The organism is Paenibacillus piri (assembly GCF_004354045.1).
In the GTDB taxonomy this organism is placed as follows: Bacteria; Bacillota; Bacilli; order Paenibacillales; family NBRC-103111; genus Paenibacillus_S; species Paenibacillus_S piri.
Genome location: NZ_SMRT01000017.1, coordinates 57,672 through 173,014, shown reverse-complemented (window position 1 = coordinate 173,014; position 115,343 = coordinate 57,672). Strand labels below are relative to the sequence as shown.

The following is a 115,343-nucleotide window of genomic DNA, read 5'->3' as shown; positions in this document are numbered from 1 at the left end:
AACATTATCGGCCGGGTCCGGATTCATGGCGTTAGCGACTTCGACAAGCCGCGCATCAAATATGTAATTGCCGGCGATTTGAGCGAGGAGAGCCACGGCAACGCGCTCGGCATCGGGCTGGCCGATATTACGACGAAACGGCTGTTCGACAAGGTCGATTTTCAAAAAACGAATGAAAACGTCATTACAAGCACTTTTTTACACCGGGCGATGATCCCGATTATTATGGCAAACGACAGAGAAGCCGTCGAGACGGCGATGAAAGCCAATTGGGGAATCGAGCCGGTGAAAGCGCGATTTGCGCGAATTCACAGCACCTTGCATTTGGAGCACTTGTATGTGTCCGAATCGCTGCTTCCCGAAATACGGGGGCGCGCCGATATTGAGATTGTGGGTGAGCCCGAACCGATGCGGTTTGACGAGCACGGCAATTTTACGGCTTGGTAGGAATAGCTTTGTTGCGAAGCGGCAGCATGTTGCCGCAGTTCACAAGCGAATTACAAATGTTACGCATTGCGGGGGTGCCGGTCGGCGCCCCCGTTTTTGTGCTGCCCGTAAGGGCAAAGGCCATACATGGCTTCGTACAGCTCAAGGATAAACGGCTTCGCCGTCCGTCGAGAACTCCTTTGGAGCAGCGCAGCCGTTTATTTTGAGCGGAGGTCAAATATTTTATTTTATAATTCGACAAAATTCGACAGTTTTTCTCGTTGTCTGCGGGTGGGAAGTCAATTACAATGGTATCAATCCTCAATGCCGGGAGGGAATCTTTATGTGGATTGTCAAACGAAACAGGGCCAACGGCCGCGGGTTTTTGCTGCGTTTTATGGTGCCGAATATGCTGCTGCTGCTGCTGCCGCTGCTGGTTGGCTGGATTATATATAACAAAACGTTGGTTGAAATGGAAAAAGAAGTGACGACGGCCAACATGAATTTGCTGCAGCAAAGCCGGGATATTATGGACCGCAGGCTCTCGGAAATTTCTTCCATCGCGCTGCAGCTCGTCAACGATTCGCGGATTATGCAGTTTACGAATATTACAAAGCCGTTTGAAGGAGCCAACACGTACCGTGTGCTGGACACGCGCAAAAGTATTTATAATTTCAGCTTGTCCAACAATTTTATTTTCAACTATTTCGTCACTTATAAAAACAGTGAGCTTGTCCTGGCCGAGAGCTCCACATTTTTGCTGCGGGATTTTCAAAAGTACATGAATTATACCCATATCGAAGCCGATGCATGGAAAAGCTTGTTTATGGGGGAAAATTACCAGCGGAAGGTGCTGCCGGCCCAGGAAGTGCTCGTTAACGGAGCGCGTTATTCGCTGATGACGTATATTCAATCGCTGGGCTACCCGGGCTTTCCTCAAGGATCCGTAGCGGTTACGATGGACAACCGGGAAATTCAAAAGCTGCTCGGCGGCCTCGATCTTTCCGATGGCGGCTGGGCGTATATTATGAACGAAAACGGCGACGTGGTCAGCTCGGTTCCATCCGGCGCCAATGTCAAATGGATCGACCAGAGCAGCATGTCCGGCAGGCACGGAAGCATGCTGCAGGACATCAACGGACGGAAAATGATGGTTACGTACACGACTTCGCAGTACAACGGCTGGACTTACCTTGTCGCGCAGCCGGATTATGTCGTATTGAAAAAAGTGTTGTATATTAAAAAGATAACGTTTACATTGGCGTTCGTATTTTTGGCTGTCGGCCTGTTGATCGCTTTCCTGATCGCCTACAGGAACGGCCGGCCATTGAAAAACATTATCGAAACGATCATGGAGCGGACGAACGGCGAAAGGTATTACGGACCGGACGCGTACCATTTCATTCGCGATGCCGTGTCCCGTCTGATCGACAACAATCAGGAGTTGCAAAGGAAGATGGAAAAGCAGGCGCCCTTGCTGCAGGCCGCGCTCTTCGAGCGGCTGCTGAAAGGCGAATATATGACGCATAAAGATATTCCGGTCCTGCTGCAGCATGTCGGTCTCGATATGCAGGGCCCCCATTATATGGCCGCGATTCTTCAGCTCAGGGGATACGATAATGGTCTGGACCGCGATGTGCTTGAGGAGCTGGCTGTCAGGCGCGTCATGGTCAAAGATATGTTACGCGAGGCGGCCGGCGGCAGCGTGCATTGGCATGATGTGGCTGAGGATCAGATTGCGCTATTGTTCGCCTTCTCCGCCGACCAGCCGATGGAGCGCCGTGCCGCGCTGGAGGAAATGCTCGGCCGGGTAAGCGCAACGATCCAGTCCGTACTAAACACGACTACGCGTTTCGGATTGGGCGGTCTTTATGAGGATGTGCTGAACGTGTACCGCTCCTATGAGGAAGCGAAGCGCTCCCTCGAATATTTGTCCTGGAGAAATATGAACGGAGTCATGTGGTATGAAGAGCTGCCGAAAGAAAATAACGGGTATTATTATCCGTCGGATTTGGAGCATCGGATGAGCAATCTGACCAAAGCCGGCGAGCATGCCTCCGTAGCCGCGCTGCTGGAGGAGCTTTACCGCATCAACTTTGAGGAACGGCGCTTATCGGTTCAGATGCTGAGGCTGTTTATGAATGAAATGTGGGGGACGGTCGTGAAGCTGATGCCGCAGGTCGGTATTCATGACGAAACGGCGTTGGAGCAGCTGAAGCCGTTTGCCGGTGATGCGGGCTCCTATACGGGTCTGGAAAAAAGCTATCAATCGCTTGAGCAGGCATACCGGCAAGTATGCGAGTTCGTCAACGACCATAAAAAAAGCCAAAATGTCGAGCTGCTGGAGAACATCTTGGCGCTGCTGCAGAACGACTATGCGCAGCATGAGTTGAGCCTTGAATCGGTGGCGGACCGGATGGACATTTCCAAAGGCTATTTGTCGCAATTTTTTAAAGAACAAACGGGGATCAATTTTTCCGAATATTTGGAGGAGCTGCGCATGACCCATGCCAAGGAGCTGCTGTCCAAAACAAGGCTGCCGGTGTACGAAATCGCGCAGCAGGTCGGCTACAGCTCATCCAATACATTCTGCCGGGCGTTTAAGCGGATTCATGCGGTCAGCACGTCGGAATATCGCCGTTTAAAAGCGAATTGAAAGCGCATTCTTCATAAATGCACATGTGATGAACGATTGCACATTACCTATCTTAAACGCTGCACATGCATCCGTAACCTTTCACATTTACAGCCGTCCGGCTGAAAGTTATTCTTATGTGGAAGCAGACAGAGAAAGGGGGCACTGCATTGCCGGTTTTGGAAAAAGCGGTGTGGACATACGGCTTTCTTCGGAATCGGAGGAAGCTTACTCACGGGGAGGTGAACATTTGGAAGCGCTTAAACAAGCCTCAGGGATTGAATCGAAAGTAAAAGTGAAAACGAGAAGCCGGACCCCGATTACAAAAATCCGCAAAGTTTGGCGTCTGTACGTACTTATCGCGCTGCCTGTCCTTTACATTATTATTTTTAAGTATGTGCCGATGTATGGCGCCCAAATCGCCTTTAAAGATTTTATCGTAACGAAAGGAATATCGGGAAGCGATTGGGTCGGCTTCAAGCATTTTGTGCGATTCTTCAATTCGTACGAGTTTTGGAGAATCATGAACAATACGATTATTTTGAGCGTATACAGCCTGGTGGCGGGCTTTCCGTTTCCGATCCTGCTTGCGCTTTGTCTGAATTACGTCAAAAACCAGTTTTTCAAAAAATCGGTTCAGATGATCACCTACGCCCCTCACTTCATCTCGGTGGTCGTCATGGTCGGGATTATACTCGAGCTGCTGGACCCGCGCAACGGGATCGTCAATACCGTCATCAAAGGATTGGGCTTTGCGCCGGTCAGCTTTATGGGTACACCGGAATATTTCAAATCGATCTATGTATGGTCGGGCATATGGCAAAGCGTCGGCTTCTCCTGCATCATTTATTTGGCAGCGCTTGCAAGCATCGATCCTTCGCTGCATGAAGCCGCCGTCGTCGATGGCGCGAATAAGGTACAGCGCATGTGGCATATCGATCTGCCCGGCATTATGCCGATTGCGATCATCATGCTGATTATGAACACCGGACATATGCTCGATATTGGCTTCGAGAAAGTGTTATTGATGCAAAATCCGCTCAACATCCGGACATCGGAGGTCATCGATACGTATGTGTACAAGGTCGGGTTAGCTTCCCAGGCTATGAATTATTCCTATTCCTCCGCCATAGGCCTGTTCAAATCCGTTATTAACCTGATTCTTCTGTTGCTCGTCAACAAAATTGCCCAGAAGACGAAGCAGGCCAGCTTATGGTAAACGAACATAGGAAAGGAGATCGCCATGGAGCATTCGACAATTAAGGAAACAAAAGCGGATCAGCTGTTCACCGTTACGAATTACGTCATATTATCGCTATTTCTGATTACGATACTTTACCCGCTGATCTATATAGCAAGCGCTTCAATCAGCAGCTCGGAAGCGGTTATTTCGGGCAGAGTATGGCTTTGGCCGGTCAGCCCGACTTTGGAAGGCTACAGCGCGGTGTTCAAACATAAGCTGATTCTCAGCGGATTTATGAATTCGTTCTATTACACGGTAGCCGGGACGGTTATTAATGTGGTGATGACGATTCTCGCCGCATACCCGTTGTCGAGAAAAGATTTTTACGGCAAAAACGTCTTTATGTTTTTGTTCGTGTTCACGATGATGTTTTCCGGCGGCTTGATCCCGACATATTTGCTCGTAAAAGATTTGGGCATGCTGAACACGACCTGGTCGATGCTGCTGCCCGGCGCCTTGGGCGTATGGAATATGATCATTACCCGGACTTACTTTCAAACGACGATTCCCGACGAGCTGCTGGAAGCTTCCCAGTTGGACGGCTGCACCGATTTCCAATTCGTCTGGAAAATCGTACTGCCTCTATCCGGACCGATCATTGCGGTCATTACGCTATTTTATGCGGTAGGTCATTGGAACTCATTTTTTAACGCGTTGATTTATCTGAAAAGTCAGAAATTATTCCCTCTGCAGCTTGTGTTAAGAGATATTCTGGTACAAAACGAAGTCGACTTGAATATGCTCGTCGATGTGCAGGAAGCGGCCAAGAGGGAAGGACTGCGGGAGCTGCTGAAATATTCGCTGATTATCGTTGCCACGCTGCCGCTGATGATCGTTTACCCGTTTGTGCAAAAATATTTTGTCAAAGGGATCATGATTGGTTCCTTAAAAGGGTAGTTCAAAAGAAAAAGGAGGGTTTTATTTTGAAAAAGACGATGTTGGGCTTGCTGACCGTCATGCTTGGCTTGGGATTGACCTTAAGCGCCTGCGGAGGCGGCGGAGATGAAGCTGCGGCACCGAAGGATGACGGCAAAAAACCGACGGCCTCGAAAGTGAATCCGCCGGGGCAGCTGCCGATCACAAACGAGAAAACGACAATCAAGGTGCTTGTAAAAGGAAGCGCTTCCGTCGAGGATTTCTCCACCAACGAATTTACGAAATGGCTGGAACAAAAAACGAACATCCACATCGATTGGGAAGTGGCCCCTGAGAAATCAGCCACGGAAAAGTTAAACCTCGTCTTGTCGAGCGGCGACTATCCGGATGTCATCATGGGCTTTGGCGTGTCGCCGACGCAGATGATGATCAACGGCAGTCAGGGCGTATTTCTTCCGCTGAACGATCTGATCGACAAATACGGCGTCGAAATTCAAAAGATGTTTAAAGACAACGCCTTTTACAAAGATTTGATTACGGCGCCGGACGGCAAAATTTATGCGCTGCCGCAGGTTAACGAATGCTACCACTGTATGTACAAGCAAAGAATGTGGATTCATAAGCCCTGGCTCGATAAGCTGGGTCTGAAAATGCCGACCACGACCGACGAATTTTACGAGGTGCTGAAGGCGTTCAAAACGAAGGACCCGAACGGCAACGGCAAGGCGGATGAAATTCCGCTGTCCGGCTCGATTCAAGCGTCGGCGAGCAATCTGTTCGAAACGCAAATGCTCGATTCGTTCCTGATGAACGCGTTTATTTACGATCACGACACCCGCAAGCTGTATCTGGACAACGGCAAGGTTACCGTCCCGTACAATAAGCCGGAGTGGAAGGAAGGCTTGAAATATTTGCGCAAGCTGTATGCGGAAGGCTTGATCGATCCTCAGGCATTGACGCAGGATAACAACCAGTTGAAAAAACTGGGCGAAAATCCGGATACGGTCATTTTGGGCGCATCGTCCGGGCATAATATGGGCTCGTTGACCACACTGGGCGCTTCGAGCGGCAGATGGCTGACCTATGAAGCGGTACCTCCGTTAAAGGGGCCGAACGGCTTCCAGAACGCAGCTTATCATCCGTACGTCGTCGGAAACGGCCAATACATCATTACGAAAAACGCCAAAAATCCGGAAGCCGCCTTCCGTCTGGCCGACTTCCTGTACAATTCGCCGGATACGACGCTCAGATGGTATGCCGGTATCGAAGGCAAGGAATGGCGCTACGCAGAGAAAAATGAAATCGGCATTAACGGCAAGCCGGCCATCTGGAAGCAGCTAACCCCGTGGGGCGGCGTGCAAAATGTGAACTGGGGCCAAACAGGACCAAGCTACCGTTCGAACGATTTCCGTTTAGGCGAAGCGCAAAATCCGGAGCAGCCGCTGGAAGTTATTTTGTACAATCAAACGAAGGAAAGAATGGAACCGTATCAAATGAAGATCGACAAAGTGATGCCGCCCGTATTTTTTACGGCCGAACAGGCATCGGAAATTGCCGACATGGAGAAAACAATTCTCGATCACGTGAAAGAAATGATGGCCCGCTTTATTACCGGCGATTCCGATATCGACAAAAACTGGGATTCATACGTGAAAAACCTCGATAACATGAATCTGAAGCGGTACCTGGAAATTTATCAAGCCGCGTACGATGCCAAGTTTAAGAAAAAATAATAGCTCTTGGTTTGGCAGAAGGTAGAACAGAAAGGAAATGGGTATGGGGTGGAAAAGCGATAGCGGTCGCCTTTGAAATCGTGTCAATACTGCTACATACATTCAATGGGACACGATTTCAACAGCGATTGGAACCCCACACCCATTTCCCTCCCAACGCACCAACGTATGGTTAGAACCAAGGACCGTCAGGATGATCTTCCCTGACGGTTTTCCTTAACATAATAGAAAGTATAAAATCCGGGAACCAAGGTGTTCCCCTTTTTAAGTTTTTTGGTAAGTAGAGTTATAGAGACCAATATTTTACGACAAATATTTTTTGATGAACATAACCATTGGGAAAATTTTGTGAAGAAGCATGGGAAACAAATACCGCTTAGTGTGGTCCGGGACTTCGATAGGATGGATGATGGAGACCCGGAAGTGCCCCCGCAATTCGCATGTGAAGCTTGCGGCGGAGCCATGTACCCGGAATACGACAAAGGTGTACATGGTTATGAATACAGGATCGAAGACCGGTAGTAAAAAAAGAGGTAGCAGAAGACACAAGAGTAGAACAGTAAGAGGGCATGGATGTGGGGTGGAAAGTTTACGGGCCGTCTTTGAAGTCGTGTTCCCCCTGCCTAGTCTAATCGAAGGAACACGACTTCAACAACGGCTGTAACCCCACATCCATCCCTCCCCACGCTCAAACGTATATCCTACACCTAGGACGCCGCAAGGCGTTTTCCTTATCTGAAATCAGATTAGGATTGTGCAAATTTGAAGATGGATTGTACATTCAAGTCGCGTGCCTGTTTGTTTAACATAAGAATAACGGCATTCATTACGAAAGGGGCAATGAGGTTATGAGCAGCGAAACGGTAAAAGCCGGGTCGAATTCCGGTACCGGTAAAATGTCTTGGTGGCGGGAAGCCAAATTCGGCATGTTTATACATTGGGGGCTTTATGCGATTCCGGCCGGCAAATGGAAGGGAAAGGAAATACCGGGCATCGGCGAATGGATTATGAAGCGGGCTCAAATCCCGGTATCCGAATATGAGCAGCTGGCTTCCCGGTTTGATCCGGTCAAGTTCGACGCCCACGAGTGGGTCGAAACCGCCAGGCAAGCGGGAATGAAATATATCGTCATTACAGCCAAGCATCATGACGGCTTTTGCATGTACCACTCCAAGGTGTCGGCGTACAATATCGTCGATGCGACGCCGTTCGGTCGCGATCCGATGAAGGAATTGGCCGATGAATGCGCCAGGGCCGGACTGAAGCTATGCTTTTATTACTCGCAGACACAGGACTGGTACGAGAAGGACGCCGTAGGCAACGATTGGGATTTCCCGAACGCCGACGAGAAAAACTTTGCCGCCTATCTGGAAGAGAAAGTTAAGCCGCAGGTAAAGGAGCTGCTGACCCAGTACGGCCCTGTCGGTCTGATCTGGTTCGATACTCCGCTGACAATGACGGATGCGCAAAGCCGTGATTTGGCCGACTTTGTGCGCAGCATTCAACCGGACTGCATCGTGAACGGGCGAGTAGGCAACGGCTTCGGCGATTACGTCTGTCTGGGCGACAACGAAACGCCGGCAACTGCGCTTGAAGCCGACTGGGAAACCTGCGCCACCTTGAATCATACATGGGGCTTCAAGACGAACGACCATCATTGGAAATCGCCGGAGCTTATTACGAAGCTGCTGGCGGACATCATCGGCAAAGGCGGCACCTATTTGCTGAATGTGGGGCCGACGGCCGAAGGCGTCATCCCGCAGCCGAGCATCGAGGTGCTTCAGGCGGTAGGCCGCTGGCTGGATGTAAACGGAGAAGCGGTTTACGGTACGGGCGCGAACCCGTTTGCGACCGAATTCGCATGGGGCACCCTAACGACCAAACCGGGAAAAGTGTTCGCGCACTTGTTCGAATGGCCCGGAGAACCGTTTGTGCTGCGCGGTCTGAACAATCGGGTTCGTCAGGCTTACCTGCTTGCGGAGCCGGAGCGGAAGCTGCAGGTCGAGCAATCGTACGATTCCGGATCGGGTTCGTACGATCTGAAGATCACGCTGCCGGCGGAAGCGCCGGATGCGGCCGTGTCCGTGCTGGCGCTCGAGATTGAAGGCGACGCCACGGCCGATAATGCGCTGATGCAGCGCGCGGACGGGCAAATTGTACTGGAGGCGCATCATGCCGCGATTCATAATACGAGCTCCCCGGGGATCGCATTGTCGAAATCGGGGACGATAACGAACTGGCTCAACGCCGGCGACTCGTTAAGCTGGGAATTCAAGGTTGCAGCGCCGGGCCGCTTCAACGTTGAAATCATCAGTATGGCCGAGAAGGCAAGAAGCGCCATCGGGGAACAGATCGGTCAATGGGAAGGCGGTCACGAGCTGGTTATCGAAGCGGACGGGCAGAAGCTGTCCTGCGTAGTGGAAGAGCAGGAGCGGATTGTCAACTCGCGGTCACTCTATTTTAACCGGATCCGTTCGAAATGCGGCACTTTGCAGCTGGCACAGGGTGAGCACAAGCTTACGATCGACCCGGTCAAGCTGAACACCGATAAAGGACTGGGCTTGAAGCTTATTTCCGTCCAATTCATCCCACAATAAACGGCTGTCAGGAGGATTTTTCGATGATTCCAAGATTTCAAGACGCAAGGGATATATTTTTTGAACGCAGATTCGGCCTGTTCGTCCATTGGGGTCTGTATGCGATACCTGCCTGGCACGAACAAATATTATGGCGCGGTCATATGAAGCGCAAAGATTACGAGCAGTTGATTCACCAATTCAATCCGGAGCGATTCGATCCGGATGCGTGGCTCGATATGGCGGAGCAGGCAGGGATGGAATATATTTGCTTCACGACGAAGCATCATGACGGCTTTTGCATGTGGGACACGAAGCATACCGATTACAACGTGATGAATTCCGCCTACGGCAAAGACATATTGGGCATGCTGGCCGAAGCTTGCCATCGCAGAAATTTCCCGCTCAGCCTGTATTATTCATGCCCGGACTGGCATCATCCGAACTATCCGAACCAGGGACGGCATCATGAAATGTTCGGTCCGCGCACAGGCGACGAGCCTGATATTCATAAATATTACGAATTCGTCCGCCGCCAGATCAGGGAGCTGTGCACGAATTACGGTCCGCTTTATCAAATATTTTGGGACGTTAATGTGGCCGAGCATGAGGACCCTAGCTTGAACGCAATGATCCGCGAGTTGCAGCCGGGAATTTTGATCAACGACCGTGGTCCCGGCAAGGGCGATTATAACACGCCGGAACGCCATGTTCCTGAAGGAGGCTCGTTCGGCAAGCCGACGGAAGCGTGTCAGGCGCTGGGTCGCGAAAGCTGGGGCTATAAAGCGGATGAAGACTATTACAGCAATAAATTCATTATGCAAAGCATCGATAAAATAATGGCGATGGGCGGCAACTATTTGCTCAATGTGGGGCCGAAGCCCGACGGGACGATCCCTGAGGAAAATGTGGACGCCTTGAAAAAAATCGGCGAATGGTACCATAGCGTGAAAGAGTCGTTCGGCGATGCCGTCCCTGCATCCGATATGATTTTCCGGGACGAAATTACGATGGAAGGCTCGGCACGCCGGATGGTTCGCGATGAAGTATTGGCCACGCGTCGGGGAAATACGATCTATATCCATCTTTACAATGATACGCAGAGCAATTCGATCGTGCTCAAGCCGTTGAATGTCGTTCCGCGCAGAGCGACCCTACTGAACGACGGCAGGGAGCTGACGGCGAGCGTCGACTTGATTCCATGGGCGTGGCGGGAGCGGCCGTATTTGCGCATCCGCAATTTGCCGGTTAACGAGCTGACCGACGCGGTCATGGTGCTGAAGCTCGAATTTGACGAGTCGGTATGTGAATAAACAGCAGGAGAACAAGAGTAGAACAGAGTAAGAGGACATAGATGGGGGAGAGTTTACGGGCCGTCTTTGAAGTCGTGTTCCCCCGGCCCCAGTCTAATCGAAAGAACACGACTTCAACAACGGCTGTATCCCACATCCATCCCTCCCAACGTTCAAACGTAAATAATCGTACACCAAGGACGCCGCAAGGCGTTTTTTGTGTTTGAATAGAAAGTTTAAGATTCTATACTTTGCTTCGCACAATCTTGATAAACGCGCTCGTCCGTTAGGGACGGCGAGGCCGTTTATCCTTGTGTTATAATGATCACAGCAAATTAAAAAAAGGGGAGTTCTTTAATGGAACCGATTATGCAAAATACGAAACCGGGGATCGTGACCCTTTGCGGTTCGACAAAATTTAAACAGCAATTCAAAGAAGCGGAAGCGAATTTGACATTACAGGGGAAGATCGTCCTTAGTCTCGGATTTTTCGAACAAAGCGATCATGTGAAAGTAACCGAGGAGCAGGTCAAGCTTTTCGGTTGGCTGCACTTCCATAAAATCGATCTGTCAGATGAAATCCTGGTTATCAATGTAAACGGATATATCGGAGAAAGCACGAGAAAAGAAATTGAGTACGCGCACCGTGCCGGCAAAAAAGTAAGCTATCTCGAACCGGTCGGCTAATCGGTTATGTCCCATTCCGATAGCTAACGCCGGCTCCATGCGGCGCCTCTGCGGCTATGCGGCGGCGTCTGTCAGCCCCCGGCATTGACAAATAAAAGCGGCCTGGGCTAACATAGGAGGTGTAAAAAACATAAAAACGTTTACATAAAACTTCCGTATATGGGGACTTTCGATGAAAATTACGATAAAAGACGTGGCGCTGCAGGCCGGCGTGTCCATTGCCACGGTGTCGCGAGTGTTGAACGATAAAGACCGGGTAAAAAAGACGACCCGGCTCAAAGTAGAGGAAGCGATCCGAAAATTGAATTTCCAGCCCGATCATACGGCGCGTTCGATGATCATGAAGGAAACCAGAACGGTCGGGCTCATTGTCCCGAATTTGTCAAACGAATATTGGGGGCTTTTGGCCGAGGTGATCCAGGATAAACTATGGGAATACGGTTACTCGCTTATCATTTGCTCCAACAATAAAAATGTCGAAAAAGAACAGGCGATCATACAGAGCTTCACTGTAAGGAGAGTCGACGGTATCATTTTCGGCTCCTCGTCGCTTTTTGAAGGAGCCCACAACAACGACGCGCTGCTGGAGCTTTCGCATTCGCTTCACGTTGTGTCGATCAGCCCGTCGATACCGGGTATCAACAGCGTGATCGGGGACAATCTGCAGGGGGCGACGGATGCCGTCGAGCACTTAATCCGGCTCGGCCACCGCCATATCGCTTATATCGGAGGTCCGACGGTTTCCCATGAGCGCGAGCTCGGCTACCGCAACGCCCTGATGACACATGGCATAGCGCCGAACGAAGGGCTCATATTCAGAGGGGGAGACGATATGGTGCAATTCAGCCAGTTCGGATACCAATCCATGTCGTCATTGCTCGACTCGCAGAAAACGTACACGGCCGTTTTTTGCGGGAACGATCTTATTGCCATCGGCGCCATCAGAGCGATGGAGGATCGTCACATCCAGGTGCCGGGACATATATCCGTCGTCGGATTCGACGATATTACGACCGCTGCGCTGTACAAGCCGTCTTTGACGACAGTGCGCCAGCCGATCCGCGAGCTGGGGAATGCTGCGGTCGACATGGTGCTCGAGCTGATTCAAAACGGCGATGAAAACCATGTGCCGAAAAAAATCGTCTACCAGAACCAGTTGGTTGTCCGTGAAAGCAGCGGTCCTGTCTAACCTGTAACGGTTTTCAGTCTCGGTACCCAACCTAAACCTGCGCTAATGCGGAGGTTTTTTTGCATGGCTGCGCCGATGATATGGGACTGGCATCCCTCCCCGCGCACTGACGTGGGGTCTTTTGGCTTCGCCCTAAAGTTTTAATCACATGTCATTTTCATCCAAAATAAGGATTGACATGCCCCAAGGTTGAATATATGATGTGAAGTGTAAACGTTTTTACAAAATGCAGTCAGCAAATCGGGGCCTAATTTGTTTTCTGTAAGCAGAAAAGTATAAATAAGGGGGCGATAGTGGAACCTTTTCAAAGGAATTCGTTGGTACGTCTGAAAACTCAAAAGTTTTTGTTAGTATGTAAGCGTTTTAATTACATTCAATTTTGAAAACGTTCTTACTAATTGAGGGAGGCAAGACTATGCGTAAAACGACAATACTGACCGCCATCGTGACAGCCATTGCGGTTACGGCTTCGGCCGGCTGCACATCGGAGCCTGCGGCTCCAAATACGGCGAAGGACAGCCCGGCCCAGGATGCGAAAGCGAAGGGAACGGTGGAACTCAAGTTTTGGGATATGGTATGGGGTCCGCCCGAATACATAGAGGTGGCCAAAAAATTGGTCGCCAAGTTTAACGAGGAAAATCCGGGCATTAAAGTATCTTATCAATCTACGCCATGGGACAACTGGTATCAGACCTTTACGACGGCGATTGCATCCGGAACCGCACCGGACGTAAGCACGGGGGCGGGTTATCAGGCGTTTCAGTTTTATCAAATGGGCGCTATTTTACCGGTTGACGATGTGGTTGACGAGATGAAAAAGGCCGGAAAGCTGGACGATTTCTATGAAGGTACGGTGGAATCGCTGAAATACGATAATCATTATGTATCCATGCCTTGGGCGCTCGATATCCGCGTTCCGTTTTACAACAAGGAAACGTTCGAGAAAGCCGGCGTTGCGGTGCCCAAAACTTGGGACGAGCTGAGAGAGGCGGCCAAAAAACTGTCCGGCAGCGGCAAATACGGCATGGTTATGCCGTCGGATACAGGCGGAACCCATTATTTATTCGCTCTTATGCTCAACAACGGCGGCGGTATGTTTACGGCGGATAAAAAGGTCGATTTTATGAATGAGCGCAATGTGGAAGCGATCAAATTTATCGCCAGCATGGTCAAGGACGGCTCCATCAATCCGGCCGGCGCAGGGTTTAAAGGCGACGACGCGGTCAAATCGTTCGGGCAGGGCAATGCGGCGATGATCATCCGCAACCCCGGCTTCAAGGACGCCTTGCCCGAGATGAAAAGCAAGATCGGCATTATTCCGCCGATAAAAGGACCTCACGGCGAAACGGCGACCATCCGCTGGGCGAACAATATGATGGTGTACAAGCAGAGCAAGCATCCGGCCGAAGCGAAGAAGTTTTTGACCTGGTGGCTGGAGAACAACACGCCGCTCTGGACCGAAGGGCATTCCAACCAGCTGCCTGCGCGTAAAACGGTGGCCAAAAACGATTATTTCCAAAAGGATGAACACGTCAAATTTATTCTCGACCATTACGTGCCGATCGGTACGGGAACCGGGGCCCGCTATCCGTCCTCGTTCCCGGAGTTGAATGAGATTGAAGGAGAAGGCTTGATGCAGACGCTCACCCAGGAGCTGATTATGGGCAAAGATCCGACCGAATCGATGAAAAAAGCGGAAACGAAAATAAAAGAAATTATGAAGCAAAAGTAAGAGCGTACCGGGAAACCGGAATCGGGGAGCGGCCGACAGCCGCTCTGCCGTCCCGGTACATGAGGGGGGATAACATTTGGCAAAGCCAACAGCAGCTTCGCGGCCGGAGCTAGCGGGACATATGCTGCGCAAACGAACAATAAGCTGGCTGCCGTATCATTTTTTGCTGCCGTCCATCATTTTAATCATGATGATCAATGTGTACCCGTTTTTGACGGGTCTGATGTACAGCGTGGAAAACGGCTCGCTGCTGAAAGCGGGAGACTTTATCGGGCTTGACAATTACGCGAAGCTGATGACGATGCCCGACTTTTGGCACTCGCTCTATTTTAGCTCGGTGTTCGCCGTATTCAGCGTGATCGGCAGCTATGCCGTCGGTCTCGGATTGGCGCTGATCCTGAACAAGGACATCATCGGCAGAGGATTTTTCAGAGTCGCGCTGCTGGTGCCGTGGATTTTGCCGTCCGTCGTTTCCATCGTCGGCTGGCGGTGGCTGATCGGAGATCAAACCGGGCTTTTTAATACGATTATTACGGGAATGGGCTTTGAGCCTGTGCTGTTTTTGGGAACGGAGCGCTGGGCGATTTTTTCCGTTATTATGATCAAGGTGTGGCGCAGCTTTCCTTTTATGATGATTTCGCTGCTGGCCGGACTGCAGACGATCAATCAGGAGCTGTATGAATCCGCCCACATGGACGGCGCCGGCAGATGGCAGTCGTTCTGGTACATCACGCTGCCCCAGTTAAAAATGATAACGGTCGTCTGCTGGATCTTGATGACGATCTGGTGCTTTAACGATTTTGATACGATCTGGCTGCTTACGCAGGGAGGGCCTGCCAATGCGACCGAAAATTTAATTATTTTGGCCTACAAATATACGTTTTCCAAAAACGCGGTAGGAATCGGTTCCGCCATCTCCATTGTCAGTCTGGTCATACTGATGGCGCTGGCTTTACTGCTGTTAAAAAAACAAGAGCAAGAGTGACGGCGGAGGACGGTCGATGAGAATAAAACAAGTAAAACGGTGGGCATTGTTTGTCGTGATGCTGATCATTGTGCTGCTGGTCAATTTGCCGATTTTGACGATGATTATCAATTCCCTGAAAAGCAATACCGAAATATTGAGCTCGAAGCAAATATGGCCGGCCAGGCTGACCTTGGAAAATTACGCGTATTTGAATTCGCGGACGCAGTTTTGGACGCAGTTTAAAAACAGCTGGATCGTTTCGTTTTACGGCACCGGATTCAGCATATTGATTGCGGCTTTCGCCGGGTATGCCATTTCCAGATACCGTTCCTGGTTTATTTCCGGATTTTCGCGTTCCCTGCTTATGCTGCAAATGTTTCCCGTTATTTTGGTGCTGATTCCGCTGTTCATTATGTTCCGCAAATTGAATTTGATCGATTCGCATTTTTCGGTGGTACTGCTCTATATTACGGTGCATCTGCCGTTTGCGATTTGGATGTATAAAGGTTTTTTCGACGCGATTCCGAAGGATCTCGAGGAGGCGGCCTGGATCGACGGCTGCAGCCGGCTGAAAAGCTTTATTAAAATCGTTCTCCCTATCTCGGGTCCGGGGGTCGCTGCGGTTGCCATTTTTTCTTTTTTATTTTCCTGGAATGAATATTTGATTGCGAGTGTATTTTTAAGAAGCGAGAATTTGATGACCATCCCGGTCGGCCTGCAGTTGTTTATGCAGCAATACGCAACGGATTGGGGCAGCTTGACGGCGGCGGCGACCTTGGCAATGATGCCGGTGTTCATCTTTCTGCTGTTCGTCCAAAAGTATATGATTCATGGTGCGGTGGCCGGATCGGTGAAAGGCTAGAAATCCGGTGCCGAAGTTTGCAAAAAAAATCGGATATCGAGAAGGAGTCGAAAACATCATGAACAAAGTAAAAGTCGGCATAATCGGATTGGGCGAGGTCGCTCAAATTACGCATCTTCCCATTTTGGAATCGTTGTCGGACCGTTACGAAATCGCCGCCATCTGCGATATTTCGCCCCGGCTGCTGGAGGCTATGGGAGACAGATACAATGTCAACCGCCGATACACCGATGCGATCGAGCTGACGAAGCAGGCCGATCTGGATGCCGTGTTCGTATTGAACAGCGACGAATATCATGCGGAATGCGCGATTGCCGCATTGAAAAACAAGAAGCATGTTCTGATCGAAAAGCCGGTTTGCCTGACGTTGGCGGATGCGGATGCGATCATCCGGGCGAGGGACGAGTCCGGCGCTCAGGTGATGGTAGGGTACATGAGACGGTTTGCGCCGGCTTATATAAGCGCGGTCGAAGAGGTCAAGCGGCTGGATAAAATCAACTATGCCCGCATCCGTGCGATAATCGGGGCGAACCGGCTCATCATTGAGCAAACATCCAATGTGCTGCGGCCCGACGATTTTCCGGAAACGGCGGTACGCGACAAGCAGGAGCGCGCGCAGCGCATGGTGCACGAGGCGATCGGCGACGCTCCGCAGGAGCTGAAGTCCGTTTACCGGCTGCTCTGCGGGCTGAGCAGCCATGATCTGTCGGCGATGCGCGAAATCATCGGCATACCGAAGCGGGTGATCGCAGCGTCCCAATGGAACGGCGGGAAGTTTATGAACGCCATACTTGAATACGACGGCTACAATGCCACTTTCGAAACGGGCGTCGACAATCAAAGGCGGTTCGATGCGCATATCCAGGTATATGGTGACCGGAAGGCCGTCATGATTCAGTATGATACGCCGTATATACGTCATCTGCCGACGACGAAGGTGGTCGAGGAAACGGCCGGCGAAGCTTTCAACCGAACGGTCGAGCGCCCGTCCTTTAAAGACGCGTATACGATCGAGCTGGAATATTTCCACGACGTCGTGACGAAGGGCGTTCAACCGAAAACGACGGTAGAGGACTCCAAGGAGGATCTGAAGCTGTTCAAGCTGATCGTCGATGCGATGGCCGGCAACTGACAGGACCGAGGCAGGGGCAGGGATACAGGGCAGAGACATAGACCGGTGACCGAGTCGGGGGCAGAACTGGCATCGCGAAGGCGTTTGCATATTTTATCGTTAAGGGAAGAGGTCGCGGAAGCGGCCTCTTATTTTTGTTATCATTATAGAATTTATAAGTTTCGGGGCTACCCGCACACGCAACTTCTGCTGGAGTGTCGTTTATGCCGCTCAGGACTTACCTCAGCAACTCAGGTGTTGGAGGGCGAAGTGCTGCCCCGTACATTCTTCCGATACTCCGTCGGCGGAAACCCTGTTACTTTGCGAAAGCTTTTTGTAAAATGATTCGTACTTTCAAAACCGGTCTGCTCAGCGACTTCTTTCATGCTCAGCGACGTTGTTGTGAGCAGAAATTTAGCTTTATCCATCCGTTTGCGATGCTTATATTTAGCGGGTGGCAAGCCGAAGTGCTTTTTGAAATATTTGATCAAGTAATTGGGGTGGAAGTGGACGGATTTTGCCATTTGCTCCACGGTAATGCTTTTATGCAGATTGTGTTCGATGAATCTCTGCAGTTGGCCTAGTCTATCCATTTCTTCGGTGCGCTGCTGCAGCATATGGACGGGAACAGATTCTAAATAGCAGGATATAATTTGCAGCAGGATTGCCTTTTCGCGAAGCCGGGATGTTAACGCAGAATCGTGGAATAGCGCAACAAGCTCTTTAAACCATGTTGTCATCTGCTCGGCATCGCTGACCCTCATATAGAGCGGTATGTCCAGCCATTGGAATAGATCAAACGGACCGATATGCGCGGTGAAATGGCACCAATATTTAAAATATGGAAGATTGTTGATGACGGAATAAGACTGCAACGAATGAGCGGGCAGCAAGCAAAGTTGCCCTGGATGAGGGTGTAGTTCTTGATCGCCTATTTTGATCCGGCCTTCTCCGTCCAGAATCCAATATAGTTTATTGTACACCGGTGTAAAATCATGCAGACTCCACGATTCGGTACACTGAGTAAGATGAGCTTCCAAGACATGTATCTGAAGGTTTTGAAGTAGATCCGCCAAGAAAGCAGATTGTTGTGCATTCATCATATGTTCACCTGTAAATGTTAATAATGGACGGGTAAAGATTAGTTTCATACATGTCTATGATACCATAGCCTTGATATACTAAAGTAGCGAACTTGAAATTGATTTTTTCGAGCGAAGGGTGATTTCAAGGAATTCTCGTAGGAATCTTAAAACAAGGGGGAACATGAATGTGTGAAGATTTTGAAAAATTCCCGATTGCCAACTTAAAGCTCTTAGAGTATTACTTGGCTGATGCTATAGCTCCAAAACTACACATGAATCAGGATTTTATGATTAACATACTAACTACTATAGATAGCTACGCGATTCAAGCAGGGATAGAAGAAATATCAAACATTATACAGTCTTATTCTTTTATTCTGCGTTACATTTTTTATGTCGACCGTAAATTCGCAGCAATCAATGAGGAAATTACATATATTGAAAAGTATTGGAAATTATTGGGCTATCGAGATCAACATATTAATCTAATTTTGAAAATACCAAAAGAACTGAAAGATATCCAGATCCTAAGGTTAAGCCTTTTTCCGCTAGTTGAAAATTGCATATATCATGGTTTCAAAAATGGAATTGATGAGAATTGCTGCATAGAAATTAAGGCATTCATCTTGCAATCGAATCTAATCATTGAAATTAAAGATAACGGTTTTGGAATACCTGCAGAAATTTTAAACAATATATTCACTGAAATGGAAGAAAATAACATTAACTCTATATTAAGAAATAAAAAGTCAGGTAATGGAATTATGAACGTACATAACAGGATCCGATTAGCTTACGGCAAAAATTATGGTTTAAAAATTAATACTAAAGAAAAACTCGGGACCATTATTAGTATGAAATTACCTTACTGAACTCCAGGCCCGTTGCGCGATGAACGCTCCGAGAGTAGTTGAGGATTATGACCGTTTTACTTGGTTCAGGAAAGGAAAGTCGTCAGGTGTGACAGCGAGTTTAGCTAGCGGTTTTGCTGCTGCTGGGCTTACCCACTGGGGTATTTTAATTTTTAGGTCATGGTATTGTTGTCTTGCCTGTTGTTCAAACGTCGGTTTTTCTTTTTGTTCCATAGACCTCCTTTTCAGCTATAATAGATTTCGCAAGCCGAGAAAAAATGGGGGGACCGTATGAAATTCAGAAAAACGATTTATAGCAAAATGAACGCGGCGATTTTCATATTTCTTCTTCTCATCCTTTTGCTGTACGGATTGTCCAATCAAGTCAGCATTCGGGTTGTGGAATCGCTGCTGCAGAAGGAGAACAGCAATCAGCTCGAATTTCTCCGCAAGCAAATGGATGCGATGGCCTACAGTATGGCATTGAATACGGTTACACTTTCGCGTGATCCGACGGTGCTGGAATTGGAGAAGGTGCTGTTCGAAGGCGACGAGCAGCGAATTCCGCAGGTGGAATCGACCGCGCAGGAGAAATTGAATTTGCAAAGCTCCGCCAGCAGCTGGTACAACGAGATTACGCTCAACTTTCCGGCTGTGAAGCGCAAGCTGTCTACCGGCGTTTATCAAAGCGACAGCTTTTATGACGAACGGCAGTTGGACTTCAATTCCAGGCAAACCGGATGGCTCTATCAGCCGGACTCGCTGCAGGAAGGAGCTTCCAAATTTGTTTATTATGCGGGGGGGCCTCTGAACGAGAAGGGGCGGATCGACCAAAGCATCGTCATCGTCCAAATGGCTTTTAACGAAAAAAGCGTCTCCTCCCTGCTCGATCAGCTGAAGACGGGCAGCAAAGGCGATCCGTTCATGGTCAACGGGAAGCAGCAGGTCATTTACAACCGGACCTCCGATCGCGGGGCGGCCCAAGCGGTCGTCACGGCTCTAAGCCGGGAACCGCTTCAGGAGAACGGTACGCTGACGACGAAGCTCAACAACAAAACCTACTTGATCAATTACGTTTACTCCAAGCCGCTCGACTTTTATATTGTCGACTATACGCCGATTCAGCAAATTTTATCGCCGATCACGACGAGCCGGAACTTGTTTTACGGCTGCATCGGCTTGCTGCTGATGCTTGGATTTCTGGCTTCGTTCCTGCTGTATAAAAATGTGCAGCAGCCGCTTCAGGCTCTAATCGGCGTGCTGAAAAAGTTTCAAAACGGCGATTTTAGCGTGCGGCTCCACCGTTGGTTTCATAACGAATTCGATTTTGTTACGGTCCGGTTCAATGAAATGGCCGGGCAAATCCAGCATTTGTTCGAAAATGTATACGAGGAGCGAAACCGTTCCAGGCTCGCCACGCTCAAGCTGCTTCAGGCGCAGATCAATCCGCATTTTTTGTACAACTGTCTCAATTTCGTCATCAGCTCGGCGAATTTGGGCCGCCATGAATCGGTCATCGCGATGGCTTATAATTTAAGCGATTATTACCGGTATATGACAAGGCTCGAAAATCAGAATACGAGCCTGCGGGACGAGTTGAAGCTGGTTTCCAATTATTTGGAAATCCACAAGCTGCGGCTGCAGCGAATCGAATACGAATTGAACGTACCCGAAACAATGCTGGACTTGCCTGTACCGCGTCTGCTGATCCAGCCGATTGTGGAAAACGCGATCGTACACGGACTCGAGCCGAAGATGGGAACCGGCCGGATCGTCATCAACGGCAGCATTGCCGGCGAGTATGCCTGTCTTGCCATTGAGGACGATGGAGTCGGTCTCGCCGAGGAAAAGCTGCGCCGCATGAAGGAGCAGCTCAGCCGGCCGATGGACAGCGAGACAAGCTGCGGCATGTGGAATGTCAATCAGCGGCTTAAGCATGGCTTCGGCGAGGCGGCTGGACTCGACATTGAGAATGCATCCGGGTTGTCCGGCCTGCGCGTCACACTATATTGGAATGGAGAATCGACATATGACCCGATTGCTGCTGGTGGACGATGAACCGGTAATTTTGGAGGATTTGGCTTCCTTTCTGGAACATATGGCGGGAGTCGAGAAGGTGTATACGGCGGCTTCCGGCCCGGAGGCCGTGGAGCTGATCGAGCAGTTCCCGATCGATATCATCGTGACGGATATCCGGATGCCGGGCATGTCCGGATTGGAGCTGTGCGAATACGCCAAAGTCAATTGGACGATGACCCAATGTATCCTGCTGTCAGGCTACGCGGAGTTCGAGTATGCGCAGCAGGCATTGAAAAGTCAGGCAGCCGCCTATTTGCTCAAGCCGGTGAAGAAGGACGAGCTGTCCGAGACGATTCGGCTTGTAATGGGGAAGGTGCGGGAGAAATGGGAGGAGATCGGTTCGAACCGAAAAGCGCGCCAGACGCTGCGGTCGCATCTGTCCGTTCTGAAAGCCAAGCTGCTGCTCGATTTGTTGAAGGGCAAACGTTTCCCGCCGCAGCGTCTGGCCGAGGAGCTGGACAAGCTGGAGATTGCTTTTTCCGAAGGGGGACGGGCGGCGCTCCTGATGCTGAGAGTGGAAAACCGTTTCCTGGATTATGACGAGCACAGCATCTCATTGTTCGAGTTCGCTGTAGTTAACATCGCCGAAGAAGTGCTTGGCGAGCATTTTGACGTATGGGCGTGCAAGGACGACTATCAATATATCGTCTTTCTGCTCAGCCTGAAAGCCGGGAGTCCCGCGTCCCCGACATCCGTCAGAAAGCTGCTGGAACGGCTGGCCTGCCAGCTGCAAATCCACGTGTCGGCTTACTTGGACGGCAGCATATCGGTGCTCGTCAGCGATGATGAGCCGTTTCCGGCGCATACCCCCGAGCTGTACCAGAAAGCGCTGCAGCTGTTCAGGCAGCTTCCCGGCAGCGAGCAGGAGCATATGATCCGGCTGTGGGATCAACTGCCGTATACGCCCATGCGGTCGCTGCAGCGGCTGTACGAACCGCCTACGGTGCTGCAGCTGATGGAGGCGCGCCGATGGCCGGACGCGCACAGGCGGCTGGACGACATTTTCGCCGAATTGAGCGGCGAGGGACTCGATACGTCCGAGCATTTGGCCGAAGTTTTTTTCGCATTGTCCAACGCCTACTCCTGCATCGTTCACGTCAACGGCCTGCAGCTGGCGAACGTGCTGGGCGACCATTTCGCGATGATGACGAACACCTCGCTGCTGCGCTCGACCAAACAGCTGCGGAGCTGGTCGGCCGATGCATTGCAGCGCATCGAGCATTGCATCCGGCGGGAAACACGGGAGACGCCGGGCACATTCGTTCAGCAGGTGCACCAATACATCGAGCGGCATTTGGCGGAGGATGTATCGCTCCAGGCGCTGGGCAGCCATATGCACCTGCATCCGGCTTATATTTCAGCGATGTACAAGCAGGAAACCGGAGAAAACCTGAGCGATTACATTTACCGGTACCGGATGGACAAGGCGCGCTATTTGCTGCGGACCTCGAAATCGAAAATTTACGAAATCGCGGCACAGATCGGGTATCAATATACGCCATATTTTACGAAGCTGTTCAAAAATCATTTCGGCATGACGCCGCAGGAATACCGTGAATCGGCAAATCGGGCGTAAGCATTAAAATATTCATCTATTTTCTAAAAAAATCATCCGTATCCGGCTTTATTCGACTCCTCTACACTTAAATGGGTAAGGAAATGCAAACAACATGAGGGGATGAAGGAATATGAAAAAAATGTTATCCGGTCTCACGGCCGGGCTGCTTGCCGTCTCGGTCATCGGGTGCTCGGGACAGCAGGCGGCGGCACCGTCCGACAAGAAGGAGTCCGGCAAGCCGGCCGACGGCAAGACGACGGAAATTACGATGATCTCCCAGGGGACATGGGAAAAAACGGGGCTGCTGGACGTTGTGGCCGGCTTCGAAAAGGAAAATCCCGGCATCAAGGTGAAGGTGGAGAGCTATCCGTTCCGTCAGCTGTTTGAAACGATCGAGGTCAAGCTCGGCTCCAAATCGAAGGATTACGATATTATTACCGTCGACGGACCGCTGGTCGCCAACTACTCGGTCAAAGGCTACCTGGAGCCGTTGGAAACGTATTTGCCGGCCGGCGAATGGAAAACCAAATGGATCGATTCCTCGATCAAGGCCGGGCAGTATGACGGCAAGCTGATGGCCGCTCCGATGAATACGTCCTCGCAGGTACTTTATTACAACAAAGATATTTTTGCCGCCAAAGGGGTTACGCCGCCGGATTTCGATATTCAAAAAAGATGGACATGGGATCAGGTTGTCGATACCGCCAAAAAGCTGACCTACGATACGAATGGAGACGGACAACCCGACGTATTCGGCTTCAGCTTCGAGCAGATCAGCCGCGCCTACCAGATGCTGGCACTGTCTGAGAGTCTTGGCGCCAAAGTGATTGACGACAAGGGTCTCAAAACGACCGGATTTATCAATTCCGATGCGTCCGTCCAGGCAGCCAAGTTTTATTACGACTTGTTCAATACGTGGAAGGTCAGCCCGAGAGTGACGCCGGACGAGTCGAAGGAATATTTCAAAGCCGGCAAAATCGCGATCTATGTCGGCGGAACCTGGAACACGGGCACGTTTTCGGAAGCCAAAGTCAACTACGGCATCGCGCCGCATCCGTTCTTCGCCGGGAAAAAGGTCGCAACGCCGACAGGCAGCTGGCACTTGGGCATCAATAAATATTCGGAGAAAAAAGAAGCGGCCGCCAAATTCATCCGTTACTTGACGATCGGCGAAGGAGCGAAAACATGGTTCAACGGCAATAAGGATTTACCGTCGAATGTCGATATTTTGAAAATGATCGAATCCGATAAAAAATTCGATGAATTTCCGACGAACGTATACCGGATCGCAACCTACGAAGCGCAGAACACCGCGGTATCCCGGCCGCTCACGCCCGGATTTCTGGATTGGGAAACGCTGTACAACAAGGCATACGAGGATATTAAAAACGGCACGGACCCGAAAAAGGCGCTGGATGACGTAGCGGCCCAAATGGACCGGCAGCTGAAAAAATATGAAAGCGTAGTGAAATAAGGTTAAGTCTATGATTAAATCTAAATATGCGCCTTTCTTGTTCCTGCTGCCCGCCGTTTCTTTGCTGATCGTCTTCAAGCTGTACCCGATCGTGCTGGGACTCAAGAACAGTCTGTATGCGCCGGGATTTATCGCCGGGAACGAAGCTTTTGTAGGACTGGACAATTATACGTATTTGTTTACCGATAGCGTGTTTTGGAATTCCGTATACGTGACGTTGTTTTTCAATGTGTTTATTAACCCGATCCAGATCGCGCTGGCCTTTGTGCTGGCGCTGCTGCTGAATGCCAGGCTGAAAGGAATTCATTTGTTCCGCAGTCTCAATTTCATTCCGATCACCGTCTCGCTACCGATTGCCTGCGTGCTGTGGAGCATTATGCTGAACCCGGAGCAAGGTGTCGTCAACTCCGCGCTGGTGGCGCTCGGGCTGCCGCAGCAGCCGTTTCTGACGAGCAAGGATCAGGCGCTTTGGGTGATCATGGCGATTGCGACCTGGAAGGGCGTCGGCTATTGGGCAGTCTTTCTGCTGGCCGGATTGCAGGAAGTGCCCGCCTCCTTGTACGAAGCCGCGAATATCGACGGTGCAGGGAAATGGCAGCAGTTCAAAAACGTGACGTTCCCGTTGATGAAGCGGCCGCTTACGTTCGTCACGGTTGCGGATACGGTAACCAACTTCCTGCTGTTCGCTCCGATGTATATTTTGACCAAGGGCGGACCGGAGAACAGCACGAACGTGCTGATGAGCGAAAGCTTCAACAACGCGTTCGTGTACTCGGATCCCGGCAGGGCGTCGGCTATCGTCATCCTGCTGCTCATTCTTATACTGCTGATCATCGCCGTCCAATTCCGTTTACTTCGGTCCCAGGCGTAAAAGGAGGTTGAACCCAATTGCTAACGACGAACCGGGCTTCCAAGACGGCGATGTACATCGTTCAAATCATTGTCGCGTTTCTGATCGTATTTCCGCTGTTTTTCGCGGTCATTTCTTCCTTAAGGCCGCTCAACGACATTTATAAATATGTGTCACCCGTTACCTTGTATACGTTTCTGCCAATCAATACGACGTTTGATGCGTATGTCGCTTTATTTACGGAACGCAATTTTGGCAAGGTGCTATACAACACATTTTATGTATCGATCATGACGGTTCTGTTCGGGATCGGCTTCGGGTCGATGGCGGCGTTCGCGTTCGCGAAATTTCAGTTTAAAGGCAAAGCGCTTTTGTTCGGTCTGGTGCTGCTGACATTCATGATCCCGTTTGAAGTTATAGCGATTCCGCTGTACGGACTTGTCAAAGTATTCGGCTGGATCGACACGTATTACGGCCTGATTGTGCCGGCTGTCGCGAACGGGCTTGTCATTTTCCTGTACAGGCAGTTTTTCCTTGATTTGCCCGACTCGCTGATCGAATCCGCGCGCATGGACGGCGCGTCCTGGTGGAAAATATATACCGCCGTCGTCATGCCCTTGTGCAAGCCGGTCACGATCAGCGCCGGTCTGATGCTGTTCATATCGCAATGGGAATCGTTCATGTGGCCGTTGATCGCGACCCGGTCGAAAGAATATAAGGTAATTCAGGTCGCGATGAGCGATTTTACGACGGAGCATGCGACGCTGTGGAACGAGATGTATGCGGTTTCGGTCATTGCCGTCATCATCCCGATTTTGCTGCTGTTGCCTTTGCAGCGGTATTTCATTCAAGGTGTCACGAACACCGGAATTAAAGAATAAATTCAATCGATAAGGAGTGTGCTTAAGATGAACTTTCCGCAAATAACCGAGGAACAACGGCTGAGAAGGCTTGAACCGCCGGCCGGTAAAGTAAGAATGGTGCTGGACACCGACACGTACAATGAGATCGACGACCAGTTTGCGGTCATTTATGCGCTGCAATCGAAAGCAAAGCTGCAGATCGAAGCTTTTTACGCGGCGCCGTTCGATAACAGCTTGTCGACCGGACCTAAGGACGGCATGGAAAAAAGCTACAACGAGCTGCAAAAAATCGCCGCCGTTATGGGCATTGAGGGGCAGTACCCGATCTACCGGGGCTCGGACGCGTTTATGACGGAAGCGGGGGTACCCGTGGAAAGCGAAGCGGCGCGCAATCTGGTGGAGCGGGCGATGGCTTCGGACGATAACGACCCGCTGTACGTCGTTGCGATCGGCGCGATTACGAATGTGGCCTCAGCCATTCTGATGGAGCCGAAAATTATCGGGAAAATCGTCGTCGTATGGCTCGGCGGTCATGCGCTGCATTGGCCGGATACGAAGGAGTTCAACCTGCGCCAGGATTTGTACGCTTCCCGCACCGTGCTCGACTGCGGCGTGCCGCTTGTGCTGCTGCCGTGCATGGGCGTAACCTCGCATCTGCAAACGACGTTATCGGAAATCCGGGACTATGTAAAGGATAAGGGCGAAACCGGCCTTTACCTGTACGAGACGTACAAAAACTGCCATGACGACCATACCGGCTATTCACGCGTCATTTGGGATATTTCGACGATCGCATATTTGATCGACGAGCGCTGGACGCCAAGCTCGCTCGTCCACAGTCCGCTGCTGTCCGACGAATTCCGTTGGAGCCAGGATACGTCGAGACATTTTATCCGGTATGTGTGGAGCATTAAGCGCGACGCGGTATTTAAGGATTTGTTCGCCAAATTGTAAGCAGCGATTCGGATTCAACGACAGGATCTCCGGCCGGAGGTCCTGTTTTTTTTGGCACAACCTTGATAAACCCGTTCGTCCCTTAAGGACGGCGAAGCCGTATATCCTTGCCGAAACAGGCTTGGACATGCGGATGGCGCAATTCTGCTGTTGCGTTTCGTTCCCGATTGTATAAAATACAAGTTATAACCGAGGATGAAAAAAGTAGGTGAAGAGGCGAGGAGGCGAGCGTATGGGAGATGCACCTGTGTTCCGGTTTAAAGATTTCATGCGGGAGGATTTTCCGATCAAGTTCGAAATCCGCAGTGAAACGAATTACAACCCGGTCCTCCACGGGCATGAATATTTGGAAATTTGCTATCTCATCAACGGGAGCTGCCTTCACAGGCTGGAGGAGGGGCAGACGGTGCTGAAGCGGGGCGATCTGTTCTCGATCCCGCCCTATATGAAGCATTGCTTTATGCCGCTGGACGGACAGGCTTTCGAGCTTGTGCAGCTCGATTTTATGCCCTCTCTTCTCGAAGAAACGATCCGGGAATTGTCCAGCGCTCCGCTGGACCGTTTTTTGCTGATTCATCTGTCGCCCCGTTCGCAATTCGTCATCGAGCGGCTGATGGAAGGGATCAAATCGGAGCTGGAATCGAAGGAAGCGTATCATCAATATGCGGTGCGGGCGGATTTGTTGAAGTTTCTCGTTATTTTGAGCCGCGAAATCAGGGGCTGGAGGCTGGAGAAGGAATCCGGCTACGAGCAGGCGATCCGCGAAGTCATGGAATATTTGGAGCGGCATCTGGACAAGCCGTTAACGTTGAAAGAGGCCGCAGCGAAAATTTCCGTTTCGCCCAACTACTTCAGCACGTTGTTTTCCAAGGTGGCGGGCGTTACGTACAGCGGCTTTTTGGCGGAGCTTCGACTGCGGAAGGCGGGAGAGCTGCTGCTGCAGACGAACCTGTCGATCGCCGAAATATTGGAAAGAGCGGGCTATAAGCATACGGGCCATTTTTATAAAATGTTCAAGCATAAGTACGGCGTTACGCCCATCGAATACAGAAAGAACGCAAACAGCGGAAAATAGTGTAGTTTTCTCGGAAGATAGCGGAATTCCTCTTGTCCGGGCTTAGGCTATAATAAAGCATATGCCAAAATGAATGCGGTTACATTGGGCGCTTGCATAAAAAAAGGGGGATCGGAAGCGATGCGGAAACGAAAATTTTATTACAAGCTGCTTATCGCTTACGTGCTTATTGTGTTCGTGTATACGATGATCGTTGCCAGCATGTTTTTTTATAAAAATAACGAAATCGTCCAGCTGGAGCTGAAATACCGGCAGGACGCCCTGCTGCGGGAGGCGAGGGATAAAATCGATACACAGCTGAACATCGCCTCGAATTTGATCAATCAACTGAAAATTAACAGCAGTGTGCTCGAATATGCGGAAAAGAGCGAGCGGGATTATTACGTCGTGACGAAAGTTTACAATGAATTGAGAAAAAATATCGACGCTTTCGCCGACTTCGGCTTTACGATCGGCGTCGGGAAGCTGAACGACGGGCTTATCATTACGCCCAACAGCACGATGGACAAAGCGAGATTTTATGCGGAAATCGGTTTGGCCCAGGAGCACAAGCAAGAAATCGAGTCGGCTCTTTACAAAGGCAATTTTGCGAAATCGCTTTTCCTGCATACGTACGGCGATTCGGGCAACCGGAGAATTACGCTCATTAAGAAGGAACCGAATCTGGAGCTTGTTTTTTACGTTTCGTATTACGAGAGCTATTTGCTGCCGCAAATGCCCGGAAGCTCCGAAGGCTTCGCCATCATCAAGGGAGACCGCCTCATCGCCTACAACGGCAGTCTTGGCGCCAAGCCGTTCGAGCAGCTGATCGCCGGGCCCGGTAAGCCGGCTGTGAGCGGAATGACGGTCCGCGACGTGGAATCGAAAGTGTTCGGCGACTTGAAATATGCCTATATTGTTGAAAAAAATCCGATCAATTCGCAGATAAGATCGCTCGCCAAGGAGTCGCTTGCCGTCTATCTCGTGCTGGCTGCCATCGGCCTGCTGCTGGCGATGCTTGCGGCGAACCGCACGTACCGGCCTATCCAAAGGGCGGTCAACCAGTTTAAAAGCTACGGGGAGCCGATCGGCCGCGACGAGCTCGCCTTTATTCAATCTACCGCCGACGGCATTTACAAGCTGAACGAAAATCTGCAGCAGACGATCAGCCGTTACAAACTGCCGCTGCGCAAAAAAATGATCGGCGACCTGCTGTTCGGTCTGCTGCCGTTGAAGAAGGCGGCGCCGGAGCTGGAAGCGTACAATTTGACCCACCTGTCGGGACCGGTGACGGTAGCCATTATCGAGGTTGCAGCCAACAGCGAGCCGGAGAAGCAGGTACCGAACACATACCTGTTTGAAATGACGAACCGGGTCATGGGGCTCATCGAGCAGTGTTTGTCGCAGGAGCAGAAGTGCGAATTGCTTGGTCTCGATCACAGACGGTTCGTCGTGCTGTTGACGGAGGAGGATTCGCCGGCGCTGAGGCAGTGGCTGATCAACGTGCTCAGAGATATCGGCAGCTCGCTTGCGATTCAGCTCGTCGCCGCGATCGGCGGGACGGCGTCTCATATCGGCGAAGCCGAACGCGCCTATCACGAGGCGCTGAAGCTGATGGAGTACCGGTTTGTGATGGAACGGCGGACGTTAATTACGGCCGACGACATTAAGCAGCTGCGGAACAGCGGCTATTATTACCCGCTGGAAATGGAACGCGATCTGATAGCCGCCGTCATTTCCGGCAATAAAGAGAAAGCCTTGTCCGTCATGCATAAGCTGCTGGAGGAAAATCTCGACACGCGCAGCCTGAGCATCGAGAAGCGGTCGCAGTTTATATTGTCGATCGTATCGACGCTGAACCGGATCAACCAGCAGCTTGAGCGCCAGGCATACAATACGGCCGCCGGCGAGAAATGGTACCCGAAGCTGATGCTGTGCCCCGATGTGCAGCAGCTGAAGCAAGCCATCTATCGGCTGATCGACGAGATGATGGACCGGATCGAAGACGAGAACGGCAAAATCGACCAGTCCATCGCCTGTCACATCGTCGAATATATACACCGGCATTACGATCGGGACATTTCGTTGAACGATATGGCCGAGCAGTTTAACTTTTCCCCGAGCTATATCAGCACGCTGTTTAAAAACCATACGGGCGACAATTTCCGCGACTATTTAAATAATGTCCGGGTGAAAAAAGCGAAGGAGATCATTAGTGGGGAGCGCGGAGTTAAAATCCAGGATCTGGCTCTACGCGTCGGCTGCAACAACGCCAATACGTTTATCCGCATGTTCAAACGGTATGAAGGCATATCACCGGGGCAGTACGCGCAAAATTTGGAATAGCCATCTCTTCCATCGAACAGCCCCCTATCCGTCGGGGAGGCTGTTTTCTTGTTCGAAAAAAATCGGCGATTCGTGAACAAACGTCGATCCTGCGGCTCGAAACCCGCGCCGCCCGGGCGTTTGCAGGCATGGTGAAGAAACGTCGACGAGCCGGTAAACTGGTGATTTACAGCCGCCGTCCGCCCCTGTAGAATCGGTCGTAAGCTTCGGTCGGGAGTAGCGGGACGAAGCGGCAGCAGCACCACACCCGGGGGGGCTCCGCAAGAGAGAGACATACAAATTAATAAGGCGGTGAAGCTGTGGAATCTAATGAGACCGTGCTGGCGAAAACGGAACTATCGAAAGCACGGCGCACACCAGCGAGGTCGAGGTTCAAGGAAATCCGCAAGCGGGTTCTGGGGGACCGCCATCTGTACCTGATGCTGGTGCCGTTTGTGCTCTGGTACTTGATCTTTCTGTACAAGCCGATGTACGGGCTGCAAATCGCGTTCAAGGAGTACAGCTTGTTTAAAGGCATTTCCGGCAGTCCTTGGGTAGGACTCGATAACTTTCGCGAATTTTTTTCCGGGCCTTATTTTTTCCGGAATTTGAAAAACACGGTGCTGATCAGCTTGTACGGGCTTCTATTTGCGTTCCCGATTCCGATCGCGCTTGCGCTGTTGTTTAACGAAGCCAAAAATATGCTGTTCCGTAAATTCGTGCAAACGTTTACGTATTTGCCGCATTTCATTTCCTCCGTCGTTGTCGCCGGCATCGTGACCAACATCCTTGCGCCGAACAACGGCTTGGTCAACATTTTGCTCGATCGGATCGGGCTGGATAAAGTGTACTTTTTGACGATTCCGGAATATTTCCGAACGATCTACATCAGCACCTTCGACGTTTGGAAGGAAGCGGGCTTTAACTCGATCATATACATTGCCGCCTTGTCCGGCGTCAATCCGACCTTATACGAGGCTGCCGTCATCGACGGCGCCAATCGCTGGAAGCAGACATGGCACGTTACGCTGCCGGCGATCATGCCGACAATTGCCGTCATGCTCATTCTGAAGGTCGGACAAATGATGGATGTCAGCTTCGAAAACATTATTTTGATGTACCAGCCGGCTACCTATGAAACTTCCGACATCATCAGCACCTACGTATACCGGGCCGGATTGTTGGAAGGACGCTACGGGCTTGCGACGGCGGTCGGTCTGTTTAACGCGGCCGTATCGCTGGTGCTGGTGTATATGGCAAACCGTTTCAGCAAGAAACGGACGGATTCCGGACTTTGGTAAGGGCAGGTGAAGCAAGGTGAAACCGACTGTCGGCGAGAAATGGTTCGGCATGTTCAATTATGTCATTCTTACGATCGTTGCGGCGTTGGCGCTGTATCCGTTCCTTTATGTGGCGTCGGCCTCAATCAGCTCCTCGGACGCGGTTGTGACCGGCAAGGTCCTGCTGTTCCCGAAGGAAATTACGTTTGCTGCCTACGGGAAGGTGCTGACGCAGGATGGGATATGGATTGCTTACGGCAACACGATCTTTTATACGGTCGTCGGAACGGCGGTCAATCTGCTGTTTACGATTTTGGGCGCTTATCCGCTTTCCAAAAAGAGACTGATCGGCGGCTCGCTCATCAGCTTTCTCGTAGCTTTGACGATGTTTGTCAATATGAGCGGTACGGCGGGCATGATTCCTTTTTACTTGAATTTGCGGGATTTGGGGCTGCTGGACAAGCGGTTTACGATTATTTTCGCGTTTGCGGTGTTTACGTTTTACGTGTTTTTGATGAAAACCTTTTTCCAGGGCATTCCCGACGAGCTTGAAGAATCGGCCAAGGTGGACGGTGCGAACGACTGGCAGGTTTTGACAAGAATTTATTTGCCCTTGTCGCTGCCCTCCCTGGCGAGTATCGGATTGTTCTGCGCGGTGGGCCGCTGGAACGGTTATTTCTGGGCAATGGTCATTCTTCGCGACGAGCATAAAATTCCGCTGCAGGTGCTGCTGCGCAAGCTGATTGTCGAGATGAAGCTGACGGAGGAAATGATGAACGCGGCGGACATCGCTCAAGGCTTTTCGCAGGAGACGATTATATACGCGACGATCATCGTATCGATTATTCCGATATTGCTGGTATATCCGTTTATTCAAAAATATTTTGTCAAAGGCATGATGCTAGGCGCCGTGAAAGAATGATGCGGCGAGGCAATCGTGATATATTAAAGGAGGAAGCAATCTATGGGTACAATGAAAAAAGCGGGCGGCGCCGCATTGGCCGCCATTATGATGAGCATTCCGCTTGTAGCCTGCTCGGACGGAGGCAAGAAGGACGTGGCGGCCGGGACGGATTCCGGGCAGGGGCAATCCTCGCAGCCTGCGGCAAACGGTTTCAAGGTTAGCGATAAGGCGGTCGAAATGACGATTCATTATCACGACGACACCAAGGTGTTCAAGGACGATTTCCCGTTGTTCAAGAAAGCCCAGGAAATGACCAATGTGAAGCTGCACGGTACGGCGCCGCCAAGCGCAACGAACAGCCGCGAAGTGTTCAACCTGATGATGGCGTCGGGTAATTTGCCCGATATCATTTCCGGGCTGAAACTCGAATTGAATAAAGCCGCGCTGGACGGGGCGATGGAGCCGTTGGACGATCTGATCGACAAGCATGCGCCCAACATTAAAAAATTTTTGCAGGACAACAAATGGGCGAAGGCCGGCTCCGTCGCGAGCGACGGCAAGCTGTATTTTATCCCTTACATTATGGACGGTGAAGCGTCCGAGGGCTGGTACATCCGGAAAGATTGGCTGGATAAGCTCGGCTTGAAGGAACCGAAGACGGTGGATGAGTACTACGAAACCTTGAAAGCTTTCCGCGAGAAAGATCCGAACGGCAACGGCAAAAAGGATGAAATCCCTTATTTCAGCCGCGACAATAAAGAAGCGGTTACCAAGCTGGTTCCTTTATTCGGCGTGCGGCCGGAATGGCATGTGGCGAACGGGAAAGTGCAGTACGGCAAATACTTGCCGGAATACAAGGAGGCGATGGTCAATCTCGCCAAATGGTATAAAGAGGATTTGATCGACAAGGAAATTTATACGCGCGGCGCGAAGTCCAGGGAAATTGTGCTGGGCGACAATGCCGGCGGCGCGACACATGACTGGTTCCCGAGCACGGCTACGTATAACGAGACGTTAAAAGATAAAATCCCGGGCATTCAGTTCGTTCCGTTCGCCCCTCCGGCCGACAGAAACGGCAAGGTGCAGCAAGAGTACAGCCGGCGTCTTCTTCAGGACAAAGGCTGGGGCATTTCTTCGACCAGCAAGCATAAAGTGGAAGCGATCAAATATTTCGACTTCTGGTTCACGGTGGAAGGCAGAAGGCTGATGAACTTTGGAATCGAAGGCGTCCATTACGATATGAAGGACGGCAAGCCGATCTTCAAGCCGGAAGTGCTGAACGGCAAAGAGCCGGTCAATAAGCAGCTGTGGGATATCGGAGCGCAGCTGAACACCGGTTATCAGATGGACCTGTTCTACGAGCAGCAGTGGACGAACCCGATCGCGAACAAAGGGATTCAAATGTATATCGACAACAAATATTTTGCTCCCCAGTTTCCGTCGGTAACGTTCACGCCCAAGGAAGAAAAGACGATCAGTGAAAAATGGCCGGCTATCGATACGTACATGCGCGAAATGCAGCAGAAGTGGGTCATGGGCGCAGAAGCGGTCGAACCGAATTATGATAAATATATGAAGCGTCTTAAAGAAATGGGCATGGACGAGATCGTCAAAATTTATCAGGATGCTTACGAACGATATCAGAAAAACGCCTAATTTATCGGGAGATACGCAATGAAAACATTGGTAACGGTTTGGAAAAAGGAACTGCGGGATTTGCTGTTCGGCGAGGATGCGGTCAGGAAGCTGACCGCGGTTTCGGAGGCGGATTGGGTTGAAGTTGGCAAGCCGTATGAAGCGGAGCAGCTGAAGCGCGATATTCGCCGCTATGACGCAGTCATCACATCCTGGGGCTCGCCGAAGCTGACGGCGGACATTTTGGCCGGCGCCGGACAGCTCAAGTTTATCGGCCATGCCGCGGGCACATTGATTCCGTATGTCGACCCGGCGGCATTCCGCAGCGGCATTGCCGTGGTCAACGCCAATACGGCGTTGGCCCGGTCGACGGCCGAGCTCGCTTTGACGCTGATGTTGAACGGCGCCTGGGAAATCGGCAAGTACCGCGATCTGCTGCGGAGCGGATCTTGGGGCGACAACGGCAATACCGTCATGGGCTTGTTCGGGCAAAAGGTAGGGATCATCGGCTACGGCGAAGTCGCCCGTGAGGTGATCCGCCTGCTGAGCGGGTTCAATACCGATATCAGGCTCTATTCTCCTTACTGCACGCAGCAGGAGGCGGACGCCCTGGGCGTCAGGCTGGTCGGACTGGAAACCGTGCTGAGCGAATGCCGGATCGTATCGCTGCACGATACGCTGACCGAATCGACGCGCGGAATGATCGGCAAGCGGCAGCTGCAACTGCTGCAGGACGGCGCTTTATTGGTCAACACGGCCCGCGGTCCGTTGATTGACGAGGCCGCGCTGAAGGAGGAACTCGCATCCGGCCGTATATATGCCGCGCTGGATGTGTACCATACCGAGCCGCTTCCGCCGGATGACACGCTGCTGCAGCTGCCGGGCGTATTGTGCATGCCGCATATCGGGGCTTATTCCGGCTACTGGAAATCGCAGCTGGCTGTCATGGTGATCGACGATTTGGCCCGCTTTGTTGCCGGCAAGCCGCTGCTGCGGCAAGTGACGGCGGAGCGGTTCGAACGAATGACGACCAAATAAAACCGGTCAATAGTCGGCCGATGTCTGAAATTGGTTGCGGACGGGCCTGATGCGGCCTGCGGATACGCCGACTCGGGCCCGAATTTAATACGAGGAGGAGACAATATGAAATTATCATTTACTACGCTGGGCTGTCCTGACTGGGAGCTGGATTTGATTATTCAAAGGGCGAAGGAATACGGCTTTGACGCGATCGATTTTCGCGGTCTCACCGGCGAAATGAACATTTACAGGCTGCCTGCGTTCCAGCAAAACATTCATCAGACGCGCGATCAAATCAAAGAGGCGGGCTTGGAGGTTTCGTGCTTTTCCAGCTCCGTTCATGTGTTCTCCGACGAGAAATTCGAACAAAACCTGGCGGAAATCAAGGAGTATTCCAAGCTGTGCTCGTTTTTCGGAACCCGTTACATCCGCGTGTTCGGCGGAGGCATCGGCGAGACCGACCGGTCGGCCGCCATTGAAGCCGTCGTCCGTCATTTTAAGGAATTAACTTCGGTATCTAAAGAGCATGGCGTCAAGCTGCTGCTGGAAACGCATGACGACTGGACTTCCTGCAGCGATGTCAAGGCGGTACTAGAGCAGGTCGATCCGGATGCGGTCGGCGTGCTGTGGGATTTGCATCATCCGTTCCGGACGCTGGGCGAACAGCCCGAGGACACTTGGGCCGCGCTCGGCCGCTGGATTGAATATACGCATGTGAAGGATTCCCGCGTACTGCCGGATGCGGACGGCAAATTCCATTATTGTCTGACCGGAGAAGGCAGCATTCCGCTCGCGAATATGTATAAGCTGCTGCTGCGCAACGGCTATAACGGCTATTACACGCTCGAATGGGAGAAGAAATGGCATCCGGAAATCGAGAACGCGGAGGAATCGTTTCCGCAGTACGTTCAATATATGCGCAGGCTGACGAACTAAACCGTTCACCGAACGAATAACATTAACGTCGAAGGAGAGATTTCAGAGATGAGTGCAGATTCAATATTGCGTGTTGCCGTGATCGGTCAAGGCCGGAGCGGCCGCTCGATTCATAGCGAAACGTTCAAACGGCTGGAAGACAAATACCGGATTGTCGCCGTTGTCGACCCGATGGAGAAACGCCGTCAGGTAGCGGCGGAACGGTATGGCTGCAATGTGTACGGCGATTACAAAGAGCTGCTCGGCCGCAGCGATATCGACCTGGTTGTCAATGCGACGCCAAGCCATCTGCATGTGCCGGTATCGCTTGACCTGCTGGCTCACGGTTTTCGGGTCGTATGCGACAAGCCGCTGGCCCGTTATGCGTCAGAGGTCGATCAATTGATCGAAGCGTCGGCCCAAGCGGGCGATAAGCTGTTCGTGTTCCAGCAGTCGCGGTTCCTCCCGGCCTTCGAGCAGATCCGCCGCATTATCGATTCCGGCGCGATCGGCCGCGTCGTCCAGGTCAATATTACTTACAACGGCTTTGCCCGCAGATGGGATTGGCAGACGCTCCGCGAGTATAACGCGGGGAACCTGCTCAACACGGGTCCTCATCCGGTCGATCAGGCATTGCAGTTTATCGGAACGGACGCCGTACCGCAGGTGACATGCTATATGGACCGCGCCAATACGTTCGGGGATGCGGAAGATTACGTGAAGCTTCTGCTTCACGCTCCAGGCAAGCCTGTCATTGATGTGGAAATATCGTCCTGCTCGGCGTATCCGAACCAAACGTACAACATTCAAGGGACGCGCGGCGGACTGCAGGGCAATGTGAACCGTTTGGACTGGAAATATTTTAAACCGGAGGAAGCCCCTGAGCAGCAACTGACCCGGGATCCTTATGTGAATGCGCAGGGAGATCCTGCCTACTGCCGGGAAGAGCTTCAATGGCATGAAGAGAGCTGGGTTTTTGCCGACGAGTATAAGCTGGGCTCCTTCGATCATATGTGCCGGGAGTATTATGTCAGGCTGTACGATACGCTCGTCAACGACGTTCCCTTCGCCATTACGCTGGAACAGGTGCGGCAGCAAATTGCGGTTATGGAGGAGAGCCACCGGCAAAATGCTATGCCTGCGAGGGCATAATCGGTGTGCGATTAACATTCGTAGCGGAATAATGTAATATACGGAAAGCACGGAACAGGCTGCCCTTGGGGGCGGTCTGTTTTTTATTAATGGCACAGATTTGTAATTAAAGAAACATAGCAGCATAAACAGCGTCTAAATTATGGAAAGCAATTTCAAGAGGAGGCGGTATCCTTGAACCAACTGCATAGCCATTCAAATAAAATTCCCTCCAAGCCGCGAGCAGGGCTAAGGCAGCTTATACGGCCGGCGGCGGAAAGAGGGGGATGGTTATTCGGTTTTTACATGTTGTTTGATTTGTTGTGCGTCGTGTTCGCCGCAAACGGGGGCTGGTTTGAACGGCTGCTGGACAATGGCGCATGGAGCGATGCCGGCCTTATGCTGATCATGCTGCTTTATGCGGGAGTCGTGGGACTGCCGTTCGCCGGATTTGGCTATGTCCTGTCGAAAAGGCGCCCCGCCCCAATGGCAGTCTTCTGCCTGTCGGTGCTGCCGGTGGCGTTTATCGGCGCCGCGATCTGGCTCGCGACAGCCAGAAGCGTTTACGGCTCGGCTTCCGGGCTCGGCGAAATCGCATGGCTGCCTTACCGGGTGTATGTGCTTTGGTGCATACCGCTGTTTGAATGTCTAGAATCTTATTTGACCGGCGGTGCGATGAAGGCTGCTGCGCTGCTGGCCTCCTTCTGGCCGAGCGCGGCTGTGCTGGCTGGAGCAGGCACCCATAAATTACGGGCCGCAGCGGCAACGAGCAAGCGGCCGGTCGCAGTGGCGGCCGGTGCGGCCGTCTTGTGGCTTCTCCTTTTTGCCGCCTCCGGCCTGTGGTGGTCCGGTACCGCGATGTTCAAGGCGGAGACTTATCCGAAGGTGGATGGAGCTACCGCAGCTGTACCGTTCGGCCGTATCCTGATGAGCGAGCTAATCGGTACGAACAAAGCGTGGACGGAGAAGCACGTCAGATTTTCTACTACCCATGCCGCTTATGAAAATTTGATTGCCCAAAAAGCGGATATCATCTTTGTTGCAGCGCCTTCGGATGAAGAGCTCAAGCTTGCGGAGGACAACGGGGTGAAGCTGAGGCTGACGCCGCTCGGGAAAGATGCGTTCATATTTATCGTCCATAAAGATAACCCGGTTCGCAACCTGACCGCTCGGCAAATCCAGTCTATTTATTCGGGGGAAATCGGCGATTGGCGCGGCGTTGGCGGCGCAGACCGGCAGATCATCGCGTTTCAGCGTGAAAAAAACTCCGGAAGTCAGACCTATATGGAGCAAAAGGTGATGAAGGGGCTGAAGCTGGCCGACCCTCCCAAGGTTAAAAAGCCTTCGGGGATGGGCGGTTTGATCGATTCGGTCGCCGACTATCAAAACGGGATCCATGCCATCGGATATTCCTTTTATTATTTCGCCAATGAGATGCATAAACGTGAAAACGTGGCATTTTTATCGGTTAACGGCATCGAAAGCAACAAGACGAACATCCGGAACGGCACATATCCGTTCACAGCGCTGCTGTATGCGGTGACCCGCGAGGACGAATCGGCGGACGGTCCGGCAGGCAGGCTGCTTGCATGGCTGCAGACCGATAAGGGCAGCAGCTTGATCGAAAAAGGCGGGTTCGTACCGGTTCGCGAGGCAGAGGCGAAATAGCGGTCGAAGCCGCAAATAACCGTATCAAAAGGCAGCAGACCTATTATCGATAATAAACGAAACCGTAGTTCCTTGATCCGGCCTGCTGCTGATGACAAGTCCTTTGCCGTACAGCCGTTTCAAGCGAAGATCCGTATTGAGCAAACCGATTCCCGGAGATTTATTCAAACGGGCGTCAAAAATTTGGCCCAGCTGTTCCTCACTCATCCCCACTCCGTCATCTGCGATTGAAATTTCTATTTTATTTTCAAAAGCGGAGGTTCGGATATGTATGCTTCCGCCTTGCGCACGCTTCAATATGCCATGCTTTATCGCATTCTCTACCAAGGGCTGAATGGTAAGCGGAGGAATTTGCAGTTCCACCCGTTCGTCAACCTCCCAAACAACCCGCAGCTTGTCTTCAAATCGTTCTTTCTCAATATATAAATAGGCGCGAACGAGATCTAACTCATACTCGAGCGGTACAAGCTCGTCCGCATTATGAAAGCTGTACTTATCCCGCAAAAAACTTCCGAAAACTTCAAGCAGCTTGCGCATGCGATTCGTATCGAGCTCGCTGAGTGCCGCCACCGTATTCAAAGTATTAAATAAAAAGTGCGGCTGGATTTGCGCCTGCAGCCATGCGGCTTCCATCCGCAACCGGTCGCGCGCCGATTTTTTCATTTCGGTCAAAGAGCGGACTCTGGATCTCAATTCCATCGCATCCACCGGTTTCGTAACGTAGTCGTTGGCGCCGGAAAGAAACCCGTTTTCGATATCTTCCGGCTGGCTTCGGGCGGTCAGAAGCAGGATCGGAAGCTCCAGGGTGGAGAACCGGCTGCGGATGGCGCGCGTTAATTCATACCCGGACATATGCGGCATCATAGCGTCGGAAATAATTAAATCCCAATCTTTCAGATCCAGCATAGATAAAGCATCCTTGGCGTTCGTAACGACAGTGACATCGTATCGTTCCAAAGAAAGAATGTTTTCCAATACGGTTAGATTCATCGGATCGTCGTCTACAGCCATGATTCTTGGCCTGTCCGTAACGAAGACCGATTGCAAATCGTAAGCCGGATCAAGCCGATCGGATGAAGCCGTCAAAGCAGCCTCAGTATAGGCGGCGGAGGCTGCGGTGTAAGCATCCGTTTCCAACTGCGGATCGGCACAATCGGATAATTGCAAAGTGAAAGCGAATGACGAGCCTTGACCCGGCGCTGAATCGACCTGTAGCGTTCCTCCGTGCAGTTCCACCAATTGCTTGCAAATGCTGAGCCCGAGTCCGAATCCTCCGCCTGTAGCCGTCGTGTCGGGGGAGGCTTGTTCATATGGCTCGAATACTCGGCGCATCGTTAGTTCATCCATGCCGATGCCGGTATCCGTGGTGACGATAATGGCCTGCCCGTCTTTCACCTCGGCCCGTATCGAGACTTCGCCCTCGTTCGTATATTTTACTGCATTGTGAAGCAGATTGAATACGATTTGAATGAGGCGATTTTCATCGGCCGTCACAGGTGGAAAGTTGCCTGGTACGAGGTTCGTCAGCCGGATCGATTTTCCTTCCGTCATGAAACGAAGCATATCGATGATCCCGGTCACGATCGTTTGAATGGAAAGACTGCGAAGCTGCAATCTGATGCTGCTCTGCCTCAGACGCATCATATCAAGCAGGTCGTTCAGCATAAATGACATGCGGCGCCCTACGGTAATCGCCATTTCCAAATCTTTGACGCTTTTGGCGTTCAGCGAATGCTTTTCCCTTTCCAGTACGGCTTGCGAGATGTTCAGGATGCCGTGAAGCGGGTTACGCAGCTCATGGGACGTGTTGGCCAGAAACTCGTCCTTTTGCTTGTTGGTTTCCTGAAGCTTCTCGGCGAGCTGTTCCGTTTCGGCAAGTATCCGGAAATAACGGTTAAACCAGATCGAGGAAAAGGCGATCGTTGCGATAATGAGGTCGAACGGATAATAGACGATTTTAATTCCGGTCGCAAGGAAAAAGCCCCACCATGCAAAATTGCTTGCGAAGGCGATGAGCGACAGGAGCATTAGCAGATTATTATGAGTTCCTTTCAAAGTTGTTCGCAGCATGGACACGATGGCCATTAGTACACAAATGACGGCGATAAGTAAAAACAAGTTCGTAATCGGTAAAAGGTATTTCTCGGGCAGAAGCAGCGCCAGAAATGCTGAGCCCCCGCACAGAGCGGTATATCCCGGAAAAAATTTCGTGCTCCAATAAGCGGGCAGCAGATGCAGGATACTGCCAATTAATGAGTATGTACCGACAATGATGTAGAGAGACATAAGCTTAAGACTCAGATCATAGTTGATCGGGAACCAATACAGCAGCAGTTTGTCCTCGCTGCCGGTAAGAATTGCAAGAATGGCGCATAACACCATAAGGGAGAAGTAAAGCAATTTACGATCCCGGTTTCCCATGAAAAATAAAATGAGCGCATATACGGCATGAATCAGAAAAGTGACGGCAACACTTTCCTGCATCATCATGGAGAACTGCGTCTCACGGTTGATCGCATTTTCCGTTCCGAATTTTATCGAGCGGACGATGCCGCCGCTTCGGGGATCTTTAAAGTTGGCCGCCTGTACGACAAGCTCGATTACACCGTTTCTATCTGCTGTAAACGAGGCAGAATAAGGAACGTTCCGAGCCGTATAGTTATTTTCGAGCTCCGCCGGCTGGCCCGACTGTGCCAACAAACGGCCGTTCACAAACAGCTCCGACGAACTCCGAACGCTTGGAATACGGATGCTGTAGGTAAGATCTTGTTCAGGATTGACGTAAATGCGCAATCGGTATGATCCGAATCCATACGGCGTATTCCGATCCGACTGTAAGGATTGGTTCCAGCTTCCGGGAACGTGAATAAACTTCATGGGCTTATCCGAACCGCCCGATTGGGTATCGTTATGCATCAACTGTACGCCGGGATAAAATTCCCACCGGCCGTCGAGTGTAACCGTACGTCCCGCTGCCGCATCCCATTTCCGCAAATCCAGTGCCCCATCCACCGCTGAGGGCTGATCCGCATTCATGAAATATACCATCCAGAGGAAGTTCCCGCCTGTGAGGATGATTATAAACAGGCCTATTATAATAAGCAGCTTTCCTTTTTTACTCATAGTAGAAATTAAATTCGGCAAAATATGCCCAATACCTTTCATCACGTAAGCGAATTTTCCAATGCCTGCGAAGATCTGCGGCTGGCACGACCGAGCCTTTCAATTAAAAATTCCAAAACGCCTGCCCCCGCACAGCTTTCACAAGCGTCACGGGCGTTAACCGGGCGGTCCGCTCCCGCTGCCGGTCCGCGCGGTCATTAGCCCGGCAGCAGATTAATCGCCGCCACCGCCGCAGCTGGAAGACGAACAGCTAGAGGACGAGCAGCTGCTTCCGCTGCCGCTATCGCCGCCATTATCGCCGCCGCTTCCTCCGCAATCGCTGCCGGAGGAACGGTCGTCGTCATCCCCCCACGAGCTGCAGCCGCTCCCGCAGGAGGAGGCGGAGCCGTTCAGTCCGGCGGCGGCGTCCTGCATGCGCCGCTGCGCCTCCTCTTCGGCAAAAAGCGGCTCCATATGCGAGCTAAAGTCGGTGAATTGAGTCATCGAGTAAAACATTAGCGCCCCCGCCAAATACGGCATATAAGAGTCGGCCCCAAACGCGGGCCGCTCGGCGGTATAGGCTGCCGTACGCCCGGCTTCGGCAGCCTGATCCTTGGCTGTGCGGATCAGCAGCAGCGCGGTTTCCCGGATTTCCGGATACCGCTCCGCGGACCGTCGGTTAAACATGGCGGCGAGCAGCTCTTCCTCGCTGTTCAGCTTGAGCTCGTCGAGCAGAGCCGGATCGAGCGGATGCCGGAAAAACGGCCGCCAAATTCGCCCGCTGTACGGGGTATGGACGAACAGCTGGGCATACGTCCAATCGAACCAGGCCCGTCCGCCGGGATCGGGCTGGCCTTCCGTATGCGGCGCATGATGGATAGGCGCGCCGACGAATGCTTCGCCAAACTGCGAATATTCGCGCGTGAACATAAGCATTTCATGCCATAGGTCATCGACTTGTTGACTGAACATCGGGACATCCTTCAAGATTGCCGTCATCAAAAAATAACGCTTCAGCTCCAGCAGCTTCCACTCATATTCGGCGTCGGACATTTGCGGATAGCGGCCGAGCACGCGTTCTTTGAGCCGCTGCAGGAATGACTCCGGCAATGACTGTTCAAGCCGCGCAACCGCCGCCTGCAGCGGCAAATGCGGCTGAATGCCCAGCATGGCGGGCAGCGGCGTATTTGCATAAGGAATGCTTTGCAGGGGCTGGACCGACCGGTTTGGCGCGTAACGACCGCCGCCGCGTTGAACGTCCCGGCTTTTGCCGTTCCGGCTAATTAAATAAATGACCAAAAGAATGAAGCATACGACAATAACGGTATTCATGCATAACCTCCTTGAGACTGTTCTCCATGGCGAAGCCTTTTTGGCGCAAGCATCCGCAATGGCATTCGATCAGTTTCTTCCATTATAACATGAAATTCCAAGCGGCATGATTCGGCCGCCTGCCTACCCGTTTTGGCGCATCGATCTCGAATGGCCGCGGTTCAACCGGGTCCCGTCCGCGAAAGCTTCCCTTCACTTATATGGTTTACAAAAGATTAAATCTAAAATATAATGATATTATCGTTAATACTATCCACAAGCTTCGCATACATTTAAAGAAAAAGGGTTTGTTTACATGACTTCCAATAGCATACGCCAAAAAGAAATCGCCGAGAAGACCGGGTACTCGATCAATACGGTATCCTTGGCTTTGAAGGGCAGTCCGCGCATCAGCGAGGAGACCCGGTTGAAAATTATGGAGTGTGCCCGTCAGCTCAATTATATTCCTAATGTCGTGGCGCGGTCGCTTGTTCAGAAGAAGACGAACACGATCGGTATTATTTTGACGGAGCTGATGAACCCGATTTTGACGGAAACGGCACAGGAAATCGAGCAATTGCTTAAGCAAGCCGGCTATAACATGATGCTCATGATTACCAATTTCAGCCCGGAGCAGGAAGCCGAGGCGCTCGATGTGCTTGTTTCGCGGCAAGTCGACGGCATCATGATGTACCCGCTGGTGAGGGCCAATTTTTCGAAAATCCGGGCGATGCACGATCAACGCTTTCCAATCGTGCTGCTTGCAGGCGGCGAATATGATTCGCCATCGGATGCGGTTTACATGAACCGGCAAGCCGGAGCCTACAAGGCGGTGTCGCACTTTATACAAGATGGGCATCGACGCATCGGCTTCATTCGCGGAGCGATGAATGATGAGGAGAAGCAAAACGGCTATACTTCGGCGCTGCAGGACAACGGAATCGATTTCGATCCGGGTCTGGTCAGCATCATTCAAGGTGACGGGTACAAAGCCGGATATGCGTCTGTACAGTCGTTGTATGAGAAGGGCAAGGCGACGGCAGTTCTGTGCTCCAAGGACCATATCGCGCTTGGCGCAATGCGTTGGTGCCGCGAGCAAGGAATCCGGGTTCCCGAAGATATTGCCTTTATCGGCTTTGACGATATTGCCGCCTCGAGCTTTGCGGATGTCCCGTTGACCTCGGTCCAGTACGATGTAAAGTCGGTAACGAAGAAGGCAACGGAGCTGCTGTTGAAAAGAATTGAAGAGAAAGAACATAAGGTTGGAGCGCCGCTTCAAAAAATTGCTATCGATCCGAAGTTGATTATTCGTCAATCCTAGGATCATTTTTTCAAACTTTTGTATTAACGTTAATACTAGTTTAATGTTCTCCACCGTTTTTTACCCGCTTACCGTTTGGATTGAATATCACGGGCCGAAATTTTGAAAGCGCTGCAGTTGACGGTTTGCGGATTAAACCAAAAGGAAAGGAGGCGCGTCCTGCTGTTGGCAGGAGAGATAACGTCAGCAAACAATCGCTGCTGCACAATGACGCGAGACATTGCAGCATAGAGATAGACGGAAAGCAGCACAGCCTGACGTAAAGATAACGACATGTCATTCGTAAAAGGAGCGTTAAGCAATGAAAGAAGCAGAGGATTCGAATCATGCTGCAAAAAAAGTGTTGGTTATCGATTCTACGGTGTCCAATGCGCTGGAAACGATTCCGGAGCAGGAGGAGCTGGAAGGCTGCGCCCAAGTAACCGGCATCCACGTGACCGATGAGACCGAAATTCCGCTGCAGCTTCTGGAGGAAACGGACGCGGTTATAATTTGGCATCAAGTGAAGCTGACCTCGTATGCGATATCCAGGCTGAACAAATGCCGGGCGATCGTCCGAAACGGCGTCGGCTACGACAATATCGATATCGATGCAGCAGGACAGGCGGGAATCCGGGTCGCCAACGTTACCGATTACGGCACCGAGGAGGTAGCCGATCATGCGTTGGCGCTGGCGCTGGCGATCAGCAGGCAGATCGTGCCGTACAATCGCCAAACCGGCGAAGGAGGCTGGGACTGGAAAATCGGCGAAGGGAAAATCCGCCGGCTGAGAGGTCAAGTATTCGGCATTATCGGTTTGGGACGGATCGGCATTGCGGTCGCAGTTCGCGCGAAGGCGTTCGGTTTCGACGTCGTATTTTACGATCCGTACTTGCCGCCGGGCATTGAGAAATCTTTGGGCATCCGCCGCGCACGGAAGCAAGACGAGCTGCTGGCGCAGGCGAATGTCATCAGCCTCCACTGCCCGTTGACCGAGGAAACCGAAAATATGCTGAGCAAGCCGCAGTTTGACCTGATGCAGCCGGGCACAGTGATCGTCAATACGGCGCGCGGCGGTGTGATCCGGCTGGCGGATTTGCAGGAAGCTGTTCGTTCCGGTAAGGTGCTTGGCGCCGGACTCGATGTAGTGGTGGGAGAACCGCCGAAAAATCCGGAGCTGTTCGAAAGCGAGGCGATATTGGGGACGCCTCACGCGGCCTTTTATTCCGTCGAGTCGTTCGATGAGTGCAGACGCAGCGCTGCCCGTATCGTCCGCAGTTTGTTCGAAGACAATGTGCTGTTGAATCAGGTCAATCAAGTTAAATGAAGGAGACCCCATGCGTAATCGTGTGACTCAAAAACATATCGCGAAGGCAGCCAACGTATCCGTCAATACGGTATCCCTAGCCCTGAACGGGAGCAAACGCATCAGCGAGGACACACGAACGGCAATTATCCGGACAGCGGAAGAAATGAATTATATTCCGAATCAGATAGCGAGATCGCTGGTCAAAAGGCGTTCACAGATGGTTGGCGTGCTGCTCACGGAGCTGAGAAACCCAATATTCATGGAGATTGCCCAGCAGATCGAAAGAAATTTGTTCGCGCTCGGGTTTTCCATGATTTTGATGACGACCGATAAAAATCCGGAAAGCGAAGCCAAATCGATCGATTTTTTAATTTCCCACCAGGTGGACGGTATCCTGATGTTTCCGGCGCTTAATTACAATTTTGAAAAAATCCGTAAAATCCGCAACACCGGAATTCCTATTATATTTTTGTCCGCAGGCGAGCATGATACGCCAACCGACGCCGTGTTCGTCAACCGGATCAAAGGCGCTTACAAGGCGACCTTGCATTTGGCCCGGCTCGGCCACCGGCGGATCGCCTTCATACTGGACGGCATGACCCCCAATGGCGAGAAGCTGCTGGGCTACAAGCTGGCGCTGCAGGAGATGGACATTCCGTTCGATCCGGAGCTGGTGGTGACGACCCGTCAGGTTGGCTACAGGCAGGGCTACGATGCCGCCGGTTATTTGGTGAACCTGCACCAGCCTACGGCCATTCTCGGCTCGAGAGATTCGGTCGCGTTAGGGGCGCTCAGATGGTGCCGTCAGCAAGGAATGCGGGTACCGGAGGATATGGCGATTGTCGGCTACGACGGCGTCGAGTTTTCGCAATATGCGGAGGTGCCGCTGACCACCGTCCTTTACAATGTCGAGGAAGTGGCCCGCTGCTCGGTCAACCTGATGTTCCAGCTGCTCGATAGCCGGAACCTGATGTCTTCCTTGACACCGGTCAAGATGGAAATCGAGCCCGAATTGGCCATCCGGGAATCATGCGGCATGAGCAAGCGCAAGGGCAATACGAAGCCGTGAGCCGTACCGGAATACCGCGGCTGTCGGAGCCAGCGAAAGCACATTCAAATAACCGATTGAAGGAGAGGGATTAGGTATGATCTACGAATTGAATCATGTCGGAGCTTTTGTGAAAGATGCGGAGAAATCGGTCGATTTCTATACCCGGATTTTAGGAGCGCAGGTCGTCAGGGAAGCGATGATTCCGGCGACGAATACGAAATGCATCTATGTGCAATTGGCCGGGGGCATGATCGAGCTGCTGGCGCCGGGCGATCTTTCTTCCCGTTCCGTCTACGGCTTCGATCATGTCGCTTTTTCCACCGATAGCATCGATCGCGATTTCGAATCGATCACCGCTGCCGGATACAAGCCGCTCGTGCAGCCGAAGGTTGCCGGCTCCGGGCATGGCCGGATCGCCTTCTTATCCGACCCGAACGGCGTTCGTATCGAGCTGATCGAGCGGGACGATACGTACCGCAAGCCGGAGAAGACTTCGGACATTCTCAGCTTCGATCATATTTCGCTGTTGGCTAACGACCTTGAAGCGGCGGAAGCTTTTTACGGCGGGCAGACGGGCATGACCGTGCTGAAACGGTTTTACCTCGAGCCGCCGAGAGACTTGACGATGGTGTATGTGAATCACGGCTATGACGTGATCGAATTTTTGCACAGGAAAGAGCCGCAAGCCGGTGACCTGATCGGCCACATTGCGCTGCGTGTTGCAAATGTCGATGCGATGGCGGAGAAGCTGTCCGCCCAGGGCGTTGCCTTCGAGCCGGGCTCTCCGAAAAATGCCGGCACCGGTCTGGGCCGCGTTGCCGTGTTCAGAGGACCGGACGGCGAGAAGATCGAAATTTTGGACCGCAGCGATTTGCGCGACCTATAAGTCAATCGGCTTTCCCGGATACGGCCCAAGACGCCAGCCTTCTTGGGAAAGCCATTTCCTTTTGCAAACGAATCGAATAGAAAGCGTGGTGTCCGCAGCGTGAATACACTACGGAAACGGATCGTGCAGAAAATACCGGTTTATGTGCTCATTTTGCCATGCCTATTGCTGCTGCTCATGATGATGGTTTATCCGATCTACCAGACGATCCGGTTCAGCATGTCGGAAGTCGTCTTGCCTTCGTTTGACACCAGGTTTGCGGGGATTGACAATTTCACTAAAATTTTGGCCAAGGATGAAGTGCCGGCCGTATTTAAAAATACGATTATATGGGTGATCGGCACGATCGTGCTTCGCTTTATACTCGGCTTTTGGGCGGCGCTAACGTTCAACGTCAAGCTGCCGGGCAGCATCGCGCTGCGCATCGTCTGCATGCTGCCCTGGACGGTGCCGTCGATCGTATCCGCCAATCTGTGGCGGTGGATTTTGCAGAGCGACACGGGACTCTTGAACGGATTTTTGCGGGCAAGCGGGCTGCCCGGTTGGGCTCACAACTGGCTCGGCGATTCGAAGACGGCCGAATTCGCCGTCCTGCTGGCCTATTCGTGGGCAGGCTTCCCCTTCGTCATGCTGATGCTGCTCGCCGGCATGCAGGGTATTTCGAAGGAGCTGTACGAGGCGGGGAAAATCGACGGAGCCAACACGATTCAGTTGTTCCGATACATTACCGTCCCCGGCTTGAAATCGATTATGCTCGTTATTTTGCTGCTGGAGGTTATAAGCGGGTTCAATTCATTCGATATGATCATGGCGATGACCGGCGGAGGACCGGGAGGCGCGACCGAAATATTGGGCCTGTTCATTTACCGCATCGGGTTTACAAGCTTTGATTTTGGCGGCGCCTCGGCCATCAGCTTTATGCTGCTTCTGATTGTTTCCGTATTTTTCGTATTTTACGGAATCGTCAATACGAAAGCGGCGAGAAAGCGGGGTATGGCCGGATGAACAAAGGATGGCCGTTCCGGCTTCGTCAGAGCTTGATTTATTTCTCGGCGCTAGTATTGTGCAGCTTCAGCGTCATCCCCATTTTGTGGGGAATCAGCACGTCGCTGAAGCCGGAAAACAAGGTGTACGTCCAGCCGCCACAGTGGATTCCGGAGCAAATTACATGGGAGCATTATGCCGCCATATTGAAAAGCAAGGATATGCTGCGCTATTTTTACAACACCTCGGTCATTTCGGCCGGCGTTACCATACTGGCGCTGGTCATCGGCATTTTGGCGGCTTACGGTTTTTCGAGGTACAAATTTCCCGGACGCAATATGCTTCTGTGGTCGATATTGTTTACCAAAATTTTCCCGAGAGTCGTCATCATTATTCCGTTCTATATTACGCTGAAAAATTTGCAGCTGCTGAATACGTACACCGGGCTGATCCTCGTCTATCTGATGGTTGTGCTGCCGATTGCGGTCTGGCTGCTCAAAGGTTTTTTCGACAACATCCCTTACGAGATCGAGGAAGCGGCCATTATGGACGGGTGTACGGTGTTCGGTTTGCTGTGGCGGATCATGATTCCCGTATCGCTGCCGGCCATTGCGGCCGTCGCGATGTATTCGTTCATATTGGCATGGAACGAGTTTTTATTCGCGCTTGTATTTACGAACGGGATGAGCAAGCGTCCGATCTCTGTCGGATTGGCCTTTTTCATTGACGAGGCGGGCATTCATTGGGGGCAGCTGATGGCGGCTTCGATCCTGATGAGCATTCCGGCGATTGTTATTTTTACATTGTCGCAGAAGCTGCTGGTGCGGGGGCTGAGCGACGGGGCCGTCAAAGGGTAAGCCGAACGGGCTGGACGCTGCTCCGTCCTGCTGAATGCGGTACCACATCATTGGCCGTAAACATCATTTATGGATAGGAGCTTTTTATAATGAAAAAAGTAAATGTAGGCATAATTGGCAGCGGGTTTTCCGCCGCACTGCACGCGGAAGCGTATAAAAAGGTGATCGGCGTCGACGTATGTCTGAAAGCCGTAGCAGGCAACAGCCGGGAGCGGGCGGAAGCATTCGCCGAAGAGCACGACGTCGCCAAAGTGTACGACAGTTACAAGGAATTGCTGGCTGACGAAGAAATCGATGCGGTCGACCTATGTATCCCGAATGTGATGCATGCGCAGGTCGCGATTGATGCGGCTAACGCCAAAAAGCATATTATATGCGAAAAGCCGATCACCGGTTATTTCGGCTCGCCGGATAACGGCATAGCGGACGCGTCTTACGCCCAAACGGCGCTGGCCGAGTCGTTGCGCTCGACGAACGATATTTTGCACGCGGCCCAAGCGAACAACGTCAAGTTCATGTATGCGGAAAATTGGATTTACGCGCCTGCGGTGACGAAGGCCAAGCGGCTGCTGCAGACCGGCGGCGGTACGATTCTCGACATCCGCGCGGAAGAAAGCCATAGCGGCTCCCACGCCAAAGCGTCGAAGCGGCTTGAAACCGCGGGCGGCGGCTCGCTGCTCATTCTCGGCTCGCACCCGATTGCCGCCGCGATCCATCTCAAGCATGTCGAAGGCCGGTTGAAAAACGGCAAGCCGATCCGGGTGCAATCCGTCGTCGCCGATATGGCGCCGATCACGAAAAGCCCGGCTTACCAATCGGAAAAGCAGCATTGGATAGTTACCGACTGGGTCAACGTGGAAACGTGGGCCAGTGTCATCATGACGTTTACGGACGGCACGAAAGCGGTCATTTTCGCTTCCTTCGCGATGCTGGGCGGCATCCGCAACGTGATGGACATTTATACGGCCAACTCGGTCATCAAGTGCAATATGACGCCGAACGACGGCATCATGGTGTATGCGCCGAGTCCGGATATTTTTGCCGGTGAATATATCGCCGAAAAGCTGGAGACGAAAGCCGGCTGGAATTACACATCGTCCGACGAGGATTGGATTCGCGGCTATCCGCAGGAAATGCAGGATTTTATGGAATGCATCGCGGAGGACAGGCAGCCGGTATCGGACGGTCAGCTGGCCAAAGAGGTGATCGAGGTGATTTATTCGGCCTATTTGTCGCATCAGACTGGATCGCGAGTGGACATCGCCCAATAATACGGCATAATGTGGGGGAATCGGTATGTTTCGGGTATTGGTAGCAGAGGATGAGCTATGGATCCGCGACGCGTTGACGGAAATGGTCGAGAAGCTCGCTCCGCAGTTCCATGCGGCGGGAGAGGCGGGCAACGGGGAGGAAGCGTGGAGCTTTATTCAGGAGCAATGGCCCAGCATCGTTATTACCGATATTATGATGCCGCACCGGGACGGTTTATGGCTGAGCGAACAGATTCATACGTTGAATCTGCCGATTGTAACGATCATTGTAAGCGGCTATGATAATTTCCATTACGCAAAACAGGCTATGCGTTACGGGATAACGGAATATTTGCTAAAGCCGGTGGATGAGGAGGAGCTGCACGGCGCGCTCCGGCGGTCGATGAAGCGGCTTGAGAGCATGTCGGACTTCCACGAGGGAGTGATCCGCATTCAGAAGTTTGTCGAGCAGCTGCCGGAGATGGATCAGCAGACGCTGCTTCAGGAGAGCCAGTCGCTGGTCGCCTATATTTTAAAGCTCAAGGCGACGGCGCCAGGCAAGCGGACCGGCTTGCTGGCTATATTATCGGCCAAGCTGAACGAGCTGTTTCAGGCATTTATCCCGCAGCATGCATATGCGCCTTTGACTGACGAAAGCGAGCAGGGGGTACGCGGCTATTTTTCCGGCTTGATGGATGCGTGGCTGCTGCTGTACCCCCAGCAAGCCGACCCGAACGTTCATTCCTCGATCAAACGGGTTTGCGAATACATCGATACGCATTATTATGAAAACTTCACGTTGGCGCGGTTAGCGGAAATGTCGTATATGAGCGTATCGCATTTCAGCATGCTATTTAAAAAAACGACCGGGCAAACTTGCTTGAATTACATCAATCAGATCCGCATTCATCGGGCGAAAAAGCTGCTGCAGGAGCCCGATTTGAAAATTTATGAGATCGCCGATATGGTCGGTTACTCGTCCATGCCTTATTTTAACCGGATTTTCAAGCAGCTGGTTATGATCACGCCGGCAGAGTACAGAAGGCGGATGGGATTATGAAAAGCGTATTTTCTTTTTTGACGCTCCGCACCTTATCGATTAAAAAGAAAATGGCGCTCGCGTTCTTGAGCGTGAGCGTCTTTTCCGTGCTGCTGCTCGGATTGTTTTCCAATTATTATTACAGCAAAGCGGTGGAAAAAGAATTCGTTACGGTTTCCAATGAAGCGACGGCACGGCTGAATTATCATCTGGACTATTATTATCAGCAGCTGCAGCAGTCCACGCATTCGCTTATCCAGAACAATCTCATTCAGGAATGGCTGGCCGGCGAAAGCTACACGAGCCTGGATGTACAGAGCGTGGAGAAGGAATTAAGAAGCTATCTGGCGTTGAACTATTCCGAAATTCAAGGGATGTTCCTTGTTTCCAGATCGAATAAAATCATTTCGATGGCGCAATATTTCGGCAAGCTGGACCGTTTCTCGGACGAGCCCTGGTACGGAAAGCCGCTGCAGCCGGACGTCGACATATTGCCGACTCACATCGCCAAATACGAAGGAGCCTCGGGCAGGCCCGTCATGTCGATGGTGCTCCCTATTTATGATAAAAATTCGCTGGATCTGATCGGCAAGCTGGTGGTCGACATATCATTGCAGGAAATCGGCAGGTCATTTAAAAGCTCGCAATTGGGCGAAACGGGAACGTTTTTTATTTTGTCGGGCGAAGACTCGATTGTATACCATCCGAACGAGGCGTGGAACGGACTCCCGCGTAGCCGGACGGAGCTTGCCGGCTTGCGGATTTCCGACCGCCAGGACAAGCCGATTCAGCGGTTTCGCGGCAAAGATTATTTAATCGCCAGTACGCGCTCCCCCGTTACGAATTGGCGCATCGTCGCCTGCGTTCCGTTCGACGAGCTGGCCGTCGGGCTGAGCTCCGCCCGATTTTCGATGTTCTTCGTGCTGGGCCTCATTACGCTGCTGGTTATTTGCGTCGTTCCGCTGCTGGCTCACCGGTTCGTTCATCCGATCTTGACGCTCAGAAGCCTGATGAGGCAGGTGTCCAAAGGGGATCTCAGCGTCCAGACGGAATCGGTGCCGGGTGAAGACGAGCTGCAGCAGCTGTCCCACAGCTTTAATATTATGGTCAAGCGGCTCGACGAATTGATTGCGACGAACACGAGACTGCAGTTCAAGGATATGCAGGCGGAGCTCAAGCAGAAGGAAGTGCTTATCAAAGCGTTGCAAAACCAGATTAACCCGCATTTGCTCTACAATTCGCTTGGAATTATTACGAGCATGGCTTATTTGGAAAAGGTGCCGGTGATTGAAAAAATGGCGCGCAATTTGGCCGACGTTTACCGGTACACGGCCAAGTTTTCGGATATGGAGGTCGATTTGGAAGACGAGCTGAGGCAGCTGCGCAAATATTTGGAAATCATTCATGTGCGGTTTCCGAAACATTTTCAAAGCTATTTTTTTATTAACGAAAAATTTGCGCGCTGCCGCGCCGTCAAATTCATTTTGCAGCCGATCGTGGAAAATGCGGTGAAATACGCCATCGAGCCGAGAGGCGGGGCAGGCGTCGTCATCATCAGCGCCTACGACGAAGGGAAAGATTTAATCATCGAGGTGGCCGACAACGGACCTGGCATCGAGGAAGAGGAGCTGCAGCGGATTAACGGGCAGCTGCGGCAAATTTCGGCGCAGATCGATCCGTCTTATGCGCAGCAGGATTCGCTCGGCATCACGAATGTCCACGCGCGGCTCGTACTGCGGTACGGTGCCGATTACGGCGTCTGCATCACCTCTTTTGCAGGCAGAGGAGCGGTTGTGTCCATCCGGATCCCGATTATCCATCAGGACGCAAATGCAGATGGATAAGATTGATTCGGAAATCAGAGAATCGGATAATGTAACCGCTGTCATTAAGCGATATGCTGATAGTGCAACATATATCGAAGGGGGATACGGTTATGAGAAGATGGTTGAAATTATCCGTTGCGATGGCGCTTACGGCAAGCATGGCAGCAGGCTGCTCTGGCGGCGGAACCCAGCCGCAGGCCGGCAGCAAGCCGGCGGACAGCGGCAAGGAGGCGGACCCGCTGAGCGAAAAGATCGGCATTACGATTATGGCGCCCGCCTACGAAGGCGGCGGTTGGCCGGATAAGCACCCGGTTATCGACGAATTGAACAAAAAGCTGAACATCGATTTGAAAATCCAATGGGTCCCATCCGACAACTATAACGAGAAAATGGGCGTCATGGCTGCTTCCAACTCGTTTCCCGACGTATTCAGACTCGATATCAACGACTTTTTAAAATGGCGCGACAAGGGCGTATTTCTCGATGTGAAGCCGCTGCTTTCGAGCTATCCGAACCTGACGAAATATTTGAGCCAGGAAGCGCTCGAAATCGGAAACCCGAAAGGGAAAATATTCGCTCTGCCCAACTATACGCCGGAGACGCGCGAAACGCTGCTGATCCGTAAAGACTGGCTGGAAAAGCTGAATTTGAAGCCGCCGACCACGCTGGACGAGCTTTACAATGTGGCCAAGGCGTTTGCGAAAAATGATCCGGACGGCAACGGCAAGGACGATACGATCGGCTATACGTTCGCTATTTCCAACAACCGGTCGTTCAGCCGCAGCGCCGACCCGATCCGGTTCGCTTTCGGCCTGGCCAATGAATGGAAGGATTCCGGGGGCTCGCTGATTCCGTGGCAGACACAGACGAAGGAGTTGAAGGATTTCTTATCCTACTTGCACAAAATGTATGCGGAAGGCATCTTGGATAAAGATTTCGCCTTAAACAAGGGACAGGACCCGGACTTTAAATTCGAAGCGAACAAAGTCGGCTTCGTCGATGTTCCGGCGACCAACATTTATTCGAGCGGACTGCCGAATTTGAAGAAAATCGTGCCAAATGCCGATGTGATTCAGCTGGCTCCGCCGAAGGGGCCGACAGGGCTGCAGGGCAACACGACCTATGCGGTTACGAATAAAGTCGTCATCAACGCCAAGATCGACAAGAAAAAGCAGGACCGCATCATGATGCTGATGGATTACATGCTGTCCGACGAAGGGAACAAGCTGATCAAGTTCGGTGTCGAGGGCACGCATTACAAAAAGAACGGCGACAAGTACGAGAAGCTCGACGCGCAGGATAAAGACCGGCCGTTCCTCATTTCTTACTGGCTGTTCCGCCGCTTCGATCCGCTCACCACGATCAAATTGTGGGATGATCAGGAGATGGTCAAGAAAGTAACCGCCTTGTTCGACGAGAATAAAAAGTACGCCGTCGTGAACAAGGGCGCGGGTCTGTATTCCGAGACGTTCGCCAAGTCCGGCGCATCGCTCGATCAGAAGCTGATGGGCGAAATGGTCAAAGTAATTATCGGCGAGCAGCCGGTTGACGCAATAGATAAGGCCGTTGAGGATTGGAAAAAAGGCGGCGGCGATAAAATTATTGCGGAAATTAACGAGCAATATAAAAACTCGAAATAACGGGCAATCAACTAGATGCGGAGGAGGATCACCAGGCAGTCGCTGTTTCGGTGATCCTCTTGCCTATAGAAAGGAACAGGATACGATGAGCGAGATCAGCGGACAGGACGTCGTTCGAAACGCAGCTGTGGGCAGGACAAGGACAAAGAAAGACCTCCGCGCGTGGAAGCGGGGGATGCCTCTTTATTTGATGATTTTACCGGGATTTCTATATTTTATCATTTTTAAATATATTCCCATGGCGGGAATAGTTATCGCTTTTCAGCAGTATGATCCGTTCAGCGGCTTTTGGAGCAGCGACTGGGTCGGTTTCGAAAATTTCAGCAAGCTGTTCGGCGAGCCCGATTTTTTCAGATTGCTATGGAATACGTTGACGCTAAGCGCCCTCAATTTATTTTTATTTTTTCCGGCGCCGATATTATTGGCTTTATTGATGAACGAAGTCAGATTGGCCTGGTTCCGCAAAAGCGCGCAGACCATTGTATATATCCCCCATTTCGTTTCCTGGGTTATCGTCGTCAGCATTACGATCCTGCTGTTTTCGCCCCAGGAAGGCGGCTTTAACAAGCTGCTGGCCGATTTCGGCATGCCGCCCTTCGAGCTGCTGACCGACAGAGGCTATTTTCGGATTTTATATGTGTTCCAAAATATTTGGAAAGAGGCCGGATGGAGCGCCGTTATCTTTTTTGCGGCGTTGGCATCCGTCGATCCGACGCTGTATGAAGCGGCCGTCGTCGACGGCGCAAGCCGTTGGCGGCAGCTGTGGCATATTACGCTGCCGGCGTTGCGATCGACGATTATCGTCCTGTTTATTTTGAGGATCGGCTATATGATGAATACCGGCTTTGAACATATTTTGCTGATGCAAAATCCGGTTAACCTGCAGGTAGCCGACGTATTCGACACGTTCGTTTACCGCGTTGGGATCATCCAGGGGGATTTCAGCTATACGACGGCCGTCGGGCTGTTCAAAGCGGTGGTCGGTTTGATCCTTGTGCTGATCGCCAACCGCGCGGCGAAAAAAATCGGCGAGGAAGGGGTATATTGACATGAAAGCTTATGATTTCAGGGGCAGGGCGCCGGTTTTCCAAAGTGTCGTCAACGTGCTGCTGATCCTCATCCTATTGTTTGAGATCATTCCTTTCCTTTACGTTGTTTTGACGTCGTTTGCCAGCAAGCATGAAATATTGACCCGGGGATTTTTCCTCATTCCGAAAGAATGGACGCTGAACGCATACGGTTATTTGCTGAGCAACCGCAATTTTCTCAGCTCGTTTCAAAATTCGGTCGTCATTACGGTCATCGGCACCGTCATCTGCATGGTGTTCACCGTCTTGATGGCTTACGGGCTGTCGAAATCATGGCTGAAGGGCCGAGCGGCGCTGAATTTCATGGTTCTGTTTACGATGCTGTTCAGCGGGGGGATGATCCCGTTGTACCTGCTGGTGCGGAGTCTTCATCTGCTTGACAGCTACTGGTCCTTGTTTCTGACCGGCGCGATTACTCCGTTCAATCTGATCGTCATTCGCAGTTTTTTTCAAAACTTTCCTTCCGAGGTCGAGGAATCGGCGCGAATGGACGGCTGCAGCGAGGTCAGTCTGCTATGGGAAATCGTCATCCCGCTGTCGATGCCGGTCATCGCGACGTTCTCGCTTTTTTATGCCGTAGAGTATTGGAACTCTTATTTCAATGCCGTGCTTTATTTGAACGACGCCGGCAAGTGGCCGCTGCAAGTATTTCTCCGCTTAATGCTGATTCAGCCGGACGGCTCGATGGAGGTTGCGACCGACGGCTACGAATACAGTCCCGCCGTACGGATGGCGGCCGTTATTTTAACGGCGCTGCCGCTGCTCGTCGTGTACCCGTTTCTGCAAAAATATTTCAACAAAGGGATGCTGCTCGGCTCGGTAAAAGGATGAGACGCTTCGGCTGCGGACATAATTAATGCCGGATGCCAAGGAGCTGCGGCCGAAACATGAAATTGGAATAGCTTTGATTCCATAAAAGCAAGCCCGCCCGGGCTCGATCGCTTGGCGACCGGCCCCGGGCGGGCTTGTTGGCGTGCGGCGGGGAGACCGGCAGCTGAAGCCGGCCGGCTGCCGCCCTGCCGTCTACTTAAAGGCAACCGCCCGGATCGGGGAGCCGGAGCCTTGTTTGATTTTAAGCGGGAATGCAACCATGAACGATTCGCCGACGATTTCGCCGAGCCTCGTCAAATTTTCGATAATGTTAACCCCGTTCCCGAGCAGCGCGTAATGGGCGGGCGAGCCTTCGGCATAATAACTGTCGATGGCCAGCACGTCGCAGCCGACCGCTTTTATTTGTTTGGCTGCCAAATATTCGGCCCCTTCTCCGCTAAGTCCGGGCCAGGACTTGCTGTAGGCGAGACTTACGGAGCGCGGCTCCCAATAGCGGTCCCAGCCGAAGCGGAAATTAACGATATCTCCGCGCTCGATCGTATAATGCGTCCGCTCCCATTGTTGAATCATTTCCGTCGTGACCAGATCGGTGTCTTTAAAATGAGACAAGTCCAAGGTCAGCGCGCGGCCGGAACATTGGGAAAGCGGCGTTTCGGCCATATACAAATGCTCGGGATGGTCTTCCCGCAAAAAATGGGCGGTCGCGTCGATATGGGTGCCGCAATGCTCGTTAATAACGAGCTGATACAGCAGCGCCCGGCTGCCGGTTTCAAACGAATCCCACAACGTATGAAAGTAACGCGAATGCGTCGGATAAATCGGCATATCCTCTTCCAGCGTGTGCGACAAATCGATGATCTGCATATCGTTCAACAGCAGTGACATTTGCCTGACTTTGGACATTGCGCCGGCAGCAGGCTTGGCATTAGGTTGGGCCACGGACTTTCCGCCTTTCGGATCACATTTTTTTAAAGCGCGCCATGGAAGGCGTTTTCAATAATCGACCTGATATCGTCCGGTGTCGTTAACCGCGGATTGATCAGCACATTGCCGCTTTTCATCGCGTCGTCAACCATTTTGGGCAGCTTGTCCAGCGTGACGCCGAGCTCTTTGATTGTTTTCGGGATGCCCAGCGCTTCGTTCAGTCCGACTACGAGCTCAATCGCCAGGACGGCGCCGGCCTCGGCGGACAAGCCGCCGGTATCCGCGCCCAGCGCGGAGGCGATATCCCGCATTTTATCGGGGCAGGCGGGCATATTGAACCGCATCACGTAAGGCAGCAGCGCCGCATTGGCCACGCCGTGGGCAATGTTGAATATGCCTCCGAGCGTATGCGAAATCGCATGCACATTGCCGAGCCGGGACTGTGCGAAGGCGGCGCCCGCCATCATCGAGGCGACCAGCATGCCTTCCCTGCTCGCCATATCGTCGCCGACGAAATAAGCGGGCTTCAAATGCCGACCGATCATTGCAATCGCTTGCAAAGCGAACGCCCTGCTGACCGGCGTCGCGCTTTTGGACGTGTACGATTCGATCGCATGCGTCAGCGCGTCCATGCCGGTTGCCGCCGTTATGGACGGAGGCAGCTTCCGCGTCAGCTCGGCATCGAGCAGCGCGAGCTTCGGAAACAGGCGGGGGCTGATGACGGCCGCCTTAAAATGGGTTTGCGCATTGGTGACGATCGTGGATGCGGTCACTTCGCTTCCCGTTCCCGCGGTCGTCGGGATCGCGATGACGGGATAGCCGTCGTTGGCGAGGCGGCCGACGCCTTCGTAATCGAGAATATGGCCCGGATTCGTCGCCATGATGGCGATGCCTTTGGCCGTGTCGATGCTGCTTCCTCCTCCGACAGCTAGCACATGCCGCATTCCTGCGGCTTTCAGCTTCGCCAGGCCGTTCATGATGCTGTCCGCGCTCGGGTTCGGCTCGGTTTCGTCAAACAGCTCGTATGCGACGCACCGCTCCTGCAAGCCCGCCAGGATCGGCTCCAGCAGGCCGGCTTCCCGGATGCCCCGGTCCGTCACGATAAATACGTTATCGGCCCCGAAGTCCCGGAGGAGTATTTCGCCGACGGTCCGGCTTATTCCCGTGCTGCATTTTACGGTAGTCGGCAAAAAATAAGTAAACGACATGGTTCTTCACATCCTTTTTGCATTAATCGGGGTCAAGCGAATGCTACCATTTTATTTTAGTATGGATCGCCTGCGGAATCACTACAAATTTTAGCTCAAGCTGCGAGGATTATAGTATGATAGACAAGAGAGCGGTTACAAGCTCAGTCACGCAGTTCGCAGGATGACGTACATAATGTTTTCGGAGGAGGAGAAATTTCATGTTAAAGGGCAAGTCTGCGTTAATTACCGGTTCCGCGACGGGGATCGGCAAAGCGGTGGCGCTTCGGCTGGCGCGGGAGGGTGCGAATATTACCGTCAACTACTCCAGGTCGGAAAAAGAGGCGCTGGAAACGAAGCGCGAGATTGAGGCGCTGGGCGTCAATTGTTTGCTCGTGCAAACGACGGTTTCCGACGACAGCCAGGTGAGAGCCATGGTCCGGCAAGCGGTGGAGTCATTCGGCGGATTGGATATTTTGGTCAATAATGCGGGTGTCACCGATTTCGTCAAGCATGACGACCTGGAAGGCTTGAAAGAGGAATATTGGGACCGCGTGATGGACGTCAATGTAAAAGGCATGTTCTTTTGCTGCCGCGCGGCGGCGCCGGAATTGAAAAAGCGGAACGGCTGCATCGTAAATTTGACGTCGGTCGCAGGCATTACCGGCTTGGGCAGCTCGATTGCCTATGCAGCGTCGAAAGCGGCGGCCAATACGATGACCAAATCGCTCGCCCGCGTCATGGCGCCCGAGGTGCGCGTCAACGCGATCGCGCCGGGCATTGTCGATACCCGCTGGATCGAAGGACAGTCGGAGCATGTTGCCAATCTGGCCAAGGGAACGCCGATGGGGCGGATCGCAACGCCGGACGATGTAGCGGAAACCGTATTTTCGGTTATTGCCCATGCGCCGTTCACAACCGGGGAATTGATCAAGATCGACGGCGGCATGTTTATGTAGTTTAAGGACGCGGCAGGGAGGACGAACAGATGAAACGCCAAATTTATGTCATCGGCGACAGCATCTCCATTCAGTACGGCCCGTATTTGGAGGAGCTGCTCGTGCCGGATTTCGGATACGACAGGAAGCGGGGCACCGAACAGGCGCTCCGGGATTTGAATGTTCCGGTCGGCGCCAACGGCGGCGACAGCGGGATGGTACTGGCCTATTTGCAGGAGCAGCTGGGGCAGCAGGTCCGCTACGATATATTGCTGATTAACTGCGGTCTTCACGATGTGAAAACGGATCCGGTCAACGGCAAAAAGCAGGTAACGCTGGAGCAATACGAGAATAATGTGCGGCGCATAACGGATACCGCGCTGTCCATGTCCAATCGGGTGGTTTGGCTCAGGACGACGCCGCTGATCGACGAGGTGCACAACAGGCTGAATGCGTCGTTTCACCGGTTCCATCGCGATGTGATCGATTATAACGCCGCCGCCGATGCCATTATGGAGCGGCAGCAAATTCCGATGCTGGATTTATATGCGTTTACGTTGGCGCTAGGTCCTGACGTGTATTGCGACCATGTTCATTTTAAGGACGAGGTGCGCAGGAGGCAGGCCGAATTTATTGCGCAGCAGTTGAGAAGCCGGCTATAGCGGGCGGGGTGGCCGCGTTCGCGCAAATCGAGCAAATTGCTTGATTTGCCGTGAAACGGTCGGCATGAAATGGCGAAAGGAGAGATCGGGATTGTCGATCGATAACAAAACGACGTTCAATCAAGTGGCCGAGCTGTACGACCGGGCGCGCAACCGTTATCCGGACCGTTTGTTCGACGGGCTGGTTCGGCTCGCCGGTTTGGCGGCGGATGCGCGCATACTTGAAATCGGCTGCGGTACGGGCATTGCCACGCTGCCGCTGGCCGAGCGAGGTTACCGGGTCGTCGGCGTGGAGCTGGGCCCGCAGATGGCTGAGGTGGCCCGGCGGAAGCTGGCCCGATTTGCCCAAGTGGACATACAAACCGCAGCTTATGAAGACTGGCTCCCGCCGGAGGAGCCGTTCGACCTCGTCATCTCGGCGACCGCCTTCCATTGGATCGATCCGCAGGTGAAGTATCGTAAAACAGCGCATATTTTAAAAGCCGGAGGTCATTTGGCGGTCGTCAAATACCACCATGTTGCCGGAGGCGACGATTCGTTTTTCGAGCGGGTGCAGTCTTGCTATTTGCGCTGCATGCCGGGCGCATCCGAGCTTCGGCTGCCGCAGCCGCAGGAGCTGCAGCCCGATACGGCGCAGCTTGAAGCCAGCGGGCTGTTCGAAAGGCCGGTTATCCGCAACTGGGATACGATAGAAACGTATACCCGTCAAGCCTACATCGAGCTGTTGTCCACCTATTCCAATCATATCGCGCTGGATGCCGCCAATCGGGCGCAGCTGCTGGATTGCATCGGCGGCATCATCGATCGCGAATACGGAGGGCAAGTGAGAAAACGGTATCTCCATGAGCTGATCATCGCACGCAAGCTTGTTTGAGCCTCCGCTTCGACATGGATTTGCATGTGAAAAAGACGTTTCCGTCCCCACCTCAATCGTGGATATGAAGGCGTAAGGCGCTGCCATGCCCACCTCAATCGTGGATATGAAGGCGTAAGACGCTGCCATCCCCACCTCAATCGTGGATATGAAGGCGTAAGGTGCTGCCATGCCCACCTCAATCGTGGATATGAAGGCGTAAGACGCTCCAATTCCCACCTCAACGTGGATATGAAGGCGTAAGACGCTCCAATCCCCACCTCAACGTGGACATGAAGGCGTAAGACGCTTCCATATCCACTTCAATCGTGAATATGGAGGCGTCTTCGCCTATGCTTGACATGGTTCGGGACTGATCCGCTTACATGACAATCTTTTCCTCGTCTACTACCCGGCCGAACAAAAAGGATTGCAGACCCCTTCCGTAGAAGTAGAACGAACGGTACAACGATTCAAAAGTAACGTAAAGTACGGTACATCCAGTCCAGCGAATGCCGCCATTTTGCCGTAACGGACCCCGGGTCCCTTAATTGCAGCCAAACGATGATTTTTCCAATGTAACGGACCGAGTGGACGTTATTTGGCGGCAAACGGTTCAATTGAACAACTGGAATGCCATATAACGCCTCTCCTGTCCGTCAAAATGTTATAAGGGAGAAATCCGGGCAGATAGCGGCATCTCAGTCCATTAGCGCAGCCGGCGAGTCGGCCTCGATTGGGCGGCGTTCTGCGCGGACGAGAATACGTCGGGTCATGGGCTGCTTGTGCTTCCGGATTGCAAAGCTGTCTCCCGAAGGATGTTATGTATTAAAATTGAGCTGCCGGGAATCTGTCCCGCAACAAAAAACGGTGAGTAGTCTTTTTACAGGTAAGGATGACGTTGGACAGACCGAGGCAATTGTTAATAAGAGGAGGGGAGCCTCAATGAAGCATCAATATTCACCTGGCGTGTTGAAACAGGAAATTATTAAGATTTATAATTCCATCAATCAGGAAATTTTCGGAACCGGCATTAAATCGCAAAAAATCGAAATTTCCGGGGATAAAGTGTTTATTTTTGCTACGCACAAGCGGATTCCTGCCCTGAAGGTTTTGGACGAGTCGAACCGCAGTCTGACAGCCAGCGTTGACACACTGCTCATGGAAGCCAACAAACGGAAGCTCAAAGAGCAAATTGAAAGCACATTGGGGCTGGAAGTGAGGCTGGTGCTAAAAGATTACGATCCGAAAACCGAATTTTCGGGAACCGTAATTTTGTTAAAGGAATCGCTTGAGTAAATATTGCGAGGATAACTAACATGAACATAACAAGAAAACATTTATAAATTTGAAAACAAAATTTTATGTTGATTTTATCGAATATTAATGTTATTTTATATAACATAATAACTGAATATTGCATGTCCATCATGTAATATTCGCGTTATGTATGGCGCTTGAGGGCATTAAGGTTTCGAATCCTTTTGCATAAAGAGATCCGATTCCATTTTGCCGGGCAAGCGGAATTCATACATAGTAGCAGGTGCTGAAGAACTCCTGACGGAGAGCTTTACAACCGCTAATTGTGACATATCCGGGACTGACTACAGGCCCCAGTATGCTCATGATGGCGGTTTTTTTGGTTGAACCGAAAGTACAGAAATGTACTTTGCTTCGCACAACCTTGACAAACGCGCTCGTCCATGTGACGGCGAAGCCGTTTATCCAGGGTTGAACCGAAAGTACAGAAATGTACTTTGCTTCGCACAACCTTGACAAACGCACTCGTCCTTGGGGACGGCGAAGCAGCAGGAGAAAGGAGAAAGCGGATGACAGCAGGAAAGACAAGAACGGAAGTGACGGATGTGCTTGGGGCGCTGAACCGAATTTCCAAAGGAAGGATGGTGATGGATTGGAACGAGGTAACCTCAGGCAAAAATCCGTATGTGGTGATGAAGACCTCCAATATTCCGGGTAAAAGCGTGATTGAAATTCCGGGGCTCGTGTTTGGCGACAAGCATAAGCCGGTATCGCGCATCGGAGTTGGAATGACGTTGACGGAATCGGTCATCGAGCTGGCTTCCGCGATGAAGCTGGACCTGATTATCGTCCACCATCCTGTGGCGGATGCCGCGAGCTCGGGCGGGGTGCCTTTTGCCGATTATTTGCCGCTCTATAATTTGGCGCTGATTGAAATGCACGAGGCGTTTCACGGGCTGCATCCCGGAATGACCCTGCTGCACGGGCACAACAAGCTGAAAACCGACATTGCTTTTTGCGGAATTCCGGGCAATGTGCTGCACAAGGGGATCGCGCTTCCGGAGGTGCGGACCGCCGGCGATATACTGGCCCGGATCGACCGGTTTATGGGCCGGGATATCGATCTTGATATTTTGGAGGCGGAACGGGCGATCCGCGGAGAAGCAACGCTGCAGGAGGCGACCTTGGCGAATCCGGCCAAGCTGCTGAGCGGCGGCGCGGACAGCCCCGTGAAGCATGTTTTGCATTTTTTTCCGCATACCGGCTTTTCGGTCGAGCATATGGAAATTGCCCTGCGCATGTATCCCGAAACCGATACGATTATCGCCAGCATCAGCAGGGTGAGGGAGAATCATCCGTTCGTCGCGTTGGCCAAGGAACGAGGGCTTACTTTTATTGTCGGCAATCCCCACTCCGTGGAAATTATGGAGAACGGGCTTCCGCTCGCTTATGCGCTGGAGCTGCTGCTCCCAGAGGTTGAAGTATTTCTGCTGCGGGAACGCATCACGGCAGTGCCGCTCAAACATATCGCCCACCGTCAAATGGTGGAATACGGAAGACAAATGGCAGAGACGCATTTGGTATCCATGCCGCCTAAAGCGGTTCGAACCTATTAGTACATACAGCTGTGTATGTCTGCGGGCTACGACTTACTGAGTTGTTAGGGGAAAGTATAAGTTTTTATACTTCGCTTCGCACAACCTTGACAAACGCGCACGTTCTCTAAGAACGGCGCAGCCGTTTATCCTTGGTTGTTAGGGGAAAGTATAAGTTTTTATACTTCGCTTCGCACAACCTTGACAAACGCGCGCGTCCCCTAAGGACGGCGCAGCGTTTATCCTTGCTTAAAAACGATAGGGAGGAAAATGAAAATGATGATTTTGAAAAAAACCGCCTGTCTGACGCTAACCGCTGTACTGTTAACGCTTGCCGCCGGCTGCGGCTCCGCCCCTGTGCCTGCCGCCTCGCCTGCGAACGGAGCTTCGTCAACGGCTCCCGCACCGAAACCGGAACCGAAAAAGGACGAACCGCTGAAAACCGTTAAATTTTCCGAGGTCATCCGTTCCATTTTTTACGCGCCTCATTATGTCGCCATGCAAAAAGGCTTTTTCAAGGAGGAAGGCCTGAACGTCGATATGAACACGGCGCAGGGCTCGGATAAAGGAGCGGCTGCTTTGATTGCGGGCGTTGCGGACATTTCGCTCGTCGGACCGGAAACCGCCATCTACATTTATAATCAAAAAGGGGATAAGACGCTCAAAATTTTTCACCAGCTGACGATGAAGGACGGCTCGTTCCTGCTGTCGCGCAATAAGGCGGATGCTTTTAAATGGAGCGATCTGGAGGGCAAATCGGTCATCGGCTGGAGGCCCGGCAGCGCGCCGCAAATGGTGCTGAACAACAAGCTGCTGCAGGAAAAGGTAGGCAAGGTCGACGTCGTGACGAACATCGCATCCACCGCGATGGCCGGCGCGTTTACAAGCGGTAAGGGCGATTACATTCAAGTGTTCGAGCCGATCGCTTCTGCGCTGGAAAAAGAGGGCAAGGCTTACTATGCAACGTCGGTAGGCCAGGCGTTCGGCGCTTTTCCCGAAACGTCCTATGTAGCGACATCCGATTATATCAAAAACAATCCGGAGACGGTTCAAAAATTCGTAAATGCCGTAGCGAAAGGCGCGAAATGGCTGAGCAACGCATCGCCGGATGAAATTGCCGAAGCGCTGACTCCGTTCTTTGAGGGGACGCCCAAAGATGTTATTATACAATCCATAGACCGTTATAAAAAACAGGATACATGGCCGGCCGTTCCGGAATTGACCGCAGATCAATTTGAAACGCTGCAAAAAGTTTTGATCGATAACGGCGTTTTGAAGCCCGAGCAAAAGATCGCGGACATGAGTACGGTCGTAGACATGAGCTTTGTCAAAAATATCGGGAAGGCGGGAAAATGAGCCTATGGCCCAAATCGAATTGAACGAAGTATGCCTGAGCTATTTCACCGCGAAGCAGGAAACGGAAGCGTTGCGAGATATTCATGTATCGGTTGAAGCAGGCGAGTTCATCAGTATCGTCGGTCCGAGCGGCTGCGGTAAAAGCACGCTGCTTTCCTTGATATCGGGGATGTATAAACCGACCAGAGGGAAGGTGCTGATCGACGGGCAGGAGGTGACGGGCACCTCCCCCAAGGTGGGGTATATGCTGCAGCATGATCATTTGTTCGAATGGCGCGATATTTTGAGCAACCTGATGGTCGGGGCCGAAATTCGCAGGATGGACCGTAAACGGGCGGAGCGCAAAGCGTTGGAGCTGTTGGAGCGTTACGGCTTGGGCGGGTTCGCGCACCATAGCCCTTCCCAGCTTTCCGGCGGTATGCGCCAGCGGGTGGCGCTCATTCGGACGCTTGTGACGGAACCGGATATTTTGCTGCTGGACGAACCTTTTTCCGCGCTCGATTACCAAACCCGCCTTACGCTTGCCGACGAAATTTTTAAAATCATTAAGGATCAAGGAAAAACCGCCGTGCTGGTCACTCATGATATATCGGAAGCAATCAGTATGGGAGACCGCGTCATGGTGATGTCGAAGCGGCCAAGCACGATCTCCACGGTTTATTCGATTCGATTAGGCGAGGAAGGGGATAAAGAATGGACCCCATGGAAAAAAAGGGAAGCAAACCGATACAACAACTACTTTAACGATATATGGAAGGAGCTGCAGGGACATGTCGTCTCTACCGGTTAGAGATTCGTCGGTCGTTTCGGAGGCAAGCAATGAGGAAGCTCCGGCACCGGCTGCGGAGCGGCAGCAGCCGGCTTCGCCGCAATATGCCGAATATCTTCGGATTCAGAAACGCAAGCTGTGGATGATCCGTTTGTCGCAGCTGCTGCTGTTTGCCGCATTTCTCGGACTGTGGGAATTGGCCGCAACGCTGAAATGGGTGGACTCGATGCTGACCAGCAAACCGTCGCAATTGGCGGCTTCCTTTCAAGAGCTGGCGTTCAAAGGCGACTTGTTCAAGCATACATGGACGACAAGCGTGGAGACATTGATCGGCATCGTCGTTTCCATGGTACTCGGTACGGCGATCGCCGTTCTGTTCTGGTGGTCCACGTTTGCCTCCAAAGTGCTGGAGCCGTACATGGTTGTGCTGAACGCGCTGCCCAAGGTCGCAATTGGCCCGATCTTTTACATTTGGCTGGGCGACCGGTATTCGATTTACGGGATGGCCATTGCCATATCGATCATCGTCACGATCATTATGGTCGAAAGCGGGTTCAAAGAAATCAGCCAAACGAAGCTGAAGCTGATGGAGTCATTCGGCGCGACCAAAGCGCAAATGCTGCGAATGGTGCTGCTGCCGGCGAGCATTCCGAACTTCATCGCAACGCTGAAGGTGAATGTAGGCTTGACGCTGGTCGGTGTCATTATGGGCGAATTTTTGTCATCCAAGGCTGGACTCGGTTATTTAATCATCTATGGCGGGCAAGTTTTCCAAATGAATATGGTCATGGTTAGCATCGCGATGTTGGCCGTGTTATCCATTATTTTGTACGGGTTAGTCAATTTGGCGGGGCGCTATGCGAAAAGGAAGTATCATTTTGAACGTTAGCCCGACCTGGTGTATGCATATGCGATCGACCGTTTCGGCCGGGCTAAGATGCAATTCGGCTCGGCTGAAATATGGTTCGTATACAATATACAAAAAAAGTATGGCGGATTATAAGAAATTATGATAATATCATTGTAAGCGCTTTAATATCAAGTTTCAATATCAGGTTACAGCTGATCGATTAGCCGTCGTTTGCAAATTGACGAACCGTTCTGTCCTTGCTTGCACACTTTTACGTTTACGTATGGTTTTGGAGGAGCATTAAGGATCGAATCCTTTTGTTGACAAAAGAGATTAGACTCCATTTTGTTTCATTCCCAAGGCTGTACCTAATAGCAGGTGATAAGGAACTCCCGCCAAGGAGAGCTTTACAGCCGCTACTTATGACATATCCGGATCCGAACGGGTCCGGGTGCTCATGATGGCGGTTTTTTCTGTTGTATAAGAGTTTATACTTTGCTTCGCGCAACCTTGACAAACGCGCTCGCCCTCTAAGGACGGTGAAGCCGTTTGTCCCAGGTTGTATAAAACCAAGACCAAGCAGCAAGGGAGAGATGCACATGAAACTAACTCAGGCCCACACGGATGCGGGAGACGTACTGGAGGCGCTCAATCAAATATCCAAAGGAAGGATGGTCATGGATTGGAACGAGGTCACCTCGGGCACCAATCCGTATGTGGTAATGAAAAATTCGAATATCCCGGGGAAAAGCGTCATTGAAATTCCCGGGCTCGTATTCGGCGACAAGCGCAAGCCGGTATCGCGCATCGGCGTCGGAATGACGCTGACCGAGTCGGTCATCGAGCTGGCCTCGGCCATGAAGCTGGACCTCATTATCGTCCATCATCCCGTTGCGGACGCGGCCAGCTCGGGCGGGGTGCCGTTTGCGGATTATTTGCCGCTGTACGATCTGGCGCTTATTGAAATGCACGAGGCGTTCCACGGGCTTCATCCGGGACTCACGCTGCTGCACGGGCACCGCAAGCTGAAAACCGACATTGCTTTTGGCGGCATCCCGGGAAATATTTTGCATAAAGGCATCGCTTTGGAGGAGGTGCGGACCGCCGGGGATATTCTGAACCGCATTGACAGCTTCATGGGCAGGGAGATCGACCGGGATATACTGGAGGCGGAGCGGGCAATCCGCGGGGAAGCGTCGCTGCAGGAAGCAACGCTCGCCAATCCCGCCAGACTGCTGAGCGGCACGCCCGGCAGTACGGTGAAGCATGTGCTGCACTTTTTCCCGCATACCGGATTTACATTAGAGCATCTGGAGAAGGCGCTTGCCATGTATCCCGAAACCGATACGATCATTGCGAGCATCAGCAGAGTCAGGGAGGATCATGAATTTGTCGGGCTGGCAAGGCGCCGCGGGCTTAATTTTATCGTCGGCAATCCGCATTCCGTCGAGATTATGGAGAACGGACTGCCGCTGGCTTACGCGTTGGAAATGCTGCTGCCGCAGGTCGACATATTTTTGCTCAGAGAGCGCATCACCGCCGTGCCGTTGAAAGAAGTAGGTCATGTTCAAATGGTTGAATACGGTAAAGAAATGGCGGCAACCCATCTCGTTGCGAAGTCGTCTCGCGCCGTACAAATGCTGTGACTACATATTTTCGAAAGGAAGATCATCGATGATGAAAATGAGAAAACCCGCCTGTCTTCTGCTCACCGCCGTACTGCTGGCGCTTGCCGCCGGCTGCGGCACCGCCGCGCCTGCAGCCACCTCGACCACCCAGCCTGTCGCCGCGGGGCAGGGGAAGAAGGATGAAGCGTTAAAAACAGTCAAATTTTCGGAGGTCATCCGTTCCATTTTTTACGCCCCGCATTATATCGCGATGCAAAAAGGATTTTTTAAAGAAGAGGGCTTGAATGTCGATATGAACACGGCGCAGGGCTCGGATAAGGGGGCGGCTGCATTAATTGCCGGAGTTGCGGATATTTCCCTGGTCGGGCCGGAAACCGCGATTTATATTTATAACCAGAAAGGGGACAAGACGCTCAAAATTTTCCACCAGCTCACAATGAAGGACGGCTCGTTTCTGTTGTCCCGCAATAAAACGGACAGCTTCAAATGGTCTGATCTGCAGGGCAAATCGGTCGTCGGCTGGAGGCCGGGCAGCGCGCCGCAAATGGTGCTGAACACGAAGCTGCTCCAGGAGAAGGTGGCCAAGGTCGATGTCATCACCAACATTGCCTCCACGGCTATGGCCGGCGCTTTTACAAGCGGCAAGGGCGATTACATCCAAGTATTCGAACCGATTGCCTCCACGCTGGAAAAGGAAGGCAAAGCCCATTATGTCGCTTCGGTCGGACAAGCCTTTGGCCCGTTTCCGGAAACCTCTTATGTCGCGACATCCGATTATATCAAAAACAACCCCGAAACGATCCAGAAATTCGTCAACGCCGTAGCCAAAGGGACGAAATGGCTGAACACCGCAGCGCCCGACGAAATCGCCGAAGCGCTGACGCCGTTTTTTGAAGGAACGCCGAAAGATATTATTGTTCAATCGATCGACCGTTACAAGAAGCAGGACACATGGCCCGCCGTACCGGAATTAACCGCCGAGCAATTCGAGTCGCTGCAAAAGGTGTTGATCGAAAACGGCGTTCTCAAGCAGGAGCAGAAGGTGGCGGATTTGGCGGCCGTCGCCGATATGAGCTTCGTGAAAAACATCGGAAAGGCGGGGAAATGAGCCGTGGCGCAAATCGAATTGCATGATGTCTGTTTAAGCTATTTCACGTTGAAGCAGGAGACTGAAGCGATACGCGACATCAATATGTCGATCGCGGCAGGCGAATTCATCAGTATCGTTGGTCCGAGCGGCTGCGGTAAAAGTACGATGCTTTCATTAATTTCCGGCATGTATAAGCCGACGAAGGGCACGGTGCTGATCGACGGACAGCAGGTATCGGGCACTTCGCCCAAGGTCGGATACATGCTGCAGCACGATCATCTGTTTGAATGGCGGGATATATTAAGCAATTTGCTGGTCGGGGCGGAAATACGCAAGATGGATTTGCGGCAGGCGGAACGGAAGGCGATGGAGCTGATGGAGCGCTACGGCTTGGGCGGCTTTGCGCATCACAGCCCGGCGCAGCTTTCCGGCGGCATGCGGCAGCGGGTTGCCTTAATCCGAACCTTGGTGACGGAGCCGGATATATTGCTGCTCGACGAGCCGTTCTCCGCTTTGGATTACCAAACCCGCTTGACATTGGCGGATGAAATTTTCAGCATCATTAAAGACCAGGGCAAGACGGCTATTCTGGTCACTCACGATATTTCCGAGGCGATCAGTATGGCGGACCGGGTGTTGGTGATGTCGAAAAGACCGAGTACGATATCTTCGGTCTACAAGATCGAGCTGGACGAAGGAACGGGGCTGTCCCCTTGGAAAAAACGCGAAGCAAGCCGTTATAACGATTACTTTAACCACATATGGAGGGAGCTGGAAGGTCATGTCGTCACTGCCGGTTAGAGACTCGTCCGTTGCCGCGGAGCCCCGCAAGGGGCAGTCGGTCACACTGGCTTATGAACAAACAACGTCGCCGCAATACGCCGAATATTTGAAGGTTGAGAAACGCAAGCTGCAAATGGTCCGGGTATCGCAATTGCTGCTGTTTGTCGCTTTTCTTGGTCTGTGGGAGCTGGCGGCCGCTTTGAAATGGGTCGACCCGATGCTGACCAGCAGGCCGTCGCAGCTCGTTTCGTCGTTTCAGGAGCTTGCATTTCAAGGCAGCTTGTTCGCACATACATGGACAACCGCGTTGGAGACGCTGATCGGCATTGTTGTCTCCATGCTGCTCGGCACGGCTGTAGCTATAATGTTCTGGTGGTCGACGTTCGCCTCGAAAGTATTGGAGCCTTATATGGTCGTCCTAAACGCGCTGCCCAAGGTGGCGCTCGGTCCGATCTTTTATATTTGGCTTGGAGACCGGTACTCGATTTACGGGATGGCGATGGCGATATCCGTCATCGTTACGATTATTATGATCGAAAGCGGATTTAAGGAAATCAGCAAAACGAAGCTCAAATTAATGGAGTCGTTCGGCGCCACGAAAGGGCAAATGCTGCGGATGGTGCTGCTGCCCGCGAGTATCCCCAATTTTATCGCTACGCTCAAAGTGAATGTCGGCTTGACGCTGGTCGGGGTCATCATGGGAGAATTTTTATCGTCCAAGGCGGGTCTCGGTTATTTAATCATCTATGGCGGTCAAGTGTTTCAAATGAATATGGTGATGGTCAGCATTGCGATGCTAGCCGTTTTGTCGATCGTATTGTACGGATTGGTCAACGCGGTAGGACGTATAGCCAAGAAAAAGTATCATTTTGAAAATTAAACCGCATTATAGCCCGGTTTATTCCTGTTGAGGTGAACCGGGTTTGCTTTTGAACGGATGAATGATTAAAAAAATATAATGTATACAATATACAATAAACCTACACACGATCGACAAAATGTGATAATATAATTGTACTGAAAATGTAATCGCTTTCAGTCAGCTTTAAACTAAACCGGCTTATGAAGGAGTGGTGCCGGCAAAACAAAGGAAACATCTGGAAGCATGTGGACAGCCAGCGATTCGTATGTTGCCACCAAGCGATGATGTTATATTCATTGACATGAAAATGGATAACTTTAGGGAAAACGGAACAGAAAGAAAAAGTTTTTCGCGAAAATTGTATACCAAATGCCAAAAAAGACTATTTTCGCTCAAGAAAATGTGCTACAATCGCCTTGAAGTACATTAATTGAAGAAGGCAGGGATTAGCGAATGATTACAGCATCACATCTTACGTACGCTTTTCTTACATTGGTTATTATTGTTGTAATGTTGTTTCGACGTGGTGTTGTCATTCCGACTTTAATCGGCACTTTTTTAGTCGGATGGATCTATAAGGGGGATGTAATAAGCGGGTTTAAGGCCATTTATAACGCCAATCTTACTGCGGCCAAGGAACTGTTTACGATTTTCCTGATCATTACGTTTATGGTTGCACTGTTAGCTTCATTGCGCGATATTGGCGCGGATCGGAGGATGATTCAGCCCATCCAAAAGCTGATGGTAAACGGACATGTCGCATTTTTCGTGCTGGCGCTCATTACATTTGTTATCTCGCTTTTCTTCTGGCCGACCCCTGCAGTCCCGCTGATCGGTGCGCTCTTGATCCCGGCTGCAATCCGCGCAGGACTTCCCGCTATGGGAGCTGCAATGGCCATCGCGCTTGCCGGACAAGGACTGGCACTGTCTTCGGACTATGTCATGCAGGTAGCTCCTATGTTGAGCGCCAAAGGAGCGGGCGTATCAACTGCGTCTGTTGCGGACAAAGCGTTGGTGCTGTCTTTAATTACCGGCGTTATTTCGATTGGTGGAGCTTATATGCTGAACCGGAAAGAAATCCGCAAGCCTGTTGCCTCCAACCAGGAAGATGCAGCTATGCATAAGCAAGCCGCATCGGATGCAGCAATGGTGGAGTATGCCGAAGCCGCCGCAGCTGTAGAGACGCTCAATCCTTCCGTAAACAAATGGTCCAAGCTGTTTTCGGTTTTGGTACCGTTGTCCATGCTTGCCGTCATGATTGTTATGATCGCCAGTAAATTCGGATCCGGTATGGGCGGCTTTGAAGGCGGCGACGGCGCTGCATTTATCGGGGGGGTAGCCGTTATTTTGCTCATTCTTGCCTGTACCGTGTTCTCGAAAATCGGCGCGTTGGACAAGATTAGCGACCATCTTACGGAAGGCTTTGTATTTGCTTTCAAAGCGATGGGGCCGGTCATTCCGATTGCAGGCTTTTTCTTCCTGGGCAACGCCGATTTTTCGGGAAGCATTTTGTCACTGGGCGAAGGAGTAAAAGCGCCGGGATTTCTGTTCGATCTGGTTGCTTCCGTACAGCATGCGATTCCATCTAACGGATTTATAACTGCCTTCAGTATTCTTATCATCGGAATCGTTACCGGACTGGACGGTTCCGGATTTTCCGGATTGCCGTTGACCGGATCTCTTTCCGGAGTCATGGGGCCGGCAGTCAATATGGATCCTTCAGCCTTGGCCGCAATCGGTCAGATGGGGGCTATCTGGTCGGGAGGCGGCACGATCATCGCATGGTCTTCCTTGGTGGCCGTCGCCGGATTCGCCGGTGTATCGGCCATAGATTTGGCGCGCAGAAATTTCTTGCCCGTTATTGTTGGACTTTCCGTCGCTACGGTCATAGCTGTGCTTATGTGGTAACGATTTAAACTCAATTCCCTGCCGGAAGCCGGCTGGGTACTTGCCCGCCCGGCAGCTGCTTCGACGCAAGCCGGGGAATGATATCCTGACATGATTTAACCAGAATGCGGCTAATAACGGCCGACATTTCCTGAACGAACGTCAGGCTTGTATGCTCCAGCACTTTATGGTTCAACGGACCGTAGTTGTTAATAATCCCTTTGATATGAATGTGGCCGATAGGGGGAAGCTGCTTGTTCAGACTGGCTCCGGGCTGCAAAGGCTCTTCCACAAGCTGTAGCGTGCCGATTTTATAATATTGTCCAAGACAAGCGTCGACGGCAATTATATAGGCGCGGCTATGCTTACCCGCAATGGCGGTTAACGTCTTCTGCAGATTCAATGCGTGGACAGGCTTGTCAAGCGTTCCGTAAATATGCACATTCGGATTGCCTTCAAGCCGCTCGAACAGCCGGCTGCCGACCAGCGGTCCCAATGAATCGCCGGAATAACGGTTCGTACCGATGCAGATGACAACGATCTCGGTATAGCCCGGATGCTGCAAGTAATGTTTGACTAACAGCTCCGAAATAAAAGGCACCGACCTTTTATCCAGGTAATGCTTATGGTGCATCAAAATAATTCACCTGCTCTCTTGCTGTTCTCATTATTTATTGTAAACTAAAACAAGCTGCACAATAAACAGTGAAACTGCAACAATTGTGAAAGCTTTATGTTCTAATGGTATACAATACACCATATTTATAGGAAAAAGGAGTGTGAAACGATGCCAAGCCCCTATTTTTTAACTGAAATGACTTGGCCTGAAGTAGAACAGGCGCTTAAAACTGTTAAAATCGCGATTATTCCTTTAGGAGCGCACGAGCAGCACGGTCCGCATATGGTCGAGAGTTGCGACGCCGTCCTTGCCGAGGAAATGGGCAAGCGATTGACGGAGCGGTTGTATCCCGAGGCTGTTTTAACTCCTGCTATTAATATGGGCGTATCGCCGCATCATATCCATTTTCCGGGAACGATTTCCTTGGAGCCGACCACGGTAATCGCGATTCTTCGCGACATGATCAAGTCGTTGAAGCAGCACGGCATTAAGCAATTTCTTATTCTTAATTCGCATGGGGGCAACCAGTCCACGCTTGGCGTCGCCTCGGATATGCTGACCGGCGAGCTCGACGTGCGCATTTATTATGCGAAAACGACGGCGTCCGCCAAAGATGTCATGGACCGCAGGATCGAGTCCAAGCTGTACGGGCACAGCTGCGACCGCGAGGTTTCGGAGGCTCTGTATCTCGCCCCTCATTTGGTTCGCACGGACAAACTGGAAGCGGCCGATTATCAGGAGGGCCGCTGGAAAAAGCTGCGACCCGGCAATCCGCTGCAAGGCTTCTATTATTATGATGAAATGACCCGCAACGGCTGTATCGGCGATGCGACCAAAGCCAGCGAGGACATCGGCAAAGAAATTGTGGAAACCGCCCTGGAGCGCTTAACTAAAGCAGTCAAAGAAGTGATCTGACAATGAAGCCGTATTTGTTTATGGCGGCTATTGCCGCTTACCTCGTTTCGGCTTTTCACCCGAATGAAATGCTTCAATGGGTCATATCGGCAGTAAGCCTGCTTATTGTTATGGTCGTGTTCCGGTCGGTCAAACGTTTCGTTAAAGGGATGGGCGCCGCCTTTTTGTGCATAGGCATGATTTTGCTTGCCATAAGCGGCGCTCCATGGGAAAGCTATATCCGGGGCTTTGGAAATATGCTGAACATTTTGAGCTTGTTTGCGTTGATTCCGCTTATTGCGATACCGATTGAGCTGGGCGGCTATGCGCTTCGAATTCAAAAAATCATTCAAAGCAAAATCAAGCATTCCGGCCTGCTGTATACGATTACTTCCGGATTGTCGTACATTTTGAGCTCATTTATGAATTTGGCTACGCTGCCGATGATGTATCACACGATTCGACCTTCGCTTGATTTGTATCCGATCGAACAGAAGGAGCGGTTTATAAGCCGGGCTATTACGCATGGTTACAGCATGCCGATCGTTTGGACGCCGGTTGCTCCGATTGTTGGGATCATTGTGGAAATGACAGGCGTGCAATGGAGCTCGATACTGCCGATTGTAATTCCGTTTAGCTTGCTTGGGCTTGCCCTGGACAGTTTCATGGGACGACGGATCGCAAACCGCAGGCAAAAGCTGCTGGGACAAGCTGCGATTGACGAAATCGCTGCGGCCCGGCAAGACTCGATTAAATCCGGGGAGCGGCAATCCGAAGAGCGGAAGGCCAGTCATCCCGTACAAATTGTTATCGCGATCCTTGTATTTAACGGTTTAATTTTATTGTTGGAAACATTTACGCGATCCAGCTTTTTGCTGCTTGTCTCCGTATCGGTTATCCCGTTTGCGTTTTTATGGTCGATGCTGCTCGGAAAAGGCAAGCTTTTTATTGAAGAGAGCAAAATTTTGCTGCCTGACCATCTTTTAAGAATGAAAGAGCAGTTTTTTGTATTTTTGAGCGCCGGATTTATGATCTCCTCCATTCAAGCCTCCGGGGCCGGCCACATCATTAATGGCGGGATTATGGCCTTGAAGGATATGGTGGGAGCGGATCTGTTTTTGCTATTGATCCCGCTTATTCCGCTGGTGCTCGCATTTGTCGGCCTGCATCCGGCGGTTGCGCTCGCTTTGGCGGCGGAATCGCTTAAACCGCAGGCGTTGGGCATCTCGGTCGGACTGACGGCAATCGCTATGCTGACAGGAGCGGCAGCCGCTTTTATGGTCGGCCCTTATAATGCGACGGCGGGTATGATGGCGGCACTTTCAGGTCAAAGCTCTTATAAGGTGTCCAATTGGAATGTTCCTTATACGGCTGCTTATCTGGTGATGGCGATGGTTCTTCTGCTCATTCTAAAAAAAGCAGGTTGACAGATAAGCCCATGTAAGCAATAATAAAGGCATAAGGTTTTTGGTATACAATATACCAAAAACCGCAATAAGAATCGGAACTGTAAATCGTCCGGTTCGCGAAAAAGTGAGCAAGTGTTTCAATCCTATATGTTTTTTAAAATTGAGAGGAGTGTTTTGAAAATGGCAGAAACAATGACACAATCCCGGTTAATGAACAAAGAGGAGTTCCGTCGCGCTTTGGAGCAGGCTATTGAAGGAAATGCGGTTGCCAAAGCTCCGTTCACGCTGATGTGGGCGAACGGAGAATTGAAGAAAGAACATTTCGCTCGCTGGGTTGAACAGCATTACGCTTACGTAGGTCCTTTCGCCGAATACTTGGCTTATATTTATGCAAATTGTCCGCATGAGGATGCGAGAGACTTTCTGCTGCAAAATATGTGGGAGGAAGAGCTTGGCGGCGACCGCCATACCGACCTGCTGATCCGCTTCGGCGAAGCTTGCGGAACGACCCGGGAACGCGTTGAATCGATGAATTATTTGCTGCCCGAAACGATCGGTCTTCAATCCTGGTGCTACCGGATGGCCTTCAAGGAAAACTTCCTGTTCGCAACGGCCGCTCTTGTTGTAGGCCTTGAATCGCAAGTGCCTGCCATTTACCGCAAACAAACGCCTACGCTTCGCGAGAAATACGGTTTTACGGATGAGGAAGTAGAATTTTTCGACCTTCACATCGTATCCGATGAAATTCACGGCGAACGCGGCTATCAAATCGTGCTGGAATATGCAAGAACGCCGGAAGATCAGCAGCGCTGCATTGAAATCGTCGAAGAAGCGACGAAAATGCGCAGAATGTACATCGCAGCCATCTCCCGCGAATTTTGCCTGGAATAATTTTTATCGGAACGAACCGAATGCCGGACTTATCAATACGCATCTATGAAATAGCATGTTCCCGACATACCCGAGAATGAGAATAACTTGTTTCTCGGGTATTGGTTTAAATAGCGCAGCATTATTGAAGTGACCATAAGCAGGAACAAGTTGCCTGCATTCCAGTAAGGAAAGGGGATCCGTATGGCGATCGAAACAGCAGTACAGACTTATAAAAATCTGGTTGACGGACAATGGGTGGATTCCGCAAGCGGGGCCACATTCGAAAATACGAACCCGGCTGACGCTTCGGACATTGTCGGACGATTCCAGGCCTCCGTCGAGGAAGATGTCGTGCAGGCGATCGAAGCTGCGGAACGCGCCTTTCAATCGTGGCGATATTCCTCTCCCAGCAAGCGGGCTGAACTATTGTACAAAGCGGCCGATTTGCTGGAAGCCGGGTTGGAGCAATATGCCGAAGAGCTGACCCGCGAAGAGGGCAAGACTCTCGGCAGCAGCCGGATGGAGGTTAAGCGTTCCGCGCAGACGCTGCGTTACTATGCATCGGAAGGCTTGAACATTGCCGGAGAAACGCTGCCTTCCGACGATCCGACAACGTTTGTATATACGAAAAAAGAGCCGCTAGGCGTTATTACGGTCATCACCCCATGGAATTTTCCGCTGTCCATTCCGGCTCGGAAAATCGCTCCGGCCTTAGCCGCCGGCAATACCGTCGTGTTCAAACCGGCATCGGATACGCCGCTAATCGCATTCCGGCTCGTTCAGGCGCTTCACGATGCAGGCTTGCCGGCCGGCGTGATCAATTTCATTACAGGCTCCGCTTCCAAAACGGGAGTTCCGCTCGTCACGCATCCGGCCGTCAAAGCCGTAACGTTTACCGGCTCGACCGGGGCCGGCGAGCACATTAACCGTTCCGTTCGCTTATCCACACGCGTACAGCTGGAGCTGGGCGGAAAAAATCCGCTGCTCGTCATGGAAGACGCCGATATCGAGCAGGCGGCCGAGCTTGCGATCAAAGGCGGCTTCGAGCTGACGGGGCAAGCCTGCACCGGCACCAGCCGCGTCATCGTGATGGATGCCGTGCATGACCGGTTCGTCGAGGCGCTGGTCGCCCAAACGAAATTGCTGAGTATCGGCAGCGGCTTGCAGAAAGGCGTCGAGGTCGGCCCGTTGGCCAATGCCAGCCAATTGCACAACGTACTGGAGTATGTGGAAATCGGCAAAAACGAAGGCGCCGAGCTCGTTTACGGCGGCGAGCATTTGACCGAGGGCGATTATGCTAAAGGCTATTATGTCCGACCGGCTGTATTCACGAATGTGAAGCCGGACATGAGAATTGCGCAGGAGGAAATATTCGGACCGGTTATTTCGGTCATCCGCGTTGCGTCCTTCCAGGAGGCGATGCGGATTGCCAACGATGTCGAATTTGGCTTGTCGGCCGCGATCTGCACGTTGGATCCGAACCGCGTCCAGCATTTTATCAATAACATTCAAGCCGGTGTGGTCAAGGTAAACCGTACGACAACCGGCAATGCCTACAACGCGCCGTTCGGCGGCGTGAAAATGTCCAGCACCGCGACTTACCGCGAATCGGGACGGGGAGCGCTTGAATTTTACACGCAAATTAAAAGCGTATACCACGGCGTGAAAAGCATCGATTAAGTAGAACACGAATAAATATTAGAGTGATTCACCGGGTTCTAAGAAGACTTTATTATAAGGGAATAAGGAGACGGCGGCCTATGAAAGCGGCATTGAAATTGGAGCTTGAAGAAGCGAAGTTAATGGTAGAAGCGGCGAAGCTCGCAGCGGAAGAAGTAAAGGCGCTTGAATCGATTTGCATCGTCGACGACGGCGGATATGTGATCGCGCTCGAGCGTATGAACGGCGGACGCATTACCGGCCCGGAGATCGCCATAGCCAAGGCGTTTACGGCGAGCGGCCACAAACGGTCCACCCACTTGTTCAACCAGCCGGGCGGACCGGCCTCCACGACGGGCGAAGCATTCGGGATTCATGCGATGCTGCCCGGCAAGTTCGCCATCTTCGTAGGCGGCTTTCCGATCGTGGTCAACGGCGAGGTTGTGGGCGGCGTAGGGATCAGCGGCGGCAACGGCGAGCAGGACACCGCTGTCGGAACGGCGGCGCTCAAGGCGCTGCAGGCTCATTTGGGCGACGAATACGAGGTCATGACTCAAGCGGATATTAAGAAGTAATGCGGGCTTAACAGCCGCGGCTAAGCTTGAAGGATTTGATTTCAGGAATGGAGAGGGAAAGATGGAGTATTGGAATCTGTTCCTCGGATTTTTTCGGATTGGCATATTGGGTTACGGCGGCGGACCTACCATGATTCCCCTCGTACACGCGGAAGCGGTGCAGAAGTACAACTGGATGACGGACGAAGAGTTCACGGACGTGCTGGCCATGGGAAATGCGCTGCCGGGGCCGATCGCAACGAAGATGGCCGGTTACATCGGCTATAAAGTGAAAGGTACGATAGGCGCTTTTATCGCCATACTGGCCATGGTCATCCCTGTCCTGGCAGCGATGATCCTGCTGCTCGGGCTCATTTACAAGCTTAAGGATTCCGGCATCGTAGGGGGCATGACGCACGGCGTACAGCCGGTGATCGGTGTGATGATGGCGGTAATGGCCTATGAATTTTTTCTGAAATCATGGAAAAGCTGGGTCAAGAGCAGGACGATCGGATGGACCGTCGTTTCGTTAATCGCTCTGGTCCTGCTGAATCTGAATCCGGGGCTGCTGATCGGCATCGCGCTTGCTTACGCATTTATCGAGTCGACCTACCTGTTGAAAAAACGGAAGAAGAAGCAGGCCGGCTCTGACAGGGGTATATCAGCATGATGTTCCTTCATATTTTTTGGGCATTTTTCATTCCTAACATTTTAGGCTACGGCGGCGGGCCGCCGATTATCCCGCTGCTGCAGGCGGAGGTCGTTGACCATTACGGTTGGATGACTTTGGAGCAGTTCGGCGACGTGCTTGCGCTCGGCAATGCGCTGCCCAGCCCGATCGCAACGAAGCTGGCCGGTTATATCGGCTATCAGATCGCGGGAATCCCCGGAGCGGCTGTCGCATTAATCGCGACGATAGCTCCAACCGCCATTGCCATGGTCATATTGTTCAAGTTTCTCCAGTTTTTCAAATCGGCGCCGCAAGTTTCGGCCATGACGCAAATCGTAAGGCCGATTGTTGCGGTACTGCTTGGAACGTTGGCGTTCCAGTTTTTCGCAGGCGCGTATGAATCGGCCGGAATTTGGCAAACAGCCGCTATTACGGCGGTCAGCTTAGTCGCATTGGAGAAGTTGAAAATTCATCCGGGTATTGTAGTAGGCTCCGCATTGCTGTATGGCGCTTTGTTTTTAAATTAATGACTCGTGCATAAACGGCATATAAGCCTCCGAAAACTGTTTTACAGTATATCGCATTTCGATTACACTAAGAGAAAACGACATTCGGAGGTATACCAGATGCCAGACGTACCGGTATGGAAAGATGAAGAACTAAGTCCTATCCGCGACAAAGTTTACCAATATATCAAGCAAGCTATTGTGCAAGGAGTATATAAATCCGGCGAGCGCATTATCGAGCGCGAGCTGGCCGATCAATTAAACGTGAGCAGAACTCCGATCCGTGAAGCTTTGTTCCGTCTGGAATCGCAAGGATTTGTCAAAACGCTGCCGCGTAAAGGCGTAGTTGTCTCCAAGCTGTCCCCGGAGGAGATTATCGAAATATTTACGATACTGGCCGCTCTGGAAAGCTTGGCGATGAAGATGGCTGCGCAGAAGGCCGAACCGTCGCATCGCGAAGAATTGAAGCGGATGATTGAGGAAATCGATCAGGCGCTGGCTCAACCGGTATTCGATCAGGAGAGGATATACCATTTCTCGATTAACGAAATCATTTTCCGCGCGGCGCAAAGCCCGAGATTGAAGCAGATGCTGGACGGCCTGGCCGACTATATCCGCGCGTTCGCCCACGTCGGCTACGAGCTTCCGGGGCGGATGCGCAAAGCGACCGAGGAGCACCGGGCATTGGCGCAGGCGGTTCTTAACGGCGAAGGCGATCTTGCGGAAAATTTAACGAAAATCCATTTGGAAAATTCGAAAAAAGCTTATATGGAAGCATTGGAAAAACAATAACTACTATACGCTAAATTGCGGGAGGGGGGTTTGCTTTGCCAAACGTAAAATTACATCAAAACGGACAAGTCTACGAACAGGAAGTGGCGGCAAACAGCAATTTAGTTGTATTGGCCGGGATTAAAAAATTTCCGTTTCCTCATCTCAAGTACGGTTGCGGGATGGGGAAATGCACCAAATGTATGGTGACCGTTCTTTCCGGCGGGGAGGCGCTTTCCGAACCGAACTGGAAGGAAAACAAAATGCTGGGCGACAAATTGAGCGACGGCTGCCGGTTGGCATGTCAATTGTATATTACGGAGGATATTGAAATTCGTCAGGAATAGCCTGGAGGGGATACTCTTGTTGGAAATACAAGGACAAGTTGAGGCCAGACTGAAGGAACTGGACATTCGATTGGAGTCTCTGCCCAAGCCGAGCGGCAATTATGTCCCCTATACGATGATGCCGCCGATCATTTATATGAGCGGCGTGACTCCCAAAGTAAACGGCGTGCTGCAATATAAAGGAAAAGTCGGGTTGGATTTATCGAAAGAGGAAGGCTATCAGGCAGCGCGGCAGTGCATTATTAACCAGCTCGGGACGCTGAAAACGGTGCTGGGACATTTGGACCGCGTAACCGGAATTGTGAAAATGGAAGGCTTCATTCACGCGGCTCCGGATTTTTACGAGCTTCCTTATGTGCTGAACGGCGCTTCCGATCTGCTCGTTGAAGTATTCGGCGATAAAGGCGCCCATGCGCGGTCCGCTATCGGCGTAGCGGCACTGCCCGGCGCCGCAGCCGTAGAAGTGGAATTGATCGTCCGCTATGAATAGCACCGGAAGTCATCTTGACTAAATCGATAAACTGGAGGTATTTGAAGATGAGCGAATATATTTTAGTATCCACGACAGAGCGTTATAAAACGGTTACCGACAATCCGGATCTGGACACAGTGGCGGAATATGAATATTATTTTTTCGGCAAAAAAAAGACGACTTTCTCGATTTGCAAAATTAAAAATCCGGTGACCCGAATCGTCATCCAGGGCGTATCCGAAGTGTTTCCGGACAACAGCATCCCGTTGAAGGTATTTCCGAAATTCGAAACGACGGCCGAGATCGAGAAGGAAATTTACGAGCTGGATCAGGACAAAGACAGCAAAATTGTAAAGGTGTAAGGATGAAGAAACAATAGGCGCAGGCTCGCCAATCAGCTTGCGCCTTTTTGCTATGCGCGGATGTATGGCCGCAGGAGGGCGGGGAGCTCAATTGGATTGCGGCCCGCTGCAATCAAGTCAAGCCGCCGGCAAATTTTGAAGTGTTTCGGGGAACTATGCGCCGTCTTGGGGGCTGCGCTGCGGCATGCAAAAGAGCCTGAATGAAATGCATCCGGGCTCTGTCCAACGGTTCGACCTGGGTAAGTTGTTTATTGGGCTGCGTTGATCCGTCTTTGAGCGATTTTGTTCAAACGATTGACATCCTCTTCGCCCCAGGAAACGGTGATATCGCCGGTCACAAACGTCTGGCAAGCAAGTCGATAGCCATGATCGATCCGCTCCTGCCCGAGCCGGTCGATTTCCTTCTTCATTACTTTGCTGAGATTTTCGTGTCCGTCCACAATCTGCACGCGGCACGTTCCGCAAAGACCTCCGCCGCACTTGAAGGGAACGGCTCCCTCATATCGGATGGACGTTCTAAGAAGATTGGCATCTTTATCCACCTCGATAGCCTTGCCGGATGTTTGAAAAGTCACAGTTGGCACAAGTTATCCCTCCCCTTCGGTATAAGCCCATTATAACATAATGTTATGGTTTTTGGTATACCAAATACAATATTTTTGATATGATAGACATAGAGGCTGAACAAGTGAACTCGTTCAGCTTTGCTGAACATAGGGGAATCAGATAGGGACTCTGCCCCACCTGATTCAAGGCCCACCTTGGAGGCGGGGGTCTTAACCCGATAAAGTCGTAATCGGATAAATATATGTATCTTTATAAACTAACTTGCAGGAGGGCTTATGCGAAAAGTCGGTATTATCGGGTATGGAACTATTGGCGAGGATGTAGTCCGGTCGATACTTCAAGGTGAAGCGGGGCTAATTCAGTTAACGGCGATTCTTGTGCGGGACAAGTCCAAATTTGACGGTTTACGCTCTGAGGCGTATGTGATAACGGATAATGAAGACGAGTTATTCAATCAGTCTCCGGATATTGTCGTAGAGTGTGCCGGACATGAAGCGGTTAGAAAATACGGGGAAAAAGCGCTGCTGCACGGCGCAGATCTCCTTGTAGTGAGCGTCGGCGCGTTTGCCGATGAAGCGCTGCTGCAGCTGTTGAAAGGAACGGCCGCCCGGTGCGGCAGAAAGATCATCATTCCTTCCGCCGCGATAGGTGGCTTGGACCGAATCGCCGCAGGCAGCCTGGGACCGATGGAGGAAGTGACGCTGATTACAAGAAAGCCGACCAAAGCCTGGTACGGTACTCTGGTGGAGCGGCAGATCAATTTGGACGAATTAACCGAGCCGTACTGCGCCTTCGAGGGCGTTGCCCGCGATTCTGCGCGGTTGTTCCCGGAGAGCGTCAACGTCTCTGCGGCATTGAGCCTTGCAGGCGTCGGATTCGACCAAACGAAGGTGAAAGTATATGTCGACCCTCATATTAGCCACAATACGCATGAGATCGAAGCGAGAGGCAAATTCGGACAAATCAGACTGCAAATTCAAAACACGCCGTCATCGCGAAATCCGAAGACCGGATACATCGTCGCCATGAGCGTGACGAAGACATTGCGGGATATGACTTCATCGTTTGTAATCGGAATTTAAATCTGACGGCGCTACTGCCGCCCGCCGACTCCAGGCAGAGCCGGTCCAATGAATCCAGAACGCCGAAATCGAAGGCAACGCCTTTTTTCGGATTGGTTTTGACCTTCGTTTCACCAGTAGATGTTTGAGCACAAGCTCCTTCGGCGCCGTTGCGGCAGCCTTCGCGTCAGGCGCCCGTTCCGCTTCCAGCCGCATTGCCGGAGCTTGAATCCGGCCCCGTCGTGCCGTACGCAGCGGCTGCCACCATCAACTCCAAAAGCTGTATACGCTTGCAGCATGTGCTGCTATAATTAATGTTATTCGAAGTTGAACATTAGGATTGGAGGCAGCAGAATGAAGGCGAAGGCCATATTTTTGGCGGAAAGCGGCAGTCCCGCGATAGACAACGCTTACGATGTGGATGTGCGCGCAAGCTTGACGGCGAAGGTGGATTTGTATCCCGACTACATAAACAGGGAAAATGCCGGACTTCATGCGGATCGGATTCAGGATGCGGAGATTGCTTTTTCCACATGGGGCATCACGGCGTTCTCGGAGGAAGAACTGCAGCGATATTTGCCAAATTTGAAAATCGTTTTTTATGCGGCAGGCTCCGTTCAGCGGTTTGCCCGGCCGTTTATGGCCCGCCAAGTATCGGTAATCAGCGCTTGGGCCGCGAACGCGATTCCGGTCATCGAGTTTACGGCGGCGCAAATTTTGCTGGCGAATAAAGGATTTTACCGGGCGGCCCGACATTACAAGCAATCCGGGGAATATCGCGAAGCGCAGCAAATAACGAAGTCGTATCCGGGCAACTACGGAGCGCGGATCGGCATTCTCGGAGCGGGCATGATCGGCAGAGGCGTTATTGAGACGCTGAGCAGGAACAAGGTGACGATCGACGTCTTCGACCCGTTTCTCCCGGATGCCAAAGCGGCGGAGCTCAACGTTCGCAAAACCGATTTAATTGATATTTTCACGAATTGCGATACGATTTCCAATCATTTGGCCAATCTGCCTGCGACCGTCGGCATATTGAACAAGCAGCATTTTGACCTGATGAAGCCGAACGCAACGTTTATTAATACCGGACGCGGCGCACAGGTCGTGGAAGACGATTTGATCAAGGCGCTGCGCGAGGTGCCGACGCGGACCGCGCTGCTCGATGTTACGAATCCCGAGCCGGTGCTTGCGGACAGTCCCTTTTTGCAGCTGGAGAATGTTATCGTCACCCCCCATATCGCCGGCAGCATGAGTATGGAAATATTTCGCATGGGACAGTATATGGCCGAGGAATGCGAGCGCTACTTGTCCGGACAAGCGCTGCGCTTTGAAGTGACGCCGGAAATGCTGGAAACGATAGCCTGACGTTAAGCCGACAAAAAATCACCAGAGGTAAAATTGGCAAGGTATCGGCTAAAAAACAATTAGGATGCAGGCGTATTTTTAACCTATGCGATATGAATTTGCATGTAAAAAGCCGCTTCCATCCCACTGATACAGTGGCGTTGGAGGCGGCTTTGCCTATACCCTTGTGGGACAGCTCCTTTTTTTATGGGATCAAGTTCTTGTCAAAAACAAATGATAAGAACTTGATCCCATTTCCGATTAGCTTGGTCAAACGTATAGCTGAGCAATCGCCGCTCGTGCTGCCAAACACGGTTCCATTTGTCTGCTGGAATAGTTAAAAAGTTGAATGAAGTTTCCCAGGATAACCCATTTTTGAGGATATACCTTGTGTAGCCGTCAGTAGTGCCACTTTGGCCTGTTCCAGCACTTCGCCCACTAGCTGCACAGAGGGACCAATCACTCCTACAGCCGCGATAACCTCTTTTCTGACATCGAATACAGGAGCCCCGATACCAGTCACGCCAATATTGGTTTCATCAGATTCGATATAAAACCCGTTGTCTTTGATCAGCTGCAAGCGTTTGCGGATCAAGTCGGGATCAGTAGTCGTATAAGGAGTATGCTTTGGCACAGGTATTTCCAGTATGCGTTCGATCTGCTTATTAGGAAGATAGGAAAGAAGCACAGGCCCCAAAATTCCATAAATGTAGGGGCGCCGCTGACCGACATGGGAAGAAAATTTTAAACCATCGTAATTTTCCTTGTTAAAGACGTAAAGAATCTGATCCCCATCGCTTATAGCCATGAGAACGGTTTGTCTTGTTTGAACATGAAGATCATTTAAGAAACTTTCCGCTTCCCTATGCACGTCTAATATTGAAGAGATGAGCGAGCCGAATTCGATCAATCGAAAGCCAGGGCTATAACACAGAGTATCCGGATCGAATCGGACAAGGCTGCGGCGTTCCAACGTATAGAGAATTCGATAAACCGTGGAAACCGGAATGTCAGTTAATTTAGATATTTCTTCTTTAGTTAATGAAGGTCGTTCTATAGTAAAAACCTGAAGTACGTCAAAGGCTCTGTCGATCGATCGATTGGATTCCATATTAATTTGTCGCATAGCTTACCTCCTGATGAGCTTTGAAAAAGATTATACAGTAAGATGATTTTGAGTTCAACTACTCATTTTTTCTAAAAAATCAAATTGACTATATTTAATTATGTATGATATTGTATGAAATGTGAATGAGTTGAATTACTCACTAGATGAGCTGAAAGGATGTTTCAAAATGAAAATTGCCTTATTTAATGACTTTATTCCAGGCATTGTACAAGATGATCGAATATTTGAGCTAGATAGTATTGTTCCATGGGACTCCAGCAATCCCCAGGACTCGCTGGTCAGATTGATGGATCGTTTCGAAGAGCTTCGACCGCAAATTAATAGCAGCCTGTCCTCTGCTAAGTCTCATTTGCTCTCCGAAGTAAATCTGCGTCCTCCGGTGCCCAATCCAAGTAAAATTGTAGCAGCGCCAGTCAATTATTATTTACATCAGGACGAAATGAACTTGCAATTTAACAACGCAGAATATACAGTTGATAAACTCGGCTTTTTCCTGAAAGCGCCTTCTTCTATTATTGGCCCTGGCGATACTGTCAAGCTCCCCTTTCCGGAGCGTCGGACGGATCATGAAGCAGAGCTGGCTTTTGTCGTAGGTAAAAAAGCGAAAGACGTGCCTGCTGCAAAAGCGCATCATTATATCTTCGGATATTTTGCCTTGATGGATATTACGGTCAGAGGAAAGGAAGATCGTCCTTGGCGTAAATCGTTCGATACCTTTACACCGATCGGACCGTGGATTGTGACGGCTGATGAAATCGGGAATCCAAACGAACTTAGCTTCCGTTTATGGGTTAATCAAGAACTTCGTCATAACGCCAACACCAAGGATTTAATTTATGATTGCTACAAATTTTTCGAAGCTGCTTCTTCGGTGATGACTTTGGAACCAGGGGATATCATTACGACCGGAACTCCGGATGGCGTGGGGCCGATAGACCGGGGAGATACGGTCCGTATTCAAATCGATCGCATTGGGGAATTTTCCGTAACTGTCGATTATAAAGGACTGGAGGGAACATAATGATTCACAACGACAAACTTGAACAATTCCACGAGAGATTGGCAAGCGAAAATCTAGGACCGCTGTGGGCATCGATTCATAGCCTCAACACCATTGAACCGAAGGCAAGGCCTATCCCTTATCTGTGGAAAAAAGAGCACATTCGTCGGAATCTGGAAGAAGCGGAGCACTTGCTGGAAGTAGGTAACGGTGCCGACCGCCGTGCCGTGTTCCTGATTAATCCGGGAATGAAAGATCTTAAGCCGCATGGTTGGGGAGGAGCCACACATACGCTTTATGCCGCCATACAGGCGGTTAAGCCCGGTGAAGTCGCCCCGGCTCATCGCCATACTACGACAGCGCTGCGGTTTATTATGCAGGGGGAAGGCGGAAAAGGTAGAGTAAACGGGGGAGAAGAGGAATTCGAGCCGGGAGATTATTTGATTACCCCGACTTGGACCTGGCACGATCATACGAATCAAGGCAATGAAACGGTACTGTGGATGGATTGCCTGGATACGCCGTTTACTTTATATATGAATGTATGCTTTACGGAATTTTATCCGCAGAAACAGCAGCAACTTCTAGTGCCGAATAACTACGGATCCAGAAGATACCAAGGCGGAATGACACGGCCCATATCGGATCGGAATCCAAGCTTGGCGCCTTTGACACGGTATAAATGGGGGTTGACGAAAACCGGACTCGACGGATTAAGTGAACTTGATCCTGATCCGTACGACGGTCATGCAATTGAGTATATTAACCCTTCCACGGGTAAAGATGCTAATGACAGGATCGGGGCTAGAATGCAGCTGCTGCCGCCCAATTTCCAAGGCAAGGCCCACCGCCACGTTCACAGCAATGTGTATCACGTATTTAAAGGCAGCGGCTACACCGTGATGAACGGAGTGAAATTCGATTGGTCGGAGGGCGATTTCTTCGTAGTTCCTCCCTGGACATGGCACGAGCATGTGAACGCATCGGACGGCGAGCAATGCTATTTGTTTTCTACAAATGATCTTCCTTTAATGGAAGCCTTCAATTTTGAAAAGCTGGAAACTTACTTGGAAAATGACGGACATCAGGATATCAATGATGTATTTCAACCCATTCTTTAAGTGGACAGAGATCAGGAAAGTCTATAGGTTGAGCAAAGGGTAAAGGAGATGAAGCAACGTGTCTAAGGATCCGATTGTTATAGCAGGGGCGGGGCCGGTTGGTTTGACGGCTGCAGAAATATTATCCCAGGAGGGCATTTCTGTTCTTGTATTGGAAAAAGGAAGCGCACCAAGTCCGGAATGGCGGGCGTCTACGTTTCATGCCGGAACACTGGAATTGCTGGAACCCTACGGTGTTAGTGAAGATTTATTGAAACGGGGACTCATTGCGGACAAGGTACAGTACCGTGACCGGAAAACGGGATTATATGCGGAGTTCGATTTCAATTTATTGAAAGACGATACGAAATATCCTTTTCGGCTGCAATGCTCACAAGCGACTTATGTGCAGGTTTTGAAGGAACGTTTAGAAAAGCGGTCAAACGTGGAGCTTCGTTTCGACTCGGAAGCGACAGGGTTTCAGCAAGATGAAAACGGTGTCACAATCACGGTTGAAACTCTAAAGGGCCGTGAGCAGGTACGAGGCTCCTATTTTCTCGGTGCTGATGGGGGAAGAAGTACGGTCAGAAAAACATTAGGTTTTGCATTCGACGGCTATACGCTTGAGGAGCGGTGGCTCCTGGTGGGCACGCCGGTCGCGCTCAACGAATATATACCGGACCTTGCTTATGTTAATTATATTTCGGATCCGGAGCAGTTTCTGTTTATGCTCCGAGTTCCTGAGGCTTGGCGGTTTCTTTATCCTGTTCCGCCGGAAATTCCGGATGAGGTTGCACTGGACCTTGAAGGCATTCAAAACACAATGCGTGTTGCACTTAAGACGGACGATACGTTCCCTATTATTGAAAATACAATTTACCGCATTCACCAACGGGTTGCGGAGAAATTTTATGAAGGCCGGATAATCCTTCTGGGAGACGCGGCTCATCTAAACAGCCCTATGGGCGGACTGGGACTTAATAGCGGTATTCACGATGCTGTGGATCTAACCAAACGTCTTGTCCGGATCATAGGCGGCGCCGACGCTACAGCGGAATTGGATATGTACAGCGAGGTTCGACGTCGGGTAGCCGTAGATTATGTCAAAAGCATTAGCGAGAAAAATACCCGTGTCGTAAAGGAGGCAGATCCGCAGCAAAGAATTAAGCTGCAGCAGGAGATGCGCGATTTAGCGAACGATTCCGTTCGCGCCAGGAGGTGGATGTTGAACTCCGCCATGATCGCAAGCGTTCGCGAGCAAGGCATCGGCGAACCTCCGCGCCGGGACTAATAGGTTTCGTCATCGATAAAGTTTCAGGATTACATTATGAACATTAAATAATAAGGGGGTCTTAAGTATGAAGGCAAAAAAGGTTTTTATTGGAATATCGCTGTCCATTATGTTATTGGTAACCGGTTGCAGTCAAGGCGGGAGAACAGGGGACTCGGGAGCCTCCTCAACCGCAGCTCCGCAAAACACCCAGGGCGCGAGTGCAGGCAGCGGCACTGATTTGAAATTAAAGGCGATGACCAAATTTAAAGTTGGCAGCGCGGCTCTCTCTACACAAGACATTACGGTCGTGTTTGTTGGAATCCGTAACGGAATTTATAAAAAATACAACTTGGACGTTGATGTTAAAGGCGTTGAAGGCGGAGTAGTGGCGCTGAGAGGATTGCAAGCGGGTGATTTTGACGTTACCTTCGGATTGCCTGAAAATGTAATCTCCGGCGTTGCACAGGGCGCGGACATGAAGATTATCGGGGCAACAGCCGCCGAGTCCTTATTTTCCGTATTTGTCGGTAAAGATATTCAGAAAATTGAAGATTTGAAAGGGAAGAAGGCGGCTGTTCTTCAACCTAATAACGGAACCGATATTCAAATGAGATGGTGGTTAAAGAAGCATGGATTGGAACCGGATAAAGATGTCACAATTGTTTCCGCCGGCGCAACACCTGCACGGTTCGCCGCTTTGAAAACAGGCCAGGTTGCTGTAGTTCCGCTCGTGCCTCCGGTTGACATAGAAGCCGAAAATCTGGGCTATAAGCGGATTGCAAACATTCGAGACGATATACCGGGCATCAATCACGATGTAATTTCCACGACGGGGAAAATGATCCGCGAAAAACCCGAGGTGCTGAGAGCGTTCATTGCGGCAACGTCGGAAGCAATAAAGTTCGTGAAGGATCCGGCCAACTTTGATGAAGCGGTTAAGGTTGGCGTAGAAGAATTAGGTTTCGGTCTGGAAATTACGAAGAGGGGGCTGGCAGATGTTCTCCCTACTATTCCGGATGGCGCCAAATTCAACAAAAAAGGAATCGAATGGTCGATTCAAACGGCTCAAGAAGTAGGGGTTTTGGAAAAAAACTTTACAATTGATAAAGTAATTGACGAGAGTTTTTATTCTAAATGAGTGTTTAATTTTGAAGTAAACCATTCCGCAAAAACGTATTTTGCGGAGTGGATTGAATCCGTTTTATAAACAGCATTCAACAGCAATTGTCGCTTATTAAAGGAGGAGAAAATTGATGGAACAAGCGCAATTACAACCTAGAGTTCATCCTCAAGAAACTCCCATTATGGAGTTCAGTCGGCTTAATGTCATATATAACGAAGGCCAGCCTAACCAGGTGCATGCTTTAAAGGACGCTTCAGCCGTAATTTACCCCGGGGAGTTCATTAGTATTATAGGCCCTAGCGGTTGCGGGAAGAGCACGCTGCTTCATACATTGGACGGCTTAAACCGCCTAAGCAGTGGAAAAATTCGCATTGATGGTCGTGAAGTTAACGGTCCCGGAGGCGATCGGGCGATGGTGTTCCAGGATTTTGCCTTAATGCCGTGGCATACCGTTTATGAGAACATAGCTTTTGGCTTGAGACTGGAAGGCAAACCTAAGAGCTATATCCGGGAGAAAGTGATGCATTACATCCGAATGGTAGGCCTTGAGGGTTTTGACGGAAAATATCCACATCAGCTGTCCGGCGGGATGAAGCAGCGCGTTGGCATTGCACGCGCTTTCGCGGTTGAACCCAAGATTTTGCTGATGGATGAGCCTTTTTCCGCTATTGATGAGCAGACTCGGGAGATTATGCAAGAAGAAGTTTTGAAGCTCATGCTAATCGAGAAGAAAACCGTTATATTCATTACGCATTCTATTGATGAGGCGGTTTTTTTGTCCAATCGGATTTTATTGATGACGGTACGGCCCGGTACAGTCGTAGAAGAGCTTGAAATCGATATCCCTTATCCGCGAACACTGGAGACGAAGCTTCTTCCCAAATATCAGGAATACAAATCCCGTGTCTGGGACCACTTAAAAGGGGAAGTCAAAAGACAGTATCAAAAGGGGGAAGTGTAGGTGTCCACTCAGAGCGCAGGTACTGTATCCAAATCAAAAATCGGACATTCCGTGCCAAAAGGTTATTTATCACCAGCTTTAACGTATCCCGTCATTACCATTTGCACCATACTTCTCGTCTGGGAGGTCATCGGAAATCTTGGCTTTATCGATCCGTTCCTGTTCAGCTGGCCGAGTAAAATAATGAAGAGCATGTGGCAATTCACTTTAAACGGAGTCGTATTCCGTCATTTGATGATCAGCATGATTGAGGTTGGTGTCGGTTTCATCATCGCACTGATCGGCATTCCTATCGGATTGGCTCTCGGTTACTGGCGGAAGCTGGATTATGCGTTTGATCCGATCATTATCGCCTTGTATACGACACCGATTGTTGCGTTGACGCCTTTATTCATCCTTTGGTTCGGATTGGGAACGCTGTCAAAAATCATGATGGTTTTCACAATGTCGATTTTCCCTATCCTGATCAATACTATGGCGGGTGTCAAAACAACCGAAGCATCACTGTTAAAAGCGGCCAGATCTTACGGCGCAAACGAGCTTCAAATATTCAGAGAAGTGATTTTTCCATCCTCTCTTTCTTATATTATTACAGGAATCAGGCTTGGCATCGGACGCGCCATGATCGCAATGGTAGTAGCCGAAATGCTGGCATCCACCCAGGGTATCGGATATGCTATCCGACATGCATCCGAGCTTTTCAAGACGGGAGAATATTTGGGCTATGTAGCGGTTTTGATGGTGCTTTCCGTACTTCTAAATCAATTATTGAAGCTGCTTGAACGTAAAATCTCACCGTGGAGACAATAGATTATGATAGAAGCTAGTCGTATTCATCTGTTGATTCGTAATGAGGATGTCGTGACCGAGCAGTATACGGAGGTCAGGGACCCCGGAAGGCTTACCGATGTTGTGGGATTTGTCGCCAAAGGAAATGCGGGACATGTCGATCAGGCGGTGAGAGCTGCAGATGAGGCTTACCAGTCATGGAGAAAAACCTCGCTACACGAACGCCTTTCGCTTCTCTTGAAGGCAGCGGAATGGTTGGAGCAAGAGGCGTCGGTGTTGGCGACTATCGTATCCAGAGAGAACGGAATGGTCTACAGCACCTCCAGAGCGGAAATAACGTTGGCTGTGAATGCGATCAGAGGGACCGTGGAACTAGCGGAGTCTTTCTTTCGGGCTAGCCGAGTGGAGGACGAACATGGCTGGGTCAGCGTGGAGAAACAACCTATAGGAGTAATAGCAGCCATTGTGCCATGGAACGCCCCGATCATATTGACAATGCAGAAATTAGCTCCGGCGCTGGCAGCAGGCAATACGCTCGTGTTTAAGCCATCACCTTTTGCTGCCATGGGAGTCAGCATCGCGTTGAAACAAATAGCAGCTTTGTTCCCTAGCGGCGTCATTAATGTCGTTCATGGAGACGGTGATGTCGGAGCTGCTTTGACCACACATTTTCTGGTTCGTAAAATTTCATTTACGGGTGGAGGAGCTACAGCTAAGCATGTTATGAAAGCAGCGGCGGAATCGTTGAAAAATGTTCATTTCGAGCTGGGCGGCAACGACCCGACAATTGTGCTCGACGATGCGAATGTGGATGATATTTTACCTAAAATCATCGGTGGTGTGTTCAGACGTTCAGGACAGGTTTGTTTTGCAATCAAAAGAATTTATGTCCCGCATGCGAAGTACGATTCTTTTTTTCGGAAAATGTGCGAATGGGTCGACGAATTCAAAATTGGCCACGGACTGGATGAGAACTCGACCTTCGGGCCTTTAATTAATCGTCAGCAGTTTCAGTATGTTACAGGATTGATCGACAGAATAAAACACAGTCCGGCCAAAATTGTGGAGCTGGGCAAAAAGCTTGATCCGGGCAATTGGAATAACGGTTACTACCTGCAACCGGCTGTTGTGAGGGATGTCGAACCGGATCAGGAGATTGTCGTGTGCGAACAATTTGGGCCAGTTATTCCGTTGATCCCGTACCGTACGGATGAAGAAGTAATTCGAATGGCAAATCAGACGGAATATGGTTTAGGCTCTTCGATATGGTCCCCCGATTTGGAGCGGGCGTTGCGGATTGCCCGAGAAATAGAAGCCGGTATGACGACGATTAACGGCTACGGCCAGCTGCATTTAGGCCACAAATACATGCCATTCGGCGGCGTCAAACAGAGCGGTATTGGCAGGGAGAACTCGGAAGTAGGCTTGGCGGAGTTTATTGAATATCATGCGATTCATTTGCATAAAACCACTTAATATCGATGAGGAGGTCGCAATAATTGGAAAAAATACAAGCAATTCCGGCTAACTACAACGTTACAGATGTTATGCTGAATGCGTTGCAGGATTGGGGCGTATCTTATCTTTTCTGCAACTTGGGAAGCGATCATCCTGCGCTGATCGAAAGTTTTGCGAAAGCGAAGGCCCAAAACCGGCAGATTCCTGAGGTTATCATGTGCCCGCATGAGTTCGCCGCCTTAAGCGCTGCACACGGTCATGCCCTGCTCAGCGGCCGGGCACAGGGAGTTATCGTGCATACCGATGTCGGTACGCAGAATATGGGCGGCAGCTTGCATAATATTCAACGTTCAAGGGTGCCGGCATTTATTTTTGCTGGCGAAACTCCCTTCACATTGGAAGGAGAATTACAAGGCGGAAGGAACTCCCATATTAATCATTTACAAAATGTATATGATCAGCGAGGAATCGTCCGCTCCTATGTAAAGTGGGATTACGAAATTCGAACCGGAAAGAACGTCAAGCAGTTGGTGAATCGCGGCATGCAGCTAGCACACAGTGAGCCGATGGGTCCTGTTTATTTGACGGGTGCGAGAGAAATATTGGAAGAGGAAGTCAGTCCTTCTGAGAATGTATCCGCGGAATGGAAGCCTGTTGAGAAGATCCCGCTGCCGCTACTGGCCGTCGAGCAAATTGTTTCCGCTCTCATTCAAGCGCGGAACCCGCTTATCATTACATCCTACCTGGGCAGAAACACAGATGCTGTACCGCAGCTCGTACAATTTTGCGAAAAGCTGGCAGTTCCAGTCATCGAACAACATGCGACTCATATGAATTTTCCTGGCGATCATCCTTTTCATTTAGGATATCAGGGTGGTACGCTACTGTCCGAAGCGGATGCCATACTAGTCATGGATTGTGACGTACCATGGGTCAGTTCGATTAGTAAGCCGAGCGATGCTTGTAAAGTATTTTATATCGATTCCGATCCGCTGAAAGAAGAAATTCCGCTGTGGTATTTGCAGAACACAACATTTTACCGGGCAGATTGTGGTGAAGCGTTAAAATTACTGAACGAGTATGTACGACGAATCGATTTGCAAACCGAGCGATTTACAGAGCGCCGCCATCGCTTTACTGAATTGCATAAACGTCAGCGGCATGAATGGAAATTACGGGAGAAAGCTCCATCCGGTGATACGATAACCTCTGAATGGTTAACCGCTTGTTTGCGTAATGTGACTGATGATGAGACGATCTTCATGAATGAAACGATAACGAATGCGGGCGTAGTTTCGCAGCATCTTCCACGAAATAAGCCGGCGACGATGTTCGTTAACGGGGGTACTTCCCTGGGGTGGAGCGGCAGTGCGGCTTTCGGCGCCAAGCTGGCCAGGCCTGAAACGACTGTCGTCAACCTAACTGGGGACGGTTCCTATCTGTTCGGAGAGCCTTCAGCTGTCTATTGGATGACGCGGCGTTATCAGGCGCCTTTGCTGACCGTGATCTATAACAACCGTGGTTGGAACGCAACCAAGATGAACCTGCTTAAACTGTATCCTGACGGCATCGCGAAACGGGATGATCGCTACTGGGTCAATTTCGACCAACCGGCGGACTTGGCTAAAATTGCAGAAGCTTCCGGCGGGGCGTATGCTCGAACGATCAAGCGGCCCGACGAGCTGCAGGAAGCGCTGCAGGCCGGAATGGAAGCGGTCAAAAAGGGGCAATCCGCCGTCATTGACGTCCATCTTCCGACCATATCGCAGCAAATTGATTAGCCTGAACATTAGGAGGGGCAGTCCCAATGACATGAAAATGGCTGAAGGATAACCCCTTCAAATGATGTTGTGATCCAACTCTTCCAATTGCCGGTTTCTCCACCTGATTCGTACATTGTACTGTCAGCTGCAACCGGGATACACTCCGATTTGGAAAATCCATGTATGACTTTGGACTTCCCGTCCAAGAGTTCAACATCGATTGTACCTTCACTCGAGTCAATATCCACGAACAAATGCTTACCGTTAAATTCCAGCTTTTTAGTTACGACATATCCGCCTTTTCCTTCATCGGTCAATGAGACAGAACCGTCTCTTCTTAGCTTAGCCAGCCCAACACTGCTCCCTGAATATTCATGTAATAGAATCAAGGTCCGTCGGGATGTTCCGGATAGGTTTCTTTTATTTCCTGATTGTCAACGTATCGGTAAAGTGATAATATGAGTTTGAATACAGATCATATGAGTTGGTGGTCTTTAATGAAAGAGCTGGCAAGCACGAAGGTGTTGAATGAGCTAACGAAGCGGATCGAGCAGGGGGACTGGGAGCCCGGGCAAAAGCTGTCGTCGCTGACGGGGCTCGCCAAAGAATTCCAGGTCGGCGTTTCGACCGTGCGCGAAGCGTTGCGAATTATGGAAAACCGCGGCTACCTGCTGATCGAGCATGGGCGCGGCGTTTACGTGCGCAGCCGCAATTATTGGCACAACGACGCGTCGCTGGAGCTGACGCAGCTGCCGGTCGGCGACTTGTTCTCGCTGCTGGAGTTTCGCGGACTGCTTGAGCCGGAGATGGCGGCGCTTGCAGCCGAGCGCGGCTCGCCGGGGCAAATCCGCAATATTAAACAGGCGGCATCCGTCATGATCGACGATTTGGCGAAAGGTCAGGATTATTACTCGTCGGATATTGCGTTTCACGAATACATCGCGGAAGCCTGCTCGAACGAGGTCATGGCCAAGGTGATGAAGGGCATTTCCGATTTGCTGCTGGAAAGCCGCAGAAAAACGACGCGCATCCCCGGCAGCGCCCAGAAGGCGTCGCATTTTCACATGCTGATCGCGCTGGCGATCGAGCAGCGGAACGCGCCGCTTGCCAAAGAAATGATGAGGGCCCATCTGGAGGATGTCAAGCAGGACAGCATGAAGCTGAAGCAGCCGAACGAGCTGAAGCAGCCGAACGAGCTGAAGCAATCCAAAAACAAAGGGTCAAAGGAATCCAAAGAATCCAAGTAATTTAAGGAATCCAAGGAATCTTAACAGGCGGTATGTAAATGATGCGGAAGCCATTTAGTCAACGGGAAGGTGAAGCGGGATGAAAACAGTTAACAGCCCTATCAATTCTTACAAGGGCAATGTGCAGGGGAAGGCGAACGAGCCGATTACGGTGGCAGGCTTGCTGGACCGCGCGAGGCGCGGGCTTGGAGGCCAGTATGAAGGCGGGGAGCCCGATTGGACGTTGGATAACATTTATGACCGGCTGGAGAGCAATGCGCCGAGGATCGCGATCATCGGCGGCTCTTCCGATCATCCGGCGCACATTTTGGATCATGAGACGGTTTATAAGGCAGCATTGAAAATTTGGCAGGAGGGCGGAGTGCCGTTTTATTTCAGCACGCCGGTGCTTTGCGACGGAACCGCGCAAAACAATATCGGCATGTCCTACTCGCTGCAAAGCCGCAATGCCATTGCGGAAATTGTCGTCAACCAGATGGAAGCGCATTCTTATCACGGCGCTTTCGTGATCCAAGGCTGCGACAAGCAGCCGCTCGGCGTGCTGAGCGGACTGGCGCATCTCGACCGTGTCCGCAGATACCGCGGCGAGCATCATGTATTTGCCACCTTCAGCCCATCCCATGTGCTGAAGGGCGGAACGATTCCCGACGACTTGAGGCGGGAATTGGCGGAGCTGGCGAAAGAGGCGACTGCCGGCGGATTCGACGATATTGCCGCCGACATCGAGGATGCGGTCAGCTATATTTTGCAATGCTCCTCCAACACAGCGTTCCAGGGCGTGTTTCAGCGGGCGGTCGAATGCGGGTTGTTGACCGAGGAACGGCATAAATATTTTGAAAAGCGGCTCGCCGTGAGCACCTGCGATTCGAAGGGCGGCATTTGCGCATTTCATGGCACGGGCAACAGCTCACGCGATATTACGGCCGGGTTCGGCATCGTCTGCCCGGAGCTGGAGCTGTTGACGGAGCCGCCGACACAGGCGCAGGTGAACAAGGCGGTCGAAGCGCTGTTCGCCGTTATCCCCCGGCCGGAATGCGGCGTCAGCGAGCTGGTCAGAACGAACATTGCGAACGCGATTCGCATTCACAGCTCGGGAGGCGGCTCCAGCAACCTGATGATGCACATCGTCGGCGCGATGATCTATGCGGGCTTCGATTTTTCGCTGGAGGATTTGGAAAGCATCGCGAACGAATATCCGATTCCCGACCTGTTCGATTACAGCCTCACGGAGGGCAGAGACATTTATGCGTTGGCCCAGCAATGCTGTTCCGGCCAAATCCGAGGCATGGAAACGCTTATGTACGAGCTGACGCGCAACGGGGTGCCAATGGATCTCGACGCGCCAACGGTGACAGGTCAAACGTGGCGGGAGCGGCTGTCCGACCCGAAAGGGCTGAGCGCGGACGGCGTCAAGGACAATCCGATTATTTTGAGCAAGCCGAGACGCAGCTTCAGCGGCGTGGATGTGCTGCGCAGCAATTTTTTCAACAATGCGGTCGTTAAAATAAGCGGTATGCCGACGAAGCAGCTCGATCAGTTCGACGACAAGGTGGCTTTCGTGCTCTATTATGAAAATGAAGAGGAAGCCAATCATCATCTGCTCGATGTCAATCTGCTCGACGGCTTGAAGGCGAGGAAGCTGTTCAAGCCGGAGCAGCTGAAGCGGATGGCGGTACACAATGCGTCCGTCCCGTCGGAGGAGCTGGCCGGGCTCAGCTATGAGCAGCTGTTTGACCGCGCGGTCGCGGAGGAATGGATCCGCATGGCTGTTATTATTTCGGGACAAGGGCCGGAGGCGTTCGGAATGCCGGAAATGTTCACCCCGATGCAGCATTTGAACGCGCACCGCCAACTGAAACGGCTTACGACGCTGATCAGCGACGGCCGTTATTCGGGCGTGACGTTCGGGGCCGCCGTCGGCCATGTGACGCCGGAGGCGTTTCATGACGGCGGTCTGCTGTACATCGAGGAGGGCGATCTGCTGCATTTGCAGTTCCGTCAAAAGCGGATCGATCTGCTGGACGCCGGGCAGTTCGCAGCGGGCGTTGTATCGCCGTATGCAGGCGATTTGCGCGCCGAACGGAGCGGGCTGGGCGCGCTCCGGCTGGAGAAGCTGCGCAAGCGGCAGCGGCAGGTTGCCGCCTCCAACCGGCTGCGCGATTGTACGGACGCATCGCGCGGCGTCGTGCCGATGGCCGTCGCCCTTGATGCGGAGCTGCCGTGGCGCGAGCTGGGAGAGCCGCAGCGCGAATCGGCCGCAGCCAAGCAGCCGTAACGGGCCTGCCGGACATTCGGAAGTCCCGGTTCACGTTAGCTTCATATTCAATTATACGTAACCCGATAACGGGCAATAGGGGAGAGCTGAGAACGATGGAAAAATCGAGAGCATTGCTGAAATCATTAGGCTATTTGGAGAGAGACGCCTACGATCTTCCGGATTCCGCCAAGCGGTTTCCGGACGGGGCGCAGTATCGTCTGGAAATACCGAGCGTCGAAGGGCCTGAAGCGCTGAAAGCCGTATTCGAGGAGGCCGACCGTTACGGTGTGACGATTCACCGTGTCTCGCAGGGCAGCGGAATTATGCTGCTGACGGACGAGGAAATAACGGAGATGGTGGAGCTGTGCGCGAATCGCGGCGTTGAGCTGAGTCTGTTCGTCGGACCGCGCGGCACCTGGGATATAAGCGCGCTGCCGCTGACGCCGGCGGGCAAAGTGGTCGCGCTGCGCCATGAAGGAATCGATCAGCTCGTCTACGCGATGGAAGATTTGCAGCGTGCCAACCGGCTCGGCGTCCGAGGCGCCTTGGTTGCCGATGAAGGTCTGCTGCTGCTGACCAAGGAAATGAAGAAGCAGGGGTTGATCGCCGAAGATTTTGTCATCAAAGTATCGGTTCAGATGATGGCTGCCAACCCGGTATCGATCAAGCTGATGGAACAGCTCGGCGCGGACACGTATAATGTCCCTACCGCATTGACGCTGCCCAAGCTCGCTTCGATCCGGCCTGCCATCGACATTCCAATCGATTTGTATGTGGAAGTGCCGGACGGCTTCGGCGGATTTATTCGGCATTATGAAATCCCCGAATTTATCCGGCTGTTATCTCCGGTATATATCAAATTCGGCTTGCGCAACCATCCGGACGTTTATCCGAGCGGCAAGCATTTGGAGCAGGTCAACATCAACCTGTGCCGGGAGCGCGTCAGACGGGCCCACATGGGCATGCAGCTGCTGAAGCAGTACGCCCCCGACCTGAAAACGTCGGAGCTGGGAGCTCCGGGCTTAGGCATTCCGGTGCCGCAAAAATAAAGCAGCGCCGGTCCATGCCGGGTGCGGTATGTCCGCTAGTCCGTAAAAATGGAATTGTGGGACATAGAAGAAGTCGTATCCATTTTCTGTTCCCTAAAATTAATCGATAGTCTCCATTAGTAACGCTATTATACGATATAAAATTAAAAGACGCCTTTGCCGGCTTCGTTTTTGAACGGAGCGGGAGGGGCGTTTTGTGTTGCACAGGCGGATGCAAACAGCATGCTCCTTCATTCGTTCCGCCGAGGGGCATGATTGCGGTAAGAAACGCAATATTTTAAACGGATAGAACTTTTTCCCAATCGCTAACGTCTAACCTTGTAAAAGGGCAGAAGGGAAGAATTTACTTGATTTGCACCGTTCATAAAAGTATATACGGTTCTTCACAGTTGTTTCAAACAATATATGGAAGCGGGGCAGGTCGGCAAATTGCATGTTGGTTTGGCGATCGTCTTTTTGCCCCTGACTATTGCGCTATTCCGCTTCGGCGTTATTCCATTAAGCAGTTATGATATCGATTAAAGCGTTTTTGCAAAATATGATTCGAAAGATGAGTAGGGTGGTCCGGCAGGCTAATCAATGTAAAAGAGGAATTTATGATGAATGCAATAAATGATTTGCAATCTTGGCCTGCTTGGAACGGCGGTCCCGTTGCAATATAATTGAATTTGGGTGAAAACCCCAATTTCATCGTAAGGGGACTGACATATGTTCGATGAGCGGATTCATTCGTGGGAGCAGCTGGAATCATTGGGGCTATTCGGCAAACCAAGCAAGCTGGCGGCTAATAAAGTGATGCGCGAGCTGGATTCGTACAGCCAGGATTTTATCGCCAAATCGCCGTTTCTGGTCATTTCCACCGCCGATGCGGAAGGACGATGCGATGTTTCGCCGCGTGGAGACGCCCCCGGATTTGTACATGTAATAGACGAACGGCATTTGTTTATTCCCGACCGGCCGGGCAACCGGAGAATGGACTCGGCACGAAATATTTTGACCAATCCGCAGATCGGGCTGCTTTTTATCGTCCCCGGCTTGGGAGAAACGTTTCGGGTCAACGGTCAGGCGTGCGTGACGCGAGACAGGAGGCTGCTCGAGCTGTCAGCGGTAAACGGCAATATGCCTTTGCTCGGCATCGGGGTACAGGTGGAGGAATGCTTCCTGCATTGCGCGAAGGCGTTCAAACGATCCGGATTATGGGAGCCGGAAACTTGGCCGGATGAGGAGCGGCGGCCCTCGGCGCCGCGCATGCTCGTTGCACATGTGAAAGCCAAGATGGCCGTCACGGAGGATGAAGTCAAAGAGCTGCTGCACGAGAGCTATACGAAGCGTTTATACTAGGCCGCGAGCCGGACCGCTGCCCGAGTATCGGGATAAGGAAGGAGACGAACGCATGATGATCCGCTTTTTGGAGCCGGCTGACGCTGAAGTGTACAGGGAGCTGCGCTTAAAATCGCTGCTGGAAAATCCCGAAGCTTTTTTAACGACGTACGATATTCAAAAAGAAAAGCCGATTGAGGAAACGCGGCGCAATTTGGAGCGGTCTGCCGACAAATTTACGCTTGGCGGGTTTGCCGATCGTCATAAGCTGGTCGGGATGGTTACGTTTATTCGCGAAAGCAATCCGAAGATTCGGCATAAAGGGAACATCTATGCCATGTACGTAGCTCCGGAAGCCAGGGGCCGGCGATTCGGCCATGCGCTGCTTGCAAGCTTGCTGGAGCAGGCCGGACAATGCGAAGGGCTGGAGCAGATTAATTTGGCCGTAGTCTCCTCCAATGCGGCGGCCAAACGGCTGTATGAATCGGCCGGCTTTACCGTATACGGGACGGAACGGAACGCCGCGAAATACGACGGCCGTTATTGGGATGACGATTTGATGGTTTTCAACTTGCAGCGGCGGACAAACGGAACAGGAGGCTGAGATATGGGGACAAACGTTAAAATCGCGATCGTCGGAGCAGGCATGGTCGGCGCCGTCCATGCGCAGGCGATCCGCTCGACGGATGGCGCCGAGCTGGTCTGTGTGCACAGCCGCAGCGCGGAGACGGGAAAAGCTTTTGCGGTGAAGCATGACTGCGCTTTTGAGGCGGATTTGCACGCGCTGCTCCGCAATGCGGATATTGACGCGGTGGCGATTTGCACGCCGAGCGGCAGTCATGCCGACATCGCCATACTCGCCGCGCGGCAAGGCAAGCATGTGCTGGTCGAAAAGCCGCTCGATATCGATCTGGGAAAGGCGGATCGGGCGATCGAGGAATGCCGCCGCAGCGGCGTGAAGCTGTCGGTCGTCTTTCAGCTGCGCTTCATGCCGGAAGTGGTCAGGGCGAAGCGGATTCTGGAGTCGGGCCAGCTCGGCAAACTGATCGAGGCGGACGCATATTTGAAGTTTTACCGGCCGGAATCGTATTACCTCAGCAGCCGCTGGAAAGGAACCCGGCAATGGGACGGCGGCGGCGCATTGATGAACCAGGGCATTCACGGGCTCGATCTGCTGCTGTGGCTTGCCGGTCCGGTCAATTCCGTGACGGCGCAGGTGCGTACCTTGAGGCATTCTATTGAAGTGGAGGATACGGCTGCTGCGATCGTTCAATACGGGAACGGCGCTATCGGCGTTATCCAAGGAACGACCTCCGTCTATCCCGATCATCCCCAACTGCTCACGTTTCACGGAACGAACGGCACCATGGAGCTGGCCGGAACGGAGGTTCCCTATATTCGCAGGCTGACGCTGTTGGACAGCCCCGAACGCGACATATCCGCTCCGCCGCCTGCCGACGACCGGCTCGGCGAAGCGCATGTCCGGCAGTATCAGGATTTCGTGGAGTCGATACGCAGCAGCCGGGAGCCTTCGATCAACGGGCAGGAAGGGCGCAAAGCGCTGGAGCTGGTACGGGCTATTTACTTGTCTTCCGAACGGCGCGGCACGGTTGAGATGCCCTTGTAATCGACCATTCCATTTATACCGTCACTTGACTCCATTCGTCGATCATTATATGAATATAATTATATTGAATCGTAATATTATCTGATAGAATTCAAATTCCATATCCTATAAAATGATCATATGCTTATATTCCATTGGATTGGAGCGATGTGGGCGATGAATGTGGAAAAATATTGGGAAGATTTGAACGTTCTTCATATCAACAGGGAGGAGCCGCGCGCCTATTATATTCCGTATGCGGATAACGAAAGCGCTTACGAACGCAAGCGCGGCCGCTCCCCGTACTACCAGACGCTGAACGGCAGCTGGAAATTTCAATACCATCCGAGCGTAAATACGGTTCAGGACGATTTTTACAAGGAAGGGGCCGATGTAAGCGGCTGGGATCATTTAATCGTTCCTTCCTGCTGGCAGGTGAACGGTTACGATCAGCTTCATTATACGAACGTCAATTATCCGATTCCATGCGATCCGCCTTATGTGCCCAATGACAATCCGGCCGGCCTGTATGTCAGGGAATTCAACATATCCGGGCAGTGGGACGGAAAAGAAAAATACGTCGTATTCGAAGGGGTCAACTCCTGCTTCTATTTGTGGATCAACGGCGCGTTTGTCGGCTACAGCCAGGGCAGCCGCGTTCCGGCCGAATTCCTCATCACTCCGTATTTGCGCAGCGGACGGAACCGGATGGCGGTGATGGTGCTGAAATGGTGCGACGGCACTTATTTGGAGGATCAGGATCTATGGCGATTTTCCGGCATATTCAGAGATGTATATATGCTTGCCCGCGAGCCGGTTCATATCCGCGACCTATTCAACCGGCAGCAGCTGTCGGCCGATGGGCGCCAAGCGGAGCTGCGCTGCGAGCTGGACGTTACCGGGCAGACCGATGTCAGAGCCGAGCTGCAGGACGCCGAAGGTCGGACCATTTGCGAGGCGCAAGCGCGTATCGACGGCAAAGGCGTGCTAAAGCTGGAGGTCGAGGAGCCGACCCTTTGGAATGCCGAGCAACCCTACTTATACAGCTTGTATGTAACCGGCGGCAAGGAAGTGCTGCATATTTCCGTCGGCTTCCGGACGGTTGCCGTTCAGGCGGGCGTTTTTACTATCAACGGCAAAGCGGTGAAGCTGAAAGGAGTCAATCGTCACGATTCGCATCCCGAGCTTGGACAGACGATCCCGGTCCATCACATGATCAAAGATCTGATGCTGATGAAGCGGCATAACGTCAATACGATCCGCACCTCCCATTATCCGAACGATCCGCGGTTTCTGGAGCTGTGCGACGCTTATGGCTTTTACGTTGTGGACGAAGCCGATCTCGAATGTCACGGCGTGCTGCGGGCTGGAGATTTTCATATGCTGAGCAAAAATCCCGACTGGCAGCCAAGCTTTGTCGAGCGTGCGGTGCGCATGGTGGAGCGGGATAAAAATCATGCTTCAATCGTAATGTGGTCGATGGGCAATGAATCCGGCTACGATATTAACCATATCGCCATGGCCGAATGGACCAAATCGAGAGATGCGTCCAGACCGGTCCATTACGAAGGCGCAGCTCCAAGATACGAAGGCAACCCGAACACGGAATGCCTCGACGTGGACAGCCATATGTATGCAACCGTCGACTATATCGAGCAGTATGCCCGGGACGAGCGGTCGACCAAGCCGCTGTTTCTGTGCGAATACAGCCATGCGATGGGCAACGGACCCGGCGATTTGAAAGATTATTGGGACGTTATTTATCGCTATCCGAAGCTGATGGGCGGCTGCGTATGGGAATGGTGCGATCATGGCATTCGGACGGAGACGAAGGAAGGCGTGCCGTTTTTCGCCTATGGCGGCGATTTCGGGGATAAGCCGAACGACGGAAACTTTTGTATCGACGGTCTGGTCTCGCCTGACCGCAAACCGCACACGGGCTTGCTGGAGCTGAAAAAAATTATCGCGCCGATTCGAATCGAAGCGGATTGTTTGGAAGAGGGCTCCATGACGATAACCAATCTTTATGATTTTGTCGATTTGTCCCATGTTTCGATCAACTGGAAGGTCGAGAAGGACGGACAAATCGTGGAGCAGGGCGAAATCGCGAACATCGATACGGCTCCGCACGCGTCACAAACGGTGACGCTTCCTTACCGGCTGCCGGCAGCTTCATCCGGCCGTTATTTGCTGACGGTGTCCTGCAGGCTGAGGCGCGATACGCTATGGGCGGAAGCCGGGCATGAACTCGCGTTCGAGCAATTCAAGCTTCCGGTTGCGGAAGCCGGCCTGCCGCACAATCGGGCAACGGGAACGTCGTCGATTCAGGTGGAACGGGAAGGCGCGCAGGTGCGCGTGATCGGCTTTGACTTTGAGCATGCTTTCGATTTGTCCACCGGCACTTTTACCGGCATATCCAAGCAGGGCGTGCCGATGCTGCAAGCGCCTGCGGCATTCGGCATCTGGAGAGCGCCGACGGACAATGACCGCAACATCAAGCACAAATGGATGGAGGAAGGCTACGACAGGGCGGTTCCCCATGTGTATCGTGCGGATATAACGGAACAGACGGAGCAAGCAATCGAATTTACGGTCGATTTCTCGCTGGGCGGCTACATCAAACGGCCGATTTTGCACGGCCAGTCGGTGTGGCGAGTCGACGGTACCGGCGAAATTGCGATGCGCGTGCAGGCTCGGGTCAGAGAAGAGCTCGTCTTTTTACCGCGCTTCGGCTTGCAGCTGACGATGCCGTGGGGAACGGAGGAGGTCGAATATTTCGGACTCGGCCCTCATGAAAGCTACATCGATAAGCGGCACAGTACAAAACGGGGCAAATATATAATGACCGTCGACGAGATGTTCGAAAACTACATTATGCCTCAGGAAAACGGCTCGCGCTACGAAACGGAGTGGGCTGTCGTCTCCAACGAGCAGGGAATGGGTCTCAAGTTTACGGCTCCTGAGGCCTTCTCCTTTAACGCGGCGCATTATACGCCGGAAGATTTGACTGCCGCCACCCACGCTCATCAGCTGGTAAAGCGCAGAGAGACGATCGTCCATCTCGATTATAAAATGAGCGGAGTCGGCTCCAATTCATGCGGTCCCGAGCTGCTTGCGCCGTATCGTCTGGATGAAAAGGAATTCGAATTCCGGCTGACGATCAAGCCTTTGTTTAAAGAGGACGAGTAAAGCGGACAAGAGGTCATTTTAAAAAACGGAGTCATGCGGAATTTTTTCCGTGATGGCTCCTTTTTTTGACATAATAAGAAATTATAAAATCCGGGGAACCAAGATGTTTCCCTTTTTAAATGAAAGAAGTAGGAAGTTCAAGAACTGCGGAAATGCAAAGAAAGGATTTAAACTGCTCGTCTGTGAAGGCTGCCATGACATGAAAGTCATATTTTACCGGTGCAAAGGCCGATTTTGTACAGCCTCCTCATGCAATGAAACCGAAGAATGGAGCCGAGTGTTTTTCCCCCTGCCTAGTCTAATCGAAGGAACACGACTTCAACAACGGCTGTAACCCCACATCCATCCCTCCCAACGCTCAAACGTATATCTTACACCAAGGACGCCGCAAGGCGTTGTTCTTAGCCTTTAGCTTGAACGAATGCGGGACAAACCGGCATATTTCTATGCTGAGCGTAATACAAAATAATAGTGAAGGGAGAGTGATAGATTGAATGTCCCGGCTTCATGACTTGGCGGCAAAGCCTAATGTACTCATTTTTATGCCAAATAAAACGCGACGCATAAGGAGTCTCTATGTCTGATAAACCGGTTACGATCCATGATATTGCCGAAATGGCAAATGCTTCCGCCGCAACCGTCTCCCGGGTGCTCAGCAACAGCAGTTATCCGGTAAGCCACGACATGCGTCGGAAAATAAGGGCGGCAGCCAAAGCGCTCAACTATACGCCCAACATGCTCGGAAGACAGCTGAAAAAAAATAACAGCATGACAATAGGCGTCATTATTCCGTCCATCACGAATCCGTTTTATGCGGATGTCGTGCTCGGAATCGAGGAAATCGCCCGCAAGCACGGCTATCATGTGCTGCTCTGCAATTCCCACCAAAATCCGCAGCTGGAGGCCGAGTACTTACAGACACTGCTGGAGAAGCAGGTGAAAGGAATCATCGTATCCTCCATTTCCAGACAAAAGGATTTGCTTCAGCCGTATTTGGCCAAAGGCGTAAAGATCATTGCGATGGATCAAATTATCGATAATCCGGACGTATATCAGATTGGATTCGATTACCGAAAAGGGGCGTATATGGCCTGCCGTTATTTAATCGGGCAGGGTCATACCCGTATCGCTCTGGTTACCGCGCCGTTAAACCGGCCGAGCCGGATCAGCCTGCTGAACGGCTATCAGGACGCCCATCGGGAAGCGGGAATTACGCCGCTCAAGGCATGGTTTCAAGAGTCGGAAGATTCCGAGGACATCTCGTACGGCAGCGCCTTTGAATTTACGAACGGCAAGCTGCTGACCCGCAAGCTGCTGCACATGGCCGAGCGGCCTACCGCCATTTTGGCCTGCAATGACCTTACGGCTGCCGGCGTTATCAATGAGCTTGGCGAATATGGAATTGAGGTGCCCGGCCAAATTTCCGTTATCGGGTTCGACAACATCGAATTATCGCAAATGCTTACGCCCGCATTAACGACTGTAGATCTCCCGAAATACGAAATGGGCAGATTTGCCTGCAGCACACTGATGGATCTGCTGGAAGGCAATGAGATACGGGCAAAGGAAGTTGTGCTGGAGCCCGAATTAATCGTTCGAAAATCTGCAGCCAAATTGGAATAAATGTACATGCGGCACATATGATTGTTACATCTTTGTTGTCAGAAACCGATTTCTACAGATGAACAGAAATCGGTTTCTATAATAAAAAACGGTTATATTTTGCCGGTTTTATAACCTATTTTGATTTTGAAGGGGAGAACAGGATGAATGTAAAAATTTTGCGAAATGCCGAGGAGCTGGGGCAGGAAGCGGCTTCATTGGCAGCAAATCTGCTCAAAGGAACGATCGCGCAAAAAGGGAGGGCCCGCCTGGTGTTATCCACAGGCGCTTCGCAATTTGAAACGCTGCAAGCATTGGTCCATACGGATGTGGATTGGAGCAAGGTCGAAATGTTCCATCTGGATGAATATGTAAATCTTTCGGAAAGCCATCCTGCCAGCTTCCGCAAATATTTGAAGGAGCGGTTTGTCGATTCGGTTCCGCTCCAAATGGCCCATTTCGTTAACGGAGAAGGAAATATCGACGAGCACATTGCAGTATTGACCCGGGAAATCCGCAAGGAACCGATTGATCTGGCGTTAATCGGAATCGGTGAAAATGCGCATATCGCGTTCAACGACCCGCCTGCCGACTTTGAGACGGAAGCGGCTTATATCGTGGTCCAATTGGATGAAGCCTGTAAAAGACAGCAGGTGGGTGAAGGCTGGTTTGCCTCGCTGGAGGAGGTTCCGAAGCAGGCGATTACGATGACGGTTCATCAAATTATGCAATGCAAAACGATCATTTCGTGTGTGCCGCATAAAGTGAAGGCGCGTGCGATCCGGCATTTTTTTGCCAGCGAGGTGACCCGTGAAATTCCCGCAACCATCTTGAAGTCGCATCCCGATTATACGTTATTTCTTGATCGGCAGTCCGCTTCGGAAGCCGAGCTGTTCGGAAAGGAGTAAGCCGATGAAACAGGCTCAAACCTGGACGGGCAAGCATTGGATTACCGGGGAAAACATTGCGGTTACCGTTGAAGGCAGCCGTGTCGTCGTCGTCGAACCGGCGGAACCGGCGCATTTGACGGCGGATCGCTGGATCGCGCCAGGGCTGATCGACGTGCAGCTTAACGGTATCGGCGGCTTCGATCTGAACGATGCGGATATGACGGTGGAAACGGTCAGGCAGGTCGTGCGCACCTTGCATCGGGGGGGCGTTACCCGTTTTTGCCCTACCGTCGTGACCGGAACGCGCGAGCGTATGCTTCGCTGCCTACGAACGATTGCCGAAGCGTGCGAAGCCGACCCGCAGGTCGATTATGCGGTTATCGGCATTCATGTGGAGGGACCTTTTATTGCGCTGGAGGACGGCCCGCGCGGTGCGCATAACCGCAAATGGGTGAGAGACCCGGATTGGCAGGAGTTTATGGCGTGGAACGAAGCGGCGGGGGGACGCATTTGCAAGGTGACGCTGGCGCCGGAGAAGCCGGGGGCGGTCTCCTTCTATAAGCAGCTGCGGCAGCTCGGGATCGTCGGCTCGATCGGCCATACCGCCGCCACGGAGGAGCAGATTCAGGCAGCGGTCGAAGCCGGAGCGACGATGAGCACTCATTTGGGCAACGGCGCGCATCCGTACATCAAGCGTCATCCCAACTATATATGGGCGCAGCTGGCCGATGACCGCTTATGGGCGGGTCTCATTCCCGACGGCTTTCATCTTCCGATGTCGACGCTGAAGGTAATGATCCGCACGAAAGGACGCAAAGCGATCCTGACGAGCGACGCCGTCCATTTGGCGGGTATGCCGCCCGGCCGATACCGCACGCATATTAATGACGATGTCGTGCTGGAGGCGGACGGATTTCTGCATTTGGCAGCGACGCCGGACATACTGGCCGGCTCGGCGACGCCGCTGCATATCGGTCTGCAGCGTGCGGCCGCAGCGGGCATTTGCTCGTTTGGGGAAGCGATCAATATGGCGACGCTGCATCCGGCCGAGCTGCTCGGGCTCGCCGGAGACGGCGTCGGAACGATCCGGCCCGGCTCTCCGGCGGATTTCATCCTGTACGAGCAGTCGCCCGATAGCGGCTGGACGCTGCTTAAGACGGTTTCCTGCGGAGAAACGGTATATTCAAGCTCGGTCGTACGGGAAGAAGCGGAAGATGAAACGATAAAAGACGAAGGTGGGAATTCTCTATGAAAACGTATGCCATTGTCGGAGCGGGCAGCCGTTGCACGTCGATGTTCGCCCTTCCGATCGTTCGGCAGTTTGCCGACATTGCCCGCATTGTCGGCGTCTATGACACGAACCGCAAGCGGGCCGAGCTGCTGCAGCATAAATGCGGCGGAGGCTTTCCGGTCTATGACGGCTTTGAGCGGATGCTGGAGGAAGCGAAGCCGGATTATGTCATCGTGACGACGATCGACCGTTACCACCACGAATATATCATTAAAGCGCTGGAAATGGGCTGCGACGCCATTACCGAGAAGCCGATGACGATCGACGAGCATAAATGCTGCGCGATCCTGGAGGCGGAACGGCGTACCGGTCACAAGGTGACGGTTACGTTCAATATGCGCTACAGACCTTTTACGGCGAGGATCAAGGAGCTGCTCCGGCAAAAGGCGATCGGGCAGCCGCTGAGCGTCCATTTCGAGTGGTTTCTCGACACGAACCACGGCGCGGACTACTTCCGCAGATGGCACCGCAGAAAGGAAAATTCCGGCGGCCTGCTCATTCATAAATCGACCCACCATTTCGACTTTATCAACTGGCTGCTGGAGGAAGAGCCCGTTCAGGTTTCTGCGTTCGGCTCGCTGCGCTATTACGGGCCGGTCCGCGACGAGCGCGGGATCCGTTGTCTGACATGCAACCATGCGAAGACCTGCGAGTTTTATTTCGACATCGGCAAGGAGGCTACCCGGGAATTGTATTTGGGCTGTGAATCCGCGGACGGCTATTATCGCGATCAATGCGTATTTTCCGACGAGATCGATATCGAGGATACGGTCAGTCTGAGTGTCCGGTATTCCGGCGGCACCCTCATGAGCTATTCGTTGACGGCGCATTCGCCGTTCGAAGGCTTTAAGCTTGCGATCAACGGCACCGGGGGACGGCTCGAAGCGGAGACGTTTCATGGCGCTGTGGGCCCGTTCGCCGGCGAGGATATAAACCGTCTGCGCCTGTACAATCGCGAGGAGGAAGAAATCGCGTTCCGGCTGCCTGTCGTCGGGGGCGCCCACGGCGGCGGGGACGAGCGGCTGCTGCAGATGCTGTTCCGCGGCAATATGCCCGATCCGCTGCAGCAGCAAGCGAGCTCCTGGGACGGAGCCATGTCCAATGCGATCGGCTTTGCGGCAAATATTTCGATGCGCGAGGGGCGCTCCGTCACGGTCTCCGATTTGGTGAAAAAGCCGCTTTAAGCGTACGCGGGTATGATCCGCAAGCTTCGTACCGCTGCATGCATCACCGGGCCGGGCGCTAACCGCCGCCGTACTAATGAACGAACGCGGGCTTCCCGGTTTCCGTTCAATCAAGCAATTAAAAATCAGGGAGGAACATGCTATGAAGAAAAGGGTTGCTTTATCGGTATTGTCATTGTCGCTGCTGCTGACAACCGCTGTCGGCTGCAGCGGCTCGACCGCTCCCGCCTCCTCGGACACGCAGCCGGCCGCCGCCGGCAAAAACGAAGAGCCGATCAAGCTGCGATTTGCATGGTGGGGAGGTCAGTCCAGACATGACTACACGCTGAAAATGATCGAGATGTATGAAAAGCGGAATCCGAACGTCAAAATATTGCCCGAGTACGCCGCGTTCGACGACTACTGGAAGAAGCTCGTTCCGCAGGCAGCCGCAAACGATCTGCCGGACGTCATTCAAATGAGCGTAGCCTATATTAGCCAGTATGCCGACAGAGGCCAGCTGGAGGATCTCGGACCTCATATGGACAAAGGCTCGCTTGATAAAAGCTCGATTTCGGACAGCTATTTGAAAGTCGGCCAGTATAACGGCAAGCAATATCAGATTACGTTGGGCGTCAATGCGCTTGCTATCGTCTATGACCCGCAAATACTGAAAAACGCCGGCGCCAGCCTGCCGTCCAACGAATGGACCTGGAGCGATGTCGAAGCGATGGCGAATAAGTTAAAGGCGGGCGGTAAGCTTTTGACGGCCAGCATCGACGACCGGAACTTCTTTAATTTTTATTTGCGCTCGCAGGGTCAAAACTTGTTCAGCCCCGACGGCTCCGGCCTCGGGTATACGGACGACAAACTGTTTGTCGATTATTACAAACGGTATCAGAGCATTTATAACGCCGGCGGCCTGCTGACGCTGGATAAGCTGGCGCAAAAGAAAGGGACGCCGGAGGACGACGAGATGGTGCTCGGCAATGCCGCAGCCGCATTCACCTGGTCGAATTTGTTCGTGGCGGATTCCGCCGCATCCAAACGCGCGCTGGAAATAGCGCCGCCGCCGGGACCGAACATCGGCAAAGGCTTGTTCCTGCAGTCGAGCCAGGGGCTGTCCGTCATTAAAAACTCGAAATACAAGGAAGAAGCGATCAAGTTTGTCAATTTCATGATCAACGACATCGAAGCCAACAAGATCATGAAAGGCGAACGCGGCGTTCCGATTTCCTCCAAGGTGCAGGAAGCGATCAAGCCGCTGCTGACGCCCGAGGAACAGAAAGTCGTCGATTACGTAGCTTGGGCAGGCAAAAACACAACCTCCGACAACCCGATCGACCCATTGGGCGCCGTTGAGGTTACGAAGCTGTTGGCCGAATTGAGCCAGCAAATTTTGTTCAAAAAAACGGCGCAGGAAGATGCGGCGGCCAAATTCCGCAAAGAGGCGACAGCCATTTTGGCCAAAAACAAAAAATAACCGGGTTGTTTCGGCTCAGGCAAGGTCGAAACCTGCGAGGAGGAATCGGGCGATGCAAAACGGACAATTTGCGATCATCGGCTGCAGGCACGGGCATATCGGCATGTTTATCGCCGAAATGATGGCGCTGGGCTACAGGTGCGCAGGCATTTATGAGGCAGGCGAGCCTTCGCTCGCCCGGCAATTGTCGGATAAATTCGACATACCGGTGACCGGCGATCTCGAATCGCTGCTCGCACCCGAGATCGGTATGGTCGGTTCGTCGGCGGTCAATTGCGAAAAAATCGACTGGATCGAGCTTTGCGAGCAGCACGGCAAGCCGATCATGCTGGATAAGCCGATCGTCACGTCCCGTGAGGGGCTGAACCGGCTGGAGGCGGTAATGGAACGGGGCGTCATTCAGGTCGGCATGCTGCTTACGTCGCGGGACCGCAGTTCGATCTATACATTAAAACGGCATATGGATGCCGGAGCATTAGGTAATATCGTGAGCATTACGATGCGCAAGCCGCATCGGCTGGCACCGGCGACGCGGCAGCCGTGGCATTTTGCCAAGCTGGAAAACGGAGGCATTATTGTCGACTTGCTCATTCACGATTTCGATTTGCTGCGCTGGCTGACCGGCAGGGAGGTAGAGGGGACAAGCGGCTTGATGGCCAAGCATATATTGCCGGAATACCCGGACTTTTACGATACCGCGACCGTTCAAGTACGGCTGGAAGGCGGCATTCTGGCCCAATTGTATACGGATTGGCACACGCCGGATACGTGTTGGGCATTCGGCGACTGCCGCATCTTTGTCTCCGGGACGAAAGGCTGCGCGGAGCTGCGTTTGTTCGGCGATCCGTCCGTAGCTTCCGCAGCTGGAGATGAGCTGATGTTCACAATGACGAACGAGGAAAAATTTCATCGGGTCGAGTTGATCCAGCCTCCGGTATCGGTGGTGGAGGATTTCATTCGCCGGACGGAAGGAAAGCCTCATCTCGTGACCCACCAAGACTTGTACCTGGCATGCAGGGCGACGCTGGAGGCCGACGAGCAGGCTCTGGTCATTAAATAAGCGGGCTGTCTCGTCCGTAGAATACAGGATCGAAGACCGGTTAGTAAAAAGAGAGGTAGCGCAAGAGTAGAACAGTAGAGGGCATGGATGTGGGGTGGAAAGTTTACGGGCCGTCTTTGAAGTCGTGTTCCCCCTGCCTAGTCTAATCGAAGGAACACGACTTCAACAACGGCTGTAACCCCACATCCATCCCTCCCAACGCTCAAACGTAATTCCTACACCAAGGACGCCGTAAGGCGTTTCTTTTGAAAAGTATTTATGATCGCAGCACCATTAAAATAACGGGCAGCACGATAAAGGACGCCAGTGTAGTCCAAAGAATGCATCGGGACACGAACTGCGGCGCGGCATTGAACTGTTCGGCCAGAAGAACGGCATTGACTGCA

The 115,343-nt window shown here is 51.9% G+C and carries 98 protein-coding genes and 1 pseudogene (2 of these 99 cut by a window edge); 89 read left to right on the top strand and 10 right to left on the bottom strand.

Features of this window, described 5'->3' with window-relative positions:
* The 13 genes from E1757_RS27835 to E1757_RS27775 form a co-directional block, all read left to right on the top strand.
* On the top strand, positions 1-447 hold the final stretch of the coding sequence (locus E1757_RS27835) for a nickel pincer cofactor-dependent isomerase, group 22 (RefSeq protein WP_133234382.1). Its footprint begins 816 nt before the window's first position; 447 of the gene's 1,263 nt are visible here — the last part of the coding sequence; its start codon lies beyond the left edge, outside the window; the stop codon is at positions 445-447.
* A 322-nt stretch (positions 448-769) separates the two neighbouring features.
* Positions 770-3,082 carry a helix-turn-helix domain-containing protein gene (locus E1757_RS27830; RefSeq protein WP_133234380.1) on the top strand — a complete coding sequence of 771 codons (2,313 nt, stop codon included), beginning with the start codon at positions 770-772 and terminating at the stop codon, positions 3,080-3,082.
* Positions 3,083-3,311: 229 nt separating this feature from the next.
* The gene (locus E1757_RS27825; RefSeq protein WP_246079584.1) at positions 3,312-4,280 is read left to right on the top strand and encodes an ABC transporter permease; all 969 of its coding nucleotides are present in this window, start codon (positions 3,312-3,314) and stop codon (positions 4,278-4,280) included.
* 24 nt (positions 4,281-4,304) lie between these two features.
* A complete protein-coding gene (locus E1757_RS27820) occupies positions 4,305-5,201 on the top strand; it encodes a carbohydrate ABC transporter permease (protein ID WP_133234376.1) in 897 nt (298 codons plus the stop codon).
* A 26-nt stretch (positions 5,202-5,227) separates the two neighbouring features.
* The gene (locus E1757_RS27815; RefSeq protein ID WP_246079581.1) at positions 5,228-6,913 is read left to right on the top strand and encodes an ABC transporter substrate-binding protein; all 1,686 of its coding nucleotides are present in this window, start codon (positions 5,228-5,230) and stop codon (positions 6,911-6,913) included.
* Positions 6,914-7,761: 848 nt separating this feature from the next.
* Positions 7,762-9,510 carry an alpha-L-fucosidase gene (locus tag E1757_RS27810; protein ID WP_133234374.1) on the top strand — a complete coding sequence of 583 codons (1,749 nt, stop codon included), beginning with the start codon at positions 7,762-7,764 and terminating at the stop codon, positions 9,508-9,510.
* A 23-nt stretch (positions 9,511-9,533) separates the two neighbouring features.
* Positions 9,534-10,802 (top strand): alpha-L-fucosidase, encoded by a 1,269-nt coding sequence (locus tag E1757_RS27805; protein ID WP_133234372.1) that lies wholly within the window; start codon positions 9,534-9,536, stop codon positions 10,800-10,802.
* Between the two features lie 336 nt (positions 10,803-11,138).
* Positions 11,139-11,468 carry a hypothetical protein gene (locus tag E1757_RS27800; protein ID WP_246079579.1) on the top strand — a complete coding sequence of 110 codons (330 nt, stop codon included), beginning with the start codon at positions 11,139-11,141 and terminating at the stop codon, positions 11,466-11,468.
* 172 nt (positions 11,469-11,640) lie between these two features.
* The gene (locus E1757_RS27795; RefSeq protein WP_133234370.1) at positions 11,641-12,657 is read left to right on the top strand and encodes a LacI family DNA-binding transcriptional regulator; all 1,017 of its coding nucleotides are present in this window, start codon (positions 11,641-11,643) and stop codon (positions 12,655-12,657) included.
* A gap of 415 nt (positions 12,658-13,072) precedes the next feature.
* A complete protein-coding gene (locus tag E1757_RS27790; protein WP_133234368.1) occupies positions 13,073-14,389 on the top strand; it encodes an ABC transporter substrate-binding protein in 1,317 nt (438 codons plus the stop codon).
* Between the two features lie 76 nt (positions 14,390-14,465).
* A complete protein-coding gene (locus E1757_RS27785) occupies positions 14,466-15,374 on the top strand; it encodes a carbohydrate ABC transporter permease (RefSeq protein ID WP_246079577.1) in 909 nt (302 codons plus the stop codon).
* Between the two features lie 16 nt (positions 15,375-15,390).
* The gene (locus E1757_RS27780; protein ID WP_133234366.1) at positions 15,391-16,218 is read left to right on the top strand and encodes a carbohydrate ABC transporter permease; all 828 of its coding nucleotides are present in this window, start codon (positions 15,391-15,393) and stop codon (positions 16,216-16,218) included.
* Between the two features lie 58 nt (positions 16,219-16,276).
* Positions 16,277-17,350 (top strand): Gfo/Idh/MocA family protein, encoded by a 1,074-nt coding sequence (locus tag E1757_RS27775; protein ID WP_133234364.1) that lies wholly within the window; start codon positions 16,277-16,279, stop codon positions 17,348-17,350.
* A gap of 230 nt (positions 17,351-17,580) precedes the next feature.
* Here E1757_RS27775 and E1757_RS27770 read toward each other — a convergent pair whose 3' ends face one another.
* On the bottom strand, positions 17,581-18,432 hold the full coding sequence (locus E1757_RS27770; RefSeq protein ID WP_133234362.1) for an AraC family transcriptional regulator: 852 nt from the start codon (positions 18,430-18,432) through the stop codon (positions 17,581-17,583).
* Between the two features lie 167 nt (positions 18,433-18,599).
* On the opposite strand from E1757_RS27770, the gene E1757_RS27765 reads away from it, so the two are divergent.
* On the top strand, positions 18,600-19,286 hold the full coding sequence (locus E1757_RS27765; protein WP_133234360.1) for a sensor histidine kinase: 687 nt from the start codon (positions 18,600-18,602) through the stop codon (positions 19,284-19,286).
* 45 nt (positions 19,287-19,331) lie between these two features.
* Here E1757_RS27765 and E1757_RS36015 read toward each other — a convergent pair whose 3' ends face one another.
* Complete coding sequence (locus E1757_RS36015) at positions 19,332-19,499, bottom strand: hypothetical protein (RefSeq protein ID WP_165972324.1); 168 nt, start codon at positions 19,497-19,499, stop codon at positions 19,332-19,334.
* A gap of 57 nt (positions 19,500-19,556) precedes the next feature.
* Here E1757_RS36015 and E1757_RS27760 point away from each other — a divergent pair, with 57 nt between their 5' ends.
* The 15 genes from E1757_RS27760 (at position 19,557) to E1757_RS27690 (ending at position 38,975) form a co-directional block, all read left to right on the top strand.
* Positions 19,557-21,323, top strand: coding sequence for a sensor histidine kinase (locus E1757_RS27760; RefSeq protein ID WP_133234358.1), 1,767 nt, complete (start codon positions 19,557-19,559; stop codon positions 21,321-21,323).
* Positions 21,295-22,920, top strand: a complete 1,626-nt coding sequence (locus E1757_RS27755) for a response regulator (RefSeq protein ID WP_165972323.1) — start codon at positions 21,295-21,297, stop codon at positions 22,918-22,920. The genes E1757_RS27760 and E1757_RS27755 overlap by 29 nt, the downstream gene beginning before the upstream one ends.
* A gap of 112 nt (positions 22,921-23,032) precedes the next feature.
* On the top strand, positions 23,033-24,376 hold the full coding sequence (locus E1757_RS27750; RefSeq protein WP_133234354.1) for an ABC transporter substrate-binding protein: 1,344 nt from the start codon (positions 23,033-23,035) through the stop codon (positions 24,374-24,376).
* Between the two features lie 10 nt (positions 24,377-24,386).
* Positions 24,387-25,247, top strand: a complete 861-nt coding sequence (locus tag E1757_RS27745; protein ID WP_133234352.1) for a carbohydrate ABC transporter permease — start codon at positions 24,387-24,389, stop codon at positions 25,245-25,247.
* A 17-nt stretch (positions 25,248-25,264) separates the two neighbouring features.
* Positions 25,265-26,107, top strand: coding sequence for a carbohydrate ABC transporter permease (locus tag E1757_RS27740; protein ID WP_246079575.1), 843 nt, complete (start codon positions 25,265-25,267; stop codon positions 26,105-26,107).
* Positions 26,108-26,134: 27 nt separating this feature from the next.
* Positions 26,135-27,043, top strand: a complete 909-nt coding sequence (locus tag E1757_RS27735; protein ID WP_133234350.1) for a nucleoside hydrolase — start codon at positions 26,135-26,137, stop codon at positions 27,041-27,043.
* A gap of 232 nt (positions 27,044-27,275) precedes the next feature.
* Positions 27,276-28,118 (top strand): helix-turn-helix transcriptional regulator, encoded by an 843-nt coding sequence (locus E1757_RS27730; protein ID WP_133234348.1) that lies wholly within the window; start codon positions 27,276-27,278, stop codon positions 28,116-28,118.
* A 120-nt stretch (positions 28,119-28,238) separates the two neighbouring features.
* Positions 28,239-30,443 (top strand): helix-turn-helix domain-containing protein, encoded by a 2,205-nt coding sequence (locus E1757_RS27725; protein ID WP_165972322.1) that lies wholly within the window; start codon positions 28,239-28,241, stop codon positions 30,441-30,443.
* A 299-nt stretch (positions 30,444-30,742) separates the two neighbouring features.
* Positions 30,743-31,723, top strand: coding sequence for an ABC transporter permease (locus tag E1757_RS27720; protein ID WP_246079573.1), 981 nt, complete (start codon positions 30,743-30,745; stop codon positions 31,721-31,723).
* 16 nt (positions 31,724-31,739) lie between these two features.
* The gene (locus E1757_RS27715) at positions 31,740-32,624 is read left to right on the top strand and encodes a carbohydrate ABC transporter permease (RefSeq protein ID WP_220446540.1); all 885 of its coding nucleotides are present in this window, start codon (positions 31,740-31,742) and stop codon (positions 32,622-32,624) included.
* 42 nt (positions 32,625-32,666) lie between these two features.
* Complete coding sequence (locus tag E1757_RS27710) at positions 32,667-34,262, top strand: type 2 periplasmic-binding domain-containing protein (protein WP_220446539.1); 1,596 nt, start codon at positions 32,667-32,669, stop codon at positions 34,260-34,262.
* Positions 34,263-34,280: 18 nt separating this feature from the next.
* A complete protein-coding gene (locus E1757_RS27705; RefSeq protein ID WP_133234344.1) occupies positions 34,281-35,279 on the top strand; it encodes a hydroxyacid dehydrogenase in 999 nt (332 codons plus the stop codon).
* A gap of 105 nt (positions 35,280-35,384) precedes the next feature.
* The gene (locus E1757_RS27700; protein ID WP_133234342.1) at positions 35,385-36,197 is read left to right on the top strand and encodes a sugar phosphate isomerase/epimerase family protein; all 813 of its coding nucleotides are present in this window, start codon (positions 35,385-35,387) and stop codon (positions 36,195-36,197) included.
* A 48-nt stretch (positions 36,198-36,245) separates the two neighbouring features.
* A complete protein-coding gene (locus E1757_RS27695) occupies positions 36,246-37,328 on the top strand; it encodes a Gfo/Idh/MocA family protein (protein WP_133234340.1) in 1,083 nt (360 codons plus the stop codon).
* Positions 37,329-37,502: 174 nt separating this feature from the next.
* Positions 37,503-38,975, top strand: a complete 1,473-nt coding sequence (locus E1757_RS27690; RefSeq protein ID WP_133234338.1) for a PstS family phosphate ABC transporter substrate-binding protein — start codon at positions 37,503-37,505, stop codon at positions 38,973-38,975.
* Between the two features lie 24 nt (positions 38,976-38,999).
* On the opposite strand, the gene E1757_RS27685 is transcribed toward E1757_RS27690, so the two are convergent.
* The gene (locus E1757_RS27685; protein WP_246079572.1) at positions 39,000-42,011 is read right to left on the bottom strand and encodes an ATP-binding protein; all 3,012 of its coding nucleotides are present in this window, start codon (positions 42,009-42,011) and stop codon (positions 39,000-39,002) included.
* A 300-nt stretch (positions 42,012-42,311) separates the two neighbouring features.
* Positions 42,312-43,409 carry a glycine-rich domain-containing protein gene (locus E1757_RS27680; RefSeq protein WP_133234336.1) on the bottom strand — a complete coding sequence of 366 codons (1,098 nt, stop codon included), beginning with the start codon at positions 43,407-43,409 and terminating at the stop codon, positions 42,312-42,314.
* Between the two features lie 295 nt (positions 43,410-43,704).
* Between E1757_RS27680 and E1757_RS27675 the strand changes: the two genes are divergently transcribed.
* The 12 genes from E1757_RS27675 (at position 43,705) to E1757_RS27620 (ending at position 57,449) form a co-directional block, all read left to right on the top strand.
* A complete protein-coding gene (locus tag E1757_RS27675; protein ID WP_133234334.1) occupies positions 43,705-44,709 on the top strand; it encodes a LacI family DNA-binding transcriptional regulator in 1,005 nt (334 codons plus the stop codon).
* Positions 44,710-45,010: 301 nt separating this feature from the next.
* Positions 45,011-46,015, top strand: coding sequence for a C-terminal binding protein (locus tag E1757_RS27670; RefSeq protein WP_133234332.1), 1,005 nt, complete (start codon positions 45,011-45,013; stop codon positions 46,013-46,015).
* Positions 46,016-46,025: 10 nt separating this feature from the next.
* Positions 46,026-47,066, top strand: coding sequence for a LacI family DNA-binding transcriptional regulator (locus tag E1757_RS27665; RefSeq protein ID WP_133234330.1), 1,041 nt, complete (start codon positions 46,026-46,028; stop codon positions 47,064-47,066).
* Between the two features lie 76 nt (positions 47,067-47,142).
* Entirely contained in the window at positions 47,143-47,934 is a 792-nt protein-coding gene (locus E1757_RS27660; protein WP_133234328.1) for a VOC family protein, read from the top strand.
* A gap of 99 nt (positions 47,935-48,033) precedes the next feature.
* Positions 48,034-48,939: a carbohydrate ABC transporter permease gene (locus E1757_RS27655; RefSeq protein WP_133234326.1), complete on the top strand. Its 906-nt coding sequence runs from the start codon at positions 48,034-48,036 to the stop codon at positions 48,937-48,939.
* Complete coding sequence (locus E1757_RS27650) at positions 48,936-49,775, top strand: carbohydrate ABC transporter permease (RefSeq protein WP_133234324.1); 840 nt, start codon at positions 48,936-48,938, stop codon at positions 49,773-49,775. Before E1757_RS27655 ends, E1757_RS27650 begins: the two co-directional genes overlap by 4 nt.
* 89 nt (positions 49,776-49,864) lie before the next feature.
* Positions 49,865-51,046 carry a Gfo/Idh/MocA family protein gene (locus E1757_RS27645; RefSeq protein WP_133234322.1) on the top strand — a complete coding sequence of 394 codons (1,182 nt, stop codon included), beginning with the start codon at positions 49,865-49,867 and terminating at the stop codon, positions 51,044-51,046.
* Between the two features lie 25 nt (positions 51,047-51,071).
* Positions 51,072-52,085 carry a response regulator transcription factor gene (locus tag E1757_RS27640; protein WP_133234320.1) on the top strand — a complete coding sequence of 338 codons (1,014 nt, stop codon included), beginning with the start codon at positions 51,072-51,074 and terminating at the stop codon, positions 52,083-52,085.
* Entirely contained in the window at positions 52,082-53,908 is a 1,827-nt protein-coding gene (locus tag E1757_RS27635; protein ID WP_133234318.1) for a cache domain-containing sensor histidine kinase, read from the top strand. The genes E1757_RS27640 and E1757_RS27635 overlap by 4 nt, the downstream gene beginning before the upstream one ends.
* Before the next feature lie 92 nt (positions 53,909-54,000).
* Complete coding sequence (locus tag E1757_RS27630; RefSeq protein ID WP_165972321.1) at positions 54,001-55,530, top strand: extracellular solute-binding protein; 1,530 nt, start codon at positions 54,001-54,003, stop codon at positions 55,528-55,530.
* A 175-nt stretch (positions 55,531-55,705) separates the two neighbouring features.
* Complete coding sequence (locus E1757_RS27625) at positions 55,706-56,578, top strand: ABC transporter permease (RefSeq protein WP_281282543.1); 873 nt, start codon at positions 55,706-55,708, stop codon at positions 56,576-56,578.
* Position 56,579: 1 nt separating this feature from the next.
* Entirely contained in the window at positions 56,580-57,449 is an 870-nt protein-coding gene (locus E1757_RS27620) for a carbohydrate ABC transporter permease (RefSeq protein WP_133234312.1), read from the top strand.
* Positions 57,450-57,641: 192 nt separating this feature from the next.
* Here E1757_RS27620 and E1757_RS27615 read toward each other — a convergent pair whose 3' ends face one another.
* Together E1757_RS27615 and E1757_RS27610 are read right to left on the bottom strand one after the other, a co-directional pair.
* Positions 57,642-58,388, bottom strand: coding sequence for a cyclase family protein (locus E1757_RS27615; RefSeq protein ID WP_133234310.1), 747 nt, complete (start codon positions 58,386-58,388; stop codon positions 57,642-57,644).
* Positions 58,389-58,417: 29 nt separating this feature from the next.
* Positions 58,418-59,581 carry an iron-containing alcohol dehydrogenase gene (locus E1757_RS27610; RefSeq protein ID WP_133234308.1) on the bottom strand — a complete coding sequence of 388 codons (1,164 nt, stop codon included), beginning with the start codon at positions 59,579-59,581 and terminating at the stop codon, positions 58,418-58,420.
* A gap of 200 nt (positions 59,582-59,781) precedes the next feature.
* On the opposite strand from E1757_RS27610, the gene E1757_RS27605 reads away from it, so the two are divergent.
* The 13 genes from E1757_RS27605 to E1757_RS27545 all read left to right on the top strand — a co-directional run bounded on the left by E1757_RS27605 (position 59,782) and on the right by E1757_RS27545 (position 74,114).
* Positions 59,782-60,519, top strand: coding sequence for an SDR family NAD(P)-dependent oxidoreductase (locus tag E1757_RS27605; protein WP_133234306.1), 738 nt, complete (start codon positions 59,782-59,784; stop codon positions 60,517-60,519).
* Positions 60,520-60,548: 29 nt separating this feature from the next.
* Complete coding sequence (locus E1757_RS27600; RefSeq protein WP_133234305.1) at positions 60,549-61,160, top strand: SGNH/GDSL hydrolase family protein; 612 nt, start codon at positions 60,549-60,551, stop codon at positions 61,158-61,160.
* Positions 61,161-61,251: 91 nt separating this feature from the next.
* Positions 61,252-62,034 (top strand): class I SAM-dependent methyltransferase, encoded by a 783-nt coding sequence (locus E1757_RS27595; RefSeq protein ID WP_220446538.1) that lies wholly within the window; start codon positions 61,252-61,254, stop codon positions 62,032-62,034.
* Between the two features lie 924 nt (positions 62,035-62,958).
* Positions 62,959-63,312: a Na-translocating system protein MpsC family protein gene (locus E1757_RS27590; RefSeq protein ID WP_133234301.1), complete on the top strand. Its 354-nt coding sequence runs from the start codon at positions 62,959-62,961 to the stop codon at positions 63,310-63,312.
* A 530-nt stretch (positions 63,313-63,842) separates the two neighbouring features.
* On the top strand, positions 63,843-64,889 hold the full coding sequence (locus E1757_RS27585; protein WP_133234299.1) for a Nif3-like dinuclear metal center hexameric protein: 1,047 nt from the start codon (positions 63,843-63,845) through the stop codon (positions 64,887-64,889).
* A 255-nt stretch (positions 64,890-65,144) separates the two neighbouring features.
* Positions 65,145-66,224 carry an ABC transporter substrate-binding protein gene (locus E1757_RS27580; protein WP_246079570.1) on the top strand — a complete coding sequence of 360 codons (1,080 nt, stop codon included), beginning with the start codon at positions 65,145-65,147 and terminating at the stop codon, positions 66,222-66,224.
* Between the two features lie 4 nt (positions 66,225-66,228).
* Positions 66,229-67,014, top strand: a complete 786-nt coding sequence (locus E1757_RS27575) for an ABC transporter ATP-binding protein (protein WP_133234297.1) — start codon at positions 66,229-66,231, stop codon at positions 67,012-67,014.
* The gene (locus tag E1757_RS27570; RefSeq protein WP_133234295.1) at positions 66,995-67,882 is read left to right on the top strand and encodes an ABC transporter permease; all 888 of its coding nucleotides are present in this window, start codon (positions 66,995-66,997) and stop codon (positions 67,880-67,882) included. The genes E1757_RS27575 and E1757_RS27570 overlap by 20 nt, the downstream gene beginning before the upstream one ends.
* Before the next feature lie 560 nt (positions 67,883-68,442).
* The gene (locus E1757_RS27565; RefSeq protein ID WP_133234293.1) at positions 68,443-69,489 is read left to right on the top strand and encodes a Nif3-like dinuclear metal center hexameric protein; all 1,047 of its coding nucleotides are present in this window, start codon (positions 68,443-68,445) and stop codon (positions 69,487-69,489) included.
* Positions 69,490-69,517: 28 nt separating this feature from the next.
* Positions 69,518-70,579 (top strand): ABC transporter substrate-binding protein, encoded by a 1,062-nt coding sequence (locus E1757_RS27560; RefSeq protein ID WP_246079568.1) that lies wholly within the window; start codon positions 69,518-69,520, stop codon positions 70,577-70,579.
* A gap of 3 nt (positions 70,580-70,582) precedes the next feature.
* Positions 70,583-71,362 (top strand): ABC transporter ATP-binding protein, encoded by a 780-nt coding sequence (locus E1757_RS27555; protein ID WP_133234291.1) that lies wholly within the window; start codon positions 70,583-70,585, stop codon positions 71,360-71,362.
* Positions 71,343-72,224, top strand: a complete 882-nt coding sequence (locus tag E1757_RS27550; RefSeq protein WP_133234289.1) for an ABC transporter permease — start codon at positions 71,343-71,345, stop codon at positions 72,222-72,224. Before E1757_RS27555 ends, E1757_RS27550 begins: the two co-directional genes overlap by 20 nt.
* Before the next feature lie 435 nt (positions 72,225-72,659).
* A complete protein-coding gene (locus tag E1757_RS27545) occupies positions 72,660-74,114 on the top strand; it encodes a hypothetical protein (protein WP_133234287.1) in 1,455 nt (484 codons plus the stop codon).
* A gap of 10 nt (positions 74,115-74,124) precedes the next feature.
* Here E1757_RS27545 and yyaC read toward each other — a convergent pair whose 3' ends face one another.
* Positions 74,125-74,727 carry a spore protease YyaC gene (gene yyaC, locus E1757_RS27540; protein ID WP_133234285.1) on the bottom strand — a complete coding sequence of 201 codons (603 nt, stop codon included), beginning with the start codon at positions 74,725-74,727 and terminating at the stop codon, positions 74,125-74,127.
* Between the two features lie 153 nt (positions 74,728-74,880).
* Here yyaC and E1757_RS27535 point away from each other — a divergent pair, with 153 nt between their 5' ends.
* The 11 genes from E1757_RS27535 (at position 74,881) to E1757_RS27485 (ending at position 83,229) form a co-directional block, all read left to right on the top strand.
* Positions 74,881-75,627: a creatininase family protein gene (locus E1757_RS27535; protein WP_133234283.1), complete on the top strand. Its 747-nt coding sequence runs from the start codon at positions 74,881-74,883 to the stop codon at positions 75,625-75,627.
* 2 nt (positions 75,628-75,629) lie between these two features.
* Positions 75,630-77,033 carry a hypothetical protein gene (locus E1757_RS27530; protein WP_133234281.1) on the top strand — a complete coding sequence of 468 codons (1,404 nt, stop codon included), beginning with the start codon at positions 75,630-75,632 and terminating at the stop codon, positions 77,031-77,033.
* 162 nt (positions 77,034-77,195) lie between these two features.
* The gene (locus E1757_RS27525; protein ID WP_133234279.1) at positions 77,196-77,906 is read left to right on the top strand and encodes an iron-containing redox enzyme family protein; all 711 of its coding nucleotides are present in this window, start codon (positions 77,196-77,198) and stop codon (positions 77,904-77,906) included.
* A gap of 183 nt (positions 77,907-78,089) precedes the next feature.
* Complete coding sequence (locus tag E1757_RS27520) at positions 78,090-79,568, top strand: aldehyde dehydrogenase family protein (protein ID WP_133234277.1); 1,479 nt, start codon at positions 78,090-78,092, stop codon at positions 79,566-79,568.
* An 80-nt stretch (positions 79,569-79,648) separates the two neighbouring features.
* Complete coding sequence (locus tag E1757_RS27515) at positions 79,649-80,122, top strand: GlcG/HbpS family heme-binding protein (protein WP_133234275.1); 474 nt, start codon at positions 79,649-79,651, stop codon at positions 80,120-80,122.
* A gap of 61 nt (positions 80,123-80,183) precedes the next feature.
* A complete protein-coding gene (locus E1757_RS27510) occupies positions 80,184-80,771 on the top strand; it encodes a chromate transporter (RefSeq protein ID WP_133234273.1) in 588 nt (195 codons plus the stop codon).
* Complete coding sequence (locus tag E1757_RS27505) at positions 80,768-81,298, top strand: chromate transporter (protein WP_133234271.1); 531 nt, start codon at positions 80,768-80,770, stop codon at positions 81,296-81,298. The genes E1757_RS27510 and E1757_RS27505 overlap by 4 nt, the downstream gene beginning before the upstream one ends.
* 99 nt (positions 81,299-81,397) lie before the next feature.
* Positions 81,398-82,069 (top strand): GntR family transcriptional regulator, encoded by a 672-nt coding sequence (locus E1757_RS27500; RefSeq protein WP_133234269.1) that lies wholly within the window; start codon positions 81,398-81,400, stop codon positions 82,067-82,069.
* A 35-nt stretch (positions 82,070-82,104) separates the two neighbouring features.
* On the top strand, positions 82,105-82,395 hold the full coding sequence (locus E1757_RS27495) for a 2Fe-2S iron-sulfur cluster-binding protein (protein WP_133234267.1): 291 nt from the start codon (positions 82,105-82,107) through the stop codon (positions 82,393-82,395).
* A gap of 16 nt (positions 82,396-82,411) precedes the next feature.
* Entirely contained in the window at positions 82,412-82,885 is a 474-nt protein-coding gene (locus tag E1757_RS27490; RefSeq protein ID WP_246079566.1) for a RidA family protein, read from the top strand.
* Positions 82,886-82,932: 47 nt separating this feature from the next.
* Positions 82,933-83,229 (top strand): hypothetical protein, encoded by a 297-nt coding sequence (locus tag E1757_RS27485; protein ID WP_133234265.1) that lies wholly within the window; start codon positions 82,933-82,935, stop codon positions 83,227-83,229.
* A 248-nt stretch (positions 83,230-83,477) separates the two neighbouring features.
* Here E1757_RS27485 and E1757_RS27480 read toward each other — a convergent pair whose 3' ends face one another.
* Complete coding sequence (locus E1757_RS27480) at positions 83,478-83,813, bottom strand: 2Fe-2S iron-sulfur cluster-binding protein (RefSeq protein ID WP_133234263.1); 336 nt, start codon at positions 83,811-83,813, stop codon at positions 83,478-83,480.
* A 258-nt stretch (positions 83,814-84,071) separates the two neighbouring features.
* Between E1757_RS27480 and E1757_RS27475 the strand changes: the two genes are divergently transcribed.
* Both E1757_RS27475 and E1757_RS27465 read left to right on the top strand, forming a co-directional pair.
* Complete coding sequence (locus E1757_RS27475) at positions 84,072-84,878, top strand: aspartate dehydrogenase (RefSeq protein ID WP_133234261.1); 807 nt, start codon at positions 84,072-84,074, stop codon at positions 84,876-84,878.
* Positions 84,879-85,211: 333 nt separating this feature from the next.
* Positions 85,212-86,225: a hydroxyacid dehydrogenase gene (locus E1757_RS27465; RefSeq protein ID WP_133234259.1), complete on the top strand. Its 1,014-nt coding sequence runs from the start codon at positions 85,212-85,214 to the stop codon at positions 86,223-86,225.
* A gap of 316 nt (positions 86,226-86,541) precedes the next feature.
* Here E1757_RS27465 and E1757_RS27460 read toward each other — a convergent pair whose 3' ends face one another.
* Positions 86,542-87,330 (bottom strand): IclR family transcriptional regulator, encoded by a 789-nt coding sequence (locus tag E1757_RS27460; protein ID WP_133234257.1) that lies wholly within the window; start codon positions 87,328-87,330, stop codon positions 86,542-86,544.
* 169 nt (positions 87,331-87,499) lie between these two features.
* Here E1757_RS27460 and E1757_RS27455 point away from each other — a divergent pair, with 169 nt between their 5' ends.
* The 22 genes and pseudogenes from E1757_RS27455 to E1757_RS27350 all read left to right on the top strand — a co-directional run bounded on the left by E1757_RS27455 (position 87,500) and on the right by E1757_RS27350 (position 114,957).
* The gene (locus tag E1757_RS27455) at positions 87,500-88,354 is read left to right on the top strand and encodes a fumarylacetoacetate hydrolase family protein (RefSeq protein ID WP_133234255.1); all 855 of its coding nucleotides are present in this window, start codon (positions 87,500-87,502) and stop codon (positions 88,352-88,354) included.
* Positions 88,354-89,454 carry a cupin domain-containing protein gene (locus E1757_RS27450; protein WP_133234253.1) on the top strand — a complete coding sequence of 367 codons (1,101 nt, stop codon included), beginning with the start codon at positions 88,354-88,356 and terminating at the stop codon, positions 89,452-89,454. Before E1757_RS27455 ends, E1757_RS27450 begins: the two co-directional genes overlap by 1 nt.
* 58 nt (positions 89,455-89,512) lie before the next feature.
* Complete coding sequence (locus E1757_RS27445; RefSeq protein ID WP_133234251.1) at positions 89,513-90,724, top strand: FAD-dependent oxidoreductase; 1,212 nt, start codon at positions 89,513-89,515, stop codon at positions 90,722-90,724.
* A gap of 220 nt (positions 90,725-90,944) precedes the next feature.
* Complete coding sequence (locus E1757_RS27440) at positions 90,945-91,844, top strand: ABC transporter substrate-binding protein (RefSeq protein WP_165972320.1); 900 nt, start codon at positions 90,945-90,947, stop codon at positions 91,842-91,844.
* Positions 91,845-91,959: 115 nt separating this feature from the next.
* Entirely contained in the window at positions 91,960-92,790 is an 831-nt protein-coding gene (locus tag E1757_RS27435; RefSeq protein WP_133234247.1) for an ABC transporter ATP-binding protein, read from the top strand.
* Positions 92,791-93,600: an ABC transporter permease gene (locus E1757_RS27430; RefSeq protein WP_133234245.1), complete on the top strand. Its 810-nt coding sequence runs from the start codon at positions 92,791-92,793 to the stop codon at positions 93,598-93,600. It abuts the gene before it with no gap.
* 3 nt (positions 93,601-93,603) lie between these two features.
* Positions 93,604-95,055 carry an aldehyde dehydrogenase family protein gene (locus E1757_RS27425; protein WP_133234243.1) on the top strand — a complete coding sequence of 484 codons (1,452 nt, stop codon included), beginning with the start codon at positions 93,604-93,606 and terminating at the stop codon, positions 95,053-95,055.
* Between the two features lie 23 nt (positions 95,056-95,078).
* Positions 95,079-96,818, top strand: coding sequence for a thiamine pyrophosphate-requiring protein (locus tag E1757_RS27420; protein WP_246079565.1), 1,740 nt, complete (start codon positions 95,079-95,081; stop codon positions 96,816-96,818).
* A 479-nt stretch (positions 96,819-97,297) separates the two neighbouring features.
* The gene (locus E1757_RS27415; RefSeq protein ID WP_165972319.1) at positions 97,298-98,047 is read left to right on the top strand and encodes a FadR/GntR family transcriptional regulator; all 750 of its coding nucleotides are present in this window, start codon (positions 97,298-97,300) and stop codon (positions 98,045-98,047) included.
* 79 nt (positions 98,048-98,126) lie between these two features.
* The gene (locus tag E1757_RS27410; RefSeq protein ID WP_133234239.1) at positions 98,127-100,322 is read left to right on the top strand and encodes a dihydroxy-acid dehydratase domain-containing protein; all 2,196 of its coding nucleotides are present in this window, start codon (positions 98,127-98,129) and stop codon (positions 100,320-100,322) included.
* A gap of 95 nt (positions 100,323-100,417) precedes the next feature.
* Positions 100,418-101,353, top strand: coding sequence for a U32 family peptidase (locus E1757_RS27405; RefSeq protein ID WP_133234237.1), 936 nt, complete (start codon positions 100,418-100,420; stop codon positions 101,351-101,353).
* A gap of 708 nt (positions 101,354-102,061) precedes the next feature.
* Entirely contained in the window at positions 102,062-102,694 is a 633-nt protein-coding gene (locus tag E1757_RS27400) for a pyridoxamine 5'-phosphate oxidase family protein (RefSeq protein ID WP_133234235.1), read from the top strand.
* Positions 102,695-102,746: 52 nt separating this feature from the next.
* Positions 102,747-103,277, top strand: coding sequence for a GNAT family N-acetyltransferase (locus E1757_RS27395; RefSeq protein WP_133234233.1), 531 nt, complete (start codon positions 102,747-102,749; stop codon positions 103,275-103,277).
* A 3-nt stretch (positions 103,278-103,280) separates the two neighbouring features.
* On the top strand, positions 103,281-104,300 hold the full coding sequence (locus E1757_RS27390) for a Gfo/Idh/MocA family protein (RefSeq protein ID WP_133234231.1): 1,020 nt from the start codon (positions 103,281-103,283) through the stop codon (positions 104,298-104,300).
* Positions 104,301-104,456: 156 nt separating this feature from the next.
* Positions 104,457-107,468, top strand: coding sequence for a glycoside hydrolase family 2 TIM barrel-domain containing protein (locus tag E1757_RS27385; protein ID WP_342774601.1), 3,012 nt, complete (start codon positions 104,457-104,459; stop codon positions 107,466-107,468).
* A 103-nt stretch (positions 107,469-107,571) separates the two neighbouring features.
* Positions 107,572-107,748: pseudogene (locus E1757_RS27380) on the top strand (transposase zinc-binding domain-containing protein); the annotation flags it as partial.
* A 296-nt stretch (positions 107,749-108,044) separates the two neighbouring features.
* The gene (locus E1757_RS27375) at positions 108,045-109,091 is read left to right on the top strand and encodes a LacI family DNA-binding transcriptional regulator (RefSeq protein WP_133234225.1); all 1,047 of its coding nucleotides are present in this window, start codon (positions 108,045-108,047) and stop codon (positions 109,089-109,091) included.
* A gap of 143 nt (positions 109,092-109,234) precedes the next feature.
* Complete coding sequence (locus E1757_RS27370) at positions 109,235-109,978, top strand: glucosamine-6-phosphate deaminase (protein ID WP_133234223.1); 744 nt, start codon at positions 109,235-109,237, stop codon at positions 109,976-109,978.
* Positions 109,979-109,982: 4 nt separating this feature from the next.
* On the top strand, positions 109,983-111,212 hold the full coding sequence (locus E1757_RS27365; protein WP_133234221.1) for an N-acetylglucosamine-6-phosphate deacetylase: 1,230 nt from the start codon (positions 109,983-109,985) through the stop codon (positions 111,210-111,212).
* Entirely contained in the window at positions 111,209-112,435 is a 1,227-nt protein-coding gene (locus E1757_RS27360; protein ID WP_133234219.1) for a Gfo/Idh/MocA family protein, read from the top strand. Before E1757_RS27365 ends, E1757_RS27360 begins: the two co-directional genes overlap by 4 nt.
* A 142-nt stretch (positions 112,436-112,577) precedes the next feature.
* Positions 112,578-113,897 carry an ABC transporter substrate-binding protein gene (locus E1757_RS27355; protein WP_133234217.1) on the top strand — a complete coding sequence of 440 codons (1,320 nt, stop codon included), beginning with the start codon at positions 112,578-112,580 and terminating at the stop codon, positions 113,895-113,897.
* 52 nt (positions 113,898-113,949) lie between these two features.
* Positions 113,950-114,957: a Gfo/Idh/MocA family protein gene (locus E1757_RS27350; RefSeq protein WP_133234215.1), complete on the top strand. Its 1,008-nt coding sequence runs from the start codon at positions 113,950-113,952 to the stop codon at positions 114,955-114,957.
* Positions 114,958-115,213: 256 nt separating this feature from the next.
* Here E1757_RS27350 and E1757_RS27345 read toward each other — a convergent pair whose 3' ends face one another.
* A protein-coding gene (locus E1757_RS27345) for an AEC family transporter (protein ID WP_133234404.1) crosses the window boundary here: on the bottom strand, positions 115,214-115,343 show its 3' portion. The gene runs 797 nt beyond the window's last position; the window shows 130 of its 927 coding nt (coding positions 798-927); its start codon lies beyond the right edge, outside the window; its stop codon occupies positions 115,214-115,216.

What these genes read in the sequence shown, in the direction of transcription:
- E1757_RS27830 (WP_133234380.1), top strand. Translation starts at nt 770, where the DNA reads ATGTGGATTGTCAAACGAAACAGGGCCAACGGCCGCGGGTTTTTGCTG.
- E1757_RS27820 (WP_133234376.1), top strand. Translation starts at nt 4,305, where the DNA reads ATGGAGCATTCGACAATTAAGGAAACAAAAGCGGATCAGCTGTTCACC.
- E1757_RS27810 (WP_133234374.1), top strand. Translation starts at nt 7,762, where the DNA reads ATGAGCAGCGAAACGGTAAAAGCCGGGTCGAATTCCGGTACCGGTAAA.
- E1757_RS27805 (WP_133234372.1), top strand. Translation starts at nt 9,534, where the DNA reads ATGATTCCAAGATTTCAAGACGCAAGGGATATATTTTTTGAACGCAGA.
- E1757_RS27800 (WP_246079579.1), top strand. Translation starts at nt 11,139, where the DNA reads ATGGAACCGATTATGCAAAATACGAAACCGGGGATCGTGACCCTTTGC.
- E1757_RS27795 (WP_133234370.1), top strand. Translation starts at nt 11,641, where the DNA reads ATGAAAATTACGATAAAAGACGTGGCGCTGCAGGCCGGCGTGTCCATT.
- E1757_RS27790 (WP_133234368.1), top strand. Translation starts at nt 13,073, where the DNA reads ATGCGTAAAACGACAATACTGACCGCCATCGTGACAGCCATTGCGGTT.
- E1757_RS27780 (WP_133234366.1), top strand. Translation starts at nt 15,391, where the DNA reads ATGAGAATAAAACAAGTAAAACGGTGGGCATTGTTTGTCGTGATGCTG.
- E1757_RS27775 (WP_133234364.1), top strand. Translation starts at nt 16,277, where the DNA reads ATGAACAAAGTAAAAGTCGGCATAATCGGATTGGGCGAGGTCGCTCAA.
- E1757_RS27770 (WP_133234362.1), bottom strand. Translation starts at nt 18,432, where the DNA reads ATGATGAATGCACAACAATCTGCTTTCTTGGCGGATCTACTTCAAAAC.
- E1757_RS27765 (WP_133234360.1), top strand. Translation starts at nt 18,600, where the DNA reads ATGTGTGAAGATTTTGAAAAATTCCCGATTGCCAACTTAAAGCTCTTA.
- E1757_RS36015 (WP_165972324.1), bottom strand. Translation starts at nt 19,499, where the DNA reads ATGGAACAAAAAGAAAAACCGACGTTTGAACAACAGGCAAGACAACAA.
- E1757_RS27760 (WP_133234358.1), top strand. Translation starts at nt 19,557, where the DNA reads ATGAAATTCAGAAAAACGATTTATAGCAAAATGAACGCGGCGATTTTC.
- E1757_RS27755 (WP_165972323.1), top strand. Translation starts at nt 21,295, where the DNA reads ATGACCCGATTGCTGCTGGTGGACGATGAACCGGTAATTTTGGAGGAT.
- E1757_RS27750 (WP_133234354.1), top strand. Translation starts at nt 23,033, where the DNA reads ATGAAAAAAATGTTATCCGGTCTCACGGCCGGGCTGCTTGCCGTCTCG.
- E1757_RS27745 (WP_133234352.1), top strand. Translation starts at nt 24,387, where the DNA reads ATGATTAAATCTAAATATGCGCCTTTCTTGTTCCTGCTGCCCGCCGTT.
- E1757_RS27735 (WP_133234350.1), top strand. Translation starts at nt 26,135, where the DNA reads ATGAACTTTCCGCAAATAACCGAGGAACAACGGCTGAGAAGGCTTGAA.
- E1757_RS27730 (WP_133234348.1), top strand. Translation starts at nt 27,276, where the DNA reads ATGGGAGATGCACCTGTGTTCCGGTTTAAAGATTTCATGCGGGAGGAT.
- E1757_RS27725 (WP_165972322.1), top strand. Translation starts at nt 28,239, where the DNA reads ATGCGGAAACGAAAATTTTATTACAAGCTGCTTATCGCTTACGTGCTT.
- E1757_RS27710 (WP_220446539.1), top strand. Translation starts at nt 32,667, where the DNA reads ATGGGTACAATGAAAAAAGCGGGCGGCGCCGCATTGGCCGCCATTATG.
- E1757_RS27705 (WP_133234344.1), top strand. Translation starts at nt 34,281, where the DNA reads ATGAAAACATTGGTAACGGTTTGGAAAAAGGAACTGCGGGATTTGCTG.
- E1757_RS27700 (WP_133234342.1), top strand. Translation starts at nt 35,385, where the DNA reads ATGAAATTATCATTTACTACGCTGGGCTGTCCTGACTGGGAGCTGGAT.
- E1757_RS27695 (WP_133234340.1), top strand. Translation starts at nt 36,246, where the DNA reads ATGAGTGCAGATTCAATATTGCGTGTTGCCGTGATCGGTCAAGGCCGG.
- E1757_RS27685 (WP_246079572.1), bottom strand. Translation starts at nt 42,011, where the DNA reads ATGAATGCGGATCAGCCCTCAGCGGTGGATGGGGCACTGGATTTGCGG.
- E1757_RS27680 (WP_133234336.1), bottom strand. Translation starts at nt 43,409, where the DNA reads ATGAATACCGTTATTGTCGTATGCTTCATTCTTTTGGTCATTTATTTA.
- E1757_RS27675 (WP_133234334.1), top strand. Translation starts at nt 43,705, where the DNA reads ATGACTTCCAATAGCATACGCCAAAAAGAAATCGCCGAGAAGACCGGG.
- E1757_RS27670 (WP_133234332.1), top strand. Translation starts at nt 45,011, where the DNA reads ATGAAAGAAGCAGAGGATTCGAATCATGCTGCAAAAAAAGTGTTGGTT.
- E1757_RS27665 (WP_133234330.1), top strand. Translation starts at nt 46,026, where the DNA reads ATGCGTAATCGTGTGACTCAAAAACATATCGCGAAGGCAGCCAACGTA.
- E1757_RS27660 (WP_133234328.1), top strand. Translation starts at nt 47,143, where the DNA reads ATGATCTACGAATTGAATCATGTCGGAGCTTTTGTGAAAGATGCGGAG.
- E1757_RS27650 (WP_133234324.1), top strand. Translation starts at nt 48,936, where the DNA reads ATGAACAAAGGATGGCCGTTCCGGCTTCGTCAGAGCTTGATTTATTTC.
- E1757_RS27645 (WP_133234322.1), top strand. Translation starts at nt 49,865, where the DNA reads ATGAAAAAAGTAAATGTAGGCATAATTGGCAGCGGGTTTTCCGCCGCA.
- E1757_RS27640 (WP_133234320.1), top strand. Translation starts at nt 51,072, where the DNA reads ATGTTTCGGGTATTGGTAGCAGAGGATGAGCTATGGATCCGCGACGCG.
- E1757_RS27635 (WP_133234318.1), top strand. Translation starts at nt 52,082, where the DNA reads ATGAAAAGCGTATTTTCTTTTTTGACGCTCCGCACCTTATCGATTAAA.
- E1757_RS27630 (WP_165972321.1), top strand. Translation starts at nt 54,001, where the DNA reads ATGAGAAGATGGTTGAAATTATCCGTTGCGATGGCGCTTACGGCAAGC.
- E1757_RS27625 (WP_281282543.1), top strand. Translation starts at nt 55,706, where the DNA reads ATGCCTCTTTATTTGATGATTTTACCGGGATTTCTATATTTTATCATT.
- E1757_RS27620 (WP_133234312.1), top strand. Translation starts at nt 56,580, where the DNA reads ATGAAAGCTTATGATTTCAGGGGCAGGGCGCCGGTTTTCCAAAGTGTC.
- E1757_RS27610 (WP_133234308.1), bottom strand. Translation starts at nt 59,581, where the DNA reads ATGTCGTTTACTTATTTTTTGCCGACTACCGTAAAATGCAGCACGGGA.
- E1757_RS27605 (WP_133234306.1), top strand. Translation starts at nt 59,782, where the DNA reads ATGTTAAAGGGCAAGTCTGCGTTAATTACCGGTTCCGCGACGGGGATC.
- E1757_RS27600 (WP_133234305.1), top strand. Translation starts at nt 60,549, where the DNA reads ATGAAACGCCAAATTTATGTCATCGGCGACAGCATCTCCATTCAGTAC.
- E1757_RS27590 (WP_133234301.1), top strand. Translation starts at nt 62,959, where the DNA reads ATGAAGCATCAATATTCACCTGGCGTGTTGAAACAGGAAATTATTAAG.
- E1757_RS27585 (WP_133234299.1), top strand. Translation starts at nt 63,843, where the DNA reads ATGACAGCAGGAAAGACAAGAACGGAAGTGACGGATGTGCTTGGGGCG.
- E1757_RS27580 (WP_246079570.1), top strand. Translation starts at nt 65,145, where the DNA reads ATGATGATTTTGAAAAAAACCGCCTGTCTGACGCTAACCGCTGTACTG.
- E1757_RS27575 (WP_133234297.1), top strand. Translation starts at nt 66,229, where the DNA reads ATGGCCCAAATCGAATTGAACGAAGTATGCCTGAGCTATTTCACCGCG.
- E1757_RS27570 (WP_133234295.1), top strand. Translation starts at nt 66,995, where the DNA reads ATGTCGTCTCTACCGGTTAGAGATTCGTCGGTCGTTTCGGAGGCAAGC.
- E1757_RS27565 (WP_133234293.1), top strand. Translation starts at nt 68,443, where the DNA reads ATGAAACTAACTCAGGCCCACACGGATGCGGGAGACGTACTGGAGGCG.
- E1757_RS27560 (WP_246079568.1), top strand. Translation starts at nt 69,518, where the DNA reads ATGATGAAAATGAGAAAACCCGCCTGTCTTCTGCTCACCGCCGTACTG.
- E1757_RS27550 (WP_133234289.1), top strand. Translation starts at nt 71,343, where the DNA reads ATGTCGTCACTGCCGGTTAGAGACTCGTCCGTTGCCGCGGAGCCCCGC.
- E1757_RS27545 (WP_133234287.1), top strand. Translation starts at nt 72,660, where the DNA reads ATGATTACAGCATCACATCTTACGTACGCTTTTCTTACATTGGTTATT.
- yyaC (WP_133234285.1), bottom strand. Translation starts at nt 74,727, where the DNA reads ATGCACCATAAGCATTACCTGGATAAAAGGTCGGTGCCTTTTATTTCG.
- E1757_RS27535 (WP_133234283.1), top strand. Translation starts at nt 74,881, where the DNA reads ATGCCAAGCCCCTATTTTTTAACTGAAATGACTTGGCCTGAAGTAGAA.
- E1757_RS27530 (WP_133234281.1), top strand. Translation starts at nt 75,630, where the DNA reads ATGAAGCCGTATTTGTTTATGGCGGCTATTGCCGCTTACCTCGTTTCG.
- E1757_RS27525 (WP_133234279.1), top strand. Translation starts at nt 77,196, where the DNA reads ATGGCAGAAACAATGACACAATCCCGGTTAATGAACAAAGAGGAGTTC.
- E1757_RS27520 (WP_133234277.1), top strand. Translation starts at nt 78,090, where the DNA reads ATGGCGATCGAAACAGCAGTACAGACTTATAAAAATCTGGTTGACGGA.
- E1757_RS27515 (WP_133234275.1), top strand. Translation starts at nt 79,649, where the DNA reads ATGAAAGCGGCATTGAAATTGGAGCTTGAAGAAGCGAAGTTAATGGTA.
- E1757_RS27510 (WP_133234273.1), top strand. Translation starts at nt 80,184, where the DNA reads ATGGAGTATTGGAATCTGTTCCTCGGATTTTTTCGGATTGGCATATTG.
- E1757_RS27505 (WP_133234271.1), top strand. Translation starts at nt 80,768, where the DNA reads ATGATGTTCCTTCATATTTTTTGGGCATTTTTCATTCCTAACATTTTA.
- E1757_RS27500 (WP_133234269.1), top strand. Translation starts at nt 81,398, where the DNA reads ATGCCAGACGTACCGGTATGGAAAGATGAAGAACTAAGTCCTATCCGC.
- E1757_RS27485 (WP_133234265.1), top strand. Translation starts at nt 82,933, where the DNA reads ATGAGCGAATATATTTTAGTATCCACGACAGAGCGTTATAAAACGGTT.
- E1757_RS27475 (WP_133234261.1), top strand. Translation starts at nt 84,072, where the DNA reads ATGCGAAAAGTCGGTATTATCGGGTATGGAACTATTGGCGAGGATGTA.
- E1757_RS27465 (WP_133234259.1), top strand. Translation starts at nt 85,212, where the DNA reads ATGAAGGCGAAGGCCATATTTTTGGCGGAAAGCGGCAGTCCCGCGATA.
- E1757_RS27460 (WP_133234257.1), bottom strand. Translation starts at nt 87,330, where the DNA reads ATGCGACAAATTAATATGGAATCCAATCGATCGATCGACAGAGCCTTT.
- E1757_RS27455 (WP_133234255.1), top strand. Translation starts at nt 87,500, where the DNA reads ATGAAAATTGCCTTATTTAATGACTTTATTCCAGGCATTGTACAAGAT.
- E1757_RS27450 (WP_133234253.1), top strand. Translation starts at nt 88,354, where the DNA reads ATGATTCACAACGACAAACTTGAACAATTCCACGAGAGATTGGCAAGC.
- E1757_RS27435 (WP_133234247.1), top strand. Translation starts at nt 91,960, where the DNA reads ATGGAACAAGCGCAATTACAACCTAGAGTTCATCCTCAAGAAACTCCC.
- E1757_RS27425 (WP_133234243.1), top strand. Translation starts at nt 93,604, where the DNA reads ATGATAGAAGCTAGTCGTATTCATCTGTTGATTCGTAATGAGGATGTC.
- E1757_RS27415 (WP_165972319.1), top strand. Translation starts at nt 97,298, where the DNA reads ATGAAAGAGCTGGCAAGCACGAAGGTGTTGAATGAGCTAACGAAGCGG.
- E1757_RS27410 (WP_133234239.1), top strand. Translation starts at nt 98,127, where the DNA reads ATGAAAACAGTTAACAGCCCTATCAATTCTTACAAGGGCAATGTGCAG.
- E1757_RS27405 (WP_133234237.1), top strand. Translation starts at nt 100,418, where the DNA reads ATGGAAAAATCGAGAGCATTGCTGAAATCATTAGGCTATTTGGAGAGA.
- E1757_RS27400 (WP_133234235.1), top strand. Translation starts at nt 102,062, where the DNA reads ATGTTCGATGAGCGGATTCATTCGTGGGAGCAGCTGGAATCATTGGGG.
- E1757_RS27395 (WP_133234233.1), top strand. Translation starts at nt 102,747, where the DNA reads ATGATGATCCGCTTTTTGGAGCCGGCTGACGCTGAAGTGTACAGGGAG.
- E1757_RS27390 (WP_133234231.1), top strand. Translation starts at nt 103,281, where the DNA reads ATGGGGACAAACGTTAAAATCGCGATCGTCGGAGCAGGCATGGTCGGC.
- E1757_RS27385 (WP_342774601.1), top strand. Translation starts at nt 104,457, where the DNA reads ATGAATGTGGAAAAATATTGGGAAGATTTGAACGTTCTTCATATCAAC.
- E1757_RS27375 (WP_133234225.1), top strand. Translation starts at nt 108,045, where the DNA reads ATGTCTGATAAACCGGTTACGATCCATGATATTGCCGAAATGGCAAAT.
- E1757_RS27370 (WP_133234223.1), top strand. Translation starts at nt 109,235, where the DNA reads ATGAATGTAAAAATTTTGCGAAATGCCGAGGAGCTGGGGCAGGAAGCG.
- E1757_RS27365 (WP_133234221.1), top strand. Translation starts at nt 109,983, where the DNA reads ATGAAACAGGCTCAAACCTGGACGGGCAAGCATTGGATTACCGGGGAA.
- E1757_RS27360 (WP_133234219.1), top strand. Translation starts at nt 111,209, where the DNA reads ATGAAAACGTATGCCATTGTCGGAGCGGGCAGCCGTTGCACGTCGATG.
- E1757_RS27355 (WP_133234217.1), top strand. Translation starts at nt 112,578, where the DNA reads ATGAAGAAAAGGGTTGCTTTATCGGTATTGTCATTGTCGCTGCTGCTG.
- E1757_RS27350 (WP_133234215.1), top strand. Translation starts at nt 113,950, where the DNA reads ATGCAAAACGGACAATTTGCGATCATCGGCTGCAGGCACGGGCATATC.